Source organism: Halorubellus salinus (genome assembly GCF_020567525.1).
GTDB lineage: Archaea > Halobacteriota > Halobacteria > Halobacteriales > Natrialbaceae > Halorubellus > Halorubellus salinus.
In genome coordinates, this window is sequence record NZ_JAJCVI010000007.1 from 115,344 (window position 1) to 230,686 (window position 115,343).

Consider the following 115,343-nt stretch of genomic DNA (forward strand, 5'->3'; position numbering starts at 1 on the left):
GCGTCCCACGGGTCCGGCCCGCCGTGTTCGAGATCCAACCAGATGAAGTCGACGCCGAGCTCGCCGAAGAACTCCACGAGCGTCGGACTGTACGTGTTGTCGAGTACTCCGAACGCGACGTCTCCGGCGTCCAGCGTCGTGGCGAGGTCGTTCGCGGGTTGTGACGCCGTCATCGCTCTCCAGCCCCCGCACTGCCGACCGCAGCCTGCGTTCGACCGCCGACGATTCGTCCTGTCGACTCCTCTGCGCCGGACTGCTGGAGTCGTTTGTTGCCCGCCTCGGTCCGCTCGGGTCCATTCATGTAACCACAACGGTCCTCCTACACCACGGCCACGCCCATAATTAGGTGGCGCGTACCACGGGTTCTCACCCGCCGAGCCACCACCCGTACAGTTGCGTCTGCTCGTCGTCGCTCGGTCGCTTCTTCGATTGCCCGTACGTCTTCCCTTTGAGGAGCTGTCGTTCGACCGCGTTCGCTGCGAGCCGCAGCGCGTGCGCGGCACCGTATCCCTCTCCGTCGGCGGTGAAGTACCCGCGGTCGGTGGTCAATCGAATCCGTGCTTCCACGAGCGGGACGCCGCGGGTCTGTTCCGTTCGTTCCTCGAGTTCGATGCTGGCCTTGATGAGGGTCATCTCGCCGTACTTCGAGGTCATGCCTTCGATGAGCGCGGCGACGTCGTCGTAGTTCATGCCCTCCAGCAGGTCGAGGCCGAACACTTGGACGGCGTTCCGGTCGTCGCGCTCCCAGGTGAGCGCGTCGATGACGTCCGTCTTCGTGATGATACCGATGGGGTCGTCGGTGTCGTCGTCGGTGACCACGAGCGAGGAGATCTCCCGTTCGAACATCGTCGCCACGACCGTGTCCAGCGGTGCGCTCCGGTTGACCGTCGCGACCTCGTCGGACATCAGGTTCCGGACGGGGATGTCGAGCATCCGGTCGGAATCGCCCTCGCGAGCGCCGGCGCCACTCCGGTTTTGCCCGCCGCCACGGCCGCGGCCACCGAAGTCGCCCGACGACCCGCCCTGGCTCTTGGTGCCGCCGCGCGTCGTGAAGTCGATGACGTCGTACAGGCTCAGCATCCCCGTCAGCTCTGTCTCGTCGACGACCGGGAGGTGAGCGATGCCGGCTTCTCGGAGTAGGTTGAGTGCTTTCCCGATCGTGGTCTCGGGTGTCGCACTGATCAGGTCCGAGGTGTACGCGTCCTCGACGGTCGCCGCGTCGAGGAACGGCCGGACCGCTTCGAGGACGGCGTCGCCGGTCACCACGCCGAACACCTGGTCGCTGTCGAGCACGGGCAGGGTCTTGGCGTCGCTCCCGATCATGAGTCGGGCGACTTCGCGGACGTCCTCCGTGCGGTCGACGGTGGGGACGTGCTGGACCTGCGAGCCGACCTTTGCAGACGGCTGGTTCGACGAAGACGCCAGCTGTCGGCGGCTGACGAGGCCGCGGTACTCGTCGCCGTCCGTGACGACGACGGCATCGAGCTCTTGGTTCTCGAACGCACCAGCGACCTTCGAGAGCGGTGCCCCGATATCGAACTCGGTGAATCTCGTTGAAAGTATCTCTGAAATGTCCATGCGTGATTCAATAGAAAGAGGGGAGCCAGACGGTTATGGTTACGCATCGTTTACATCTGGAAGTGGGGGTAACGTGGATGCAAAAGCGGATACAACGCTCGTGTCAGCACCCGTCTCGTTAAATCCGCCCAATATCCAGTAACGAGCCGCATTCTCCCTACTGCGCCGTCTCGAACTCGAACCGGGTTCCGCCGTCGGTTCCGTCGGACACGGTCACCTCCCATCCGTGGGCTTCCACGATCCGTTTGACGATCGCCAGTCCGAACCCGGTCCCGTCGGGCGCGGACGATTCCCCCGGTTCGAAGACGTCCTCGCGCATCTCGACTGGAATCCCCGGGCCATCGTCCTCGACGTACAGGCCCCGTTCGCCGTTCTGACCGACGCGGACGGTCACGTCCGAGCCACCGTGCTCGATAGCGTTCCGGAACAGGTTCTCGAAGACGTGCCGTAGTCGTTCCGCGTCGCCCTGGAACGTCATCTCGTCGACGATCTCGATGCTCGCGTCCTCGGTGTCCACCGTCGCCCAGCATCTTCCGACGAGGTCGGTCAAACTGACGGACTCCGTCTCACTTATGCTATCGCCCTGGCGAGCGAGCATCAACGTGTCCTCCACGATCGCCTCCATCCGGTCGAGTGACTCCCGGAGCGGGTCGAGGTGACTGCTGTCGGTCTGCTCGGCGAGGAGCGCGGCACGACCCTTTGCGACGGTGAGCGGGTTCCGCAAGTCGTGCGAGATGACGCCAGCGAACTCGTCGAGGCGCTCGTTCTGTTGCCGTAATCGCCGTTCCCGTTCGACGCGCTCGGTCACGTTCCGAGTGATGCCTACGAGGCGCGTGATGTCGCCGTCGGTGACTACCGGCGCGAGCTTCGTCTGCCAGAAGCGAGCTCGTTCGTTGACCGGCAGTTCTTCTTGATACGATATCGGCGTGCCAGCGTTGATACAGCGGTGGTAGTTCGCTTCGAGTGTCGCGCCCTGCTCGTCGCCGAACACCTCTCGTGGTGTCTGGCCGCGTACCTCCTCGGTCGTGATGCCGGTGTTCTCCTCGTAGGACGGGCTGAGTCGTTCGAACTCGAACCGGGCGTCCTCACCGTCCCGTTCGACGTTGATGAGGAAGATGGCGTCCTCGACGTTGTTCAAGATCGCCTCGTACTCGTCGGCGAGGGCCTGCGCTTCGACCTCGTACTGTTTCCGCTCGGTGATATCCCGGCTACTGAGCAGGATTCCGTCGACGACACCGTCGTCGAGGCGATTCCGAAGCGTGGCCTCGATCCACCGCCAGGACCCGTCCGCGTGCCGGAACCGGACTTCGACGGATTCGGAGACCGACGGGTTCGATAGCACCGTGTCCATCGCTTCGACGTTCCGGTCCCGGTCGTCGGGGTGGACGAACTCGCGTCCTTTGCGACCGATCAACTCCTCGGGGTCGTGGCCCAATACGCGTTCGACGGCCGGGCTGACGTAGGTAATCCGCCCGTCGGTGTCGGTGACCGTGACGAGGTCGTTCACCTCCGCGACGAGCGTCCGATACCATTCGGTCCGGTCTGTCTCCCGTTCCTCGGGGACGACGTCGTCTTTCATTGGTCGTAGTACGGACAGACGGTACAAAAGTGGCCCTACCCTGCAAGATTGTCGGTGGCCAGCACGCAGGAGTGTCGAGGGTCGGCTTGCAGGATGGTGGAGGGCCGGCACGCATGAGGGTCGAGGGTCGGCTTGCAGGATGGTCGAGGGCTGGCACGCAGGCGGGTCGGTGGCTGGCGCGGTGGTCGTAGCGACTCCACACGGCAATCCGAAGCTAGTAACCGGACTCCTATGGAAAACAGATACTATTATCTTGAGACTCCCAAATAAGAAAAAGTTATTATATTTGGCAGCAGATTTGTTAATCACGCATGGCGCACATCCACCTCGGAGAAGGGTCGTTCCCACTGTGGGCACTGGTACTCTGGACGCTACTCGGCGCCGGACTCGTCGGCGTCGCAGTGTACCGCATCCGCAAGGGCGGCATCAAGACACACCAGGTCGCGCTCGCGGGCATCGCCGCCGCAGCGAGCTTCGCGATCTTCCAGCTGAACATCCCCGTCTGGGGCGGTATCCACATGAACCTCACCGGCCTCGTCGGCATCCTCGCCGGCCCGCTGCTCGGCGCACTCATCGCACTCGTCGTGAACATCTTCTCGGCCGCACTCGGCCACGGCGCCGTCGGCCTCCTCGGCGCGAACACGCTCGTCAACGCGAGCGAAGCCATCGTCGCCTACTACGCGTTCAGGACCCTGCTGCGGTTGGACTGGGACGTCTTCCCCGCGGGCGCCAGCGCCGCCACCGTCGGCCTCTCCGCAGGCGCCGTCCTGATGGGCGCGATCATCGTCGTCAGCGGCGTCAACGGCAGCGCGCTGCCACGCGGTGACCTGACGATCGCCGTCGCCGGCCTCGTCGGCCTCAACCTCGGCGTCGCCGTCATCGAGGGGGTCCTCACCGGGTTCATCGTCCAGTTCCTCGCGTCCGTCCGCCCCGACCTCGTCGGGCTCGCCGACCGCGACACGCAGGAGGAGCCGACCGGGGTGACCGCCTGATGCAGCGCTGGAAGCAGTACGGCGGCCTCGCCGGCCTCTTCGCGGCGTTCCTCGCGGCCGGCTACTGGGGCTTCACCGCGACCGGCGGCGCGCTCCCGTGGGCCAAGCGCTCCGCGAAAGCCCTCCAGCGCGGCGTCGAGGACGGCGGCGGCGCACTCGTCGACCTCGGCCGCGGCATCGTCGTCGCCGGCCCCATCCGCAACGGCGGGCTGTTGCTCGAGTTCGGCGCACTCGTCCTCCTCATGGCCGCGCTCGGTATCGGACTGTACGTCTACGTCGACCGCTACGGCGGCTTCGAGGACGGCGAACGCCCCGCTCGATAACCGTGACGACACTCTCGAACCACGTCCCCGACCCGCGACTCGTCACGGCGTTCGCCGAGCGACGAGACGGGCCACTGCACCGCGTCAACCCCTGGACGAAGGTCGGTATCGTGGGCGCGCTCGCCCTCGCCGTCACGGTGTTCGACCGGCTCGCGCTCCTCGCCGGCCTCTACGGTGCCGTCCTCGTCGTCTACGGACTCGCGGGACTCCCGTACCGTCGGCTCGCTGGCTGGTACTCGCTCCCGTTGCTGTTCCTCGTCTCCGTCGCCGTCCCGCTGGCGTTCCTCGAACCGGGGACGTCGATCGGTGGCGCACTCCCAACGCCGCTCGGCGACCTCTCGGTCACATGGGCAGGACTCGTGCTCTTCGCCGAGCTCAGCTGTCGGTCGCTCACGGTCGTCACGTTCGCCCTGACGGCGTCGATGACCACGAAGTACACCGACGTCGCGTACGTGCTCGGGCGACTGCTCCCCCGCCCCATCGACCAGATCGCGCTGCTCACCTACCGGTTCACGTTCGTCATGCTCGAGACGCTCGAGGACCTCGTGAAGGCCGCGCGCTCCCGCGGCGCGAACCTCTCGGAGTTCTGGTCGAACAAACGCCTGTACGCCAGGATCCTCGGCATGACGATGCTGTCGGCGATCGAGCAGTCAGAACGCCTCGTCAAGTCGATGGAAGCGCGTGGCTACGACGGCGACATCACGCTGTACGGCGACGTCTCACGACCGCCGTTCCACGAACTGTTCGTCGTGGCCGGGTCGTACGTCGCGGTCGTCGGCTACGCAGCGGTCGCGGTCTACGGGGTGGGACTGTGAGCCGAGACGAGCCTCCCCTCGTCGACCTTCGGTGTGAGGCCCACACCTACCCGGACGGGACCGTCGGGATGCACGACGTCGAGTTCTCGGTGTACCCCGACGAGGTCGTCGCGCTCGTCGGCGGCAACGGCGCGGGGAAGTCGACGCTCCTCGAACACCTGAACGGGACGCTCGTGCCCGACGACGGCGACCTCGTCGTCGACGGCACCCCGATCACCGAGGACGTCAGGGCACGCGCGCGGAAGGCGGTCGGGTTCGTCTTCCAGGACGCCGACACGCAACTCGTCGCACCCACGGTCCTCGACGACGTGATGTTCGGCCTCCAGAACGACGGCGTCCCCGCCGACGAAGCGAGGGAGCGTGCTCGTGAGGCGCTCGCGACCGTCGACGCCGGCCACCTCGAAGACCGCATCCCGCACTACCTGAGCGGCGGCGAGAAACGCCTCGTCGGCCTCGCCGGCGTGCTCGTCCTCGAACCGAGCGTCGTCGTCCTCGACGAACCGCTCGCCGGGCTCGACCCCGAGCGCTCCCAGCTGGTCGCCGAACGGGTCGCCAAGATCCGCGAGGACGGTATCAGCGTCGTCCTGTCGACGCACGACCTCGAGTTCGCCGCCGAGGTCGCCGACCGCGTCTGCGTGATGGCCGACGGCAACGTCGCCGGGGGCGGGACGCCCCGGGAGGTGTTCTACGACGACGCGCTCCTGGCCGCCGCGAACCTGCATCCACCGAGCGCAGTGCGCGTCGCTCGCGAAGCAGGCCTGGGGACGACGACAAAGCCGGTGACCGGAACAGAACTCGTCGAACTCCTCACGGCAGCCACCGACACCAAACCCGTGCAGACACCGGTCGCTGACGCCGACGGACCCACCTGAAGCGCTTCTTCGTCAAGCCTCTGGACGGACCGAACAGTGGTCTGCCCGCGGTATACCGCGCTCGTCTGCTATGGGTAAGGGATGGTGCTCACCCGCCGTACCCCTCGTTCTCGATCGGGCCGCTGAACACGCCGTAGAGGAACTTGAAGTACCACAGCACCAGCAGCAGGACCGGGAACCCGAGGACGGTCACGAGGTTCAACGCCAGCGGCGACACGACCGCGTCCCGCACCAGCAGCCCGGTCGGCGGATAGACCGTCGGGTACAGCAACACGGCGACCAGGAGCGTCAGGAGCGTGGGGAGCGCCAGCGCGCTCGCGAGCCACGCCCGGTACTGGCCGCGTCGGGCCAGCACACTCCCGCCCAGCCCGAAAGCGACCGAGAGTGCGACGACTGCAGCGACGGGCAGCGAGAGCACCGCGTCGGCAGCACCGCCCGCATCGGTCAGGACGACAGTCGCGAGCAGCACGACCACGCCCCCGAGGTACGCCAGCGTCGCGCCGACGCCGTACGCCCGCAGCTCCGATGCCAGCTCGGGCTCGGTCTTCGCCGCGAGGAACGCCGCCCCCGTGACTATCGAGACGGCGACCAGGCCGACGCCCGTCAACACCACTGGGAGCGTCGCCGGGCCGAACAGCCAGCGGCCGGCGAGCATCCCCAACAACAGCGGCGCGAAGGCGCTCCCGCCCACGAAGGCGTAGTCGGCGTAGCGCTTCCAGCGGACGTCGTCGCGCTGCTCGCGGAGTTCCGGGCCGAGCCCGCGGAACACCAGGGCGACGACGAACCCGAGCGCGAGCAGGTAGTTGTCCGCCAGGAGCCGCGAGTACACCCGCGGGAACGCCGCGAGCAGCATCGTCCCGAAGGCGACGACCCACACCTCGTTCGCGTCCCAGACCGGGCCGAACGCCGACAGGAACGTCTCCCGCTCGTGTTCGTCCGACCGGGTCGCGTACAGCATTCCGATGCCGAAGTCGAACCCGTCGAGGACGACGTACATCCCCAGCGCGAACAGCACCGCGCCGAACCAGATCTCGGGCAGGGACTCGACGAGGTACGCGTCGACGGGGATCAGTGGGTCAGTCATCGCTGGTCACCCACGGGAGCGGCCCGCGCCAGCGACCCGCGCTCGACTCGCGGACGCCGAGCGACCGGAGTTCCTCCCTGACCAGCCACTTCAGGATGTACAACGCCGTCAGGATCAACCCGACGTAGAGGACGACGAACCCGACCAGGGTCAGCGTCGCCTCCGTCCCGGTGAGCGTCGAGGACACCGCCTCGCTCGTCCTGAGTTCGCCCTGGATGACCCACGGTTGCCGGCCGATCTCGGTGACGTACCAGCCGGTGAGCAACGCAGCGTACCCGAACGGCGACGCCGCGATCATCGCCTTCAGGTAGCGCGTGCTATCGGCCAACCGTCCACGGTACGTGAGGTAGCCGCCCCAGAGCGCCAGTCCGATGAACAGGAACCCGAGCCCGACCATGAAGCGGAACGACCAGAACACGAGCGCGACCGGTGGGTTCTCCTCGTACTCGTTCAGGCCGACGACCTCGGCGTCGAAGTCCCCGCCGCTGGCGAGGAACGACCCGATTCCGGGGAGACTCACCGTGACGAGGTTCTCGGCTCGTGGGTCAGTGAGCGCGTCGAGGGACTTCGGGAACGCGAGCAAGTGGAGGTCGGCCGCGCCGGTCTCGTAGTGGGCCTCCATCGCGGCGAACTTCTGGGGCTGGGTGTCCTCGACGTGCCGGCCGTACGCGTCGCCGTGGATCGCCTGGAACGGAGCCGAGACGAGCAGCAGCACCACAGCGAGCTTGAGTGCGGAGTTCCAGGCGTCCGCGTCCGGCTTCTTCCAGACGATGTACGCCGAGACGCCCGCGACCAGCAATGCGACCGATATCACCGACGCGTTCATCATGTGGACGTACATCCACGGCATTCGCGGCGTGAGGAACGCAGCGACCGGGTCAGTGAGCTTCGCGACCTCCATCCCGCTGCGCGTGACCATCTCGTACCCGCGCGGGGTCTGCATCCACGCGTTCACGACCAGGATCCAGAACCCCGACAGCCACGCGCCGACGCCCACGAGTACCGAGGAGAGGACGTACGTTCGGTCGGTGACGCGCTCGCGGCCGTACAGCAACACGCCGAGGAAGACGGCCTCCAGGAAGAACGCCATCTTCGCCTCGAACGCCAGCGGGCCGCCGATCAGCTCTCCAGCGACCTCGGCGAACTGTGGGAAGTTCGTCCCGAACTGGAAGCTCATCGGAATCCCGGTGACGGTCCCCATCACGAACCCGGCGGCGAACACCTTCACCCAGAACGAACGCAATCGCGCGTACCGCTGGTCGTTCGTGCGCACGTCCTTCCAGGTGAAGTAGACGATGAACGGTGCGAGGCCGATGGAGAGCGACGCGAAGATGATGTGAACGGAGATCGTCCACCCGAACTGCATGCGGCTCGCGATCTCCGGGGAAAGGAATGCCACCGCCCATCCCGGGTCGACGGCACTCAGCAGTGTGGCTGGATGCATGTGCCTCACGGTATGTCGTAGGAGTTAGTGAGGGGCCACCCGATTCCCGAGGTCGGGCATTTGCCCGACAGTATTATACCCGTGAGAACCTAGCTCTCGAACCGCTCGGATTGCGGTGGAACAGTCGTCACACGCCGCTGAGATTTCAGCTGAACGTGGAAGCGCGTCAGTTTGTTGCGCTTCGCGTATCCTCCATGTCCAGATGGGTTGTGAACCAGCTTTGGATGAGTTCAGATAGCACGGCGGCGAACGCAGTTTCGTCGCTCCAGATCGCAGTCTCCACGGGGAGGCCAGGGATTCGTTCGTTCCCGAGGACGCTCAAGAGGAGACGGTGGTTGTCGACAGTGAGTGCACGGCCAGATTGCTTGCGCGCCGGCCGGAGGCGCTCTGGAAACCGAACGGTCCGAACCTGCGGCTGGAACGCATCAAAGTCTGCGTCGCGGCTGACAAACGTGACTTCGATACCTTCGCTCGCACAGTCATTCAACACCTCACTGGTCTCGGCCGTAAGTTCGTTCGCGCCACAGGCGTAGAGCAAATTCGATTCGGCGTTAGACGCAAGGCCGCGAACTCGTGACTCTATCTGCTCGGTGCCTTTGACCGTCCAGATCTCTTCTTGTTGATCGGCAGCGTCGTCGCGTTCGCGCTTGACACGTTCGAGGTACCGGAACGCATCCGATTGGTGCGCTTCGAACCGCGATTGCAGGTACGTCTGTGCCGTGTCGAGATCGGTGGGTCGGTACCGTATCGGACTCGACTGGTGGACTTCGACGAGACCACGTTCTTCGAGGTTCTCCGCGGCGCCGTAGACCTGTGAGCGCGGGACATCCGCGATGCGGCTGATGTCTCTCGCAGACCCAGTATCGAGCTTCTGGAGCGCGATGAATACCTTCGCCTCGTAGGACGTGAGTCCGAGGTATTCGAGCGCCTCAACCGCATCACGTTCGTCCATATCAGTCCTCCGCGGGCACCTCACCCGCACTTGGGGTCGCTGCCATCGCCGTGGCGTCGTCGGGGGCGACGTACCGCGTCCAGACGACGAGGAGGCTCGGAAGGACGAGCACGCTCGCGAGGAACGCGTAGATGATGGTGATTCCAGTGATGATGCCGAACTGCTGGAGTGGTGGGAGGATGGCGAACGCGAGGACGCCAAAGCCACCGACGGTCGTCGCTGCACTGCCGAGCAGTGCGCCGCCGGTTCCGGTGACGGCGGTCCGCATCGCCTCCCACTTCGAGTCGGCGCGTTCCAGTTCCTGATTGTAGCGCTCGCTGAGGTGGATGCTGTATGCGACCCCGAGCCCGACGGTCAGGCTCGTGATCATCCCGGTCAGGATGTTGAAGGGGATGCCGAGCAAGTACATCGTCCCCAGGATCCAGCTGACGCTGAAGATGACGGGGAGGATGGTAACGAGCCCGAGTGTCGCGCTGCCTTCTGCGATCCGGTAGGTGATCATGAGGAACGCGACGACGGCGACGAGCGTGATGAGCAGGCTCTCGATGACCGTCTGCAGCAGGTTGTCTTGGACGATCTTGAACAGGATCGTCTGGCCGGTCGCAGTCGCTTGGAGGCCTGCACCGTCGATGGTGCCGGCGACCGACCGCATCTGTTCGGTGACGGCCGTGCTTGACGCGCCACCGTTCATGGAGATGACGAGGCGCGCAGCGGCGTAGTCGCCGTCTTCGGTCCGGTGGATGACGCCTGCGGCTTCGTCAGGTGCGATCTCGAACAGTTCGGCGTACACGGCGTCGACGTTCTGGTCGGGAACGTCGTCACCGTCGGTGTCCGCCTCTTGGAACGTCGCGTTGAACGTTTCGTTCTCCGCAGCGACTGTTTCCATGACCGAGAGCGGTCCCTCGATGCTCGGTTCGCCGTTCGAGAGCTTCTGGACCGCGTTCTTCTCCGCGGCGGCGTCGCGAGCCTCTGAGAGCTTGCGTAACGAGTCGGGTGTCGCAACGTCACCTTGGACGAGCAGTTGGGCTTGCGAGTCCTCGCGGAGGAAGTTCTGATTGACGTATTCCAGGTTGTCTTTGGCCGTGTAGTCGCTGGGTGCGAACGGCTCCGGGAGGTCCTTCGTGAACTCCGGTGGGTCCTGTGCGAGGAAGTCCTCCTGGTTGAAGCTCGTGTCGACCTGCGTGGCGCCGTACGCACCGCCGGCGCTCACGAGGAGCGCGACGACGATGACGGCGTACGGGGCTCTGCGTGCGAGGGTCGAGCCGACGGCGAGGACGCTACTGAAGCGTCCGCCGCCGGTACCGAACGCGGTCTTCTTGCGGTCCACGTCGAAGCGTCCCTCGAGGAACTCGTCGATCTCGACCTTGAGCGCTGGGACGAGCCCGCCGAAGACGAGCATCGCCGCGGAGATGCCGACGGCGCTCACGATCCCGAAGTCCTTGATCGGTGGGATGGGACTGGTGAGGTTCGCGAGGAATCCGATGACGGTCGTCGCGGTGACGAACAGGAGGGCGACGCCGACGCCGACGAGTCCGACGCGCATCGCGCCCCGGACGTCACTCTCTGTGTGGCGGTTGTTGCGCTCCTCGCGGTGGCGCATGAAGATGTGTATCGCGTAGTCGATACTCAACCCGATGAGGAGTACCGGGACTGCGATCATCATCTGGTTGAACGCGATGCCGGCCCAGCCCATGAACCCGAACGTCCAGACGAGGACGGCGCCGATGCCGAACACGCCCAGGAGGATGTCGATGAGGTCGCGGTACGCGATGGCGAGTGCGACGACGACGAACAGGAGTGCGAGCGGGCCGACGATAGCGAGGCTGTCGGCCATCGACCGGTTGATCTCGTCGGAGATGATGCCGGCGCCGAAGACGAGGACGTCGGTGCCGCCGCCGAGGTCGTTCGTGATGGACTGCATCGCCAGCTGAGCGTCGGTGATTGCTTCCGGCGCAGTGCCGGTAGCACCGCCGCCACCCGAGGCGTGCGTGACGATGAGCATCGTCGCGTTCGCGTTCGAGCTGCCGGGGTCGTAGCTGGTGGGCATGAACGCGAATGCGGCGCCGCTGCCGCCGCTGTCGGCGCCGAGAACGAGCGAAAGGGTATCGTCGATCTCGCTCTGGTTCATCGAGCGAAGTTGCTCGAGTTGCGTGTCGAGACTCGGGTTCGATTCCGCTTCGAGCTCGGCCTGGAGGTCGGCGAGTTCTTGGCCGAGTTCCTTGAGTTCAGTCCCTTTGGCTTCGAGTTCCTCGCCGCGGTCCTCGAGTTCAGTGGCGCGTTGCTGGAGTGTGGCGAAGTCTTCGGCGAGGACGCCCTGTGTGCCTTGCCGGTAGGCGGCCTCGGCGTCGTCGCGCGAAGTGGCGTTGCGGAGCTGTTGGGCAGCAGCTTCGAACGTGGTGTAGTCGTCGGTAATGTTGACGGTCGTGTTCGCCTCCACCTGCTCGAACTGCGTGCGGATGTCCGCGTTCGGGTTCGCGCGCACTGTGTCGAGAGCGCCCCGGAGTAGGCCGGTGGTCTCGTTCAGTGTGGCACTCCGTTCTTGGAGTGTCGCCTGTTGTTGCTTGAGAGCGGCCGATTCCTCGGTGACGGTCGCGTTCAGGCGTTCGAATTTGACCGCCTTCTGTTGGAGCTCGGCGCCGATCTCGCTCTGGATGGCGGCCGTCGCGACGATGTTGGAGATGCCGACGACGGAGTTGTTCTCGGTGAGTGTGCTCCCGACTGTATCATTGGCTTGGAGCCGTTGTTCCAGTTCGATGATGTCGACGAGCGTAGCCTTGTCGAGGACGTTGTCGTCCTTGATGATGAGTTGTGTGCTCGTCGTGTTGTCTGAGCCGGTCGAGAAGTTCGATTCGATGTAGGAGAGCTTCTTCGATTCCTCGGATTCGCTCTGGAATTGGTCGAGCGAACTGGATTGGTCTATACCGGTGGCACCGGCGCCGACTGCGACGGTCAGGACCAGCATCAGCGCGATAACGATTCGCGAGTGCTCGGTTACCGTCTCGAAGAGGGGGTCAAGCCGACCCATGTTGGTGCCTCCGTGTTCTCTCTGGTGGTGTCATGGTGGTACTCACAGTTCGTCGGTGCTGACTAAACGTTCAGTCTATATAACCGTGGCGTTTGGCACCGTCACTGTCTTCGAGAAAGCTCGAAGAAAGCATCGAACAGGGGGGATTCGATGTTTGGTGCCCCTGAAACGCCGTCTAAGACACCGACCCGTCTCCAGATTCGACCAGTCTTCGGCGGTCGACGGGGAGACACGTACCCCATCCACCCCGGCACCCTACTGAACGTACAGTCAGCACTTGAGCGTTTTGGCTCGCCAGCGGACACGCCGAGACGACACTCACTCCACTATGCCCGCCGCGTCACCGTCCATCGACGTCACTGCACGCTCGAGCGCGTCCGGCCCTGCGCCACCGACCAACCCCCCGATACGTGCAGCCACTGCACACGAACACCCACTCCCACGAACGAACACGGACACAGCCTCCGCCTCATCGACCACACCCGACGGCACCGCGAGCACCGGCTCAGAGGCACTATCGTCGGCCTCCCGACACGCGTTTCGAGACGCTACCTCCCGCCCCATCGTCCGCACTGCGGACAACACACCCTCACAACTCGCTGAACCCCCCAACAACAACTGATAGCCGCGAGCGTGCAACCAATCACACCAGAGGACCAACTCCGTCACAGCACCCTCATCATCCGCTCCCTCGGAACGGCTAAGAACGGTGGCTAACGCCTGCCCCTGTCGGTCCAACGCTTCGACGGCGACCCCAGTCTTGACCGCCACCACCGGCGGTTCACTTCCTGCCTCCTGACCTCCCGCGCCGTCCTGCATCGCCTCGAAGATCAGCGACGCAACCAGAGATGGCACCCCCACATCACTCGTACCAAACCCCGGCTCGAGGTCAGACGGTCGCTCCATCCCACCGGGCCCATTCAGGCGCGACGCCGTCGCCCGAGCAAGCGTCGCCGCGCGTGCCGCCACCAGGGTCGCTGGCGACTCGAACTCAGTCATCGCCTGCCACCTGCCCAGTCGATGGTTCTGAGACCACGTTGCTCGTCCATGTCCCACGCGAGAACCACGCAACTGCAGCCAGCATCGACAGGACGTTCGACGCCGCAATCGCCCACCACACCCCGCTCGCACCCATCCCGAGGACTTCCTGGAAGACGTACGCCAGCGGAAGCCGGAACACCCACAACGAAAGGATGGCGAACGTCATCGCCAACCGCGTGCTCCCGCTCCCACGGAACGCACCCTGAACGACCTGAAAGACGCCGATGAACAGGAACGTCGGCCCGATGATGCGGAGGTAGTCCGCGCCGAGGGCGACGACGTCCGGCGCGTCCGCAATGAAGACGCTCGTGATCGGTCCCGCGAACGCGTACGCGACCACGCCGACGAGCGCGAGCACTCCCGCAACGATAGCCGAACTGTACAGCACCGCTTTCCGGGCGCGGCCAGCCTGCTGTGTCCCGAGGTTCTGCCCGACGACTGTCTCCGTGCCACGCGCCAACCCAAGGGCCGGGAGGAACACGAGCGAATTGATGCGGTTCCCGATGCCGAGCGCTGCGACCGCGTCGTCGCCCGCGAACGCCACGAGCGCCGTCAATACCGTGATACCGAGCGCGCGCGTCGACTGCTCGACGCTCGCCGGCGCGCCGAGCGAGACGATGCGCTTGACCATCGACCAGTCGAGGACGACGTCGGACACCGACAGGTGAATCCCGACCTTCCCGGAGAACAGCCACACGAACCCGAGGATGGCACCCAGCCCACGGGAAACGACCGTCGCGATGGCGGCCCCCTGAACGCCGAATCCATCGAACCCAGTGAGAGCGTACAGCGACGACTGCAAGCTATCGAGGCCGAGCCACGAGAGCAGGACGTTCTCCTGGAAGCCGAGAATGAGGAACGGGTCCAGTACGACGTTCAAGGCGACACCGACGGCCATCAGGTACAGCGGGGTTCGGGTATCGCCCCAGCCCTGAAGCAGCGCCTGGAAGATGAAGAACCCGAACATGAACAGCACGCCGATGAATATCGTCCGGGTGTACTCGACGGAGAGCTGGTACTCGACGCTACCCGGTGTCGCACCGACGAGGTCGACCAGCCACGGCGAGAGGACGTATCCGAGCGCCGAGAACGCGAGTGCGACGACCGTAACGAAGGCGATGGTCTGGCCGGCGACGTAGTTCACTCGGTCGTCGTTCCCTGCGCCCTTGTTCTGGGCGACGAGGACCGTGCCAGCGACCGTGAACCCGCCAGCGACGGAGATCATGAGGAAGACGAGCGGCCACGAGTACGAGAGTGCGGACACTGCTTCCTGGCCGAGTCGCCCGACCCAGAACGTGTCCGCGAGGTTGTACCCGACCTGGAGGAGTTGGCTCAGGACGATGGGGAGCGACAGCACCAGAAGCGGTTTCAGGAGGTCACCGTCGGTGAGGTTGACGTCTCGCGTACTCATCCCCGGGCCTCGTGGGTGGCGAGGTCGTCGAGGGTTGCATGAATCATCTCGCGGACGGGGTCGACGACGTCGTGGTCGGCGGTGTAGCGTTCTAGCATCGCGCCGTTTAGTGACGACAACAGCCAAGTTGCCGCACGCTCGGGGTCGATGTCGTCCTGGATGCGGCTGGTCTCGATGCCGTCCGTGATTTCGGTCGCGATGCGGTCGCGGAGGGCGGCGTCGATGCGCGTGAACTCCGCGCGGTACTCGGGGGTACCGATGGCTTGCGCCCGGAGTTGGATGATAGTGCGTTGGGCGTCCTGCATGTCGTCATCGACGTCGACGGCGAGGTACACGTCGACGATGCGACGGATGGTTGCGAGCGGGTCGGCTTCGTCGATGTCGTCGAGGGAGGCGAGGAAGCGGTCGCCGGCGAACTCGAGGAAGGCAGCGATGAGTTCGTCCTTGGAGCTGTAGTGATAGTAGAGTAAGGACTTGCTCTTGTCGAACTCTTCGGCGATGTGCGCGATGGTGAGGTCGGTGTAGCCGTATTCGCGGAGGGCGCGGTAGGTCGCCTCCATAATCTGGGTCTGGGGGCTCGCGTCCTCTGCATCGTTTGTTTCCTCAGACATCGTCGTGTCCTCGGGCGGTCTGGTGGGTGTCGAAGTCTGCTAGGTCAGTTGTACACCAGTGACAGAACTCGAGGTCGGGGTCGAGGGGTTTTCCACAGTGCGGGCAGTCGACGGCGTCGTCGGGCTCGTCAACGGGCTTCGGGTCCGTGGTGTAGTCGTCCTGTGGTGTCTTGTTCGCTGGTTGGGATTCGTCGGCGCCGAGCGAACTGTGGAGGCGGTTGGTCAGTTTGGCGATGAGGTAGGCGTCGGCGACGCTCAGGGCGATGACGGTCAGCGAGGGGAGGAATGGTTCGATTGGGACGCTGTTGCCCGTGGTGGCGGTTCTGAGTGCTGTTTCGGGAACGTAGATGACAGTAACGGCGGTGGTGAGGGCGAGCCAGCCGAGGGCGCGGAGCCAGCGGCGCAGGTAGAGGTGGCCGGCGCCGGTGGCGACGACGCCGAGGAGCGCTGCGAGCCAGGGGCGTCTGGTTGATGAACGTTCGACCATGTTGCTGAATAAACGTTCAGTCAGTATAAGTCCTGTGACCCGACGCCCATCACTATCCAGCAGCCAAAGCCAGCTGTCGACCCAAGCTAAACACACTCCTAAACTCCTAAAACCGTTCCAGAGCCGCGATACTGCCACCTCCGTCAACACCGACCAGAAGTTCTGAAAGCCAACCGGCTCCACAGGCAAACCTACCCGCCAATCTTACCCACCAGCACCGTTCCACTCACCGGCCACCGTGGGGATCGAGATAAATGTGAAAGTCCGAAACCGGTTACCCATCCCGGTCTCGATGACGCCGCCCCGCGAAATCAGTCACGAGTACTTGAAGAGGGTCGCCTCCAGATAGGATTCGATATAGCCGCGGTTCTCGTGGAGCACTGACGGGTCGTCGACAGTCACACCACGCTCTATCGCTCCATACGCTGTCGAGTACACGAACTCCGCCACCTCACGCGAGTTCACCGCTCGGAACACGTCCTCCTCGATACCCCACTCGATCGCTTCCACGAGCAACGACACGACCAGCTCGTCCGACCGCTCGAACTGCTCGCGGTACGAATCGTGATACGGCGCCTGTGCGCGCAACTCCAACAACGCTCGAAGGAACGTGAACCGCTCGTCCTCGAGATCACTCGGCAGCAACAGATCTACGATCTCGAGGAGGTGTGACTTCGGGTCCTCGCCGTCTGAGGCCGCCAGCTCCGACTCAAGCTGGTCGAGGAGGTACTCGAGGAAGTCGCCGAGCAGCTCCTCCTTGTCCTCGTAGTGATAGTAGATCAGGGACTTGCTCTTGTCGAACTCGTCGGCGATCTTCGAGATCGTCGTCGCGGAGTACCCGTGCTGGAACAGGGCCCGATACGTCGCCAGCATGATTTCGTCCGTCGTCTCCGCATCGTCACTCGACTCGCTCATTGGTTGGTGATAAACGGACACCGTAGTAAACCGTTGTCCCTCCCCGATGCTCCCCTCTCACCGACAAACGCGAGAGGGGCACGGGGCGAGTAAGCGTGTCGTGGGCGATTCCCGGGGTCAGAGTGTGCGCTGGAGTCCTGAAGCTTCTCGATGCGGGCTTCGGTGCTCGGGTGGGTGCTGAACAGGCGGCCGATCGTCTCGCGCTTGAGTGGCTGGATGAAGAACGCATTCATCTCGACGCGTTCGCGCGCATCTCGTGTCGGCACCGCGTCCATACGGGTCTCGATGCGTTGTGAACACCGCGAGCAGATTCCACAGCGTGTCACACGGCCCCGCTGTGATGACCGTCGAGCGCGCGCCGCAATCGCGACTGAGTCGCCCCCGGCTGGAGGATGACGACGTTCTGCGTGCCGAGCGCGACGACGAGTCGAACCCAGTGCGCGTCCGTGGGGGTCACGGCCCCTCTCGGGAGCGGACCGTCAGGCGCTTTCCGATTTCCCCGAAGTTTCATACCTCGCCCGCCGGAACGTAACAAGATAATGACTGGTGTGTACGCGGCGAAACTCGGTGACGAGGTCGACCATCTCCACCCACGCGTGCGCGACCGATACGCGCTCGCGTCGACAGACGATTCCGTCTGCGTCGGTCGCGGCGAGATGGACATTACTCGTGGCACGCTCGTCCTCCCCGGACTGTACGCGATGCCCCACTGGAATCTGCTGTTTCCCGAACGCGGCGAGGCGGTCCCGTTCACGGTGACGACGGCCGGCGTCGAGGTGGCGGGCCGCGAGGCGCTCATCACCCAGCGCGCGTTCACCTTCGAGTCGACGACCCGACGGTTCGACTCGCTGACCGTCTACGACGACGACCGCGACCGACTGTTCGATTTCCTCGGACGCGGCGGCCACATCGTGAGCGAACTGCACCCGCACGTCGAGTCCGGAGAACTCGTCATCGAGGGCGGCAAGCAGTGGGCGCGGGTCGCCGGCCGGTATCTCCCACTCGCCGGGCCGATGGCCGCCACCGTCGAGGTGCGGGACAACTTCCTCGACACCGACGATCGCTTTCGCGTCCGGGCGACGGTGACGAACCCGCTCGTCGGCGAGATCCTCGGCTACCGCGGGAAGTTCACCCAGGAGACCGACCATCGGGATACGGAGTCGCTTCGGCCGGGCGCGACGCCGACGACGCTCCCCGGATGAACACAGGCGCGAGTGCAGCCGCCGGCGCGATCGTCTGGGTTGTCGCGTTCGTGGCCGGCCTGCTCGGCCCGATCGAGCGTGCGGTCGCGCTCGCGGCGCTCGTCGTCGTCCCGCTCGGACTCTCCGCAGTAGGGGAGTTCGACGGGCACCCCGACCGGTTTCGTCGGCTGGCTATCACCCTCCAGCCTCTCGGCGCACTCGCGGTGCTCGCATCGGTGACCGTCCTCGACGGGCCGCCTGCGGCGCTCGCGGCGGCCTGTTGGCTTCCGGTGACGCTCTCACTCGGGGTTGCGGGCGCGACCCGGACGCTCGATGCACGCACTCGCGGCTTCGCGCCGCTCGCCGAACGGGTTGTCGACGTCGGGCTCGCGTATCTGAGCGTCGCAGCCGTCGCACTCGTCATGTTCCACCTCGACCTCACGCTCTGGTTCGCGCCGGTCATCATCCTGCTCACGTTCGTTCACTTCAGCTTCGCGGGATTCGCGCTGGCTGTCGTGACGGGGCTGTCCGGCCGGGTCGCGCCCGGCAGCTGGTATCGCCCGCTCGCGCTGGTCGTGCTCGGAGGACCCGCACTCATCGGCATCGGCATCTCGTTTTCGCCGCTCGTGGAGGTACTCGCGGTCGGGGTGTTCACCCTCGGCGTGACGCTACTCGCTGGCTATCTGCTCGTCCGGGTGGTGCCGACGCGGCCACGCCGGCAGGCGGTGCTGCTCGCGGTGTCGGCGCTCGCACTCCCGGGGTCGATGGTGTTGGCCCTCGGCTACGGGCTGGCCGCCTACACCGGGTCCAGCCCGCTCGGACTGCCCATCGGGCAGATGGTCGCGATTCACGGCTCGCTCAACGCCTTCGGCTTCGCCGTCTGCGGGCTCGTCGGCTGGCGACTCGCTCGTCCCGCGGCGAGCCAAACACGTTAGCTCGCGTGCGGGAACTACCGCTACAATCTCTGGGCGGTGGGCGTCACTGATCGGCACAGCTTCGACCACAGCCACGTCGACCCGACGTTCGGCGATCGAACCGAGCCGTTCGTGGCACGCCCGATGCAGATGCCTTCAGCCCACACGATCTCGAACGCCTTCTCACCGCACGGAACGTCACCGCCGTATCCGTCGTCCTACCGCACCGATTCCGATTCGGAGCCCTGACGGTACCGCTGTACCGAGTGTTCAACCTGATTCCAGCGTCCCGAAGCGCCGCGTCAAGGGCAACATATTAGGGCTCGCTTGTATAAGCTATTGCTGATATGGTAGAGGATGCGATTACCGATGGGGCCACGGGAGGGGCCGAGACCTGCTGCACACCGCCAGGAGACGTCGACTCGGACGCGATGGCGACGGACCTCCAGGTACTGACTGCGATGGGCAACGACACGCGATACGAACTGCTTCGCCGCATCTCGAACGCCGACGACGGCGTCTGCGTCTGCGATCTCGAAGCCGCAGTCGGCGTCAGTCAGAGCGCCGTCAGCCAAGCGCTCTCGCGCTTATACGCCGCAGGACTCGTCACGCGCCGCAAAGAGGGATCCTGGCGGTACTACGAACCGACCGAAACGACCGCGGCCCTCCTCGAAACCCTCGACGATCTGCGAGGCGCGCATGAGTAACGACACTGACACGGTGGCCGGTGACCGTGACCCCGAGGAGACCCGCAAGCTGGTGCGCGAACGCTACGGGACCATCGCTTCGGACGGTCAGAACTGCTGTGGCGACGTCGGCATCGATACCGCCGACGACGAGGGGTGCTGTGACGGCACCGCGGACGCGACCGGGAGCGAACGGCTCGGGTACGACGCCGACGACGTCGCGTCGGTCGCCGAGGGCGCAGACCTCGGACTCGGATGTGGAAATCCGAAGGCGTTCGCCGAGATGACGCCCGGCGAGACGGTGCTCGACCTCGGCTCGGGTGCGGGCTTCGACTGCTTCCTCGCTGCAGCGGAGGTCGGCCCGGACGGGAACGTCATCGGCGTCGACATGACACCGGAGATGGTCTCGAAAGCAAGGGAGAACGTTGCGAAGAACGACGCCGACAACGTCGAGTTTCGCCTCGGCGAGATCAGCCATCTCCCCGTTGCAGACGCGACCATCGACGTCGTCATCTCGAACTGCGTCGTCAACCTCGCACCCGAAAAACGACGGGTGTTCGACGACGCCTACCGTGTTCTCAAGCCCGGTGGTCGCGTCGCCATCTCGGACGTCGTCCAGACCGCCCCGTTCCCCGACGACGTCAAGATGGACCCGGACTCGCTGACTGGCTGTGTCGCCGGTGCGTCAACTGTCGACGCGCTCGAAGCAGCGCTCGACAGTGCTGGCTTCGAAGCGATCGAGATAGCCCCCAAGGACGAGAGCACCGAGTCCATCAGCGACTGGGACGCTGACCGAGACCTCGATGACTACCTCGTTTCTGCCACCATCGAGGCCCGGAAACCAGCGCACGCCAACTGACGAATCGACAGGTTTGGACCGTTCTACCCACTCGACCGCCTCGAACGAGTACGTGACCAGGGGTCTCCGGCTATTCGACCCAAAACTAGCCTCTCCCCCGAAACTCTGTGAGAATCAGACGCACGCATTCTGTATAGCGCTATGTGATTTATGCCTCACTCTGGGGAACCTCGACAGAATTTCGTGTGTGCAACTGACTGGCCTCGTCAGTAACACACACGAAATGGTAGACGTGTGTGAAAGAACGCTGAATCGGCAAAAAACACCATTCTCAAAATCGCTCACCGGGAGCAAAACCCGCTCTACTTCAGTTCCAGCCTCAAGATTCCGCACAGGCGCGAGGATCACCCGCTTCGGACGCGATGACCTAGGCCGAAACCGGCCACAGAGCAATCCAACGAGAAGCGTGGACCGCCGATCACACCCGTGAATCGGGGTGAGCGGCCTGCGATACTTCGGCCCAACCGTCTCGTTCTCCAGGACGGTTGACAGACGCAACCCACACACTGATTATGCAGGGGATAATATTATCGCGGACATAATGATTGACAGGGACGCCGAGACGGACTGGCTCCGCTCGCACCTCGCCACCGACACCGAGTGCCTCCTCGTCCTCTACGGTCGCCGACGCGTCGGGAAGACCACCCTCGTCACAAGCATCCTCGACGAACTCGACACGCCATCGTTCTATTACCTCTGCGACGAGCGTGGCACCACCCAGAACGCCCGCCGCTTCGCAGAACAGTGCGCCGACACGCTCGACGACATCCCACCCGACGTCGACAGCTTCCTCGACGCCTTCGAGTACCTCAAACGACGCCTCGACGGCCGTGCTGTCGTCGCACTCGACGAGTTCTCCTACCTCGTCGACGACGACGACAGTATCCCCTCCGTCTTCCAGACCATCGCCGACGACACCATCGAGGACACCGGCATCTCGCTCGTCCTCCTCGGCTCCTCCATCTCCATGATGGAAGAAGGCGTCCTCAGCTACGAGAGCCCCCTCTACGGTCGCCGGACAGGCCAATGGCGGATGGAACCCATGACGCTCGGGGACGCCACCGGCTTCTTCCCCGACTACACCGCCACCGAACTCGTCGAGGCCTACAGCATCCTCGGCGGAATCCCAGCGTACCTCGAACAGTTCGACCGCACCCAATCGCTTCTCGAGAACATCGAGCGATTCGTGCTCTCGAAAGGCGCCTTCCTGTACGAGGAACCCGAGTTCCTCCTCCGGCAGGAACTCCGCGAGCCCCCGACCTATATGGCCATCCTGGAAGCCATCGCCGGGGGAGCGACGCGGGTGAGCGAGATCGGAAACGAGATCGGCCGGGACGCCAGTTCTCTCTCACGGTACCTCCAGAACCTCACGCGGCTCGCACTCGTCGAACGCGAGACGCCCGTCACCGACCCCGACGGCCGCGGCGTCTACCGCATCACCGACCAGTTCCTCCGCTTCTGGTTCCGGTACGTCCTCCCGAACCGCGCAACACTCGAACAGGGTCACACCGACCCCGTGCTGGATGCGATCGAGGAGACGCTCCCGGAACACACCAGCTGGACGTTCGAAACCGTCTGCCGGCAAGCCACCCGAACACCAGCGTTCCCAGTCTCCTGCTCGCGCGTGGGGCGCTGGTGGTACGGCGGCGACGAGATCGACGTCGCAGGCATCGACGAGCAGAGCGAGACGCTCCTGCTCGGCGAATGTAAATGGACAACGGACGTCGTGGGACGAGGCCTCCTCGAGGACGTCGAAGCACTGGAAGGGGAGGTCCGCTGGCACGGCAACGACCGGTCAGTCGAGTATGCATTGTTCGCCCGCGCGGGCTTCACCGACCCGCTCGAGGAACTCGCGGCCGACCGGGAGGACCTCTGGTTGTTCACGCCGACGGACGTCCTCGAAGTCTTCGAGTCGAACCCCGACCAGTGACGTCACTCGACACCGAACCACCGGATACCCGTCCGTAACAACCACAAAATACTATAGTACCCGATAAGATAGCGTAGCCATCCAGGTTCCTGGCCGTGACCGCCATCGAAGGCATCCAAGCGTCGACTGCTGATGCAACCTGACGTGACTGGCGATCTCGACCACGCTACCGCCCATACCTGATTCATCCATGCCTCGAGAGAACGCGGCTACGACACGCTCGGATGCACCGCCAACCCGCCGCTGGACCGACCAGGACCGAAGCGACATGCAGCAGTACTTCTGGCGGCACATCGCCACCGACGCCGGCGCCGACGGTATCGACGTCGAGAGCGAGAAGCCCACCTACAGTTGGCTCTCGGAACATGGCTATCGGCCGTTCGTCGCCGCCCTCCGTCGCCATCACGACGTGACATTCGGCGAGTTCTGGAGCGAGCACATCGCGCCAGGGGCCGACGCGGACGCGTACGACTGGAGTACGAGCGATAAGCGAACGGTCGATGCTCTCGAGCACTTCCTCGACCGGCGAGCCAGTCGCTACAACCTCTCCGAGAGCAGCGTCGACACACTCCGATACCGGCTCAATACGTACCTCCGTGCCTTCCAGCACGCGAACGACCACGCCCGTCTCCTCGACGCCGTCGCGCGAGACGCCGAGACGCCCGCCTACGAGGCCGCCGACGAGGTCTTCGCCGCCATCGACCACCTCAACGAAGCCACCGACAAGAGGGACACCACCATCAAGCGGGTTGCGGACATCGTCGAGGCGTTCTACTCGCATCTCGTCTCCCGGCAGGTCGCCGCCACCAACCCCGCCGCCGGCCTCGACGACGAGTTCAAGTGGGACACCACCACCGACGGCGACACCCCCGCACTCACCACCGAGCACGTCCAAGCGCTCACGGACGCCGCCAACTCGCCGGACGAGCAGTTGCTCGTCGTCGCACTCGCCGCCTGGGGGCTCCGCGCGAACGAGGTCGCCAGCCTGCACGCGAGCCAGCTCGACCGCGAAACCGACGACGTGCCGCGTATCGAGTTCGACGACCGCAAGAACGGCCCCGGTTCGGTCAGCATCCTCTACGGGCTAGACGTCCTCGACGACCGCCTCGCCGCATTGAGCGACAGATCAGCGTGGAACGGCTACCTCTTCCCATCGAAACAGGAGAGCGCGGAGCACGTCTCGCGCCAGACGGTGTGGCGGCGCTTCCACGACCTCACTGACCGCGCGGGGCTTCCCGAGCGCATCGACGGCGAACGCCCGTCGCCCCAGCTGTGTCGACGGTTCTGGTACGACCGCTACTCGGAAACGTTACAGGACATCATCACCGGCCTCGAAGACATCGCCGCCGAACAAGGCAGCAGCGACCCCCAGGTAGTGCTCAAGAACTACCTCTCCGACGACCGCGCCCGCAAGCTTCGTCGAGAATCGATGCGCGAGAAGCTCGCCGACGCGTTCGGGACGTCGCGAGCAAAATCCGATTCCAGATGCACTTGACAGCTCGATGAAAACCCCGTCTCACAGATGGAACTGCCACACACGGGAACTGCAATCATCAACGCAACCCCACCTTCGACCAAACTCATACGCGAACAACTAGACGCTTGCCTTCGAATCCATAACGAGTTTTGATATCTTATCAGCCTCGAAGGCCCGTGTGAGCGTAGCCGATTACTAGCTTCCCATGGGTCGTTTCAGGTGTTACTGAACATCTCGCTGTCGAAGCTCTGGAGGATTGCCTGCAGTTCGTCTTCCTCGGTCTCGATGTCCTGGTCTTCGGCGACGGACTTGACATAATTCGCCAGTGCGTCCGTCGGGTCGCCGGCGACGTCACCGAACTCTTCTTCGAACACTTGGAGTCCACCGGCGGCGTATTGAGCGAGAACCTCGGCGTGGACGCTGGGATCTGCCATCGCGGAAGGGTCGTTCCTGGCCTGGAACGCCAGCGCTGCTACGATTGCGTGATATCGACTGTCGTTGTGGAAGCGGTCGATGCCGATCGAGCCTCTCGTCCCGTCGTCCTCGCTGCCGAGGTAGTCTTCGGTCTCTCGGCGGCCCTCTCTGTACCCGAGGACTGCCATGAAGACCAGGACGTCGTAGTAGTATTCGAAGATCTCGTAGCGGTCCGTCAGTTCGTCGTAGACGTAGAGATATCCGAGTCCTTCGGTGTGCATGTAGGCGACGAGACAGGGGCCGACGAACGACAGCGGTTCGTGCTGTCTGAACAGGGCTGTTGCGGTCGCGAGCGCGTCTGTGCCAAGGAAGTCGACGTGGACGCGTGCGTGTTCCTCGATGCGACCGAGTAGATCGACGTCGGCGTCCTGGTCGAAGAATATGCATCCTCCCACTCACCGTCGACGGCGACCGCGTCACCTCAAAATACAAAGGCCCAGTCAACCCAGAGTAACAGTCCGCCCTCGACGTCACTCGAGAGAGAGTCTGCGAGCAGGCCCATCCTCCGAATAGACTGGTCGGTGCGGTCGTGTCCACACTGTATCGCCAGGAGAGTGTGGTGTGGTGTCGTGTGATGGGTGGGGTCCTCCGAGGGTGCCGCCGCGTTGTGGCGGGGTGTTAGTGGGTGGTGGGCATGAGTTCCTCGCAGGTGCCGACGATGACTGCGGGCGAACGCAGTAGTGACCTGGTCATGACCCGTCATCGACCACGTCACGGCGAGGGTCGCCCCGGTCCCTGGCACTGGCACCGCCACAGTGCCCACGCCACCGCACGGGCTCGATAGCAGGTGCCTCGAGGCGTGTCGTCATCATGTTCGGATTGGGAATCGATGTACGAACTGCGGTCACGTTGCCGACCGGCTACAACTCGCGTAGGATTCAGCGTTCGCCTCGATTCGGGGGTGGCTTACAGCGGACCAGGGTTCCTGCCGTGAGCGCGGCGCGTTCGTCGCCCCCGAAGCCTGGGTCGTGGGTTCAGTTCGGCCAGTCGGGCGTGCGGCCCTCGTAGTCGAGCACGAACAGGACCTCGTCGATTCGGTCCTCGGTGAACTGACCGCAGTTGCGCACACCTGGCCCCACAGAAGGCGTACTGCTCGGGGGGAACCACGGCGTCAGTCGTGGAGGTCGACCCTGGGGTCGTAGAGGAGGTACGCGATGTCTTGAACGAAGTTGGCGAGGACGCCGGTCAGGACCGTCAGGACGACGAGTGCGAGGACGAGGGGAAGGTCCTGTGCGAGGATGGCTTCGATCGTCAGTTCGCCGATGCCGGGGACGCCGAAGATGTACTCGACGACGAACACGGATAGCACCAGCATCCCGAGCATGTCCGTGAAGAAGACTGTCAGGAGGGGGATGGCCGTGTGTCGGAAGATGTGTCGGCCCACCTGCCAGCTTCCGGCGCCCTTGGCGCGGGCGACGCGGACGAAGTCGGCCGAGGCGTACTGTTCGAGGATGTCGCCGGCGTAACGGAGCTGGATGGCGGCGAGGAACAGCGCCATCACGGGCGTCGGCCAGAGCGCGGCCTTGAGGTTCCGCGCCGAGAACGCGCCTTCGGCGCGGTCGTAGATGCGGATCGTGTCGAACACCTCGAAGAACGGGACGAGGAGGGTTTCGCGCATCGCGAGCGCCAGGAGGAACACCGGGATGCTCACGGCGACGATTGCTACGGCCGTGACGTACGAGTCGAGGGTCGTTCCTTCACGACCGATGGTGTAGACTCTGGTGGCGACACCGACGACGACGGCGAACACCAGTGCTGGAACGAGGTACGCGACAGTGTACGAGAGGTGGCCGAGGACCGTTCCGAGGATCGGGTCGTCCCAGATGGTCACCAGCCACGCGAGCCAGTCGACGTACTGGGCGAGCAAGGGGTCCGACGGTGACGCAGGTACCTGCTCGCTGGCGAGCAGTCCCTCGGTGAACGGCGTGAGGACGATGTAGGCGAACACGAGGGTGAACGCCGCCCACACCGTCAGTGCAAGCCCTGCGCTCCGGCGGAGCAGGTACGCCACTCGGCTCATGTCGCGGTCACGCAGCGCTTGCCCGACTGGGCCGGTCCGGGCCGGCCCAGTCCAGTTCCGTGGATGCTGACCGAGGCAGGCGGCCGAATGGCTCGCTCGGATGCTGACTGGAGGAGGGGCCCGTCAGCCGGGGCAACGTTTACTTGAGGTGGGGACGCTTTGTGACACATCACTACGGTCACATCCCAAACGCTAGCCACTTAATCCTTCCAGAACACCCCCCGCCTCCGCCACACTCAATTCAGCCCTCATGAGTCCGCCAGCATCAGAGCAGTCGGAATCAGTCAGTCAGACACAGCGGTTCCAGGACGTCGATTGGCAGCAAGCCTCCCGGCGCCAGCGGTGGCCATCGACTCGAACGATCGCGTTCCTCCTCGGACTCGGTGTGCTCGCCGGTGGCTTCTACTACGAGCACGTCACCGGACACTCGCTGCCGCTGGTCGCGAACGTGGAACCCCTGGACTGGCTGTTCGCCGCGTCGCTACTCGCCATCGCCACGTTCGTCGTGGCCCCTCTGATATCGTCTCCCAAGACGGCGCGGCGGTACTGGCAGCGGCTCCGCCGAAGCCCCACGGGCCTGTTGAGTCTGACGTTCGTCCTCGCGTTCGGTGCCGTGGGCATCCTCGCCCCGGTCATCGTGTCCGAACCCCAGGGCATCGCCTTCGACCAGGCGAGCCAGCCACCACTCGGAGCGGCCATCGACACCATCCACCTGTTCACTCCAGACTCCTGCCTCGGGCCGGTCACCAACGGGCGCTGTCACGGGACGCTCCAGTATCCGTTCGGAACCACCGGCACCGGGAAGGACCTGCTCCCGTTCCTCGTACTCGGCGCGCACACGGCTCTCCTGGTTGCCGTCGTCTCGGCCAGCCTCATGGTCCCGATCGGTATCGGCGTCGGCCTGCTCGCGGCCTACAGCGACGGCCGGACCGACGAGGTCCTGATGCGTATCGCGGGAGTGTCACAGACACTGCCGGCCGTCATCGTGTACCTCCTGTTCTGGTGGTGGAACGGCGAATACCGGCTTCTCGCGTTGATACTCGTGTTCGGCGTGACGAACTGGGGTGGACTCGCCCGGCTCGTTCGCAACGAAGCGCTCCAGCTCCAGGAGCGGCCGTTCGTGAAAGCCGCGCGAGCGACCGGCGCCACCAGACTGGACGTGATGCGCCAGCACCTCCTCCCGAACATCGCCCAACCAGTCATCACGAGCGTGACACTCCAGCTCCCGATGCTCATCGTGACCGAAGCGGCGCTCTCGTTCATCGTCCTCCAGTCGCCGTTCGACGGCGAGACGGTGACGCTCGGCGACCCCTCCGTGGTCTCCTGGGGCCAGACCATCAACCTCGGCACCGCGAGAGGCGGCGTGGCACCGGAATGGTGGGTCGCAGCCATCCCCGGCGTCTTGCTCGTCCTGACGATGCTCGCCTTCGCCATCCTCGGCCGTACGCTCGGCGACACCATCGACCCCAAAGCCGAGAACTGAGAGCGCCTTCGACGGCGACGAACACACGGAAGCCACCTCAGGTCTCTGGATGTAGCGGTGCGTGCACGTGGCGACGGAGTCCAGTCGCGACAGTGTGCCTGTGATGGTCGATCGCTTTCGAACGGTCGGGGCGGTGTCCACGACGAGACGTGACCGTAACTGCTCGCGAACAGTCTGGCATTCTGGTCACGCCGGGACGTCCCTGCCTGTGACCGGTCTCCGTTCGAAGAATGTGGTGGCGTATTCGCGACTGCCACAGCCCGTCCCGGGTCGTCACGTCCCGGATTCGACTTCGTCCTCGGTACGTCTCTCTTGCCGACAGTGGTTGGGCAGCGCATCGATGACAGCTGGCAGGGCCCGTTCGAGACGGCTGCCAGATACTCTCTGGCGGAACAGCAACCAGTCACTGGACTCTTCGGACAGGTGGCGGTTGATACCAGATGAGCTACGAAGTCTCCTGGCGCGGAACGGCGAGCAAACGCGCGCACGGCGACGCCGTGTGTGCGCGAAGCCGGTGGCTCCTGATAGCGGGTCGTTCCTGGAGGGACGGCGCGGCACTGTCTCAGGTCGCGAGACGACGGACGGGGATACAACCGGATCGACGTCGCACGTCCTGACATCGATGCTCTCGGATTCGAGCGACGGCGTGCAAGCCAGTGGCCTCGAGCGGTTCCTGGGGCCGCTGGTCAGCTCGCGGTCGTACCGTAACCTGGTCTTCCTGCTGGTCCGACTCCCACTCGGTATCGCGTACTTCACGACGTTCTTCACCGGGCTCGTCCTCGGCGTGGTGCTGACGCCGCTCGGCGTCGGCGTCCCGTTCCTCGGTGTCGTGATCGGGTTCACTGACTACGCCGCCCGGTTCGAAGCGACCGTCAGCAACTGGCTGCTCGACACGGACCTCACGTACGTCCCGATCCACGACCCTCACGAGGAGCCGCTGGTACCGTACGTGAAGTCGACGCTCACCGAGCCACGGTCCTACCTGCTCGTCGCGTACTTCCTCGTCTCACTACCCGTCGCCATCGGCACGTTCACGTTCGTCCTGACCGCGTTCACGATAGGAGTCGTGCTGCTGCTGGCACCGGTCGCGGCGGTGACGCCTGACGTCGAGTACACGGTCCCCGACCCTGCACTGACTGGCAGCACCATCGCGGTCGATACCCTCCCCGAGGGACTGGCGCTGTCAGTCGTCGGGCTCGCGTCGCTGGTCGTCGGCGTCCACGTCGCGAACGCCATCGCCGCCGCACACGCCGGGGGCACCGCCGCCGTCCTGCGGGCGGTCTGAGCGACCGCCCGCGAACCGGCCCGCGACGCGGTCGACGCACGCAGGAACTCACCGTTTCGCGAGCCCGTCCCTGCGGCACTGTTTCAGGGTGTGAGACCGTCGAACCCTGTTTAGGGCCCTCTCGAGCGTACGTGTTCGCGTATCAATGGCAGCGATCGAGATACGAGACTTGACGAAGCGATTCGGCGACGTGACGGCGGTCGACGGACTGGACCTGACCGTCGAGTCTGGCGAAGTGTTCGGGTTCTTGGGGCCTAACGGCGCCGGGAAGTCGACGACGATCAACGTCCTGTTGGACTTCGTCGCACCGACGACGGGCAGCGCGTCGATGCTGGGATTGGACGTCGCGGACGACCGCACGGAACTCCATCGACGGATCGGTGTCGTCCCCGAGAACTACGGGCTCTACGACCGACTGAGTGGACGACGGCACGTCGAACTCGCCGTCGACCTGAAGGACGCGTCCGACGACCCGGACGCGCTGCTCGACCGCGTCGGCCTGTCGCCGGCGGACCGGGACCGTCCCGCGGGCGAGTACTCGACTGGGATGAGTCAACGACTCGCGCTCGCGGTGGCGCTGGTCGGGTCGCCGGAGCTGCTCATCCTCGACGAACCGACCGGTGGCCTCGACCCGAACGGCGCCCGCGAACTGCGGGAACTCATCGTGGCCGAGAACGACCGCGGGGCGACCGTGTTCTTCTCGAGCCACATCCTCGAGCAGGTCGAAGCCGTCGCCGACCGCGTCGGTATCCTGCAAGACGGACGGCTGGCCGCCGTGGACAGTATCGAGCACCTCCGGCAGAACCTCGACGGTGGGGCGAGAGTCTCACTCCGCGTGGACCGCGAACCGGAGCGCGTTCCGAGCGACCTCCCGAACGTTCGCGACGTCGACGTCGGCGACGGCGTCGTCGAGGGAACGTGCCTGGAACCGGACGCGAAGCTCGCGTTCATCGACCGCGTCCGCGAGGCGGCGACCGTCACCGACGTGCGAATCGAGGAATCCTCGCTCGAGGACATGTTCGCCAGCTACACCGCCGAGGACGTCGACGCAGAGCGTGCCGAACCAGCAGCGTCAGCGGAGGGCCAGCCGTGAGCGTCCGCACCGTCGCCCGGAAGGACCTCGCCGACGCCGGCCGCTCGAAGTCGCTGTGGGCGGTCACCCTGCTGGTGCTGTTCGTGACCGCTGGCATCACGGCGCTCGTCGGCACGACGAGCGACGAGTCCACCGTTCAGGTGTTCCAGCTCGCGTTCCAGCTCGCGGTCCTGACGCTCCCGATCGTCGCGCTCGTCCTCGCGAAGGGCGCGATCACGGGCGAGCGCGAGTCGGGGTCGCTCCGCGTGCTCCTGAGCCTGCCGCCGTCCCGATACGACGTCCTCCTGGGGAAGTTCCTCGGTCGGACCGCGCTGATGCTCGTCGCCACGCTCGTCGGTGGGGTCGCGACCGCCATGGTCGTCGTCACGACCCTCGGGGGTGGCGTCGAACTGCTGGTGCCGTTCGTCGGGTCGCTCGGACTGATGACCGTGGCGTTCGTCGCGGTCGGCGTCGGCATCTCGGCCGCGAGCGCGACCGACGGCCGCGCCAACGCCTTCGCCGTGGGCGCGTACATGCTCCTCGTCGCGCTCTGGAACCTCGTCCAGGCCGGCATCCGGGCTGGGGCCACGGAACTCGGTCTGGTCGAAGCCGGGAGTCAGCCGGCGTGGCTGGAGTTCCTCGGCGTGTTCCCGCCGAACCGTGCCGCGGTCGCCGCCTACGAGTCCGCGGTCGCCGGCGGCCGGGTCTTCGCCGCCGACCCGTTCGCGTCCGTGTGGTTCCCGGTCGCCATCCTGTTCGCCTGGATCGTCGTCCCGGTCGCGTTCGGGTACCTCCGCTTCCGCGACGCCGACATCGCGTGAACCGGCCCGGTAGCCAACGCGCTGGTCGGTCCGGTCGGAGCTCGCCGTCGTCCCGCTGTCGGCGTCGTTCCCCTCACTCAGACCGGGGTCGGGAGACACGAGACGTCGTCCTAGATGGTACGAGCCGTCGAACGAACGCCGGCTGTGACTGTCGCGCACCGGGTACGCGACGTTCGCTGGTCGTCTCACGGGCAGTAGCGGGCGACTCGGAGCGATGAAGGATGGCGTGGGTTGGCGTGGAATCTCCGGGGTGAGTGTCGTCGATGGGTTGTGGAGGGGTTGTCGGATTCACTCCCGTCGTAAACGGCGGGCTTCTCTCCTCGTCGAAAGATAGTCAGTCGCCTGCGGCGGCGGCCGTGTCGGCCATGTGGTTGTTGACGGCTTGACGGACGGCGTCGAGGTCGTCGGCGGCGCTCGCGACGAGGACGAGCGACTCGTGCACGGGCCCGTAGACGCTCATCTCGACGCCCTTCTGGGAGTACAGTTCGTCGACGACCGCAACGAGGTCCGCCTCGGTCAGACGCTTGAGGTGATAGTTCGCGTTCTGGAGGGACGTGTCGACGCGCTCGGCGAGCTCGGACTGGGTCGCCGGGCGACGGTGGAGTTCGGCGAGGAGCGACCGCGCGGTCTCCGACGTGAGCGCCGAGAAGACGTCGCCCGAGGTCTCGTCCTCGAGCCCGACGACGGTCGCCTCGTCGGTGTCGCCGTCGCCGCGCAGCTCCCGCGACTGTAGGTCACGGATGTCTCGTCTCACGGCCCTACTCCCTCCTCCGGGACTGGGCGCCGTCGCTGTCTCGCCGCGACGGACGGACTCGCGTGCGCTGCTGGCGGTGGCTCACGCGCTCACCTCCACGGTCAGACCGTCGCCGTCGAACCCGATCTCCGCGCTGTCGACGGCCAGATGGAAGCGCTTGCGGTGGTGGCCGCCCTCCCGGATCCGCATCGAGCTCTCGACGAGGCCCGCGGATTCGAGCCTGTCGAGCCGACGGTAGACGGTCGGCCGAGAGATACTCAGTTCCTCGACGAGATCCGCGGCGGGACGCGGTCCGTCGGCGAGCACGCGCAGCACGTTCCGCGCGTGGTCGTCGCCGAGGAGCGAGAGCAGTTCCGTCGGCTCGACCGTCGGCTCCTGGCTCCGCGCCCGAGGGGTCCGCCGCGTCCTCGTGCCCTGGGTCTCGCGGCTGCCGGTCGGCGTGTCTGGACTGCGCGACGAGTCTGCTGATGACATACAACGTCCTCGTGTCGGGTGAGCCCTGTAGGGCGACGCTATCAATCGGGACCCGACTCCAGGGAACCCTCTAGCTATCGGCATTCGGGGGGTCAGGTCGACGCAAGCAGGCGCCGTCCGTCGACTGGCTCCGGGAGCGCCGCTGGCGGTGGTGCCGTGAACTGGCGGTCGACGCTCTGGACGCGTCAGGTCGAGTATCGAGGCGAATGCGACGAGCGCCCGGTCGCGAGAGCCGATCGCGTCGGGGCACGCACCGTCAGCCGTCGTCCGCCGGGGACCGCCCGTGGTCGCGCTCGAAGTAGGCGTCGACCAGTTTCCGCTGGGCTCGACGCAGGTGGTAGAGCATCGTCGATCCCGCGATGTCGAGGCTCTCCGCCACCTCCGCCGACGAGCTCTCGCGCGGCGACGTGAAGTACTCCGACAGGTGCGCGGTCCGCAGAACCGTTCGCTGTCTGTCGGTCAGGCGCTCGTCGAGGTCGTCGCGGAACGCCTCCACCGATTCCGCGTCACGCGTTCGCTCGGCCTTCGACAGTAACGTCGTGTCGGCAACGGTGTCGTCGACGGCTTCCACCAGTCGCCGGACGTCGGCGTCCGGCGGGGCTTCGGCGACGATGCGTGCCGAACCCGGAGTGTAGTCCGCCGTCTCGACCGTCGCCCCCCACGCGACGAGCGTCGCGACCGGTGTCCCTCCCTCGACGGTCGCCTGCAGTAGCGGGTCGTCTCCGGAGCGGATCCATCGGACGTCGGAGACGCCCTCGCAGGCCGCAAGCGTCGCCTTCACCTCGTCGGTCGCGCCGTCGGTGCCGAGATAGCAGACCACGGCGGCTTCGTCGCGCGGAACCGCGCCCTCGAGGGTGAGGTGACAGTCGACCTCTCGCGTGACGCGAACGAACGGGACCGTCTCGTCGTCGACTTCGAGCGTCACCTCGGTGACGGTGTCGGCGACCAACAGGTCCTCCTGCCGGATCGCTCGGATCGCGAACCCGGCGACGCTCCCGAGAGTCTCGAGGGCGGCCCGTTCGTGCTCGTCGAACCCGTCCTCGCGCCCGGAGTAGACGGACACGACGCCGTAGACGGTTCCCTGGTGGGCGAGCGGGACCGCGAGACACGACTGGAGGCCTTCGCCGAATGCCGCCCGGCGAACCGGCCGCGGGATCGTCGCGTCCTCGGCGATGGCCCGGATGTGCCGCGTCGTGCCGGCCGCGACAGCCGCTTGCCCCGGGAGCGTCGTTCCGGCGTCGGCCGCTGCGGAACCAGCGCCGCCCGGCTCCGTCCCGGTTACTGCGTCACCCCCAAGGGCACCCTCGATGTCTCCTCGAAGGTCCGACGGGCCGCCCGCGGACGCGAGCACTCGCAGGCGGTCGGCGGGGAAGTCCCGCTCGCCGACCCAGGCGAACCGGTAGAGGTCCGTCCCGCCGAGGTGCTCGCAGACCGTCCGGCCGACGTCCACGCGACTCGACGCGCCGATGACCTGCTCGACGACCGCCGACACCAGCGACCCGATCCCCTGGACGCGCTCGAGTCGCTGCTCGAGGCGGTCGACCCGTCGTTCCGTCTCCTGCGCTGGCGTGCGGTCGCGGACGTACACGAGGACGCGGTCGTCCTCGCCGACGGTGACGTCGACCGCGAGCCAGCGGTCGATCCGCGGATAGTACTCCTCGAACGACCGCGCGGTCGGCGTTCCATCTTCGAACGCCGCCGGGAGTTTCGGACTGGCCGCCCGGGGGAAGCGCTCCCGGATGTCGGTCCCCCGCATCGCCTCCCTAGTCGTTTCGAGCGTCTCCGCGACCGTCTCGTTGAGGGCTTCGACGCGCCCGTCCGCCGTCGTCTCGATGACCCCGATCGGGGCCTGACGCAGTGTGTCGTCCATGACTCTCAGCTGCTCGAGGAGTGCCTCGCCGATCCGGTGGGACGCGGGTCAGTCACCGTCGGCCCCCGACTCGAACTCGAATCGGGCGCCGTCACCGGCGCTGGTTGCGACGCTGACGCCCCAGTCGTGCGCCGCGGCGATCCGTTCCACGATGGTCAACCCGAGGCCGGTCCCGTCCCCGTTCCGGTCCGACGAATAGCCCGGGTCGAACACGCGCTCGCGCTCGCTGTCGGGGATGCCGACGCCGTCGTCGGCCACGAAGAAGCCACCGTCGGTCCCTCCGACCCGAACTCGAAGTGACTGGTCGCTCTCGCCCGTCACGTCGCCTTCGCTCACACCCGTTCGCTCGTCGGTGGGGCGAGCGTGCTCGACGCTGTTCCTGAAGACGTTCTCGAACAGGCGCTGCAGGCGGTCCGGGTCGGCGTCGATCGTCGGCAGGTCCGACGCGACCGAGAGGTCGGCGTCGCCCGTCTCAACGGTTGCCCACGCCTTCATAGCGACGCGCTCGGTGTCCACGTCGGTATCGACGGCGAGTGCGTTCTCGCCGCGGGCGAGCGTCAGGACGTCCCGGATGATCCGCTCCATCCTGTCGTGTGACCGCCTGACGGCGTCGAAGTGCTCCTCGCTCCCGGTCTCGCGGGCCGCCCGGAGGTGCGCGTTCGCGACGTCGAGGGGGTTCCGGAGGTCGTGACTGACGACGCTCGCGATGCGGTCGGCCGCGACGCCGTCGGTTGATTCGACTCCCGACTCGGTGAGGAGCACGTACGCGTCGACCGTCTCGTCGGACGACCCTTCGTCCCACGTTCGGAGGCGGTACGCGTCCGAGCCGGCGCTGTCCGCGAACTTGGAGTCCAACTCGACGATGGCGTCTACCGCCTCCCCGTCAGCGAGCGCCGCAGTCAGTTCGTCGCCATCGACGCCTTCGCTCCCTTCCGCGGGCCGAAGCCACTGCGCGAGGCTCCGTCCCGTCGGGTCGGCGTCGAACGCCGCGTCGAACGCGTCGTTCGTCGCCGCGACCAACGGGTCGCCGTCCCGAACGGCGTACCCGACGGCCGGGATCGGGAGCGTGTCGACCGGAGTCGTCGTCGGACCGCCCGCGCAGGAATCGTCTCCAGCCATGGCTATCACGCGCGGCCCTCTCGTACCAGATTCCCCCTCGAGTGAACCGGTCGCCGCCCGTCCGGGACTGGACGACACGCCGACCAGCGCGTTGTCGCTTCGTTCACGTTTCCACCGTAGTCCTCCCGGACGCATAGGGGCACCCTCTAGTTATCCCGAATCGCATCGTCGTGAATACCGGACCCCGGTGATATACTCGTTTCGGCGAGTCGAGCGACCTCACCCGTCCGTCGTGACGCCGGAACCGAAGCACGGACCGACGGTCGGCGTCGGCTGCCGAGCAAGGCGTGCCACGACGAGAGCCGACTGGTTCGAGGAACCGAGCGTCGGCCGACGTCCTCGACGCAGCCAGCACGGGAGTGTTTCAGAGCGCGAGACCGCGGTCGATACTATACCCGCGGCCCGGTACTATCGACGACCGTCCATGGAAGCTACTCGGGAGAACGACGCCTGCGGCGTCGGCATTCGTGGCGTCGCGATGGCGATCGACTCGTTCGTCTGGTTCGGGCTATTATTCGTCGGCGTGTACGCTGTGGCCGCGGTGACGGGCCAGATCGAGGTCACGAACGGAAACGTCGATGCGAGCCTCCAGGGCGGGGCGGGAATGGCCGCGCTCGGGCTGTCGCTCGGACTCGGCGTCGCCTATCACGCGCTGCTCGAGTGGTGGGCGGGGCGGACCATCGGGAAAGCGCTCGTGGCGATTCGCGTCGTGACCGAGGACGGCACGACACCGTCGGCCGGTGCGTCGCTCGCACGGAACGTCGTCCGACTCGTCGACTGGCTGCCGCTGTTCTACGTCGTCGGAATCGCGACGATGGCGTTCTCGTCGGACTCGCAGCGCCTCGGCGACCGACTGGCCGGGACGACCGTCGTCCGGACGTGACGACCGTATCAACACGTTCAGTACGATTCCCGCAGACCCCGTCGGTAGGTGTCGACTGATGTCACTCGCAGCCCCGATCGTCGCCGTCGCGCTCGACGCGACAGCGGTCGCGCTCCTGGGCTGGACGACCTGGATCGCGTTCCGGGCGCGCGAACGACCGAGCGGACGGTCCTTCACCGCACTCAGTGGGATGCTGATGACGTGGGGACTCTGCGAGGTCGCCTCGGAACTGCCCGAGCTATCGGCACTGGAGTCGATATCGAGCCTCGCCAGCATCGGCGCGTTCATCGTCGCGTTGTTCATTCCAGCCGCCCTGGCCGTCTACGCGCTCAGTTACACCGGACGCGGAACCGGCTTCACGTGGCTTCGAGTGCTCGTCGCCGTCGGCATCGTGCTCCCGCTCGGACTCGCGGCCGCCGTCTTCATCGGTGACCCGACGACGACCACAGCGGAACGGACGCTCGCCTCACTGCTCGGCACCGAACTCGTGCTCATGTTCGGACTGTTCGTGTACGCAACGTACCTCCTGGTCGGGCACGGGCGGAGCAACGACAGGCTCTCCGGAACGCAGATGCCGGTCGTCCTGTCGGGCGTCGCCGCACCGTACCTCGGCGGACTCGTCGGGAACGGCGCGGGAGCCGTCGACGGCGTGACGATCGGACTCCTCGCCTCCGGCGGCCTGCTCGCGGTCGCGTTACGACGGTATCCGGTGTCGACGGGCTTCCCGAAAGCCGAGCACGTCGCCCGAACGCGCGTCGTCGAGGCGCTCCAGGAGGCCGTCGTCGTGATCGACTGGGACGCCCACGTCCTCGACGCGAACGAGCGCACCGGAGACCTGTTCGGCAGCGCACCGACCGACCTGGTCGGCGAACCAATCGGATCGGTCGTCGACGGCCTCGAGAGCGTCGACCTCGACCCTGGAGCGACCGGCACGGTCACGCTCCGGACGACGGTGGGCCGCCGCGAGTTCGAGTACAGCGTCTCGGCGGTCGACGGAGCGTCCGACGACGACGGAGCGACCCCGACCGCGAGAGCGGTGCTCCTGCGGGACGTGACCGACAGACAGACGCGAGAACAGCGACTCACCGTCCTGAACCGCGTCCTGCGGCACAACGTCCGGAACGAGCTCGACGTCGTGCTCGCTCACGCCGACCGAATCGAGGACGACGGCCCCCGGACGGCGATCACGGACCGCGCGACGGCCCTCGTGGATATCGGCGAGAAAGCGAGGTCGGCCGAGGCGATCATGACCGCCAGTACGGAGTCACCCGAACGCGTCGACGTCACCGAGATCGCCGCGACGGTCGTGGAAGAGCATCGGCGCGAGCACCCCGAGGCCGACGTGTCGCTGTCCTGTCCGAGCGAACTGACGATGTCGTCGCATCCGGTCATCCTCCGCCAGCTGTTGGTCGAACTCGTCGAGAACGCGATCGTTCACAACCACGCCGCGTCCCCGAGCGTCGAGGTCGGCGCCGCGACGACCCCGGACGGGACGGCGGAACTCGTCGTCGCCGACGACGGGCCGGGTATCCCCGACCGCGAGGCGGACGTCATCTCGAACGGCCCGGAGACGCAGCTAGAGCACGGCCGCGGGATGGGCCTCTGGCTGGTGAACTGGGCGACGGCGCAACTCGGCGGCGAACTGACGTTCGACCGAGACGAGCCCGAGGGAACCGTCGTGACCGTCCGACTCCACGACGTCGAGTACGAACCCTGACGACGCCACTGCCGCCCACGCGAGAGGCTGCTGCATCCCGACTCGAACGTTCCAGCGGGCGCCGTCGCGACAGCCGTCCGCGCCCCGGACCTGGACCTGGCGTCGTTCGCGAACGACACCATCGAGCACCTGTTTCAGCGCGTGAGACGCTGTACCGGGTACTACGTCGCCGTCCCCCCACGGGTCGAGTATGCAGTCCAGAACGAAACTGCTCGCCGGACTCGCCACCGTCACGACCCTCGCCATCGCGTTCGCTCGCCGTCGGCGCTCGTCGTCCGCCGCCGAAACGGACCGGGACGAACCCACCGTCGCCGAGGAGGAACTCGAATCCGCGCGCCCGTGAACCTCATCAGGTGCCCGCACCGTCCGCGCCAGTTCGATTCGATCCGGCGGGCTCGCGCACACGACGAACGAGGCCAGCGCTCTCGACGTCCTCCGACCCCCGAGCAGGTGGACGTTCGCCTCGCTACAACTTGACACCCTCCCCGCGCTGAAGGGGCGGGGCTTTCTCCTTGCACTTCCGTAACCAGCCTGCGCCCACTCGACGCACTCCCAGTCGCGACTCGCGACACGGGCATCACTCGGCGTCGAAGGACGTGACCGACATCGGCGACCAGACCACTGACCGCTACCGGGAGTGACCTCGACTGTGCACGCCCGAATACACAGTCAGAGCCACCCGACGCAGCCACCGTTCGAACTGACTCCCCTCTTCACCAGACTCGGGGCGTCGGCAGACGGCTCGCATACACTCCATCGAGGACCAGATGAATCGGTCGATACAGAGAACGAATTCGACGATCAAACTGACCTAGATTCACTGGATGGTATGGCACAACCGAGGAACGATGAGAAGTCAGTCGAACAGCTGTGAGTACGGGGTTCTCTGTCAGTTCCCCTGGATCGCATCGACAACGACTGTCCCCGCCACGATCGGGTCGATCGGCACCGAACTGCTATCGCTAATCGTGATCTCATACTCGTCAAATACGGCGAAACCGCTTTCGATGGTTCCAACAGCAGCGCCATCGGCATCAGTTATCTCGAACTTGTGTCCGATCCACTGACCCACTGGGGGAACCTTTCGAGCCAGAGAGAAGAGTGCGCCACGCGAGGTGATCTCGGCGAGAAGCGACTCGTCCTCAGCGTCCCGGACCCGCCAGGTGTCTTGGAAGAGCGAAAAGTCATTGTCCAGAATGACGAGCTCTTCTCCAGTCTGGCTATCCGTGAGCAGATAGTCCCCGGCGATGTCCCAATTACTGCTTGCCTCGACAGTAAACAATTCAGTTCCATCGGTGTCGAGGAATGGGAAGGTATCGTTCCCCTCGTACATCTGGTGGGTGCAGCGGAAGATAATGTCACCAGTGGTGTCCCTGGCCTCGTATTCGGGTTGGAAGTTCTCATCCGTCCCGGTCTGTTCGACGGTATACTGGCTGCCAGAAAGACCGAGAGCAGTAATCTCGTATTGCTGTGGTGGTCCCATCGTTCGAGGTTGTTTGATGGTGGCATACTTAAACGCGGGACCGCAGTTTCAATCTGAGAAACGGACGAGAATATAACTATCGTGAGTCTGACTGGTACGTATGGACTGGGCTTTGAGAATCCGGAAAGACGTCCCATCGTGGGTGATGAAACTCGTCCTGATTGTCGCGATCCTGTCGATTGCTAGCCTCCAATACTTCAATATTATCTAAGAGATTCTCGTTCTGGAAGTGATCGATGTGCACGCGCACCGACCGGCCGGTTCACTGCCAAACGCCGTGGAATCAGTCGGTCGTGAATCGTTCTACGACACCGTCCCGGCCTGTTATCCGTGAGTCGACTCGACCAGCGGTTCGTCTCGACCCCGCGATTGGACGGCACTCACCGTGGCGTGGTCACGTGCCTTTCGCGACGCTGTACCACTCGCCGTCCCACGTGAGGAGGTACTCGACGACGGCCTTGATGCCGGCCAGGCTGTACAGCGGGAGGACTGCGGGCATCAGCAGGTAGCCGACGCCGAGTCCGTCGAGGCGTCCGGCGCGGGCGTCATACGCGCGGAGCGCGAGCGCGGACCCGATCAGGGTCAGGGCGGGGAGCAGCACCCAGTTCGTGGCGCCGTTGACTACGAGGACGGCCGCCTTCGAGACGAGCGACAGCATCAGGACGTTCCCGAACACCGACCCGGCACACAGCAGGGGCGAGAGCACCGAGCGGTAGTTCGACGGTTCGGTCGCGTCGGCGACGAGCGAGTGCAGCACTTGCGTGTAGCCGGTCATCCAGCGCTTGCGCTGACCCCACCAGTCCCGGACGGTGTGCGCGCCCTCGATCGTCGACGCGTACGAGAACTGTTCGACGACGTCGAGGTCGGCCTCGTAGCACGCGAACGCAAAGTCGTAGTCCTCGGTGAGCATCTCGGGGTCGTACCCACCGACAGTCTCGAACGCGTCGCGGCGCATGACGACCGTGCGGCTCGCAGCCATCGTGAAGTCGGTGAGGACGGTGAGGAGGCGCTGGCTGAGGTCGCCGAGGACGACGGACTCGTAGTACGCGAGCGTCTCGACGACGCCGTCTGGTTCGGGGATGGTCCGGCCCTGGACGACGTCACAGTTCTGGAGTTTCGCGACCGCCGTGGAGACGAACTTGGGGTCGACGCGCTCGTCGGCGTCGAACACGGCGAGGTGCTCGCTGTCGGTCACCTCGGCGGCGTAGTTGACGGCCCCGGCCTTGCTGCCGGGATACCGGGTGTTGACGAGGACGTCGACGCGGTCGTGCCTCTCGAGTTCGCGTGCACGCTCGAGCGAGGCGTCGTCGTCCGCTTCGGCGACGACGAGGACCTCGAGGTCCTCGTACCGACTCGCGAGCAGGCTCTCGACGCTCCGATGGAGCACGGACGCGTCCCGGTGGACGGGAACGACCGCGGTGACGGTGGGTCCGCGGCGCGGGAACTCGTCGGCGGCGGCGCGGAGCTGCTGGACGAGTACGAGGTCCGAGAGCCCGAACATCCCGGAGAGCGTCACGCACCCCATCACCGCCTGGAGGAGGACGACGCTGCTCCCGCCGAGCATCGCGGGCAGCGTGACGACCATCGAGATGGCGCCCTGGAGGTAGCCGGTCGCGATCACGGTCGCCACGACTATGCCGAACAGGAGGGAGTCGAACGCGCGACTGGCCGATCGACCGACGAGACCGCGAGCGTGCGCGAAGCTGTCGTGTAGTGTACGCCACGTCTCGTGCGTCCGGGAGGCGGAGGACTGTGACATCGGTGATGGTACCGTGACCGCGTCGGTCCCAGTAGGGGGGCGCTCACAATCGCGACCCGGCGACCACTGGGCCTCTAGTAATCCGTAGACCCAGTCGTCCCGATAGATTCCCCCGAGGACGGGGAGAAGCCCGATATAAGACCGTTTCGGGGCAGTGCAGTGCCTGTAACGCTGGACGTCTTCATACCCGTATGGCGGACGCAGTCGGGCGTGTGACCCCTCCATTCGAACACGATGCGCCCGAACGGCACGAGTCGGGTGCGCTGACCGACCCGAACTGCCTCGAACGTACGGAGCCGACCACTGCCGAACGGTGGTGTGAGCGATGAGCGGGCTCGTCTCCCGCTTCGTCGACGGCGTGCTCGCGCACAACGTCCTCGTCGTCGTCATCATGCTCCTGGCTTCGGCTGGCGTCGCCTACGGCGTCACCGACCTCCAGATGCAGAGCGATTCGAACGCCAGCCAGGCGATCGGAGACACCGAGGAGTACCAGAAGTACGAGTACGTCCAGGAGCACTACGCGAACCGGAGCGACGGCGCGGACGAACGCGACCCGGCGGTCGTGTACGTGCGCGACGCGGACGGGAACGTCCTCTCGAAGGCCGCACTCTTGGACTCGCTCCGCTATCAGCGGGCGGTGCTCGAGAACGCCTCCGTCGCCGGCGCGCTCGCCGCCGACCCCGGTAACGGCGGGGTTCTCGGGGTCTCGAACGTCGTCGCGACCCGACTCGCTGGCGACCGGGACGCCACGCTGACCGCCCAGATCGCCGCCCTCGAGGACGCCGACGACAGCGAGGTCGAACGAGCGACGACGGCTGCACTCGCGGCCGGCTCGCCCGCCCTCGAACTCCTGCCGGCGACCTACGAGCCCGGCACCGCGACCGCGGACAGCCGACGCATCGTCTTCCAGTTCGCGACGGCTCCGGGCGACGAGACGACCGCCGACGCCGATGGGGCGGCCGCTGGCGCCGACCGGTCGAGCGCGACGCGACACCTCTACGAGACGGCAGGCGAGCGGTCGACGCTCGACTACTTCACGCTCGGCGACCACGCGTGGGCGGACCGCAACCAGCAACTCAACCAGCAGACGTTCGAACTCGTCCTCCCTGCCGCGCTCCTCGCCATCGTCGCGGTGCTCGCGTTCGCGTACCGCGACCTCGTCGACGTGCTCGTGGGGTTCTTCGGCGTCCTCCTCTCGGTCCTCTGGATGTTCGGCATCCTCGGGTGGCTCGGCGTCCCCGCCGGGATGACGCTCATCATCGGGCCCGTCCTCATCGTCGGGCTGAGCGTCGACTACGGCCTCCACGTCTTCATGCGACATCGGGAGGGCCGCGACGACGAGACCGGCATCCGCGAGGCGATGAGCGGGAGCCTCAGGAGCGTCGGTGTCGCGCTCGCGGTCGTGACCGCGACCACCGCGGTCGGGTTCCTCGCGAACCTCACCACCGACTTCAACGTCATCAGACAGCTGGCGGTCGGTATCACGCTCGGCGTCGTGTCCGCGTTCATCATCTTCCTGACCCTCATCCCGGCGCTCAAGGTCACGGTCGACGGCCTCCTCGAACGCGTCGGTCTCGACCGCCGGAAACGGCCACTCGGCAAGTCCCGGTTCCTCGAACCGATCCTCGGAAGCGGCGCCGCGGTGGCGCGACGGGCCGCGCCCGCCGTCGTCGCACTCGCGCTCGTCCTCGGTGCCGCTGGCGGCGTCGCGTGGGCGGAGCTCGACCGGGAGACCGTGCAGTCGAACGCGGACGGTGTCGCGGAGTGGAAGCAGAACCTCCCGGAGCCGTTCGCCTGGGACGTCCACCCGCTCGACGGGAACGAGGACTACGTCGACCAGCACTATCGTGCCGCCGACGCGGACGCGCGGCGCACCTCGCAGTTGCTCGTCGAGGGCGACGTGACCGCTGACGGGACGTTGGACGCGCTCTCGACGGCGCGGGCGTCGGTGTCCGCGGCCGACGTGGCGTTCGAGCGCGACGGCGAGGTCGGGTACGTGTCGCCGTCGAGCGTCATGCGGTCCGTCGCCGCGACCGACGACGCGTTCGCACGGACGTTCGAGGCGGCGGACACCGACGACGACGGCGTCCCCGACCGGAACCTCGAGCGCGTCTACGACGGGCTCTACGAGGTGGCGCCCGAGCGCGCAGCGCTCGTCGTCGAGCGCGCCGACGGCGAGTACCGGTCGGTGCGGATGCTCGTTCCGGTCACGGCCGCGGCGGACCGTGACGCGCAGGTGACCGCGATGCGCGAGGCAGCGAAGGCGGTCGAGACCGACGAGGGAGCGGTTCGCGCGATCGCGGTGGGCTCGGCGAGCGTCAGCGCAGCCGAGACCCGACAGATGGCAGGCGGCATCCTTCAGACGCTCCTCGTCGCACTCGGCGCCGTGGGCCTCATCCTCTCGCTCATCTACCGCGGCGTCCAGGGGAGCGCGTCCCTCGGCGCGGTGACTGCCGTCCCCATCACGCTCGTCCTCTCGCTCGTCGTCGCCGGCATGTACGTTCTCGACATCCCGCTGACGTTACTGACCGCGCTGCTGATGAGTCTCGTGATCGGGCTCGGTATCGATTACAACATCCACGTGAGCGACCGTTTCGCCCAGGAGCTCGACGCCGGCCGCACCGTCGACGACGCACTCCACGAGGCGGTCACTGGAACGGGCGGCGCGCTCCTCGGGAGCACGCTCACCTCCACGGGCGCGTTCGCGGCGTTGCTCCTCCACCCGCACCCCCAGATCACGAGCTTCGGTGCGCTGGTCGTGCTCGCCCTCGCCACCTCGTTCGTGGTGAGCGTCTACGTCCTCCCGAGCATGCTCTCGCTGTGGGCACGGGCCGTCCGGACCGACACCACCGACGGCGTCCTCGGAACGACCCTGGATCCGTCGACGGGGGACTGACTGCTCGCGCTTCGAGTCGCGTTCGCGGGGGGACCCGACAGTCCGAACTCGGGTCCCACCTTCCATGCGCGGGAGTCCTTCAGTCGTATCGAAGCAGGCGTTCGTCGGCACCGACGAACAGCCCGCCGTCCCCGACTGTGAGGCCGGTCATCGAGCGGAGCGCGACCCTGGTCGACCAGTCGACCGAGCCGTCGGCCCGCGACCGCGCCGCGAGCCTGCCCGTCGAGTCCTGCACGTACAGGCCGTCCGTTGTGCAGACTGGCGACCGCGGATCACCGGACAGCGATGCGCGCCACCGCTCCTCGCCCGTGTCGGTCGCGAGCGCGACGAGGGACGCTCCATCCGGCCCGGCCGCGTACACGGTCGCGCCGTCGAGCACCGGGCCGTCGTGTGGCGAGTCGAACGCGGTGGTGTCGGGCGCTCGCCACCGCTCGGTGCCGTCGGCGTCGTAGCAGACCACGCCCGTCCTCGTCCCGGCGAACACGCCGTCGGCCGTCGCCGCCGGCGGCCCGACCGCCGGGTCCAGGGACTCTTGCCACGCGACGGCCTCCTCGTTTGTCGCTATCGCGTAGAGCCCGCCCCCGGTCATCACGCAGTACGCGCGGCCGTCCGCCACGACCGGTGGGCCGGCGTCCTCTCCGCCCAGGGCCACCCGCCACCGCACGCTCCCGTCGTCGGTCGCGAGCGCCCAGAGCGTCTGCGGTCGCTCGGGATGCTGGCCAACGACGTACACGGTGTCGTCGGCCACGCCCGGCGCAGTGAGCCGATTCGTCTCCACCGGTGGCTCGGCCACCCACCGCGCCTCGCCGGTCCTGGCGTCGAGCGCGAACACGGCGCTCGAACGCGTCGCGTACAACCGATCGCGGACCACCGTCACCGGTGCGGGATTCAACTCGGACTCGCGCGGGTCGTACGCCCAACGGCGCTCGCCGTCGGCGGTGAACCCCGAGAGTCCGTTGACGGCGTTCGTGAACACCGTCTCGCCGAGCACCGTCGGGCGGGCCGGCGACCCGAGCGTCCGCTCGGTCGCCCACTGCTCCGTCGGCGACGCCGAGGGCCCACTCGAAACCGCCGCAGTGCCGGTGTTCGCCGCGTCGTACCGAACCATTCGCGCCGTCGCGTCGCTCCCGAACTCGGAGTTCGAGAAGCCATCGCCGGTCACGGTACCGCCCCGCGACTGGTTGTCGTCGCGCAGGAACGAGGTGCATCCCGCGAGAGTCGTCAAGCCGGCGGCAGCCAGCACCGACCGGCGCGTCCGTCTGGAGGGCATCGAGACAGGCTACCGGACGCGGCCGGAAAGGACTAGCGTCGACGGACCTCCGGACCCGGACCAGCCCGGGAGGGTCGACGGACCTCAGGACCAGCCCGGGTGTCGCCGCCTGCACGGTCGCGCTGCGGTGCGGGAACGGCGACGCTACTCCGTCCGATGGTCGAACGTGACGCGCACCGTCTCGTCGGGCCTGACCGTCGACCCGACGTCCTGGCCGACCGCTCCGTGGTCGTGCGTGACGCGGCAGCGTCGAGCTATCGTCGCCAGCGCGAGTTGTAACTCCATCCGCGCGAACCGCATCCCGATGCAGTGCCGCGGACCGCCACCGAACGGGAAGTACGCGTACTCCGGGCGGTCCCCCGGCGGGTCCGCGACGTCGTCCCACCGCGACGGGTCGAACTCGAGTGGCGCGTCCCACCACCGGTCGTCGGTGTGGACGTGGAACTGCGGGAGGACCACGAACGTGTCCGCTGGCACGCGATACCCGCCAAGTTCGACCTGCTCGTCGGTCTCCCTGAAGATGGCGGCCGCCGGCGGATACCGGCGCAACGTCTCCCGGAGTATTTGCCGAGTGTACTCGAGCGCCGGGAGGTCCGCGAGCGTCGCGTACGGGCCGTCGACGACCGCGTCGACCTCGGCCACGAGCCGAGCCCGGACCTCGGGCTTCCGCCCGAGTTCGTACAGCGCCCACGTCAGCGCACTGGCGCTGGTCTCGTGGCCCGCGAACAGGAACGTCACGAGCTGACTCCGTACCTCGCGTTCGGTCGGCCCCGCTCCCTCGGCATCCCCGCCGCCGGCGTTCAGCAGGAGCGACAGGAGGTCGTCACCGTCCGCGTCCGCCGACCGGTCCGCGAGCACGTCGTCGACCACGCCCTCGAGTCGCTCGATACCGCGACGATACCGGCGGTTCTTCGGCGTCGGCAGCCAGTCCGGGACGCTGACCACGACCGGATTCTCGCTGCTTCGTTCCCGGATCGCTTCGGCGGCGGCCCGCACCGCCCGTCGGTGCTCGTCGGTATCGATGCCGAACAGCGTCTTCCCGAGCACCCGGAGCGTGTACGTCGACGTCGCCTCCAGCAGGTCGACGCTCCCGGGTTCGGCCACCCACTCGTCCGCCGTTGCGGCCGCGTACTCGCCCATCGTCTCGGCGTACGTCTCGATCCGCTCCCGGTAGAACATCGGCTGCAAGCGCTCTCGCTGCCGCTGCCACTGCTCGCCGTCGCTCAACAGCAACCCCTCAGAGAGCACGTCCACGCCCCCGTTCTGGTCGGGTTTCCGGAACCGGTCGAACTGCTCGACGAGGACCGACTCGATGACGTCCGGGTGGAGGACGCCAACCATGTCGATCGGTCCGAGCGAGAACCGCACGACGTCGCCGTGTCCCGCCACGTCGTCGTAGAACGCGTAGGGTTCGCGAGCGAACGCCACCGCGCTCCCGAGCACCGGCAGCCCGCGTCGCTCGGGCGGGAGGGGCCGGCGCTGCGCGTTCCCACTCATCGCCCCGCAAGTGCCGCCGCTTGGTCCAACTCGCCGTGCCTCTCACGCCGCTTCGGTCGGGGCGCTGCGCGCCACCTGCTGGTCGACTGGTCGAGCGCGGGCACGAGAACCCGCTCGCCGTGAACGGACGGTCGCTGTTGCATCGAGCGGACAGACCGACCGAACGATATTGGTACCCGAGTGCGCGTTTCACGCACAGAAACAGCGCACAGGCCGTGGAGCGACCGTGAACCGTCGGGCGTGCCCGTGGGGCCCGTCAGTACTCGTTCCGGTCGATCCCGTCGAACGACGACAACAACGCCTCGGCGTCGGGCAGCAACGCCCGGATGCGGTCCTCGACGACCTCGAGTCGCGATTCCAGGTCCGCGAGTTCCCCGTCGTCCTCGACGGGTCTCGCCGGCAGTTGCGCGTCGACGACCGCCCGCGTCGACTCGAGACTGAAGTACTCGCCGAGCAGCTCGTACGCGAGAACCTGGCACTGCTGGTCGACGACCGCGAGCAGGTCCTCGCGGTCGACCGGTTTCGAGAGGTAGTCGTCGAACGGCATGTCGAGCACGCCCAGTCCCGGGTCGATCGCCGTCACCATGATGACCCGCGTCTCGAGGTCTCGGTCCCGGATCCGTTCGAGCACCTCGTCGCCGGACATCTCGGGCATGTGTCGGTCGAGCAGGACGACGTCCGGCACGCGGCCCTCGTCCAGAGCGTCGAGTGCTTCCGTGCCGCTGTGCGCGACCGACACGTCCGCGACGTCCTCGAGGCGGAGCGCGTACGCGTCAGCGACCGTCTTCTCGTCGTCGACCATCAGCACCCGCGGGTCCGGCACACGCATCCCCTCACTCATGTCGGTCGCTGGTTGACGCTCCGTGCACAAATAGTCCGTTGTACTCGCTCCACCGAGCGCCTGGAACTCTCGGAGCGCCCGCCCGTGCCCGCGGCCGCCACGCGGTGCCCACCACCCGAACTTATTGTCGAGCGAACAGAATCGCCGACACGATGGTCTCCTCCGTCGACGTCCTCCTCGCCCTCGGACTCCTCGCCGGGGGCGTCCTCTACTGGTTCGGGTATCGCGCGTCCCGCCTCTCGAACCGCCTCGGGCGGCGCTCGTTCGTCGCGTTCACCGCGCTGCTCGGCACCGGTTGCGTCGTCCCCGCCCTGGCCGGGTTCGCGCCGTCCGTGCTCCCGCTCGGCGGAGACGGTGGGTCCTGGACGCAACTCCCGCTCCTGTTCTGGCTCCTCTCGACGTTCCCCTGGTTCGTGTTCGCGGTCAGGTACACCGGCACGCGGACGAGCATCCCCGTCCACGTCCTCGCACTCGCAGGCCTACCGCATCTTCTCATCTTCGTGGAACTCGCCGTCTCCATCGCCGGCGTCGGTAGCGAGGCCTTCAGCGCCATCGGGTCGGTCGTCTTCGTCTACATCATCTCGCTCGCCGTCGCTGGCACCTACCTGCTCTTCCAGAACAGTTACTCCTACGAGCACGTCGCGCTGGGACAGGCCAGTAGCCTGAGCGTGGCCGCGATCGGGACGCTCATGATCTGGAACCTCATCGGCCAACAGACCGGCTCGGGCGCGGGAAAGGCCGGAGCGTACGCTGCAGGCGCACTCGGCGCCGCGGCCGGCGTCGCACTCGCGTGGCATCGCTACGACCTCTTCGACTCCACGCCGTCCATCGGAACGCTCGGCGAACGGGCACTCACCCGGGAGACCGACGACCTGATGTTCGTCGTCGACAGCGACGACCGCATCGTCGAGCTCAACGAGACCGCCGTTCGAGCGCTCTCCCGGACGCGCACCTCCGCCATCGGGTCGTCGGTCGCGGCCCTCCTCGGGCAGGATAGCGAGCAACTACGAGACGTCGAGACGGTGACCGTCCAGACGACCGAGGGAAGGCGACAGTACGACCCGCAGGTGTCGACCGTGTCGGACCACTACGACAACGACATCGGCGCGACCATCAGCCTCCGCGACGTCACCGAACGCGAACTCCGCGAGCAGCGACTCGCCGTCCTGAACCGCGTTCTCAGGCACAACCTGCGGAACGAGGTCGACGTCGTGAAGAGTCACGCCGAGGCACTCGCGGGGCGAGGCGAAGCCGTCTCTTCGATCATCGACGCGGCGGACACCATCGCGGCTCTCGGGCAGCGAGCCCACCGGATCGACCAGTACGTGTCGGAGTCGACTGGGGACGTCACCGTCGACCTGGACGCGCTAACTCGGTCGGTCCTGGATTCGATCGACGTCGACGAGACCGCGGTGTCCGTCTCGGTCGACTGTCCGGCGGACGCGACGGTCACGACGGACCGCCGGGCGGTCATCGGTGCGCTCGAGAGCGCACTCGACAACGCCGTCAGCTACGCCGAGTCGACTGTCACGGTGACTCTCGACCCACAACCGGATGGATGCGTGGTCCGCGTCGTCGACGATGGTCCGGGGATTCCCGACTGGGAGCTCGCGTCACTGGACGCCGGCACGGAATCGTCGCTCCAGCACTCCACTGGACTCGGCCTCTGGCAGCTCAAGTGGGCCGTCACGATCCTGAACGGCGACCTGTCGTTCGATACGACCGACGGCACGACCGTCCAACTGTTCGTTCCCGACCGTGGCGTCGAGCGAGCGGATACCTGACCGCGCCGACTCGCGTTCACGCGTCTCAGTCCGTCGCCGGATCGAGGGGTGAACGGGAGGTAAGTGAGGAGTACGCACCCCCTGCCTCGTAGAGACGTGGAACGGGAATCCACGCGAAAGCCTCGAGGCTTACCCCCGACGCGGTCTACTCCGCATCGTCGTCCGAACCCAGGCTCCGGGCATTCTCATCGATACGTTCGGCCCGCTGCTGGTGTTTCCGCTCTCGCTGTTCGACCTCCCGTAGTGCCTCCCGTGGCTTCTCCAGCCGGGAGCGATCCGTATCGAGTTCGGACACCGCGTCCAAGGCGGCCTCGAGTGTCTCCTGTGCCGCTGTCCGCTCGGCTACCACGTCCCTCGCTCGGGCGACCCAGATGAGGGCCTCGGCCGTCAGTTCGGACTGCTGCTCGGCGACGGTCTCGACGGCTGCGGTCAGCTCGTCCGGTTCCTTCCCTGGGAGTTCACCGGGGCAGACAGAGACACCCTCAAACTCACTCGAACCATCACTCGACCCGACGGGCACCGACTAACCAACTCCCCTTCGCTCCCACAGAGAGAGAGACCAAGCGTCCTCGAAGATAGCCCCAATCATACCGCCTTGCGTCCGAGAATACCACCAACCGATGCCCGAATCTCAGTTTTTCCACTACAGCAGCGTGCAAGCGAACCTATCGTGGCTCATTCCGCTCTTGGATAGCCGTGATTGAAGCCCAGCGCAAAGGGCAAAATGCTATCTCACTATCCACAAAAGGAACGGCATCGCTGCTGCACAGGGCGTCGAAAGTCCGCGGTTCGGGAACTCCGATGTATCCTCGGGGAGCAGGCCATCGATCAGTGAGCGGAGGGTGGAGAAGACCGTTGTCGCGTCTCTGATAGCGGTGGTGGCCCGGTTGAGACGTCGTCTAGGGGAGTCGCAGTAGACGAGACCGCGATGAACATCACTGCCACATAGTCTTGTGCATATAATGAAGTATTGACTGGCATGAAGTTGGGTCTCGACGTGCAGTTGTACGGACGGATTGGAACTGAGATAGTGGCTTCGTTCCTGCATGGGCTCCGCGGGGAACATAATCCATCCGGGACAAGCAACTTCATCCATAGGTCTGGCTATCGGTCCGTTGTTGCCCGGTTAGTATCGAGAGGAGGGTCAACCAGACCGACCGGAACTTCGTCGAATGATGGTTTCATAGCCTCAGGATGCGTATCGGCCGTTTCCGTCACTCGTGGGTGGATAAGCCGGGAGTCGTCTGCGAGTAATATTGGGCATTTGGTGAACTACTACAACCGCTAAAGGACGCCTCTACCTCTCGACGGACGAACGCGAGCTGACGAAGTGCTGGACCGGACAGTGCCGACAGCAAGAGTATAACCGACGAACAGTCAACAATTTCATATAAACCGCGAAATGTCACTCGCTCGGCAACTCACTTTGGCTGTCGAGAACGTCGGTGGTATCGACCAGACGACCGTCGACATCCAGGACGGGCGGTATTGGAGGGCGAGAACGCCACCAACCGCACGTCGTTCCTCCAGGCGATCGTGGCGGCGATAGGGACCGACCAGTACACGCTCAAGAGCAATGTCGACGCCGGTCGCGTCGGACCCACGATTTGTGATACCGCCGTCGCGCGCCGGTCCGAGCGCCGGAGCGGGACCGTCACCGCGCTCGAGGACGGCGACCTCGACGACCCCGAGCTCGCCGACCTCTTCGCTTTCCTCCTCGGCTACTTCGCGGACCACGCGGACTACCTCGTCGCCGCTCTACTCTCGGAGGGTGGCGTTGCCATCGAGGTCGAACGCGACACCATCCGAGAGAGATAGGGCGTCGGGCGGTCGGTCGTTCGGTCGTCTGGCGGTGTTTCGCCAGTACTCTCTCATCGGTGACTGACGTGGGGGTCCGTCAGCAGGCAGCCCGGTAGAAGTGAAGTCTTCATATCATATTATCTTTTTCGTTAATTTTGGGTATTCAGGCGGGGCAGTGCCGGAGGCGTCATCTCACAGAATCTATTGTGAGTGACCAGATGTCGGGTGGGTGTAGGGCTTCAGGTCGGGCGACGACTGAAGTGTCGTGGATTCGGTGAGAGCGACGGAATATATGAGAGTCGGTGGATTGCTTGCCGGGACTCACTCGTCGAGGAGCGAGAATATCTCGGGGTCGGCGCGGAACTTGAGGACGTTCGTCACGACCGAGTTCCGGAGGTTGTTGATGACGTTCCCGTGCTTCTTGTAGAAGTTGTGAATCCACTTCGACTCCTGTTCGCGGTCGCGGAACATCATGACGCTCTTCCACTGATACTCGCCGTCGGAGAGGAAGAACAGGAACGTGTGTCTGTCGTTCCGGATGTCCTCCATCGCGTCCCGCCATCCCTCCTCGAAGCCCTCCGGGTTGAACTGGTACTCGAAGAGCCCGAAGAAGAGATACTCCTCGTTGGGGATGATCGCCTCTGTGAAGACGTTCTCCTCGCGCATCTTCCGAATCGTCTCGCTGACGGTGACGTTCGACACGTCGATGGCGTGTTCCTCCTCGAGTCGTTCGGTGAGACGGCGAGACGACATCTGCGGGTCGTCGGCGAGCAGTTGCAAGATCGGGAGGTCCCGATCTTTGAAATCCCAGTCAGGGTTCGACCCTTTCTCTGGCATGGTATAGTCTACACTCGCCTCGCAGTGAGTTCAATGTTCCCCAAGACCCCCGCGTGACTCCCGGTTTCCGGACGATTCAATAGATCGTGCGTCGTGACCACTAGCATGCGTGCCGCAGTTTACCATGGGCGTGGTGACGTCCGAATCGAAGACCGGGCCGAACAGGCACTCGAACCGGATGCGGTCCGAATCGACGTGGCCACGTGCGGGCTCTGCGGGTCCGACGTCCACGAGTACGCCGCCGGGCCGCTCGCGATACCGGAGGAGCACGAGCACGCCCTCACGGGCGAGACCCGGCCTGTGACGCTCGGCCACGAGTTCAGCGGCACCGTCAGCGAGATCGGTGCGGACGTCGACACCGTCGCGGAGGGTGACCGAGTCACGGTCAACCCAGCCATCTGGTGCGGGGACTGCCGGTACTGCCAGGAGGGTACCTATCATCGCTGTCGATACGGTGGGTCTATCGGGCTCTCCGGAGGCGGCGGTGGGCTCGCCGAGAACGTCGTCGTGCCCGCGACGCAGGTCGTCCCGTTGCACGACGACGTGTCGCTCGAACAGGGGGCGCTGGTCGAGCCGTACAGCGTTGCGCTCCACGCTATCCGTCGGTCGAACGTCCGCGCGGGTAGCACCGTCGCCGTCTTCGGCGCCGGCCCCATCGGGCTCTGCGTCACCGAGCTCGCCGCGGTCGCCGGTGCGACGGACGTCTTCGTGAGCGAGCCCCGGGCGGCGCGACGCGAGGTCGCCCGCGAGATGGGGGCGACCGAGGTCGTCGACCCGGCGGAAACGAACCCCATCAAGCACATCTCGGCCGCCGCCGACGGTGGCGTGGAGGTCGCGTTCGAGGTCGCTGGCGTGGAACAGACCGTCATGCAATCGATCAGGAGCACGCTCAAGGGCGGGCAGGTGGTCCTGATCAGCGTCTTCGAGGACGAGATCGCCGTGCAGCCGAACTACGTCATGATGGCCGAGCGAACCATCACCGGCTCCATCGCGTACGAGACCGGGCCACGCGCCGCAAGCGGCGAGTTCGGACGCGTCGTCGAACTGCTCGCCGACGGCACCCTCGACCCATCGCCGCTCGTCTCGAACACCATCCCGCTCGCGGACGTCGTCGAGCACGGCTTCGAGCGACTGGTCGACCCTGAGAGCGAGGACACCAAGATCCTCGTGTCGCTGAGCGACGGCGCCTGAGCCAGTGGCGGTGACGGGGGTCGCGCTTCAGAGCACGAACGGCGCGTCGTCGGAGACACGATGGAACCCGGCCTTCGGGAACGAGTGATGTGGGCCGTCGAACGCGAACTCCAGTTCCGCTTAGGCGCGTTCGAGGACGTCGAGGAGGTCGAACTCGACGTCGAGCCAGCCGGCGCCGACGCCGAGTTCGAGTCGGTCGCCCGAGAGCGTCTGCAGGGTCAACACGAGCTTCGCGAGTTCGACCGGATGCCGATAGGCGGGAACGAGGACGTTCGGGGAGATGGTTAGGGTCTCGGTGCGGCCCGCGATGAGCGAGAGGAGTGTGAACAGTTCGTAACAGGAGTGCGAGCTGGTGAACGGTGACTCGTGGGAGCCGGTGTAGGGATATATCTCCTCGATGCTGCCGGGGGAACGCGATGTGTTCGCCGACCATGACGGCGTCGAAGCCGACAGCCTCGGCGGTCTGTGCGAACGTCGTGAACGCGTCTCCGGGGGCCGTCGGGCCGTCGCCTGGTGGCGCTGCTGCGCCGTGACTCCAGGTGACAGCGCTGAACTCGATATCGGGTGGACTCATACGCACCACTATGAGATACGCTAGCAAGCATCTTATACATGTACTGAGCGACGTGATAGGTCCGAACCGCGGAGGCCGATTACCCCCCGAGGTAGACTTCCCGGATGTAGTCGTCGCCACGCATCGTCGCCGGGGTGCCCTCCCGTCTGATCTCGCCGTTCTCGAGGAGGTAGATGCGGTCGGCGTGGTTCATCGCGAACGTCACGTTCTGCTCGCACAGCAGGATGGAGACGCCGCGGTCCCGTATCTCGTCGAGCGCGTCGCTGATGTCGTCGAGGATGACGGGCGCGAGGCCGAGCGTCGGTTCGTCGAGCAAGAGGAGGTCGGGGTCGCTCATGAGCGCCCGACCGATGGCGAGCATCTGTTGTTCGCCACCGCTCATCGTCTCCGCGTCCTGCTGTCGGCGTTCACGCAACCGCGGGAACAGGTCGTAGACGTACTCGAGGCGCTCTTGGGCCCCGGAGCGAACGCGGTACGCACCCAGTTCGAGGTTGTCCGCCACGGACATGTACGGGAACAGGTCGCGCGTCTCCGTGCAGAGCACGAGCCCCTCCGCGACCAGTTCCTCGCTGGCGTGGGTCGCGACCTCCGCCCCGCGATACGTGACGTTCCCGTCGTACGGGACGAAGCCGGCGACGGCCTCGGCGAGACTCGACTTCCCGGCGCCGTTCGGGCCGATGACGGAGACGATCTCGCCCTCGTCGACGTGGAGGTCGATGCCGTCGAGCGCCTTCACGCGCCCGTAGCTCACGCGCATCTCGCTGATGGCCAGGACGGGCTCGACGCGGCCCTCGGCATCGGCGCGCTCGGTGGACGTCGTGTCGGCGCTCATGAGCTGTCCCTCCCCAGGTACGCCTCCTGGACCTCCGGGTTCTGCTTGACGGCCGCTGGCGTGCCCTCGGCGACGAGCGCTCCGAAGTTGATCACGACGGCTCGGTCTATCAGCGAGAACAGACCGCGCATGTTGTGGTCGACGACGACGAGCGTCATGCCTTCCGCGCGGAGTTCGGTGAGGAGTTCCGAGACCGTCTCAACCTCTCGATTCGAGAGGCCTGCGAACGGCTCGTCGATGAGCAGCAGTCGCGGGTTCGACGCGAGCGCCCGCCCCAGTTCGAGCCGGAGCAACCCTGCGTGGGGAAGTTCGTCTGGGAGCCGGTGAAGGTCCTCGCCGAGACCGACGCGCTCGCATATCCGGGCGGCCTCGGCGGTCGTTCGCCCACGAAGGCCCTCGAGCGTGAGCACGGAGTCGTCCATGAGCGCGAGTTCGACGTTCTCGATGACCGGGCGGTCACCGAGCGGCCGGAAGTTCTGGAACGTCCTGGCGAGCCCGCGTTTGACGACCTGGTACGGCCGTTTGCCGGTGATGTCCTCGCCGTCGAACGTGATGGTGCCGCTCGTCGGCTTGTGGACGCCCGTGACGCAGTTGAACACCGTGGACTTCCCCGCGCCGTTCGGCCCGATGAACCCCAGTATCTCGTTGTCCCGGACCGAGAACGAGAGGTCGTCCACGGCAGTGAGCCCCCCGAATCGCTTCGTGAGTCCCTGAATATCGAGGATGGTCGCTGCGTCGTCGTCGGTCGCCGACGCGGCCCCCGATGCGGCAGTCATCGCGGCTCACCGTCCTCAGGTCGTCGCTCCCGGACGCGCTCCGGGTCGTCGTTGGCGGATCGGGGCTCGGAGTTGGTATCGTCACCATCTTCGTTCGCGAAGCTTCGCCGATAGCGGTCGACGATGCGCTCGAGCGGCCGGCCGCCGCCGTCGGCCATGACGCGGTCGGGTTCCTCGCCACGGGCCGTCGACACGAGGCGTTCGATGCCCCCGAGGATGCCACCGGGAAGGAAGTAGATGATGGCGAGGATGACGAGCGAGAAGATGACGAGGTCCACGTCCCCGAACTCGATGCCGAGAAGGGGTATCTCGGTCGTGATATCGCTGAGCCAGTCTCGAACCATGTAGAAGAGGACGCCGCCCAGCGCGGCCCCCGATATCGTGCCGATGCCGCCGAAGATGGTGGCAAGCAACACGTTGATGCTGACGGTGACCGCGAGGAGTTGCGTCGGGTTCGGGCTGCCGGCTGGCGTGTGCACGAACATCGCAGCGGCGAACCCGCCGACGCCGGCGCTCAGGACGAACGCGAATATTTTGAACTTCGCGGGGTTGATGCCGACCGACCCGACCGCGTCCTCGCTCTCGCGGATGGCGGTGAATATCTTCCCGGTGTTCGACCGCGTGACGAGGTACAGGAGCACGAACAGGACCGCGAGCACGGCGAGTGCGAGGTAGTAGTTCGCGGCGATGGTCGTGAGCTGGGTCTCCGCGCTGACGAGGTAGTCCGGACTGGACAGGCCGAGTTCGCCGCCGAAGACGTCCTTGTAGACGATGAAGAAGTCGAGGAGTGCGGTCGGCAGGAGGAACGTGATGATGGCGAAGTACGGGCCTTTCAGTCGGAGTGCCGGCGCACCGATGACGAGCCCGCCGACCATGGCGGCGAGCGTGCCGACGGCGATGCTCACGGCCGGAGAGGTGCCGACCTCGAGCGTCATGAGGGCGGCGCCGTACCCGCCGATGCCGAACAGGAAGCTGTGCCCGAAGCTCAGTTCGCCCGTGTAGCCGGAGACGACGTCCCAGCTCATCGCGAACATCGCGAAGTAGAACGCGGCGGTGAGCTTCAGCATGAGGATGGGTTCGGCCTCGAACGGGAGGAGTGCGAGCGCGACGAACGCCACGACGGCGATGACGTGCCGGAGGGAGATGGACTCTCTCGCGAACTGGAGTCGCTCTCGTATGCCAGTCATCGGCTGCTCGGGCGTGTCAGGCGCCTGTTCGGGCGCCTCGGTGGGCGTGTCGGACGCATCGGTTGGTTGGTCGGGCATGTCAGGCTGCCACCTCCCGACCGAGCAGCCCCTCCGGGCGGACGAGCAGGATGAGGATGAGTGCGATGATGGGGACGGTCCTGGCGAGCGTCGGCTCCCAGTAGGAGAGGATGAACACGTTCAGGAACCCGAAGATGTTCGCGGCGATGAGCGTACCGCGTATCGACCCCATGCCGCCGAGGACGACGATGGGGAACGCGATGACGAGCGAGTTCAGCCCCATGTCCCAGCTCGCGGTCCGGATGGACCCGAAGAACAGCCCGGCGATGCCCGCGAGTGCGCCCGCTGCGAACCACGTGTAGAGTTGGACGCGGCTCTTGTCGATGCCGACGAGCGCGGAGCCGCGTTCGCTCATGCTCGTCGCGATGACCGCCTTCCCCTGTTTCGTCCGGTCGAACACGACGAAGAGCACGGCGACGAGCGCCCACGCGGTGAAGAACGCGATGATTCGGTTCACGGTCAGCGTCGCACCGCCGAATCGGACGACGCCGGGGAACAGCGCCGGCACCGAACGCGACTGGAGGCCGATGAGTTCCCGGATGAGGTACTCGCTGATGAGTTCGATGAGCAACGTGACCGTCATCACCGTCATCGGCCGGTTCTCTATCGCCTGGACCATGCCCTTGTAGAGGACGACGCTGAACACGGCGGGGACGAGGATCGAGAGGATGGCGGCGATCCAGATGCTCAGTCCGAGGACCGTCGCGACGTACCACGCGGTGAACGCTCCGAGGGTGACGTTCACGCCGTGTGCGAGGTTGAACACGCCGGCGACGCTGAAGATGAGTGTGAGTCCCAGTGCGACGAGCGCGAAGATGGCGCTCAAGACGAGTGCGTTGATCACGACCGATAGTAGGCTTACCATGGTGCGTTGAGTTGAGGGGAGTGATTGCTAGAGTGCCTGGTGCTGCGAACGGCCTACAGCCACGACGGGGGCTGGTACTCGCCCGTCGAGAACTCGTCGGGCCACAGCGCCCGTTGTGCCCCGTTGCCGTTCTCCTCCTGCCACTGGAAGAACTGCCAGAAGATGTGGTCCTTGTCCTGGATCGCATCGTGGACGGACTCGTGGCCTTGCTCGTAGAACTCGAGGGTGCCGAGGAGCGATTTGCCGCTGTAGTCTTCGAGCTGGGTGACGAGTTCGTCGGAGTCGACCGTTCCGGCAGCCTCCGCGGCTTCGGCGTACGCCATCGCCGCCATGTACCCGTAGTAGCCGGTGAGGAGCGGGTAGTGGTCGTACTGCTCGCGGAACGATTCCTGGAACGGGACGGTGAGGTCGGTGACCTCGACGCCGGGGACGGTGGCGGTGGGTGGGACGAAGTACTGGCAGTTCCCGTTCACGTCGTTCCAGTAGGACGACCGCTGCGCGGCGCTGACGACGCCACAGAGCTGGAACGGCCGCTCCTGGTTGTGCCATTGCGTGACCGCGGGCGTTCCGCCGACGGCCATGACGCCGTAGAGCATGTCGACGTCGTTGGATTCGGCCTGGTCGAAGAGCGTGCTGAAGTCCTCGGTGTCGGCGGGGTACCGCGTGCTCATGACCTGTTCGGCGCCGATGTTCGGGAACTGTTCGTCGAAGTACTCCTGTTGTTGTTCGTTGTACGCGAAGTCCTCGTAGATGACGCCGATGCGTTCCCAGCCGTGCTGCTCCCAGTTGTCCCTGATGAACGTGAACCGGTTGCGGGCGGACGTGTAGGAGTTCTCCGCGACGCGGAACCAGTACTTGTACGTGTCGTAGTCATCGGCGATGAGTCCGTTGGGTTGGACGCTCGCGCCGCCACTGCAGATGTGGAGGGTCTGGGAGTCCCGCATGCCCTCCATGATGACGTTGATGACGCCGCCGAGCCAGCCACCCATCGTCACGTCGACCTCTTCCTGGAGCGTCAGTTCGGTGTACGCCTGCTGGGCGACGCCGGGGTCGTTCTGGCTGTCGCGGACGTCGAGTTGGACTTCGCGTCCGAGGATGCCGCCGTTCTCGTTCAGTTCGTCGACGGCCATCTGCGTGCCGAACTCGAGGTCTTCGCCGATGGTCGAGCCGAGCGGTGCGAGCGCGCCAATCTTGATCGGGTCGCTGCTGCCGCCATCGCCATCGCCGCCGTCGCCATCGCCGCCGTCGCCGCCGTCACCACCGTCGCCACCGTCGCCACCGTCGCCGTCGCCGTTCTCGCCGACGATATCGGAGAGACAGCCGGCGAGGCCGAGCGTCCCGACGGCGCCGGCCGCTGCCAGATACTTCCGTCGGGAGGAGTTGTCGCTCGCCCCGCCGGCCGCGGTGTTCGTCGCTCTCGACCGGCCCTCTGGTCGGTCCACAGACTCGCTGGACGAGGATGGCTCCTCTACCGTCATGATTATACGTTCGGTAGTGATTCTCACGCACAGATAAAGGTATCTTCTACGCGCTGTCATAACCGGGACTCAGGAGCGTACTAGCGGTTTCTTGGTCCAAGCCATCGTGGTCACCGCATGGCTCCCGACGCCACCGATCACCCGACCGGTTCCCCGAGCATGCCCGAGTACGCGCCACTCTACCCGGAACTCCCCATCCGGTACGAGGGCTTCCGTCGCCTCAGCGTCTTCTGTGAGGCGACCGAGGCCGGCGTTCGAGCGCTCCTCCCGGAGTACCTGGACTACCACTCGAACGAGCTCGAGGTGTTCCTCCTGCACGCCCCGAACGTCGACGGCATCGAGGAATACTGGGAGGGCGGAATCATCACGCGCGCTGCCTACGACGGCCGCGTCGGCGGGTTCATGGCCGCCGAGTTCGTCACGGCCGACGCCGCACTCGGCGTCGGCCGCGAGATACACGGTCACCCGAAGAAGCTAGCGGACGTCACCTACGAGGAGGACGAGGCGGGCATCCGCGGCGGCGTCTCGCGCGGCGGTGAGACGCTGTTCTCGCTGTCCTTCGAGCGCGCGGCGACGACGTTCGACGTCCCGGACTTCACGCCCAGGTTCCACGATCGAGCGATCCCGAGTGCAACCGGCGAGGGCTACGACCTCCGGCAGTGCCTGGTGATGGAACTCTCGGGGCCGCCGTACGTCTCCGACCTCGACGCGGCGGAGACCGACGACCAGGTGCACGTCCTCGACACCGGAACCGCGACCGTCGAGTTCGGCGAGTCCGCGGTCGAGCCGTTCGCGGCGCTCGCGCCGGCGTCGGTCATCGGTGCGACGTTCGTCGTCCGGGACTTCGAGCTCGGGTTCGCGGACGAGGCGCACGACGTGGACGTCCAGTGAGTCCCGTGACGGGTGATTCGGAGTGCGCTGGGAAGCGTTAATACGCTGGTGTGTGGTAGTACGTGACGTGACACGCGATGAACGTCTACGAGTACGTCCTGCAACGCGCCCGTGCCGCTCCGGATTCGACCGCCGTTCACGTCCAGGACGGACCACACGTCTCCTACGACGGTCTCGATGAAACCGTTCGACGCGTCGCCGCATGGCTCACCGAGCGCGGCGTCGAGCCCGGCGACCGCGTCGGCGTCTCACTTCGAGACATCCCGGCGTACGTCCCGGCCGTCCTTGGCAGCCTGCACGTCGGCGCGGTCCCGACACCGCTGAACACGCGCCTCGGCGACCAGGAACTCGCCGCCCTCCTGAACGACGTCCGTCCACGGGCGCTGGTCGCCACCGCCGACGACCCGACGACCGAGACGCTCGTCGACGTGACCGAGACGCTAGAGCGCGACGCGCTCCTCCCCGTCCGGGGGAGCGGCTGGCTGGACGTCTCCGCACTCCCGACTGCGCTCGACGCCCAGCCAGCGACCCGACTCGACGACGACCCCGCGTTCGTGATGTTCACGTCCGGGTCCACGGGCCGACCGAAGGGCGTCGTCCAGTCCCACCGGAACGTTACCTCGCAGGTCCACGGCGGTATCAGCATGTTCGGCCTCGACGACGGCGACGTGGGGCTCGCCACCGTTCCGCTGTTCCACGTCGGCGGCTTCCACGAGATTGTCCTCATGACGCTGTTCGCCGGCGGCACCGTCGCCGTCCAGGACACCTGGGACGCACTCGAGTGGGCGGCGCTCGTCGAGGACGCAGGCGCCACCTGGTCCGGCCTCATCCCCACGATGATCGTCGACGTCCTCGACTCGCCGGACGCCCTCGCGCAGGACACCAGTTCCCTCCGGTTCTGCATCTACGGCGGGAGCGCCACCCCCGAACCCGTCCTCCAGGAGTTCGTCGCCGAGACCGGCGTGAACCGGATGGTCGACAACTACGGCCTCACGGAGAGCGCGGGCGTCTGCGTGACCTACCGCGCCGAAGACGACCGTCGCCCCGGCGTCATGGGAACGTTCGCGCCCGAGGTCGAGGGAACGGTCGTCGACCTCGACAGCGGCGACCGCGTCCCGAAGGGTGCGGAAGGCGAACTCCTGTTGCGTGGCGACAGTATCACGGCCGGGTACTGGGAGCGCCCAGCGGCGAATGCGGACCTGTTCTCGGACGGCTGGTTGCACACCGAGGACGTCGTCCGCGAGACCGAGGACGGCTACCTCGTCTACGTCGACCGCGCTGACGACGTCCTACTCAGTGGCGGCGAGAAGATCGCGCCCAGCGAGGTTGAGGACGTCATCCAGGAGCACCCGGACGTCGTCGCCGTCTCCGTGCTCGGGACGCCACACGAACGCTACGGCGAAGCGGTCACCGCGGTCGTGGTTCCCGCGGACGACTCGTTGACCGCCGACGAGGTCGTCGCGTTCACTGCGGAGCACCCGGCGCTCGCCGACTACAAGAAACCGCGGCGCGTGTACTTCGTCGACGCGTTCCCCAAGACGGGGAGCCACAAGGTCGACAAGACCGCCCTCGAAGAACGGCTCCGGGACCGCTACGGCGACGAGTGGCCCTGACCGCGACCAGACATCAACGCGACGTCACGGGGTGAACGCGCCGACGTCGTTCCGTGACCCGCCCGAGTGCGGTGGCGCGTCACTCGGCTTCGATCCGGAACTCCTCCAGTACGGGGTCGCCTTTGCGCGCCGTCTCCGTGAACAGGAGCGCCCCGCAGCCCGGACAGAAGAACTCGCGGAACACCATCTCCTCGGAGACGAACCGGTCCTCGTCGACCATCGTCGGCCCGGCGTTCGTGATCGGGCCCTCGCGGACCGGGAGCTGTGTCTTGAGCGACTCGTCGGTACCGGCGAGGTGCTCGTCGCAGTGCGAGCAGGACACGTCGCTCTCGCCGACGTCGAGTGAAGGACCGACGTGCATCGTCAGTCACCTCCTCCAGCCTCGACGGCCTCATCGCCGGCGACGATGTCGTCGACGGTGGTCGCCTCGTCGAGCCGTTGCTCGAACAGCGCCTCTCGTCGAGACTCGGTCGCCTCACCGTCGACGTCCCCGTCGTCGGTCAGCACGACGCCGTACACCGACTCCGCGGTCTCGACGGTGACGCCGCCCTGGCGGACGTCCGTGGCGACGAGTTCGGGGTCGCGGTGCGCGGGGTCGCCGTACCCCGAACAGCCCGCCCACCACCACTCCGTGATGCCGTCGTCGTCTAGTTCGATAGCGGGGCCCTTCCCGACGGTCTCGACGTTCTCGCCGTCGATCTCGGTGATGTCCGTCGGGAGTTCCCCGGCCGCGAACCGGTCCTTGACGTCGCTGTCCTGGAGGACGACGGTCTCCCCGCGCGACCCGGGGTACCCGCCGAAGAGGCCGGGTGTCTTCGGGATGGCGTCGGTCGTGTACACGCCGAGTTCCATCTCGCCGCCGTGCATGGTGTAACAGATCTTCCCGCCGTTCCCGCCACGACGCTCCCCGGCACCGCCGGTGTCGCCGTGCTCCTTGACGTATAGGTAGAGGATAGGCCAGCTCTGTTCGTACTCCTCCGTGTTCGGGCCGCGGGCTTCCGGGATCCACATGTGGCCGTTCGCGAACCGCCCGTCGCGCTTCGGGGTCGCACCGGTCGACCCCATCATGCAGTTCGTCATGGGCGCGAGGAAGTACTCGCCGTCGTCGGTGAACCCATCGCCGATGTGGCACTGCCACTGTGCGGACGTCGGCGTCATCGCGCCGTTCCGGATCTCCTCGTCCTGCGAGGAGAGCATCATCTTGCTGATGACGCTGTTCGCCATCGACAGCGACACCTGATTCGAGTAGATCCCGGACGGACTCACCGCGGCCGTGTGGTCGGGGGCCGTGATCGTCCGGGGCTCCGGCCGGAAGTTCAGCTGGCGGACGAGCCCACCCGTTGCGCCCATCTGCTCGGGCTGGAGGAGGACGTTCGCTGCGGAGAGAATCGTCCCGCGCCAGGCCGCGAACGGCTGGTTGATCGCGCCGGCCTGCTCGCTGGTGCCCTCGTTCGAGAACGTGAGTTCGTCGCCTTCCTTCGTGAGCGTCAACTCGAGCGGGTAGACGCCGTCGTCGCCGGTCATCGAGCGCTCCTGGTAGGCGCGTTCGCGCCAGGTGCCGTCCGGAATCTTCGAGAGCGTCTCCTTGATCGACTCCTGGCCGCTGTCGTTGAGGCGACGCATGACCCCCTTGACGGTCGTGGCGCCGTACTTCTCGATGAGTTCCTCGATGCGGCCCTTCGCGCGTTCGTTCGCCGCGATGCCCGCGCGCAGGTCCATCGAGAGGTTCTGTGGCGTCCGTGACTGGCGGCGGTACAGGTCCTCCTTCTCGGTGCTTATTTCGCCGCCTTCGACGATCTTGATCGGGGGGATGCTCGGCGGGTCCCAGTACGTGTCGACGGCGTTCGGGCAGAAGCTCCCCGGGACGGTCCCGCCGACGTCGTTCTGGTGGATGAGGTTGCTCACCCACGCGAACACCTTCTCTTCGTGGAAGACGGGCGCGACGAGCGCCACGTCAGGCTGATGGGGCGTCCCCACGGTCGGGTCGTTGTGGAGGAACATGTCGCCGGGCTCGATACCGGGGTCTTCGGCGCGGTTCTCCATGATCCACTTCGTGAAGATGTCCATCGTCCCCGAGAAGTACTGGAGGTACTGCCCGAAGAAGACGAACTCCGCGCTCTCGGTCAGGATTCCGGTCTGGAAGTCCCGCGTGATGAGCGCGATGGGTGAGACGGCGAGGTTCTGGATGGTCTCGCCGGCTTCGCGGTTGATGTTCCACAGCGAGTGCCGAACGACCTCGTACGTGACCGGGTCGATGTCCGCGTCGTAGTCGTCGTGCAGTGCCACTCCGTCGGGGTCCGAGAACTCGCCAGGGATGTAGGGCAGGTCGCGCCCGTCCCATCTGCTCGGATCGAATTCCTCTGTGGACATGTTATAGCTTCAACTCGAAGTCGTGGTACTCGTTGACCGATACACGCTGGGCGTCCTGCACGACGATGCCCGTGTCGGGCATGTCGATGACGGACGGACCGGCGAGCTCGTTCCCGGGCTGTAGCGCGGTGCCGTCGTAGACGTCGACCTCGATGGTACCGCGGTCGCCGCCGACGAACACGTCCCGGGACGGCTTGCGTGCCGATTCGGGCGGGTCTGCGTCACCGAGTGGCGTCTTCGCGCGTTCGAACTTCTCGACGACGCCCTGGGGTTCCGAGCGGATGGTGACGATCTCGAGTTCGGCGGCCGGGAGGCGCGCCGTTGCCGAGTACCGCTGCTCGTACTGCTCCTCGAACCGTGCGACGACGTCCTCCATGACGTCGTCGGTGAGTTCCCCGCCGGGCACGCTGATCTCGAGGTCGTGGAGTTGGCCCTGGAACTGCATGGTCGCGACGCGATTGAACCGCATCTTGTCCTCCGGGACGTCCGCGGCCTCGAGGAGTTCGCGGCCCTCGGCTTCGAGTTCGTCGTACAGCGACTGGAGTTCGCCGACGTCGAACGGTTCGGGCATCGCGACCTGGCGTTCGAGCTGGTGGCGGAGGTCGGACTGCGAGATACCGTACGCGGACCAGACCGGCGACACCGCACCGGGCACGATGACCGTGTCGATGCCGAGCTTGTCCGCGTACGAGGCGGCGTGGAGCGGGCCAGCGCCGCCGTAGGAGACCACGGTGAAGTCCCGCGGGTCGAACCCGCGCCCGATGACCTCGTTCTCCATGAGGTTCGCCATCTTCGCGTTGATGATGTCGAAGATGCCCTTCGCGGTCTCCTCGACGGTCAGGTCGAGTTGCTCGCCGAGCGACCCGACGGCGTCGCGTGCGAGGTCCATGCGCGGGGTCATGTTCTCGCCGAACTGGACCTCGGGGTCGATGTACCCGAGGATGAGATTCGCGTCAGTGACCGTCGGTTCGGTGCCGCCGCGGTCGTAGCAGGCCGGGCCTGGGTCGGCGCCCGCGCTCTCCGGACCGACGCGGAGCCCGTGGCTGTCCTCGTCGAGCCACGCGATGCTCCCGCCGCCAGCCCCGATGGACTTGATGTCGAGCTTCGGCATGCTGTACTGGTACTTCTGGATGACGGGTTCGTCCTCGACGAGGGGTTCGCCGTCCTGGATGAGTCCGAACTCGAAGCTCGTCCCGCCCATGTCGGTCGCGATGATGTTCGGTTCGTTGCGTTCCTCGATGAGTCGTCGACAGCCACTCAGCCCGCCGACGGGCCCGGACCCGATGAGTGTCAGTGGCGTCTCGGCGGCGAGGCTAGCTGGCGTGTTCCCGCCGTTGGCCTGCATCATGAGGAACGGTTCGTGGAAGTCGTACTCCTCCTGGAGCGAGCGCTCGGTCGACCCGATGTACGAGGCCGTCACGGGCCCGACCTTCGCGTTGATCGCGGTTGCGACCGTGCGTTCGTACTCGCCGAGCGAGGGCGATATCTCGTGGGAGACGGAGACGTACACGTCGGGTGCCTCCTCTTCGACGATCGCCTTCACGCGCTCCTCGTGTGTGGGGTTGTAGAAGCTCCACAGGAGCGTGATGGCGATGGCCTCGACGCCGGCGTCGGCCAGTTCGCGGACGGCCGCCCGGGTGGTCTCCTCGTCGAGGGGAACGACGACGTTCCCGTGTTTGTCGATTCGTTCCGGGATGCCGATCGTCAGTTCGCGTGGGACGATCGGTTGGGGTTTGTCTATCTCGGCGATCTTGAAGACGTTCTCGGGTGGTTCACCGGTTGCGCGGCCGACACCGCGCATGATCGTCGCGGTGTCCTCGAACCCTCGGGTCGTGAGGAGGCCGGTCGTCGCGCCGCCCTCTTCGACGACCGTGTTCGTGGCGACGGTCGTGCCGTGTGCGATGCGGACGAGGTCGTCGTACACGTCGCCGTCTTGGTATCCGAACTTCGCGGCGGCGGCGTCGATGCTGTTGAAGAAGCCTTTCGCTGCTCCCTCACCGTGCGTGGAGAGGGATTTCGCGGTGGCGACTTCGCCGTCTTCGTCGATGAGGACGCAGTCGGTGAAGGTACCACCGATGTCTACGGCGCAGACGATGTTTGTCAAACTCTTTCACACCTCTAGGTGAACTCCACCGCCACAAATATTATACCTTTGGGTGTTTCTCCGGCCGGTCTGTGGTCGCGACGTCCAAACGAGTTAAGCCCGGGCGCGTGAATCAGTGACACACCAATGCTAGACCACGAGTACGAACCGAACCGCTTCGTCTGGGGAACCGACTGCGCCGACGGGCTCGACCAGCTCGTCGCCACACAGGATGCAACCCGTGCGATGGTGGTCTGTGGGGAACACGTCGGTGGCAACGAAGCCCTCATGACCGCGGTCGAGTCCGGCCTCGGGAGCGCGCACGTCCACACGTACACCGGCGTCCGAAGCCACACGCCTCTCGACACCGTTGAGCGCGGCGTCGACGCACTCCGAGCGCACGACGCCGACGCGCTCGTCAGCGTCGGCGGGGGCGCGGCGAGCGACACCGCGAAGGCCATCGCCGTCCTCCACGCCGAGGACGGCCGGTCGATCCACGACCTGAAAGCGCAGACCGACGACGACGGCGAACTCTACCTCCCCGAGCTTCCCGCACCGAAGGTCCCGGTGTTCTCGGTCGCAACCACGCTCTCGGCCGCCGAGGTGTCGAACGCGTTCGGCGTGAAGGACGAGGCCGTCGGCGAGAAGGCCGGCATCATCGACGAACACGTCAGGCCGAAAGCGTGCCTCTACGACCCGGCGCTCATCGACACCACGCCGAAAGACATCCTCGCGAGCACGGGCATGAACGCGCTCGACCACGCCGTCGAGGTCCTGTACTCGGACTCGCGCGGCGAGAATCCGTTCTATCAGGCGACCGCCGAGAAAGCGATTACCCTCTTGCTCGACAACCTCCCCGCGGCCGTGAAGCCGGACCCCGACCTCGATGCAGTCCAGGACGTCGCGATGGGCGCCGCACTCTCCGCGCTGGGGCTCGTCGGCGGGATCTGCATCAATCACGGTATCAATCACGCACTCTGTGCGAAGTTCCCCGTCGCACACGGGGACGGGAACAGCATCCTCCTCCCGCACGGCATCGCGTACAACCACGATGTCGTCCCCGAGCGCGTGGCACGAATCGCGGACGCGATGGACGTTCCCGTCGACGAACCCGAGGACGAGGCCGTCGTCGACGCGATCCATGCCAAGATCAGCGACCTCCAGGACGACATCGGCGTTCCAAAGCGGTTACGCGACGTCGACGTGCCGAACGACGAGTCGGCGTTCGAGGCGATGGCCGCGGTCGCCGAGAAGGACTTCGCGATGGCCAGCAATCCACGTCCCGTGTCGGCAGCGGACGTCGAGCGCATCCTCAACGACGCCTGGTGACCGCCACGTAACAGCGTGGTGGGATGGACTGTCCTGCCGGCATAGCGGGGTCGGATGGCATGTCGGGGGTGCGCGGTGTGGGTGCGACGGGCTGGGTCAGTGTTCCTCAGGGAGGGTCTTCACGAGCGCTTGATTGACACAGCGGAGGACGACCTCGTCGTCCTGGTTCCGTACCTCGTCGGTGAACGAGACGACGCCTCGGTCCTCGTCCTTCGGTTCGGTGCCCGTGACCTCCTGTTGGACGTGGATGGTTTCGCCGATGGGGACTGGGGCGAGGAATCGGACGTCCTCGATACCGTAGTACGCGATGAGCGAGTCGTCGAGGTGGCCCTCCCTGATGACGAGGCCGGTCATGAGGGAGAAGACGAGCGCGCCGTGAGCGATGCGTTCGCCGAACGGACCGTCGCCCGCTCGTTCGGCGTCCATGTGGAACCAGTGCTGGTCGCCGGTGATACCCGCGAAGTTCACGATGTCGGTCTCGGTGACGGTGCGCGCGTCGGTCTCCCAGGATTGCCCCTCCTGGAACTCTTCGAAGTACTTGGTCATCGTCTCACACCGAGAAGGCGTCCCGGAACGAGTTAGTCGTATGGGTGCGCTGGCCCGAGCGGATCCGTCCGGAGGTCCGCGTCTCGGTGCCGGGTCTCCGTGGTTCGTGTACCGCTGTCCCCGTCTCCGTGGTTGGGGGTATCGCCGGTGTAGGTCGTAGGCGGTCGGCGGGCCCGTGCGAGCGCTACAGCTGTTACAGCCATATGCCCGTAACGCGTGGCGCAGTCTACAGACCGATACAGCAGCTACCATAATAAGTATAACCATTGTTCAGGAATAGTAGCCTATTCCTTAGAGATGATAACAGAAAAGGGCCTTCAGTAAAGCAATTTTAATACCTGGGTGGTTCTTGGCGATAAATAGCACACGCCGTGCCTGCCCACCGTTCCCTCTCACGCAGTGTTCAACATCCCCCCGTCGACGACCAACGACGTCGCCGTGACGTACCGGGACATGTCGCTCGCGAGGAACACCGCCGCGTCCGCGACGTCAGACGGCTGGCCGAACCGCGCCAGCGGGATGGACGCGAGGTACTGGTCGTCCCGAGCCGTCCCGACCTGCGGGACGTCCTCGGTGGTCATCGCCGTCTCGATGATACCCGGATGGATCGCGTTCACGCGGATGCCGTCACCCCCGAGCGCGTCCGCGAGAGCATACGACATAACCCGGACCGCCCCCTTGGACGCCGAGTACGGGACGAACCCGCCGACACCCACGATCCCCGCCTCGCTGGAGAGATTGACTATCGACCCCCCACCGTCGGCGACCATCTCCCGCGCCGCGACCTGCGACCCGAAGAACACCCCCTTGGCGTTCACGGCCATCGTCCGCTCGAAGTCGGCCTCCGTCACCTCGAGAACGGGCGTCGACTCACCGATGCCAGCATTGTTCACCATGACGTCGATACCGCCGAGCGTCGTCGCCGCCTCGACCGCAACCGCCAGGTCCGCGACGTCGGTGACGTCACACTCGACGTACTCGGCGGTCCCGCCGCGGTCCCGGATAAGCTCGTGGGTCGGGCCTCCCTCGCCTCGAGGTTCCTCCCGGAGGTCCGCGACGACGACGGACGCCCCGTGGTTCGCGAATCCCAACGCTATCGCACGCCCGATACCGCTCGACGCTCCGGTCACGACCGCGACCTTCTCCGCAAGGAGCTCTGCCATACCCGGCTCTTTCCGGCGAACAAAGATAAGTCTACGTCACACCTTCTCACGAAAGGCAGTACCATGGGAACACATATGCTGCCCGGTGAGAGACACTCCACCAAGGCGAAACCCCATGAGCAAGCCACCGCGGTTGGACGCGTACCACTTCTACGAGGAGACGTTCGACGACTATGAGCAGCTACGAGAAGCCTTCGAGTGGGAGGTTCCGGAGCGCTTCAACGTCGCGGACTACGTCTGCGACCGCTGGGCGGCCCCCGGCGAGGAGCGTATCGCACTCTACGCGGAGGACGCCACCGGCGCCACCCGAACCATCACGTTCGATGCCCTGCGGTCGACGACCGACAGACTCGCCGGCTACCTCGACGAGCAGGGCGTCGAGCGAGGCGACCGCGTCGGCATCGTCTCGCCGCAGCGACCCGAGACCGTGATAGCGCACATCGCCATCTGGAAGGTCGGCGCCGTCTCGGTCCCACTCAGCACCAAGTTCGGGCCCGACGCCATCAGGTACCGCCTCCGGGACTGCGAGGCCGTCGCCTGCCTCGTCGACGAAGCCGGCATCGACGCCTTCCGCGACGTCCGCGACGACCTCGAGCGCATGACGGCCGTCGTCACCATCGGCGACGTCGACCCCGCAGCCGACGAGCTTTCGCTCGAGACCGCGATCGACGGTCGGGTCGACGACCACGACACGGTACCCACGCGAGCGGAGGACGACGCGGTCATCATCTACACGAGCGGCACCACTGGCGACCCGAAAGGAGTCAGGCACGCTCACCGGTTCTTCCTCGGCCACCTCCCGCTGTTCGTCACCGACATGCTCAACCTCTCTCTGCGTGACGACGACGTCTTCTGGATGCCCTCGGAGTGGGCGTGGATCGCGACGTTCGACATCATCTTCCCGCCGTTGTTCTATGGGAAGCCCGCGGTGGCGTACAACGGTGGGCGGTTCGACCCCGCGAAGGCGTTCGAGCTCGTCGACCGATACGACATCACGGTCTCGTTCGTGCCCCCGACCGCGTTACGGATGATGAAGGAGGTCGACGCCCCAGCCGACCGCTTCGACCTCTCGAGCATGCGTACCATCGCGAGCGGCGGCGAGGCTCTCGACGTCTCCACGTACGAGTGGGCGCGGGAGACCTTCGGTGACGTCGCCGTCCACGAGGGCTACGGGCAGACGGAGGCCAACATGCTCGTCGCGAACTGCACGGCGCTCTTCGAAGCCAGGGCGGGGAAGATGGGTCGGGTCGGGCCGGGTCACGAGGTGGTCATCGTCGACGCGGAGACGGCCGAACCGACGGTCCCCGTCGGCGAGGTCGGCGAGATAGCGGTCCGGTACGAGGGCGACCCGGTATGCTTCAAGGAGTACTGGAACAAGCCCGAGAAGACCGCCGAGAAGGTCCAGAACGGGTACGTGCTGACGGAGGATCTCGGGTTCGTCGACGAGGACGGGTACTTCGAGTTCGTGAGTCGGAAGGACTACGTCATCATCAGTGCGGGGTACCGCATCGGGCCGGACGAGATAGAGGAGTCGCTCGTCGAGCACGCCGCGGTCGCGGACGCCGGCGTCATCGGCATCCCCGACGTGGAGCGCGGAGAGGTCCCGAAGGCGTTCGTGAAGCTGTCGGCGGGCCACGAGCCGAGCGACGACCTCGCGACGTCGCTCAAGGCGTTCGTCAAGGAGCGACTCGCGAAGTACGAGTACCCGCGCGAGATCGAGTTCGTGGACGCCCTCCCGACGACGTCCACCGGGAAGGTCGCGCGTCGCGAGCTCGAGGAGCGCGAAGCGCCAGCGCCAGAATCGACGGGCGAGGAACCGGGAGTGGACGACAGTGCGGGCGACGAGGAGGGTGCGCGATGACCGACGTCGAGCGCGATGCGGTGTCGTACTCGCTGGACGGCGAGGTCGCGGTCGTCACGGGCGGGACGCGGGGTATCGGGCTGGCGATATCGGAGGCGTTCGCGGTGGCCGGTGCGACGGTCGTGCCGACGTCGCGAACCGCGGCCGACGTCGACGCCGCGGTCGAGCGCGTCGAAGCGACCGGCGCCGACGGCCTCGCGGTACCGACTGACGTCACCGACCCGGACGCGGTCGCGCACCTGTTCGCGGAGACGGTCGACGCGTTCGGTGGCGTGGACGTCCTCGTCAACAACGCCGGGGTGAACCCCGACGGCGCCCTCGGGAAGCCCCAGGACGTGACCGACGACGAGTTCGGGTTCACCGTGGACGTGAACCTCCGTGGAGCGGCGCGCTGTCTCGCAGCGGCCGCGAGACGGTTCGAGGACAGTCCCGACGGTGGCGTCATCGTGAACGTCGCGAGCGTCGGCGGGGTCGTCGGCTTACCCCGGCAGCATCCCTACGTCGCGTCCAAGCACGGCATCGTCGGACTCACGAAGAGCGCGGCGCTCGACCTCGCACCGTCCGTGCGCGTGAACGCCGTCGCTCCGGGCTACGTGAAGACGGACCTGATAGACGGCATCCGCGAGAACGACGACCTGCGAGCGTCCGTCCTCGACCGCACGCCGCTCGACCGGTTCGCCGAACCCGCGGAGATCGCGGCAGCCGTCTTGTTCCTCGCGAGCGACGCGTCGAGTTACGTCACGGGAACGACGCTCGCCGTCGACGGCGGGTGGACCGCCCAGTAGCACGTGCCCAGCAACGACGCCGACGGGGAATCAGAGGTCCGTCCAGTCGTCGAACTCCGGCTCGCGCTTGTCGAGGAACGCGCCGAAGCCCTCGTGGAGGTCGTCCGTCTCGAAGAGGAGCGCACCGAGCGCGGCCTCGAGCGCGAGCCCGGTGTCGAACGACGGTCGGGACTCGTTGATGACCTCCTTCGCGAACCAGAGCGCGACTGGCGCTCGCTCGGCCAGGGTGGCGGCCACGTCGGCGACCTCGTCGTCGAACGCGTCGTCTGGGAAGACGTCGGTCGCGAGCCCCATCTCGACGGCCTCCGCTGCGGGGACTGGTCGACCCGTCATCACGAGCTCCTTCGCTCGCAGGTCGCCGACGAGTCGGATGACGCGCTGGGTACCGCCGGCGCCCGGCATCCCGCCGAGCGTTATCTCCGGGAACCCGAACCGTGCGCGCTCGGCGGCGTAGATGAGGTCGCACGTGACGGCGAGTTCGAGGCCGCCACCGAACGCGTCGCCGTTGACCGCGGCGACGACGGGCTTCGGGCCGCCCTCGATGGCTCGCTCGACGCGACCGAACGCCCGCCGGAACTCGCGCTTGAACCAGACGCCTGACCGTCCGTGGAACATGTCGAGTTCGGCCCCGGAGACGAACGCGTCCTCGCCCGCGCCGGTGACGACGACCACGCTCACCTGGTCCTCGTGCATCAGTGCTTCGACCGCGTCGGCGAGCTCGTCGAGGAGTGCCACGGAGAGCGAGTTCAGCGATTCTGGCCGGTCGATAGTGACGGTCGCGACGCCGTCCGTCCGCTCGACGACGACGTGGTCGGGTGTCATGAACCCACATACCCGCGGAGGTCGCTTAGCTCTTTGCGCGAGGAACGGCTCGATCGGACGACAGTGTCCGAGAGAGCGAGAGCAGTAGTTGAGGTATTCGAGAGCGCAAGAACGCACGTGGAGGCGTCGGCACGCCCCTCGGTCGATCAGTACGACCGCGGGAGGTCGAGTTCGTGCTCGGCGATGTACGCCTTAACGAGTTCGTCGCTGACGGGGGCGACCCGCGCGAGTCGGACGTCGCGATACAATCGCTCGACGTGGTACTCGTCCGCGAACCCCATGCCGCCGAGGGTCTGCACGGCGCGGTCGACGGCGTCGAATCCCGCGCGGGCACCGACGAGCTTCGCGGCGTTCGCCTCCATCGCGCAGTCCGCGCCCTCGTCGTACAGCCACGCGGCCTTGTAGAGCATGAGCGTCGCCGTCTCGAGTTCCGCCTTCGACGTCGCGAGCGGGAACTGGACGCCCTGGTTCTGTCCGATCTTTCGCTCGAACGCCTCGCGTTCGGCCGCGTAGTCGACGGCGATGTCGAGCGCGAGCTCGCCCGCCCCGATCGGGATGGCACCCCAGTTGATGCGTTCGGTGTTGAGCGTCCCGAGGACGTGGAAGAAGCCCTTCCCCTCGTCGCCGATGAGGTTCTCCTCCGGGACGCGAACGTCGTCGTAAACGACCTCGAACGAGCTGAGACAGCGCATGCTGAGTTTGTCGATCTTGTTCACCTCGAGGCCGTCCTGGTCCGTGGGGACGATGAAGAGCGAGATGCCCTGGTGGCGCTTCTCGGCGTCGCCGGTGCCGGTCCGTGCGAGCGTGACGATGTAGTCGGCGACGTGGGCACCGGTCGTCCAGATCTTCGTGCCGTTGAGGACGTACTCGTCGCCGTCTCGGTCCGCGGTCATCTTGATGCCGGCGGTGTCGAGGCCGGCGTCGGGTTCGGTCAACCCGATCGCGAAGAAGGTCCCGGCGGCGATCATCGGGAGGAACCGTTCCTTCTGTGCGTCGGTCCCGTACTCGATGATGGCCGTGGACCCGATGACGGGCGACGTGAGGAGGTTCGCGCCGCTGACGCCACCGCCGTGGCGCGCGATCTCGAGCGATGCCGCGACGAGTTCGATCATCCCGTACCCGCTTCCGCCGTACTCGGTCGGGATCTTCATACCGACGAACCCGGCGTCGGTGAGGTCGTCCCAGACCTCGTGGGGGAACTCGCTCTCGTCGTCCTTCTCCCGCCAGTAGTCGAGGTCGTAACCCGCGCTGATGTCGCGGGCGGTCCGCTGCAGGAGTCGTTGCTCTTCAGTGAACTCGAAGTCCATCACCTCTACCCTTGGAGCGAATCAGCTTAGTCGTTCCGTCGCCGGGGGAGCGAAGCCGTTTCCGAGGGATGCGGGGCGTCGTACTCGGCGAGGATCACCATCGCCCCGCCGAAGTACCGGGGGTGGAGAAACACCTCGGCGAAGTCGTTCGCGCGGTACTCGCCGACCGTCTCGACGCCCTTCTGGGAGAGCTCCTCGACGGCGGCGTCGAGGTCGGCTACGCGGAGCGAGACCGCGTACAGACCGGGGCCGTGCTCGTCGAGGAAGCGGTCGAGCTCGCCGTCGGACCCCCTAGGCGCGACGAGTTCGATGCCGGCGGTGCTGATGACGTTCTGGACGTCCTGGCCTCCGGAGTCGGTGCTGGTGGTCGGTTCGAGGAGATCGCCGAAGGAGAGTCCGAGGAGGTCCTCGAAGGGCTCGCTGGTCGCCGTGAGGTCGTTGGTCGCGATGATCACTCTGTCGAGGCCGAGGACGTGCATACGTCATCCACTCCAAGCAGCTGTATAATCGTTACCGTTCACCATGGTCGTGAACTGGTGTCGAATCCGCTCGGGTCTCGAAACCCGTCGAGTGTCGAGCGTAGGGACGAGGTAGGTTTATACGTCCGACGGTGGACGTTCAGGTATAGGATGGTGAGTGATACCAACCCACACTTCGAGGACGTCGACGCCGAGACCGTCGACGAGCTACTGGAGCAGATGGTCCGCATCCGCCGGTTCGAGGAAGGTGTCCTCGACGAGTTCAGCGAAGGGAGCGTCCCCGGATTCGTCCACCTCTGTCACGGCCACGAGGCCTCCCACGCGGGAATGGGGGTCGCGATGCAGCCCGACGACTGGTTGGCCGTCGGCGGTTCACGCCTCCACGGCCAGTACATCGTCAAAGGCGTGCCCTTCGACGAGATCATGGCTGAACTGTTCGGGAAGGCAACCGGCCCGAACGGCGGGAAGGGCGGGTCGATGCACCTCGCGGACGTCGACCGCCACCTGTACGGGCACGCCGCCACCATCGGCTCCGGCCAGAACCCCGCGGCGGGGCTCGCGCTCGCCCAACAGATGCGCGAGACGGGGAACGTCGTCCTCTCGACCATCGGCGACGGCGGCACGAGCCGGGGGTCGTTCCACACCGCGCTCGTGTTCGCCGCCGCGTGGAACCTCCCCGTCGTGTACATCATCGAGAACAACGGGTTCGCCATCTCCTACAGCACCCAACAGCAGGTCGGCATCGACTCGCTCGCCGACTACGGCAAACCGCTGAACATCCCGTCGTACAGCATCGACGGGAGCGACCCGGTCGCAGTGTACGAGACGATATCCGAAGCGATCACTCGAGCGCGCGAAGGCGGCGGGCCGACGCTCGTCGAGAGTCGCGTCACGCGGCTTCGCGGCCACTTCGAGGGCGACAAACAGGCGTATCGGACCGAAGAGGAGGCGCGAGAGTCAAACGCGGAGCGGGACCCGGTGACGAACTTCCAGGAGCGCGTCATCGAAGCGGGTCACATCACGGCGGAAGCGTACGACGCGCTCGTCGACGAGATCGACGACGAGGTCGGGGCCGCGATCCAGTTCGCGAAGGACAGCCCAGATCCGGCGCCGAGTACCGCCTACGAGGACGTGCTTCGATTGCCGCTGTACGGCCAAGGTGAGGGCGATGCGTGAACTTAACCAGGTGCAGGCGATACGCGAGGCACTGGACGAGGAGCTCGAGCGCGACGAGACCGTCTACCTGAGCGGCGAAGACGTCGGGACGTTCGGCGGGAACTTCGGCGAGACGCAGGGGCTCGTCGACAAATACGGGACCGAGCGCGTTCGAGACACGCCACTTTCGGAGATCGGGATCGTCGGGCACGCGCTCGGGGCATCCATCGGCGGGCTTCGGCCTGTCGCGGAACTCCAGTTCGCGGACTTCGCGGCGACGGCTGGCGAGGAGTTCATCAATCAGATCGCGAAGATGCCGTACATCAGTGGCGGTCGGCTGAAGGCGCCGATGACAGTGCTCGCGCCTTCAGGGGCGGGCATCCGAGCGGGCGCCCAGCACTCCCAGAGCGTACACGCCTGGACGGGCCACCAGCCCGGGCTGGTCGTCGTCGCGGCGACGACCCCGTACGACGCGAAAGGCCTGCTGAAGAGCGCCATCCGGGACGACAATCCGGTGTTCGTGCTGGCGCATAAGAAGCTCATGGGGTTCAAGGGCGAGGTCCCAGAGGAGCCGTACACGCTCCCACTGGGCGAGGCCGTCGTCGAACGCGAGGGCGAGGACGTCACGGTCGTCGCCACGCAACGCCTCTACCACCGGTCGGTCGAGGCTGCGGAGGAGCTCGCCGAGGACGTCAGCGTGGAGATCGTGAACCCGCGGACGTTCTCGCCACTTGACGTCGAGACGATAGCCGAGAGCGTCCGGAAGACCGGACGGCTCGTGGTGGTGGACGAGACGCCGCTCCGCTACGGGACGCAGGGATACATCGCCTCTCGGATCGCCGACGAGGAGTTCTTCAGCCTCGATGCGCCACCGCGGACCGTTGGCGTCGAGGACACACCGATCCCGTTCAGTCCGACGCTCGAGGACGAGGTGATACCGTCCACGAGCAAGATCGTCGACGCCATCGAATCGGTGTTCTGACCGGGTGAGGAGTTGGGCGGCCGCAAGCAGGGTTTTTGCGGTCGTGCTCGCTCAGAGTTCGTCGGTGAGCATGAGACCGGGGTACTCGATGTAGTCCGCGAGTCGGGCGAGGAACCGGCCGGTGTCGGCGCCGTCGAGGACGCGGTGGTCGATGGTGAGACTGAACGTGATCGCCGTCTCGAACGCGACGTCGCCGCCGCGTTGGACGGGCGTTGGCTTGCGGCGGCCGATGGCGAGGATGGCGACCTGTGGCGGGTTGATGATGGAGTACGAGACGTCGAGGTCGAAGACGCCGACGTTCGTGACAGTGAACGTGCCCCCGCGGAGGTCATCGAGCGTGTGGTCGCCGTCGAGGACGCGCGAAACGAGTTCCTGGCGGTGTTCGGCGAGTTCGCTTAGCGAACGCTCGTCGACGGTTTCGACGACGGGGACGATGAGCCCGCGGTCGGTGTCGACTGCGTAGCCGATGTTGCGTTCAGCGACGAGCGAGTGGACGCCGTCCTCGAACACGCCGTTGAACGCTGGGAGGTCGCGGAGCGTGAGCGCGACGGCGCGGAGGATGAGGTCGTTCAGGGAGACGTCGACGCCGCGGTCGGCGAGGCGTTCGCGAGCGCGCTGGAGCGTCTCGATACTGATCTCGCGCGTCCCCATCACGTGCGGCTTCTCGCGGGCACTCCGACTGAGGCGTTCGGCGATGGTCCGCCGGGTGCCAGCGAGGGGCCTTTCCTCCGTGACGGTGAGTCCCGCGGTCGCAGCGCCAGCCGATTCAGAGCGCTCGGTCGCACCCGAGGGGGCGCTGGCACCAGTACTCTCTGGAGCGGCGGTGGCAGCGTCGGGACCCTCGACGGCGCGACGGAGGTCGCTCTCGGTCACGGCGCCATCGATGCCCGTGCCCTCGATGGTCGCCGGGTCGACGTCGTGCTCGCGAGCGTACCGGCGCGCTCGCGGCGTGAGCCTGACTGCGGGCCCGGAGTCGTCTGGCTCAGCTTGGCTCGCGCGGCCTGCACTGTCGGTCGTCGCAACGACGCTTTCCTCGCCGGCCGCGGGACTGTCAGTCTCGTCACCCTGTGGTCCCCCGCGGGCGGCCTCGGTCTCACGGACGTCCGATTCGACGACCGCTCCCTCGGGGCCAGTGCCCTCGATGCCTGCGAGTGCGACGTCGTGCTCGCGAGCGTACCGGCGTGCTCGCGGCGACATCTTCTCCGGTTCGGTTCCGGACGCGCTCGTGTCACCGGCCGAGTCCGCGCCAGCCTGAGCGGCTGCCGTTTGCTGCGCCCCTTCCCCGGTGGGGCTCGAATCGTCGACGGTGGCGGTCGGGGTCATCCCCTCGACGGTGTCCGATGACGGTGCCTCCTCGTCGGCGTCGCCGATGGCGGCGATGGGTCGACCGGGCTCGATCTCGAGCTCCTCACCTTCCTCGACGTAGATGGCGAGCAGCGTGCCGGAGGCCTCGGCTGTCACCTCCGCGCTTGCCTTGTCGGATTCGAGGACGGCAAGGAGTTCGCCAGCTTCGACGCTGTCACCGACGGCCTTCTCCCAGGCGACGAGGTCGCCGGTGTCGCTGATCCCGAGTTTGGGCAGCGTCACTATCTCGACCATAGGAGATGATGCGGCCGCGTCACCAAAACCATACTGGGTGAGAACGCCGTAGCGGTCCGTTCGCCGGAGGCGAACACTTATGGTCTCTATTTCCGAATTAGCTGTGAGGCGTTACCACATGACACAGCCGCTGACGGCCGACTGGTTCCGCGAGTTCGCGTCCGAACTCGAGGACGACGAATCGTTCACTACGGAGATGCGACACTTCGACGGGTCCGTCCGGTTGGACGTCGGCGACGACACCGTCTGGATGAAGATATACCGCGGCCAGATACTCGAAGTGCTCGCGGAGGAGGCCGAGTTCGGCTCGACGTTCGCCATCTCCGGGCCCGCCGAGGAGTGGGAGCGACTCCTCACACAGGAGCGGAACCCGTTCGGCGAACAGCAGACCCTCGGTCTGCTCCAGTTCTCGGGGAACGTCCTCGAGTCGACGCGGATGGTTGACGGCATCAACGCGATGGTCCGCGTCCTCAGAGCGCAGACCGACGACGAGGTTGCGCTGACCGCTGGAGGTGACGCGTGATGACGGAGGAAGGCATCACTGCCGGCTACGTGACCGTCGACGGCGTCCGAACGTTCTACGAGGAGTGCGGGCCCCGGGACGGCCACGACGTGGTCCTCGTCCACACCGCAGGCGCAGAAGGCCTCGAATGGCGTCACGTCCTCCCCCGGCTCGGCGAGGACGGCTACCACGCGCTCACGCTCGACCTCCCCGGGCACGGGAAGTCCCTCGCGCATCCGGACGGCCACATCGATTCCATGCACGAGTTCGCGGAGTTCGTCTGGGCGTTCGCGGCCGAGATGGATCTGGAATCACCCACGGTCGCCGGGTGCTCCATCGGTGGTGACGTCGTCCTCGACCTCGCCGTCCACCACGCGGACGAACTCACCTCCATCGTCTGCCTCGAAGGCGCACTTCGCACGCCCACGTACCCGCCAGGGTTCCTCATGATGATGGAGACCGCGGGCGGTATGCCGTCCTTCGAGCGGTTCTACTACAACGCGTCCGTCCAATGTCACGGCGGCGACGCCGACCCGGCGCGCGTCGAGGAACACGCGTTCCTCCACCAGCACGCCATCAGGAACGTCACCCACGCCGACCTCACCGCGTGGAACACCCACGACGTCCTCGAACGGGCCGACGACATCACCTGCCCGGTCCTCTACGTCTTCGGCGAGGACGACTACTTCCTCCCCGAGGAGTACGTCGAGGAGACGGTCGACGCACTCGCCGACTGCGAGTATCGCCCGATGGAGGGCATCGGGCACTATCCCATGCTCGAGACCGACGAGTTCTACGGCGACCTCACCGCATTCCTGGGCTGACCCGGACAGCCATTTTTCGCGACCTCTCGACCGACCGAATTCGCCAATACAGAGCGAAACCCTGGCGCTGGCACCGAGCGTTCAGGTATCGCTGGGGTCGCCGTAGCGAGTGACGTTCGCGAGGTGCGCGTCGGTCACGTCCGAGTACGCGTCGCGCGCGATGACGCGACGGTGGACCTCGTCCGCGCCATCGATGATGCGGAACTGGCGGACGTCCTCGTAGAAGTCCGCCAGCGGGAGGTCCTTCCCGATGCCGTTCCCGCCGCAGTACTGCATCGCCAGGTCGATCGTCTCCTGTACGGTGTTCGCGGCGTACACCTTCGACATCGAGACCGCGACACGGGCTTCCTCTCCCGCAGCGATCTGGTCTGCGGCGTGGCGGACCATCGTCCTGACCGCGTGCACCTTCGTCTCGGCGTCAGCGACGGCGTGCCGGACAGCTTGCTTCTCTGCGAGCGGCGTATCGAACGCCTGCCGTTCGCTCGTGTACGCTTTCGCGATCTCGAGCGCTCGCGTCGCCATCCCCGAGTACCGCATGCAGTGGGTGAGTCGCGCCGGGCCGAGCCGCTCCTGAACGTGCCGGAACCCCGCGTTCAGGTCGCCGAGGAGGTTCGCCTCGGGCACGCGAACGTCGTCGTACGCGATCTCGGCGTGCCCCATCCCGGTGACCCCACCGCCGACGTGCGGGATGTCCCGAACCACGTTCACGCCGTCGGTCTCGGCGGGAACCAGGAACGTCGAGCAGCCCTCGTAGGGGTGCGCGTCCTGGTCCGTTCGCGCGAACACGATGAGGACGTCCGCCTCGCTCCCCTGGGTCGTCCACCACTTGTGGCCGTTGATCACCCACTCGTCGCCGTCGCGTTCGGCGGTCGTCTGGATCATCTTCGGGTCCGAGCCCGCGCCCTGCAAGGGCTCGGTCATCGAGAACCCCGACTTGACGTCACCGGCGACCAGCGGCGCCAGCCAGCGCTCCTGCTGGTCCTCGGTGCCGACGAGTTCGAGGAGATGCATGTTCCCCTCGTCGGGCGCCTGGACGTTCATCGCGGTCGGCCCGAGGAGGCTGCGGCCTGACTCCTCGAACGCGGGGAGCATCTCCCGGAAGTTCATGCCCTCGCCGCCGTACTCGGTCGGCATCTGGGGTGCGTAGATGCCGCGATCGCGTGCCTCCGCGCGCAGCGCGTCGACCTGGGACTCCGACACCGGACCACCGCCCAGGACGTCGTTCTCGACGGGGATGACGACGTCGTCGACGAACTCGCGGGTCCGCAGGGCTACCTCTCTCGCTCGCTCGGAGTCGTTGTACTCCATACCTCACCTTCGCGCAATCGAGGCTAAAGGGTTTCCCACCCCGGTATCCTGTCGTCTCAGCCACCAATACGTATATGCGCCCCTGTGGTGAGTTATAACGTGCCATGCCTAGTACAGTCAGTCGGCCGCCTCACCTTCGGCGTCGGACGGGCGATCGAAGTCCCACCCTCCGGCCCGCACCACCGTAACCATGGACGGGAACGACGACGCCCAGGCGTACTTCGAGCGACTCGTCGACGTAGATTCGTTACGATCGTTCCTCGAAGCCGAGATCGGGCCGGCAGAACAGTTCGACGTAACCCGCCACAAGGCCGGTCACTCGAACGAGACGCTGTTCGTCACGTGGGGCGACGACGAGTACGTCATCCGCCGACCACCACCAGGAGAGATCGCCGACACCGCGCACGACGTCCTCCGCGAACATCACGTCGTCGAGAGCCTCCAAGACACGGACGTTCCGCTCCCTGAGACGGTCATCGCGACGGACGACCACGACGTCATCGGCTGCGACTTCTACATGGTCGAGCGCCTCGACGGCCACGTTCTCCGCGACGAGGAACCGTCGGTGTTCGCGGCGCCCGAACATCGCAAGCGCATCGGCGAGGAGCTCGTGGACACACTCGCAGCCATCCACGGTATCGACTACGAAGCGGTCGGCCTCGGCGACTTCGGGCGCCCAAAGGGGTTCACCGAACGCCAGGTCGATCGTTGGCAGAAGCAACTCGACTGGGCGTTCGAGGTCACCGCCGCCGAACGCACCGTCCCACCGCTCGAAACGGTCGGCGAGTGGCTCGAAGCGAACGTCCCCGACTCGTACCCGCACACGCTCGTCCACGGCGACTACAAGCTCGACAACGTCATGTACGGGCCGACACCGCCGCCGGAACTCGTCGGCGTGTTCGACTGGGAGCTCTCGACGCTCGGCGACCCGCTTACGGACCTCGGCTGGATGCTCGCCTACTGGCGGGAAGCCGACGACGACCCACCGGCCATCCCTGAGCTCACGCCGACGCTCACGGAGGCCGAGGGCTATCCATCGCGCCAAGCACTCGTCGACCGGTACGAAGCCCAGACCGGCATCTCGTTCGACAACCCTCGCTTCTACCTGGCACTGGCCGTGTACAAGCTCTGCGGGCTCGGCGAGATGTTCTTCCGCCGGTACCTCGAAGGGAACAGCGACGACGACCTCTACCCGATCATGGAGGACCGCGTCCCCGCACTCGCCGCACGCGCCCAACGCATCATCGACGGGGACGAGACCCTATAGATAAACACCAGGACCGTCTACGACGGACAGCTGTTGCCGGACCGACGGGCGATCCATCGGTCGCGAACAACTGGGCCGTCACTCCCAGTCGCGTCTGCCGTGTTCCGGCCGCCCGCGCCGGACCACAATCCCTCACAGCGTGTCCGCCAGGAGGTTCGTCCCTCCGTCCGTCTCGGCATCGACACCGACGCGAGGACGTTGCGGGCACTGCCTCCATTCCTCGACCCAGGAGTGGTGACGTGGGTTCTCGACCTCGAACGGCTACGAAGGATTAACCCGGAGCGCGAGAGTGTCTGTGTATGGAACTCGACGAACGGACGGTCCTCGTTACCGGTGGCAGCTCCGGAATCGGTCGCGCGATAGCGCTCGCGGTCGCCGCCGACGGCGCGGACGTCGTCGTCGCGGACGTACAGCGGGAGGCTCGAGTCGACGAACCCGCGACGGTCGACCTCGTCGAGGAGATGGGTCGTCGCGCACGATACGTGGAGACCGACGTGACTGACTTTGAAGGGGTGCGGAAGGCCGTGGACGCGGCAGGCGCCCTGGGCGGCCTCGACGGCGTCGTGAACAACGCCGGTCTCGCGGCGTCCGACGCGATAACCGAGACCACCGCGGAGAACTGGCGTCGACTCCTCGAGACGAACCTGACGGGCGTCTACCACGGCACGAAGGCGGGCGTCGAGGCGATGCTCGCCGACGACGGGGGCGCCATCGTGAACGTGGCGAGCGGCGCGGGCGTCGTCGGCCTCGTCAACTCTGCGGCGTACAGCGCCTCGAAGGGCGGGGTGATCGCGCTCACCCGACAGGTCGCCGTCGACTACGCGACGGACGGGATCCGCGTCAACAGCGTGTCTCCCGGGTTCACTGACACGCCCATGCTCAGGACCGACACCCACCGCGGTACCGCTTCGTTCGCCGAGAACCGGACCCCGATGGGTCGGCTCGGGGAGCCAGACGAGATAGCGAGCGTGGTCGCCTTCCTGCTCTCGGACGCGGCGAGCTACGTCACCGGACACAACCTCGTCGTCGACGGCGGCTACACGATCGAATAACCGGTAGGGGCCACGGACGGTCTGGGATGCCGCGTCGGCGTACCGCACCACCGACGGCACACGCTTATATTGGTACGGGGTGTCACACTAGGCAGCCATCATGCTCGACGTAGACAGCTACGACCAGCTGCAAGCGGCGTTCAGCTGGGACCACTACCGAGACGCCTGCGACTGGGACGCCCGCGACGAACTGAACCTCGGGCACGAGACCATCGGGCGGCACGCCGGCGAGGACGCCCTCGCACTCATCTGGGTCGCCGAGGACGGCCACGAGGAACGTTACACGTTCGCAGACCTCGACCACGAGTCCGACCGGTTCGCGAACCTGCTCACGGGACTCGGCGTCGACCGTGGGACGCGCGTCGTCACGCACCTCCCCAGAACCCCAGAGCACTACGTCGCAATCCTCGGCACGCTGAAGACCGGCGCGATCTTCGGCGCGATAAACGAACGCTACGGCGTCGACGGCGTCCGCCACCGGCTCGCCGACAGTCGAGCCAGCATCGTCCTGACCACGCCGACGAACCGCCAGAAGATAGAGCGCGCGGTCGCAGACCTCGAAACGCCCAACGAGATTGTCGTCGTCGACCGCGACAGCGAGGGCGTTCCCGCCGACTGCATCGACTACCACGACCGGATGGACGACACCGACGCGTCGTTCGACACGGTCCGAACCGCGCCCGACGACCCCGCACTCCTCTACTACACGTCCGGGACAACTGGCCCCGCGAAAGGCGTCCTCCACGGCCACCGGTTCGCTGTCGCGAACGCTGCCTTCGTCGACAACCCCCTCGGCGTCCGCGACGGCGACCTCTACTGGTTGACCGCCGACCCCGGCTGGCTCACGGGCTTGAACGCGTTCGGCGCGTGGTTCTGGGGCGTCCCGAACCTCATCTACGCTGGCGAGTTCGACGTCCACCGATGGGCCGACGTCCTCGACGAGTATCCGATCACACACCTCTGGAGCGTCCCCACCGCGTTCCGGCTGCTCAAGGACCACGACGACGTCCTCGACGACGTGGACGTCGACCTCGAGACCGTCCTCTCCATCGGCGAGCCGCTGAACGCCCCCGTGATCGAGTGGGCACGCGAGCGCTTCGGCGTCGACATCCTCGACGCGTACGGGACGAGCGAGACGTACGGGACCATCGTGAGCAACTTCTCGTTCATGACGGTCAAGCCGGGGAGCATGGGGCGACCGTACCCCGGTATCGACATCCATCTCGTCGAGCCGGGGACGACCGAACCCGTGTCGCCCGGCGAGCCGGGCGAGATACTCGTCAGGGAGTTCCCGAGCGCGTTCCTCCGGTACTGGGAACGCGAAGCCGAGACTGCGGCCGTCCGTTCCGGCGACTGGATTCATACTGACGATCTCGCCACGCGAGACGACGATGGCTATTTCTGGTTCCAGGGCCGCACGGACGACGTCATCCTCTCCGCCGGCTACCGTATCGGGCCCTTCGACATCGAATCCACGCTCGTCGACCACGACGCGATCGCCGAGGCCGCCGTCGTCCCGAAACCGGACGACGAACGGGGGAACGTCGTCGTGGCATTCGTCGTCCTCTCCGACGGTGTAACGCCAAGCGACGAACTCACTTCGGACATCAAATCCTTCGTCAAGGACCACCTCGCAGCGCACGAGTACCCACGAGAGATCGAGTACGTCGACGAACTCCCCCACACCGTCACGGGCAAGATCCGTCGAACCGAACTCCGCGACCGAGTCTGACGACGAAGCCCCGTGGGCCGCCACCGCAAAGACGGCTCGGCATCAATCCCAAGCCGTACGGACCAATATATACTAATTCTGGTTATAAAGCGTTTTTATAATTTAGAGTATATATGCACTGATGGATCGTCGTAGGTCCTGTTTTTGTCCTCAAGAGTTTTCTGGTGATATCGGACACTGCCGATCCAGAGCCTGTCGTGTCGACTCGAGTCGAGGACGTGGGCCACTGGACGGACCGATGTTACGTCGGTCGGCCTCGAGCGGTTGCTCCAACGAGCAACCTTCCCTACTCGTGGTTGCGAAACAATCCCGACTCTATACCCATAACTACCAAAATAGGAGATATATTTAAGATTCTATTCTACTGGGCGTCCAATGGGGATGCTTCGGAAAGAGTGATCTGTTCGAACCGGAGGCAGTGGAGCTCAATCCCCTACGCCGACCGGTGCGGCACAGCTTTCAGCGGCTACGGCAAGGAAAGCTATCAGCGGGAAGAGGGGGGTCTTCTGGGCGGTTTTGCGAGGGTTCTCCACGTCGACGTTCGCGTCTAAGACGGGGATCCAGGGGTCGCGCGTTTGGCATGTCGCTGGCGGTACTGACCTCGAGTGAGTGCGCGTAGCCCAGGCTCGAAAGACGAGTGATCATCCACGCGTCGGACTTCAAGCGTGGCCTCGTACAGCAGCGTCTCGTTTTTGCGGCGAGGTTTATACGCGGTGGAAGCTAACTGATGTGGAGGATGCTTTGCAGGATTACGGCGGAAGTACTGGGGTGGGGTGGTTCGACTGGTTTTATATCCCGGAGTAACAGAGGAAACAACGGAACCCGCGGTCGGTGCGTTTATTTAACACCCAGTTGTTTGGCATCACATGACGGACTTCAGTTTCGAACAGGATACGCGTGTCTTCCGGAACCGGGACGCGCTGACCGAGCAATACACCCCCGACGAGCTCGTCGGTCGCGACGAGGAGCTCACCGAGTTCCACGCCGCTCTCCAGCCCGTCATCAACGGCGAGAACCCCTCCAACATCTTCATCTACGGGAAGAGCGGCGTTGGCAAGACCGCAGCCACGCGCTTCCTCCTCGAACGCCTCGAACGCGACGTCCAAGCCGTCCCCGAGATCGACCTCACCACCATCGACGTCAACTGCGACGGCCTCAACACCAGCTACCAGACCGCCGTCGAACTCGTCAACCGCATGCGCGACCCCGGCAACGAGATGGCCACCACTGGCTACCCACAGGCCGCCGTCTACAACGCCCTCTGGGAGGAACTCGAGAACCAGGGTGGCACCGTCCTCGTCGTCCTCGACGAGGTCGACCACATCAACGACGACTCCATCCTCTACCAGCTGTCGCGCGCTCGCGACAACGGTGTCATCGACGACGTCGACCTCGGCGTCATCGGCATCTCCAACGACCTCTCGTTCCGCGAGAACCTCTCCTCGAAGGTCCGGTCCTCGCTGTGCGAACGCGAGGTCAACTTCTCCGCGTACAACGCCCACGAGCTCCAGGAAGTCCTCCGGCAGCGCGAGTCCGTCGCGTTCCACGACGACACCCTCGAGGACGAAGTCGTCCCGCTCTGTGCTGCCTACGGCGCTCGCGACTCCGGCGACGCAAGACAGGCGCTCGACCTGCTCCTGATGGCCGGCGACCTCGCACGCCAGGACGACGCCAGTCACGTCACCGAAGGCCACGTCCGTCGCGCGAAGAACAAGCTCAAGAAGAACCAGGTCGAGGAAGGCATCTCGACGCTCTCCCCTCACGGCCAGTACGCGTTGTACGCACTCGTCGTTCTCGAGGAACGCGGCGACACCCCAGCACGAACGCGGGACGTGGTTCCAGTGTACCAGGAGGTTTGCCGCCAGCAGGGCGACGAACCGGTGTCGTTGCGGTCCGTCCGCGACCACCTCGCGTCGCTCGCCCAGCTCGGTATCATCGACCGCACCGAGACCAACCGCGGCCGGGACGGCGGGAAGTTCACCGAACAGCAACTCAACCACGACGCCGACATCGTTCGCGCCGGCGTCAGCGAACTCCTCGACCTCGCCGTCGACGGCGTCTGACAACCGGGCTCGACGCCGCGAACGGACGTTGGAGTCGGTTCTCGAACTCGCCTTCATAGACTCACTCCACTGGTTCCGTTGTTCTGAGTGACGTGGGACAGGGGTGTTCGCTTCCATGAGGTGGGGGGGTGGACCTCACCGTCTCTGCGTTCTCCTGTCTCTACGTGGTCGTGTTCTGTTGGTGCCCTCCCACCCCACTACTTCCGCTGTTCTGAGCGAGAGGGGAATCGTGTGGAGTGGAGTATTGCTTTGGGTTCCGTTGGAGCGGTCAGGTCCCTCGGGTACCCTCCCACCCCACTGGTTCCGCTGTTCTCCGACCTGCCACCGGTGGGGTCGTCCCGGCATCCATGTCGGTAGTGTTCAACTCGGAACACGGCTCGTTCCCATCACGATAGCATGCTCAGCCCATTCGTCGAATCGACGATCGCATCGTGATATCGACGGTCCTTGATTCACACCGTCCACCCCGATGTCTGCGGCTCACTCCGTGGACCACTGGGTGGTCGTTCCGGCCACCAGGGATGAACTCCTCCGCCGTCCAGCGACCAACCCACCCCACGACTGCCGCTGAAATCTCTTCAACTGAGGCGCTCAACTCGACCAACGCCTCGAATCTGTAGTCGTCCATCCTCCAGTTCCCGTAGTGCTTGCTCTAACAACCGCCTCTTTCTCTAACAACCACGTCTTTCCAGCCCATGTCTATTCAAATAGCTTTAATACAACCTACTCTAAACAATTCCGTAGTCCATCTTTGGTTGAGTGAAGATGGGGTAGAACCCACCCCATCGAATCCCCAGAACAACGGAACACGTGGGGTGGGAGGGTCACTCTCGACATCGAGGACCACAGAGCCGCCAAACGCCCTGTTTGTCCCGTCATTCCGATAATCACGACGAGGTCCTCTTACCACACCCCCACCCCTACACCACCACTTCCGCTGTTCTGCCGCCCGTACTGCGTCACCTCCGTACCATTCGAAGCTCCACTCGACAGCGGGTATCCCCGCACGTCCCACAATGGTTCGTTCATCGGGTGCCACCCGAGGTCGCGAGGGATGTCCTCGATGTAGCACCGTAGAACAGCGGAACCCATGGTGTCCGTCACCCACCGAGAGGACCTGGCATGCCAGGCCACCATCCTTTTTAACGGCCAGTTCGACCCCACCACGCGGGGGATGTGTACATGACACACGCAGTTGTGGAACCAACTGGAGGAGCACCTGCTCTATCCGGAGGATTGGGTCGGCAACCAATACCAACGATGCGGAGTAGACAACGCGGGGGAATGGGGGTGTCGCGGTGCTCTTCACCCTGAAGATCCTTCGATTCATCGTCGGACTGATCGTCAAGGTCGTCCTGTTCCCGTTCAAACTCGTCTTCCGACTCGTCGGGAGCGGTGGCGACGGAGACGGATCACTGACTCCCGGTGGCGAAGTCGACACGGGAACTGGGACCGGTTCAGGAGCCAGTACGGACGCGAACACTTCGACGACCGCTGCAGCGGCAGGCGCCACCGCCGCTGCGGGCAGCAGCGCGTTGGACACCTCCGCTGCGCAGGCCCGCAAGAACATCGGTCGGTTCCGAAAGGGCCTGTTCGCGTTCGGTGCCTTCAACGTCCTGATCGGCCTCGTCGCGTTAGTCGCCGGTCCGGTACCGGGCAGTAGCCTGGCGCCGATCTACGGTGGCATCTTCGTCCTCACAATCGTCCTGGGGATGGTCCCCATACTCTGTGGTATGGCACTCACCAGGTATCCGACCCTGGGATGGTACGGCGGCATGGGCTACCTCGCACTGACGTTCGCGTTCTCCATCTTGGCGCTCCCGTCCGGGCTCTTGACACTGGGGATCTCGCTGCTGCTGGGATACTTCGGGTACACGGGGCGGGACGCGCTTCTGGAGCTCGCCGGTTCCTCGCTCGATAGCATGGAGACGGCGGAGCAGCGGGACTCGACAATCTCACCAGACGAGAGCATATCGTTGGCCGACGATACGGCAAGCACCGGGTCGACCTCGGGGCGAGACGATCCACCCACGTCGTCGACCGCTGGCGAACCGGACACGACTCCGGACCCTGGTACCAGCCGAGCGCAGTCCCGAGACGCGGGGCGAGCCACAGACGATACCACCACGGCCAGTCCTTCCGGAAGCGGGAACGCAACGCGCTCAAATAAAAGCGAACCCGCCGGACGGACGTCCGCTAGCGGCTCGGAGACGACCACCGACCTCGACGAAACCGCTGCCGCTAGCGACGCGGCCGAATCCTCGACGAATCCGGACGACGTGACCGCATCTTCGACGGGGGCCGACGACGCGGTTGCGTCTTCGGGGAGCGAATCGGACGCGATCGCCGACGTCCGTGAAGACCTCACCGCCGAGACGCCTGCGACGCGTCAGGAGGCAGTCCAGGAACTCGCGCACCGTGCGCAAGCCGCTGACGTTCCCGAGCAGTCCGTCGTGGATGCGCTTTCGGCACGCCTCGACGACGGAGACCCCAGCGTTCGCGCGGAAGCGTGCGACGCCCTGGGGTCGCTCGGTGCGAGTGCTGCGAAACCCGCACTGAAGGAGCGTCGTATCGATTCCGACCCAGAAGTGAGTCGAGCAGCAAGTCGGGCAATCCGTAATCTGGAATGAACTGGAGACAACTGCGGGAGAATGGGGTACAGCGAAGTGATCGAATGAGGGTCGGGAATGGAGGTGGAAGTCGTGCGGGTCAGTGACGTCGTCTACGAGACCGACGACCCGGTCGACGAGACGTCCGCGACCGCTCTGGCGATGAACGAGGTGCTCCGCGAGCCGCTCTCGGCGTTCCTCGACGAGCAACAACGCCGACTCCGCAACGCCGGCATCGCCGCGGGCGTGCTCCTCGTCGTTGGAATCGGGGCGTTCGCGACGGGCGCAGGCACCCTCGGCCTTGGACTGGTCGCCCTGGGCGTCGTCACCGCGGGCGGCGGATACGGTTACGTGCAGACGCGGTCACCGGACATCACGGTCGAGCGCGTCGAGCGGGGTGTCTGGTCCGGGCACAGTCTCCCCGTCCAGAACGGGACGATGGTGTACGACGCGACGGCCACGTCGGAGGAGACGTCGTTCGAACTGGAGCGACTCTCCGAGAAGAACGCCATCGAGGACGCGACGGCGAAACTGAGTGAACTCGAGGAGTTCCCGGTCGTGATGGACCGGGACGAACCCGTCGAACAGCAGGTCTCGAACACGCTCGAATCCGTTCGCCGAGCGATCCAGAGCGCCGAGCAGCACACTGTCGAAGTGCCCGTGGTGGGCGCGTCGGACCCGGCCGCGGACGCCGTCGAAACGTTCGCCACCCTCGCGGACGACGACCCCGTCGACGCCACTGTCGCGGTGTCGGCGGAGGAGGCCAGAGCGGACGTGAGCGAACTCAACGACCTGGAGGAGATGGCGACGTCGGACGACGCGGAAGCGGACCTCCAGCAGGTATCGGACACGGGCCGCGACCTGGTCCAGGATCTGTCGAAGACCCAGGGCACCGCTATCGACCTGCTGAACGACCACATCGGGACGGCTGCGGACGCGTTCGGACTCGTGAGCTACAACTTCTACTGTCCGGACTGCCAGACCGACGACATCGAATCTGCGCTGGCGTTGACCGGCCCGCAGGCCGGTCGATGGCACTGCGAGACGTGCCGGACGACCCACGAGACGGACGCTGTCGTCCCCCGGCATCGCATCAAGGATGACATCGTGAATCCGGTGTGGGACCAGTTGTGGATCGAGAAAGACGATCAGCGACGGGAACTGTACGAGAACATAGAGGACCAGAAGGCCGAGCTCCAGGAGCGCGAGTTCGAGCAGCGCCGCGAGGAGATCCGGTCGGCGACCGACCGCATTCGCGACCTCCGTTCGCGCATCCGCGACCTGAAGACCGAGGCGAAGGCGGCCGAGGGGAAAGTCTCGGAGATCGGCGACCTGATGGTGAAGTACGAGCGCCTGCACGAGGCGCGCAAGGCCGAATTCGAGCAGGAGGTCCAGTCCTCGTTCGCGGAGATCGACGCTGAGACCGACCGCATCCTCGAGGAGACCCGCAACGAGGAGCAAGAGCGCATCGAGGAAGCCGAGCAGGCAGCCAAGGAGAAGGCGGAACTCATGCGCGAGGAGGAGCGACGGCGCGAGGTCGAGAAGTTCGTCGCCGCACAGCAGCGCGAGGACGCCCGCGTCGAGGCCCAGATGGAGCAGGCGCACGCACTCCACAGCGAGGAGATGGAGATGGAGAAACGACACCACCGCGAGCAGTGGATGTTGGAGACCCGCGGTCGAACGTCGTTCTCCGGGCTCATCGACAAGGGCCGCATGAAGAAGGATCGAGTGCTCCGCGCGTCCGCCTACGAGGGAGGTGAGAGCTGATGGCGAACGACGACCTCCACAAGCCGCTGAAGGCGATCAATCAGACGGTCGCGCGGCTCCGCGAGGACGTCCAGTCGCTCACCGGCGAGGTGAAGAAGATCCGCGACGCCATCGTGGAGTCGGCCGAGCGCATACAGGACGCCATCCAGGAGAACATCCAGGCGCAGGCGGAGCTGAAGCTGATGGAGCAAGTGATGGAGGTGAAGTCGGTCAAACCACAGATCGAAGCCGAACACGAGCAGATTCGCTCCGAGCGCGATGAGCTCGACGGGCGGCTAGAGTCGCTCAACGACCGGTACGCGGACAAGCACGGCGAGCTCGACGAGACCGCGAGCGAGCGGATCCGCAACCTCGGGTCGCACATCTTCGCGATCGACGAGGAGGAGTTCGAGGACGGTATCGAGCGGCCGTTCACCGATCAGGTGACCGGCGCCTGGGGGTTCCTGCAGGAGCACAACGAGACCGTTGGCGACGACCGACAGACCGCTGTCCGGGAGACGGCCGGGGAGACCGTGCAGGCGATCAACGACTACATCGACCGGCAGGATCACTTGCTCGAGCGCATCGACGACCATCGACTCGACCTGGACGCGGACGCACTTCCGTCGGACGAGCCGACGACGCTGCAGGCGCCGTACTTCGTGGTCGAGTACGAGCACGACGGCGTCCGGTCTCGGGAGACCGTCGTGCCCTCGCGGCTCGATACCACCGCCAGCGAGTGGTGTTCCGCAGCCCTCGCCCCGATGGACGGTGCCGAGTCCCTGCTGCGTGGCGTGTCCGGCGTGGAGTCGCCCGCCGAGACGTCACGGGTGCAGGCCGGGGACGTGACCTCGAAGCTCGATGACTACGCGGACAAGAGCGTGCTCGGACTCTCCTACACCGATGCCGTCAGCGACGCCGTGCCGGACGACGGCGTGCGGGTCGCCAAGGAGGTGTCGGACTGATGGCGCACATCGAGCAGACGCGCGCGGTCGTCGAGGCCGATGAGACCTACGACGGGCGAATCATTCCCACGGAGCAGGCCGAGCTGGACCGTCCGGTTCGGCTTCGAGCGGACGCTACGGTCCGCGGGAGCGTATACGGCGGCAGCGTCGAGACCGACGAAGGAGCCACCGTCGAGGGGTCAGTGATGGCCAGCGACGGCATCGAACTCGATGGCGGGCACGTCGCCGGAGAGCTCGGAACGCCTGGGAAGGTGACTGCGGACGGCGCTCGTATCGACGGCACTGTCACTGGAACGCGCGTCCGACTGCAGAACACCGTCGTCCGCGGGAACGTCGTCGGGAGCGACGTCATCCTCGAGAACTGCGTCGTGCTCGGGCTCGCGACCGCCGACCGGTCGCTCACCGTAGAGGACTCGCTGTGCTATACGGTGCGTGCCGAAGGCGAGGCCACGCTGGACGCGGCGACGCTCGTGTTGCCCCAGGCCATCTTGAACGGCCCTATCGACCTACAGTCACCGGTGGCCGTCGCGGGCCTCGGCTCCATCGAGGTGGAGAGCGACGACGAGGCGCGACTCCCGGAGATGGACGAGGCGGACCTCTACGACCAGGGGGATTCGACGTACCTGACGCTCGCACAACGGGTGTTGAACCTCGAGAAGGTCACCGACCGGCTCTCGGAGCTGGAGGACGCGGTGATGACGGCGGTCGACGACACGAGTGACGACGAGGGCGCGGAGATGTCCGTCGACGACGTCCTCGCGCTCCTCGATGTCGACTCGGACCGGGTGTCCGCGGCGGACTAACCACCCGGAACGGAGGCGCTTCCCGGTATCGGCTCTCCTCGGGAGAGCAGCCAACGACCCGACGAATCGCCTCGATGACCGACCAACACGGTGAACCACCGTGCTACCTGGTGCCGGTTCGACATCGGTCACGAGACATGGTCACCGGGTCGGTCGAAGCCCCCGTCAGCCACGATGCATTTCAGGCGCCTGCACGTGAGTCGACGTATGCAACGTGACGCTGCCCGCGGCGTGTTGCTCGGACTGGCGTGTGGGGATGCGCTCGGCCGCCCGGTCGAGTTCTCCTCGCCGATGAGAATCAGCGCCGAGTACGGGCACTTGGAGGAGATGGTCGGCCACGGCACGTGGAATCAGCCGGCGGGCACGATCACGGACGACACCGAACAGGCGCTGTGTATCGCGCGCAGTCTCGTCGACGAGGGCGGGTTCGACCCGGCGGACGTCGCCGCGCGGTTCGTGGCGTGGTACGAGTCCGACCCGTTCGACATCGGCCGCATGACGGCGCGCTCGCTTCGCGCGATACAGCAGGGCGAGCCGTGGGACGAGGCCGGCCAGCGGGTCTGGGAGGAGAGTCCCGAGGGCCAGAACGCGGGGAACGGCAGCGTGATGCGGTGTCCGCCACTCGCCGTCGCGTACGCCCACGACCGAGACCGACTCACGGCGGTCAGCCGCCAGTCCTCACAGATAACGCACGCCGACCCGCGATGCACGGCCGGCTGTGCCATCCTGAATCACGCGGTCGCCGGCCTCCTCGAGGACGAGGCCACGCCACTCCAGGACGCACTCGACGCCATCGACGACGCACCCACCGAACTCGTCGACGCACTCCAACCGATCGCCGACCGCGAAACCCCCGAGACGCTGGAGACCTCGGGATACGTCGTGCACTCGCTCCAGACTGCACTCCACGACGCGCTCACGGCCGACAGCGCGAGGGACGCCATCGTCGTCGCCGTCAACCGCGGGGGCGACGCCGACACCATCGGCGCCATCGCCGGCGCCGTCGCAGGCGCTCGCTTCGGCGCTAGCGACATCCCCGAACGGTGGCTCGAGAGCATCGACGAACGCGGCGAACTCCAAGCACTCGCTGACGACCTCCGCGACCTCGCCTGACGGTGAACTCGCCCTCGCATACCCACGAGTCTCCGACACGTCTCGGACGACACGGCTTCGACCGCAGAGCTCAGCGCTCGCGGGACAGGATTCGCTGTATCTCGAAGCGCACCGTCTGGTTGTCCTCGCAAGATAGCCGTGACGCAAGCGTTGTCCGCGTCTCGGCGTCGACGGCCGCACCGAGCCCTCGGGCGGCACGTGCGCGAACGCGCCAGTGCTCGTCGTGCAACTGCTCGACGACCGCGGAACGTACGGCAGACAGCCGGTCGGCTCGGTCGTCGGCGGCAAACCCGTCGTCCCTGGTTGTCCCACCGTCGGTGTTCGTCCCGGCGTTCAGCGCCTCGACCCACGCGGTGAGGGTCTCCACCGCCGCCGCACGCACCTCTTGCTCGTGGTCGGTCGTACGCTCCAGGACGGCATCGCGGATCGTCGGGGCCCACCCGCCGAACCTGTGAGGTGGCGTCGCGAACAGGCTGAGCACGCGCTTCCGTAGCACGGTGTCGCGTCCCTCGAGGTGGTCGAGGAGCGCGGGCACGGCCTTGTTGGGTGCTGCTTCGACGAGTTCGGTAGCGACCGCGGTATCGAGCAGGCGCTTGCAGTAGTCGACGTCTTCGAGGTGGAGGAGCCGGGAGAGCCGGTCGGTGTCGTCGGTCGCGATGGCGACGCGTCCGCGGACGGTGACGAGGTCGCTCCATCGGTCGTCGCCGGGCCGGATGGCGTCGGCCCACGCCCAGAGGGTCTCTTGGACCGGCGCGAGCGCGTGCGGTGCGGACTCCGTGACGGATTCGAGCACCACGAGGGCGTCTTTGGGGGGTGCCGTCACCCCTTCGATACCCTCGGCCGCGCTGGCGGCGACCGCGTCCGGTGCTCGCTCGTGTCGCGGAAGCACCCGACGTGGAACGTGCGAGCGGCGCTATCGTCGTCGCCGAGCTGTCCGAGACGCTCGTCGCGGGCGACGACGGGACGGCCACGGAACCCCTCGTGGAACGCATCCATACAGCCGAGGGCGTGGAGCGCACGCTCGCCGCCAGGACGCTCGGCGAACACGCCGCCAAGACCAGCGCAGTCGACGACGCCACGAACAAACCAGTCGAGGGCGACACGAACGCCGAAGAACCCGATTGATCGAGTAGCGGTGACCCGCTGTCGCGTGCGCTGGCCGACGGCATTCGCGAAGGAGGCGTCGCGCGAGCGACCATCGCCGCGGAGGCGCTCGGACTGGCTATCGCGGCGACGTACGACGACCGCCCGGGCCCGCTGGAGTCGCAGCTCCGAACCGCAGTCGCCAACGCGAAGCCGGGCGACCGCGGGTTGGCGGCACGCGCGCTCGGGCTCGCAACAGCGGCCACCGTCGCCAGGGAAGTGACGGCCGACGATCCCGCGGCGTCGCCAGCGGTCGCCGACCTCCGGGACCGTGTGCAGTCCGCGGAGAGCGCTGACCGTGCGGCGGCGGCCTGGGGGCTCGGGACTGTCATCGCAAACAGTAACGCGCGGCCTCTCGCCGACGTGCTCGTCGCGCGCATCGACGCACCGCCAGTCGGCCTCGACCGCCGCAAGCGCGACGCCATCGAATCGCTCGTCGCGTTCGCCGGGCAACTCCGCGAGGCGTACGTCGCCGGCGAACTGACGACGCCGATCACCACCCGCGAACTCGTCCGTATCGCGACGTTCATGGAGGACGACTTCATGGACCTCGAGACCGCAACCGAGAGCGAGCTGCTCGCTCGCGTCGACGACCACGACACCTCGCTGGTCGCGACGCTCCTCGAGAAGTCACTCTAGCCGTGGACATCGACCGCACCACCTCGCGTCGGGAACTCGCCCGGTTGTCCACCGCGGACCGCCGCTCGGAGCGACGCCGCACCGAACTCCAGCGCCTCGCGAACGTCCTCACCGGTCCCGACCTCGACGTCCGCGTGACCTTCCAGGAGACGGGCGCGTTCGCGCGGCCCGGCCCGGACTCGGCCCCCCACGACTTCGAGATTCATATTCCCGTCACGCGCTTCGAGCAGGTCGAAACCGACCAGCCGACGCTGATCTGGGACCGCCGAGTGCAGTTCGCGCTGCTCTTCCACGAACTCGGGCACGTCACGTACTCTGACTTCGAGCGGTTCGAACGGCGCCAGGCCGACGTCAAGTCCCGGCACCGCGAGCTCTTCCGGAGCCTCTACAACGCCGCCGAGGACGTCGTCATCGAAGCCCAGTTGGCCGAAGAGTACTCGCTAGCGCGGGACTTCCGGACGCTCAACGACACCTTCCGAACGCTCCAGCACCAGGACCACGAGCGGTACGTCGACGCGTTCGCGCCCGACGACGCGTTCACGTTCACCGTCTACGAGGCGGTCTGCATCGGCATCCTCGCCCACGGGTTCGGCGCGGAGTCCCGGTTTCAGGCCGTCCTGGACCCCGTCGAGGACCGCTACCGCGTCCACGACGGCCGCCGCGACGTCCTCGTCGCCCTGGCCCCCGACATCGACGCGTTCGTTGAGGACGTCCTCGCCACGCCGGACGGCGCCGAGCGCGTGGACCGCAGCGTCGCGTTCTTCGAGACCGTCCGCGACGCGCTCGCGGACCTCCCCTCCGTGCAGGCGATTCGACTGCAGACCGAGGGCTTCAGGCCGGTCGAGGCAGGCGAGTTCGTGCTCGGGACCGCCGGCCGCGCGACCGACCTCCCCACCGACGGCGACGCGACGGCCGGTGGCCCCGGAACGGCTGGACCCGGCGGCGGTCGCGCCGACACCGCACCCACGGGGACTGGGACCGGTAGCCCTGCCGACGGTGGTGGTGGCCGGCGGTCTGGAACCTGCTCCGGTCGAGACGGGACCGGCGGCCAGTCGCCCGGCGATGACCCGCTCTCAGAGCTCCTCGACGACGACGACCGGACGCAGTCCCCACTGGAGCGCGAGGCGGCGACGCTCCTCGACCTCGTCGACGCGGACGACGTCGGTCTCGAGAGCGCGAGCGTCGTCGAGATCGACGACGCCGAGGGCGACAGACGGCGCTGGGAGGCCGCCAAGGACCGTGCGAAGCCATTGGCGAACGATCTCCGGAGCGCGCTCCGACGGCGTCGTCGCGCGGACGAACGCGTCGGCCAACGCACGGGCCGGATCGACCCGCAGCGACTCGCCCGCGCGGCCCAGGGCCGCGACCGCGTGTTCAAGCGCCGCGTCCGCGGCGACGACCGCGACTACCGCTGCCTCATCGTCCTCGACCGCTCCGGGTCGATGGACGGCGGCCGGATCAGGGACGCCGAATCAGCGACCGCACAGCTCGTCTACGCGCTCCACGACGTCGGAATAGACGTCTCCGTGCTCTCACTCCTGGAGGACCGCCCGCACCTGGAACTCCCGTTCGGCGCTACGCTCGACCGCTACGCCGACGCCCTAACCAGACAGCGCGCCCGCGGCTGGACGCCGCTGTCGGACACCCTCGAGATCGCGCGCCACCGCCTGGACGACGGCTCCGGGAGTCGCCCGTTCATCGTCGTCGTCACCGACGGCCACCCCGACGACGAGGAGGCGTTCCTCGACCAACTCGAACGCTGTACCGTCCCCGTCTACGGCGTCTACATCGACGGCGACCCCGGCGACCACGCCCAGTTCTTCGACCGCATCGTCTACACCGGGAGCGACTCGCTCGACGCGACGCTCCGCGCGCTCGCCCGGCGACTCATCTCCTGACGCACCCTCGCCCGAACAGTGCACGTGGCGAGGTCAGGCCACGACCCCGGCGAGGACGGAGGGTTCCGTTCCGGCTCGCGTGACGCTCAGAACGGGCCTTCGCCGACTCCGAACGAGTCCGGGGCATCGTACTCGCCCCGGTCGAACTGTTCGGCGGTCTCCTGTGACGGGATCTCCAGTTCGTCCCCGGGATGGATGAGGTCGGGGTCGTCGATGCTCGCCGTCTCCACGTCCGCTTCGGCGCTTGCATCCGACGCGGCCTGCTGGAGGTCCTCCGCGCCATCGTCACCACTGTCGACGTCGTCACCCTCTGCTTCCGCGTCGCCTTCCGACGCAGCGTCAGCGCGTTCCTCGTCGGTCTCGAACTCGCTATCGACCGATTCTGCATCGAGTTCGGCCTCGCCGAGCCCCTCCGCGGCTGCCTCCTCACCGTCGACCTCGCTCTTGTTCGCTTCGTAGATCACGCCCCACATCTCCGGGTCGCCGTACTCGTCCTCCGCGATGCTTGAGAGGGTGTCCCCAGCCTCCACCGTCCGCGTGTGGCCTCCCTCGCCAGCCCCTTCTGTCTCGGGTTCCGCCCCGCCTTCTGCCTGGCCGTCGACTGACTCCTCGGACCCGGTGTCGCCGATATCCTCGGGGTCGTCCGACGCGGGTCCCATGTGGATACCGGTCGCGTCCTTCTCCGGGTTCAAGTCGGTGTCGTCGCCGATACCAGCCGCCTCCTCACCGATTGCCTCGCCGGGAGGTGTTCCCTCCCTCGCCTCCGTGTCAGCACCGTCGTCAGTGTCCTCCGATGCGGGACCCATGTGGATGCCATTCGCGTCCTTCTCCGGGTTCAGGTCGGCCTCGCCATCGTCCTCGGGTTCCGCTGCACCTTCCAGCGGTTCGCTCGAAGCCTCGACGCCGAACGCACCGTCACCCTTGCCATCGTCACCGGCAGCGTCGCCTGCGTCCTCGACCGATGCGTTCGAGAGGTTCGAAGCGGCTCGGCCCTCTACAGGATCGGCATCCCCGTCGTCCGCTGCGTCGGCAGCACCGTCGACCGCGCCGTCGGAGACTTCCGACGCAGCCGTACCGATGGCATCGCTTGCCCCATCGACGGACTCACTTCCAGACGCGGGCTGGTCGACGTCGTCGCTCGCAGCTTCGATGTCCCCGAGTGCCTCGTTCGTCACCTGTTCGCTGTGATCCTCGACCGCCTGCCCGAACGTCTCGGCGTCGATGTCACCCCGGGCTACGGCATCGGCCGCGTCCCCTATCGAATCGAACCCTCCAGCGAGGTCGTCACCGTCGCCGGCAGCCGACTCGCCGTCCGTGCGTTCACTGGCGTCCACAGCCACCGATTCGTCGCCGAAACTCGTGGGGGTCTCGCCGCCTTGACTCGGTCTTTGGTCGACGCTCGCGTCACCACGGTCACCGTCACCGACCGCTTGCTCGGCGTTCGACACCATCTCATCAATCACCTGCTCGTTGTAGTCCTCGACGGCCGCCCCGTAGGTCTCGGCGTCGATGTCGCCGTTCGCCACCGCCTCCGTAGCTGCGTCCAACGAGTCGAACTGCCCCGCGAGCGCAGCATCTCCCTCGCCACTCGCATCGCCCGCGTTCGACCCATCGCCGTCTTCAGCGTCCGACCCATCGCCATCTTCAGCGTTCGAACCAACGCTATCGCCCGCGTTCGACCCATCGCCATCTTCAGCGTCCGACCCATCGCCATCTTTAGCGTCGTCGCTACGCTCGGCCGTGTCGGTTGGAGGATTGGTGCCATCGCGTCCGTCACCGCTTCGCTCGCCGTCCTCCTCGGTCGACGTTTCCTCGTCGGCCTTCTCGTAGACGAGGTCGACGTACATGTCGGTGTGCGCTTCGACCCGTTGCTGGAAGCTCTCGCGGTCGAGCTCCCCGCTCACCATCGCTGCCGCCGCCTCCCCCAGGTTCTCGTACTCGTCGCCCAACGCGGGGTCCGCTTGCTCGCCGCCGGTCGTCTCCGCTGGTGTGCCGTCCCCACCGTCACCCTCTGCGGCGTCCGCGTCGCCCTCACTGCTGGCGGCCGTCGCATCGACCGACTCGGCCGCGTCGTCTGGCCTCTCGACGTCGAGTTCCCCGGCCTCGGCCGCCTCGCGAACGTCGTTGACCACCTCGATGTTGTGGTCCCAGACGGCCTGGCGGAAATCGTCGCGACTGATGTCGCCGTCCAGGGCGGCATCGAGGGCGTCGGGGAGCGAGTCGAACTGGCCCGCGAGTTGGTCGCCTGAGTCCCCGGCTGAGTCGCCGGCCTCGTCGTCGGCGTCGGCTGCAGCGGCCGTGGCCGTCTCCACACCGTCTTCAGCCGCTTCGGCCACGTCATCTACCGCCGAAGCGATGTCACTTCCGGCGTCGACGACCTCGTCCCCGGCCGCAGCAACCGCATCGCCGAACCCGCCGAGCGTGGAACCGTCTTCCTCTTCGCTCTCACCGCCGGCACTCCTCTCTTCGCTCTCACCGTCACCGCTCCCCTCACTCGCGCCCGCCTCCGTGTCACTCTCCTCCCGACCACCGTTCGCGCGGTCGCGGTCCTCGGACGACACCTGTTCGGCGTCGTCGCCGCTATCGCTCGTCTCGTCGCTCTCACGCCCGTCGTCGGGGTCTGGATTACGTTCACTCATTGCTCGTCACCGTTGTCTGGGGCGAGGACGGAGCCGATTCCGTCCACGAGTTTCGCCTGTAGTGCGGCGTCGATGGTATCGACCTCCGCTGCGGCCTGGACCGCGACACAGCGTGCGCCGCGCCACTTCGTCGTCGCCGACGCATCTGCGGGCAGGAATCGATCGGCTGCATCGCTAGCGACGCCGGACACGCGCTTCCAGAGGCCGTCAGTGGATGCTGCGAGTGCATCGGTCAGGTCGTCACCGACGCCGCCCGCGACGAGTCGCTGCGCGTCGACCGAGTACCGACAGCCGCCGTCGACCGCCTCGTACGACATGCACGGACACGCCTGGACGGCGAACACGTCGGCGTACCGCTCGGCGAACCCAGCCGGCGTGACGGGACCCGTACTCGCCGCATCGCTAGCACCCGTACTCGCTGCGTCGCTGGCAGCAGTTTCAGCCGTCGTTCCCGCCAGCTGCGAGGCTTGGATTCGCGCGTCGTCCGCGAGCGCGTCCGCGAGGACGGTCGCGAACGACGCTTTCAGGTCCTGGATCGTCTCGTAGGGCGCGTCCACCGATTCCCCGAGCGACTCGAAGTGCGTCTCGATGGCGACGACGAGCGCTGGCACCGCGAGGTCGTCGAGGCGCGCCCTCGGGACCTCCCCGGCGACCGCGTCGAGGAGCGCGCTCGCGCTCGCGTCGACGGACTCCAGCGATTCGCTCGTCGCGTGTACGGTCCGCGCGAGCGCATCCCGGGCAGCAGGCGTGTCGACCATGGGCCGAACCTCGCGACGGAGCCGACGCACCGTCGTTCCGTCCGCCGCAACCCACGGGTACGCCTCGTACTTCTCCGGATGCGCGTTCCGCGTCCGCTCCGCCTGTGCCCGAATCCGCGCTTCGAGGGACTCGTCGGCTGCCCCACCAGCACCAGCGTCCGCGGACGCGTCCCGTTCCACGTCGACCTTCCGGAACGGGACGTCGACGAGGATGGGGTTGTCGTCCGCGCCGCTGAACACCGCGGCTTCGCCGACGCGAGAGAGGCCGAGCCAGCGCGTCTGCTCGGCGCTCGCTCCCATCGACCCGCCGAGGAGCCGGCGGTCGTCGTCGGCCAGCAGCCGGTGGACGACCTTGAGGTTCGTGTTCTTCACGACCGACGGTGCGAGCTTCGCCGGCGTCTGGTCCACGACCAGCGCCCCCTCGCCGTACGCGCGGATCTCGGCGAGCAGGTTCGTGAACGACTCTACCGCCTGTCCAGCCTTGTTCGAGGACTCCGGCCCGCCCGAACTCGACGCCGACAGGAGTCGATGCGCTTCCTCGACCACCGTCACGTGATTCAGGGACGCCCCTGCGGCGTCCATCGCGCCACTCGACTGGTAGTGCTCGTACAGCGAGAACAACACGAGCCCCATCAGGAACGCCTTCTCGTCGTCGTTCCCGACCGCATCGAGTTCGAGGACCGTCGGCTGCCCGAGCAAGTCCTCGATCGGCACCGACGTGTGCGTGTCCAGGAGCAGGCCCTTGCTCCCGATTCGGAGGTTGTCGAGCCGGGTCTTCAGTGCCGCCGAGACGTCCTGCGTGATCTCCTGGTCGTAGCCGAGCGAGTCGACGACGGGGTCGATCTTCTCGTAGAGGTCGGTGATCGTCGGTTGAGCCTTCGGGTGGTGGCCGCGCCGGTTCGTTCCAGTGACGAGGTCCCAGCCGCGGTCCTCGTACACCTCGTGGATGGCTCGCTCAAGGATGTACGGCATCGGCGCGTACATCACGAACGTCGCGTTGAACAGCGCGGTCAGGTGGTCGATGTGGCTGCTCACGGAGACGCCCGGCCGTATCTCGAAGGGGTTGATGCGGAACGGCGCGGTCGTCTCGTCGCCGAGCGTGAACACCTGGAGGTCGTCGCCAAGTTCGCTGTCGAGCAGCCGCCGGTACTCGGTCTTCGCTGGCTCGACGACGAGGAAGGGGACGTCGCGGTCGGCGAGCTGTCGAAGGACGTGGAAGACGGTGTTCGTCTTCCCGCTCCCGGTGGTGCCGACGACGAGCCCGTGCCGGTTGAGGTCGGCAATCGGGACGTCGTACTCGTGGTCCGTCGGTCGTCCTTCGTCGAGGATGGTCCCCAGACTGACCGCGGCCTTACCGGCCTCGCCGCCGTGTGGTGTCACGTCGAACTGCGGCTGCGGGCGAACGTGGAACCCGGACGTCTCCCGGGTTGGCAGGTGCAGCATGGCCGCGACCTCCACCGAGCAGAGGACCGTCGGATACCGATACGGGTACTCGAACGTCCCCGGAGCGTCCGGGCCGGCTGCGGCCGGGATGGCGAAGTCCGCTGCGAGCGAGGCAACGTCGGGTGCGGGTATCGTCCTGATGGGGTCCGGGTGCGAGTCGACCCCGCCGAACGCACCTGTGGCCACTGCGCACGCACGGTCACGCGTGGTCCGGTCTTCGGTGAGGAGGTACCCGACGGTGTGCCACGCACCGCTCGCCCGCCCGGCGGCGAGCTTCTCGCGAACGCCATCGAGCACCTGCTGGTACGCGGACGCGATCGGCGTCTCCCCCTCCGCCCGCTGGACGCTGGTCTGGACGCTCCGGAGTTCGTTGAGCGTCCGGTCCGACAGGCCCTCCACGCGCTCGGAGGACACCGGTGACGCGGACACGACGTACGCCCAAGAGTCGCTCCCGAGCGACCGGATCAGTCGGTCGAGGCCGACACCGGTGTCCGCATCGAGCTCACGGCCCGGCGCCCGGTCCGTCCCGAACTCGAGGGGCGTGGCCGGACTCCCCGTCACGACCGCCCCCGCCGTCAGCGGGTCAAGGCTCGAGGCGAGCGTGGACGACGCCACCGGGTCGAGTTCGATGCCCGGATACGCACCCGCGAGCAGGTCGTCGAGCGGCACCGCCCGTCCCGCCGCTTCGTGCCCTCCGCCTCCCGTAGTCCCATCGGGTGCGTTTTCAGCGCGTGCGGCGGATTCGGCACCCGTGGTGGTCCCGGCCGCGGTCGCGTCGGTGGTCGCCGGCCACGTCGCGAGGTAGACCGACACCCCCGAGCGGTCGCCGACGACCGCAAGCCCGATACCGTTCCCCGCGCCGGCGAGTCCAGTGAGGACGCTCGAGATACCGTCCAGCGGGTTCGTTCGAGCGTCCCAGTCGTGGTCCGGGATGCTTCGAACCTGCCAGAGTTGGAGCGAACCCGGTTCTGGGCCCAGCGTTTGACTCCCGGCGAGCGAGGCGGACCCGGCGTCGTCGAGGAACGCGCGTTCGACGTACTTGACGTGCTTCGTGGTGACGTTCGGGCCAGGCATGCTACACCCTCACCGCACCGCGCCCCAGACCGCGAGTCCGAGGATGACGAGGAACGTACAGGCCACGCCAACCGCGAGCCCCTGCCCAGCCCCCGCGAGCGTCCCGTTCATCGCCCCGCCCGCAGCGGACCCTGGGACGATTCCGATCAATCCACCGAGCCCACCGAGCATCGCGCCGACGGCCGGCGGACCGAGGAAGACGAGCGTTCCGAGTTCGCCCCCGTCCGGCGAGAACGTCACGCCCGTCGTCTCGTTCTCCACCTCCGACACCTCCAACAGTCCGTCACCGGAGACGCTCCCGTGAACGGTCACCTCGTCCCCTTCCGAGACGACGTTCTTGGCCTCGATCGACTCGGCACGCGCTTGCGTGTACCCCGTGACGTTCCCCGTCTCGTCCGTCTGTTCGACCCGGAACGAGAGACTCGAGGGCGTCTGCATCTCGTGCCAGGTGACGTCCCTGACGACCCCCGTCGCCGTCGCATCCTCCGACCCCAAGAGTGACATGACTCCTTCATGCTGCCCGATGATAATAACTACTCGGGTGAAACGACGCCATCACCCGCTGAACGCAGAAGAAACCTGCATTTCGGGGTATCCCTCCGTGCGTCTGCGCCACGCTCGCCGGCGCGAACGCGGACACTCGAGGAACGCACGCGAGCCGATACGTGCTCGCATCTCGGCGTCGACAGCGGACGACGTCGCCCCACCGAAAGTATCGTCGGCGACCCGGTCGTCGAGCGGTGACGCGTCAACCGAGAGTATCGCCGCCAGCCCAGTCGTCGAGCGGTGACGCGCCTACCGAGAGTCCGTCGTCAGCGATGGCAGCGTGGTCGGTCGACGGTCGACCCCCGGACGCGAGCGCCCGGCTCGGACCCGTGCGAGGTCGTGTCCCGCGGTCCGGACCCAGTAATCTTGTACTTATTGCGAAATCCTACTTTGCTGTTGGCCTCGTCTATGCCGCTAATCAGGGCATGAGTCCGCGTCAAGGTGCTATTCCAGGCCCATGAAGCCCAGTAGTATTGTGGGATAAGGGAACTACTATGCAAGCCTTTTTGTGTGGCCGGCCGGTAGTGGCGGGTACACACCATGGATGTCGACGACTTTCCGGCACCGAACGTGGACGTGGAGACGGCCGACCCGAAAGCACTCAAGCGACGCATCGACGCCGGCGAGGACGTCACCCTCCTGGACACCCGCATGGCGTCCGACTACGAGGAGTGGCGGATCGACGGGGAGTCGGTCACGTCGATCAACGTGCCGTACTACGAGTTCCTCGACGACGACATCGACGAGGACGTCCTCGACCGCATCCCAAGCGACCGAGAGGTGACCGTCCTGTGCGCGAAGGGCGGCGCCAGCGAGTACGTCGCCGGCGCGCTCGCTGAACGCGGGTACGACGTCGAGCACCTCGAGGACGGCATGAACGGCTGGGCGAGCATCTACGAGACCGTCGAAGTCACCGACTACGACGGCGCGGGCACGCTCCTCCAGTACCAGCGTCCGTCGTCGGGGTGCCTCGGCTACCTCCTGTACGACGACGGCGAGGCCGCGGTCATCGACCCCCTGCGCGCGTTCACCGACCGCTACCTGGCGGACGCGGACGACCTCGGCGTCGACCTCAAGTACGCGTTCGACACGCACATCCACGCCGACCACATCTCCGGCGTGCGCGACCTCGACGACGCGGGCGTCGAGGGCGTGATACCCGACGCTGCGGTCGACCGTGGCGTCACGTACGCCGCCGACCTGACGACCGCCGAAGACGGCGACACCTTCGCCGTGGGCGACGGGACCATCGAAGCGGTCTACACGCCGGGACACACGACCGGGATGACCTCCTACCTCGTCGACGACGGCCTGCTCGCGACCGGCGACGGCCTGTTCGTCGAGAGCGTCGCTCGACCCGACCTCGAGGACGGCGACGAGGGCGCGCCCGACGCCGCCCGGATGCTGTACGAGTCGCTCCAGGAGCGCGTGCTGGCCCTCCCCGAAGACACCCTCGTCGGCGGCGCTCACTTCAGCGACGCCGCCGAACCCGCCGCCGACGGCACGTACACGGCGCCGATCGGCGACCTCGTCGCCGAGATGGACGCGCTCACGATGGACGAAGACGCGTTCGTCGACCTGATCCTCGCGGACATGCCGCCGCGGCCGGCGAACTACGAGGCCATCATCGCGACGAACCTCGGCCAGCAGGCCGTCGACGACGACGAAGCGTTCACGCTCGAGCTCGGGCCGAACAACTGCGCCGCCAGCCAGGACTCACTCGCGGGCGACTAGCGAGACCGGTTGCGCCCTGGTCGGCCTTCGAACGGCAGCAGTCCCTCCGCCACCGCCGACCTCCCCGTGGTCGTCGTCGCCGCGTCCGACCACGGACCTCCCCGGAACCGCAGTGACCCCGGAGAGCTCGCCCCGACGAGTCCAGTGTAACGCACGCGACCGGACTCGAAGGACGCTCTCGCACGAACGTCCTCCCCCGACCGCCCCCGCAGAACGCCACTCCCACGACACACACTCCAATGGAACTCGCTCTCGTCGGTCTCTTCGTCGGTGCCGCACTCGCGAGCCTGTTCATGGCGTGGGTGATCGGTGCCGGATCCAGCGGCGCGACGCCGTTCGCACCCGCCGTCGGCGCGAACGCGATCGGGACGATGCGGGCCGCGTTCCTCGTCGGCGTGTTCGGGTTCGTCGGCGCCGTCACGCAGGGCGGGAACGTCTCGGAAGCCATCGGGAGCGGGCTCGTCGGCGGCACGAGCCTCCCAGTGACCGGCGTCATCCTGGTGCTGGTGCTTGGAGCTGGCCTGATGGCGATCGGTATCGCGACCGGGTACCCGATAGCGACCGCGTTCACCGTGACCGGCGCCGTCATCGGGGTCGGGCTCGCACTCGGTGGAACGCCGGTCTGGGCGAAGTACCAGCAGATCGCTGCCGTCTGGATGCTGACGCCGTTCGTCGGCGGCGGCATCGCGTTCGCGATCGCGAGCGTCCTGCCCCGCGCCGACGTCCCCGAGCGGTTCAGTATCCCCGCGCTCGCCGGCGTCGTCGGTGCCGTTCTCCTGAACGTGCAGTTCGGTTTCCTCGGTGAGGCGGGCACCGCCGGGAGCGTCCGCACGGCCGTCCAGCGTGCGTTGACCGTCGACGGCGTACTCTCCGCGGTCGCGATCACTGCCGTCGGCGCGTTCGCTGTCGCCGTCGCGGTCTGGTGGGACGTCCGCCGTGACGAATCCGGTGGGCTCCGGCGCGTGCTGCTCGCGCTCGGGTCGCTCGTCGCGTTCTCCGCGGGCGGCAGCCAGGTCGGGCTCGCCGTCGGCCCGCTGCTCCCGCTGCTCGACGAGGTCGGCGTGGTGTCGTCGTTCGCCGTGCTCGTCGGCGGTGGCCTCGGGATGCTCGCGGGGTCGTGGACGAGCGCACCCAGGATGATCAAGTCCCTCGCACGGGACTACTCGTCGCTCGGCCCGCGGCGCTCGATCGCCGCGCTCGTCCCGTCGTTCCTGATCGCGCAGCTGGCGGTCCTGCTCGGGGTACCCGTCTCGTTCAACGAGATCGTCGTCAGCGCGATCATCGGCAGCGGGGCCGCGGTCGGCGGCTGGGCGGCCGTGGACGCGCGGAAGATTCTCGTGACGCTCGGCGCGTGGACGGGGTCGTTCGCGGGGTCGTTCGCACTCGCGTATGGCCTCGCGTTCGTGCTCCTGTGACGGTGAACGACCTGCCGTGACGGCGGGTCCAAGGAACCTGTCTCCGCGATGAGTCCAAGCACTGGCCTCAGGTGAGGCAGCCGCGAACGCGCTGGACAGTTCTCGCTGCACCTCCTGCTGGTGTTCGCGACCGGGTTGACGATCGGACCCGACCGCACCGTGGGTCCCGTCCTGGGGGAGGAGGTGCTCGGTGTCGAGTCGGTCATCGCGATGGTCTCGTTCGCTCCCCTTCGGTGTCGTGGAGTCCATCCGGCTGGTCGACGGGTCGGTCGCTGCGTCCGCGTTCACAGGCCCCTAATCGTGTGCGAGATTGTGAGAATCGCACACAAGTCTTTTCGTCGCGCGTCACGTACGTCGACGCGATACCGATGTCAGATTCGATGTCCGAGCAACTCCGACAGGACATGGCGTGCGAGGGACTGCTCCGGTGCTTCCACGGCCTCACGAAACTCGACGAGGAGTGCTTCCTCGCGCTCGTCGAGGCCGACGAGCCGCTGACCGTGGACGAGGTCGCCGATGCGGTCGACCGCGAACGCTCGACCGCCTATCGCGCCGTACAGCGGCTCTTGCAGACCGGGTTCGTCGGGAAGGACCAGGTCAACTACGACGAGGGCGGCTACTATCACGTCTACTCGCCGACCGACCCCTCGCAGATCGCCGACGACATGCGGCGGCTGCTCAACGACTGGTACGCGAAGATGGGACAGCTCATCCAGGCGTTCGAGGACAAGTACGAGCAACCCGAGCCCGCGTCTCCCGCCGTCGAGAGCTGACCGAGCGTGTATAGTATTGTAAGTATCATCCACAACCCTTAATTGTGGGCGGTGCCTACGACCTGTCGATGACAACCGAAACTGCAGCCGACACCGGTACCGGCAGCACGGACGAACCCCAGCACGTCGACGGCACCGCCGAACTCGACGCGCTCGTCGCCGACAGCGACGTCGTCCTCACTGACTTCTACGCCGACTGGTGCGGCCCCTGCCAGATGATCGAACCGATCGTGGAACGACTGGCCGCCGAGACCGACGCGACGGTCGCCAAGGTCGACGTCGACGCGAACCAGGAACTCGCCGCCGCATACGGCGTCCGTGGCGTCCCCACCCTCGTGCTGTTCGCCGACGGCGAGCAAGTCGAAGAGATCGTCGGTATGCAGGGCGAAGAACAGCTCCGCTCCCTCATCGACCGATACACCAACTGAGACCACGGCAGCACTGTCCTCCTCCCCACTACGCCGCCCGAACGCGCCGCTCCCCACCCGCTCCGTGAACGAGCGGACGCGACGCCCACCTCCGAGTGGACGTCGAGGGAGCCTCACGCTGACCGTGACCGCTCCTCCGCCCACCGAATGGGACTTGGAGCGGTGAACCCGCTCCCGAGCGGCTCGGAGCGCTTCGAGACGACCCCGCCGTCGTTCCTCGAAAACTGGGGCGCGTCCCTCGTTCGGTATCCGAAGTACCTCCAGTCCTGGGCCGGCACTCGCGGTCGGTCAGTGTAGCATCGCCACGACCGCGTCACCGCCAGGCGAGGCGCGATGCGAGCGCGAGCGGCACGACGACCCACGCGCACAGCGCGACCATGCTGAGGAGCGCAGTCGGCCCGTCGGGGACGACGACACCGGTGGGGGCGACGCTCAACTCGAAGACGAGACTCCGGTACGCGCTGTTCGGACTGAGCGCGAGCAGCGAGGCCGGAGCGCCCGTCGCGACGCCCTCTCCGGTGAGCGCCCCGAGCAGCGCGCCGTCGAGGCCGACGGCGAGTGCCACGACCGCTCCGGTCGCGAGCGCGAGCCCGCCTCGCGTCGAGCGAGCCGCGGCGGAGACGAGGAGTGCGATAGCGAGGACGACCAGCACGAAGAGCGTCGTCGCCAGGACGTACCGCAGGTAGAGCGCCACTGAATCGACGGTGGCGTGCGACGCGATGACGGACAGTTGCGGTTGCCCGGTGAGCGGGACGACCAGTCCGGCTGCGGCCAGCCCGAGGAGGACGAGCGCGACCACGGCCACCGCACGACCGAGGTAGACGCCGAGGACGTACCAGTACCCGTCGACCGGGTAGGTACGGATCGTCGCCAGTTCACCGCTTTCGCGGTCGCCGAGCACGGCCCGGTACCCGAACGCGAACGACAGCACGGGGACGAGCACCTCGACGGGCGTCAGCAGGTCCAGGACGAGTCCGAGGTAGGCTCCGGTCCCGCCGAGCCATCCGATACCGCCGACGAGGAGGACGTAGCCGACGCCTGCCAGCATCAGCGTCGGCGTGCGGACGACGGTACGGAGTTCGCGTTCGGCGACGTCCAAGAGCGGGCGGACCTCGGTCACTGGCGGGCACCCCCGTGGAGTCCGGGTGCGACTCCGGCGGTGCCTCCACCGTACCCCAGCGTCTCGATGGCGGCGTCGAGCGTCGACGCGTCGGCCTCGGCCAGCAACTCCGCTGGCGGGCCGGTGGCGACGAGTTCGCCGTGGTCGACGAGCAGGACCGTGTCGGCGAGGCGGTCGACCGCGTGCAGGTCGTGCGTCGAGAGCAGGACGGTCCCGCCGCCGGCCGCGATATCCCCGATCACGGTCCTGAGGCGTCGCGCCATCGTCGGGTCGAGGCCGTTTGCCGGTTCGTCGAGGACGAACACGGACGGGTCGCCGACCATCGTCTGGGCGATACCGAGCAAGCGACGCATACCACCGGAGAGCGCGTCGACGCGTCGATCGGCGACCGCGGAGAGCCCGACGCGTTCGAGGATGGCGTCGGTGTCGACTGGTCCCGGCACGAGCGCGCCGTAGAACGAGACCGTCTCCGCCACGGTGAACTGGCCGCGGAACGCGGACTGCTGGGCGAGATAGCCGACGCGTCGACCGTCGCCGCTGCCGACGGAGACGTCGCCAGCGTCCGGTTCGAGCAGGTCGGCGACGGCCCGCAGCAGCGTCGTCTTCCCGCTCCCGTTCGGTCCGACGACGCAGGCGACCGTCCCGGGGGAGAGACTGAAGGAGACGTCGCCGAGCACGTCGAGGTCGTCGAAGGCGTGGCTCAGGCCGTCCACCTCCACGGCGGGCTGCCGTCCGCCGCGCTGTCCGTCGTCGGTCTGTTCACCGTCGGTCCGTCCGTCGTCGTCCGTGCTAGTTCGTGCGGTCATGCTGTGGACTCGTTGGTCGTCCTGCTGCTGTTCGTGTCGTTCGCCGGGATGCGGTCGGGGTTGACCGGGTCGCTGAGCGGAGCCGGGTCGACGATGCTCGGACGACGGAGTCCCGGCGCCGCCTGCTGGAACTGGTCGAACAATCGAGCCGCGGGTGAGTGTGCGAGCGCGTTCGCCAGCGGGGAGTGCCGAGCGCTCCGGTCCACGGCGTCGGTCGGATCGTACGTCCGGTCCACGACGCCGTCGCCGTCCCGGTCCACGCCGGGCACGGGCCCCCAGTAGTTCCCGCGACCGTCGACCGCCCAGCTCTCGAGTGCCGCCATGCCGGCCGCGACCGAGCGGTCGTTACCCACGATGTCGTTCTCGAAGACGTCGTTGGTGGGGAGCGTCGTCGCCGAGCGGACACCGACCTCGTTGCCGACGATCGTGTTGGCGCGGTAGGTCGACCGGGTGGTTCCGATCGAGATACCGACCTCGTTGTTCACGACGACGTTCCCGGCGACGTAGGAGGCGCTCCCGGCGACGCTGATCCCGACGCTGCTGTCGGTGACGTCGTTCCCGACCACGACGTTCCCGCTCGGGCGACTCATCACGTTGAGGCCCGTGTTCACGTCCTCGATGGTGTTGTTGGCGACGAGCGTGTCGCTGGTGAACATGTCGTGGAACCCGAAGCGGACGTTCTCGACGTGGTTGTCCCGCACGACCATCCCGTCGGCGTAGTGCGCGTAGACGGCGTCTCGCCCCCCGTCGAAGTGCGAGTCCTCGACGACCATCCGCGAGTACATCGGGAGGACGCTCATGAACCCCTCGAACCCGGCGGTGCCAGTCACCTCGACCTCTCGGACGACCGCGCCGTCGCTGTCGAGCGCGACGATGCCGTTCGACGGCGTGTCGATGCTGACGTGCTCGACGAGCGATCGGTGTGCGTCGCGCAGCCTGATGGCCGCGTCGCCGTACCCGTAGGCGAGCCTGATGCGGCGGTCCCACGCCGAGCCGTCGTCCGCCTCGAGCTCCCCGGCGTTCGCGTCCCCGACCCCGACGATCCGCAGGTCAGTGATCGCGACGTCCGGTGCGCGAACGAGCACCACGGAGTCGTCTCCGCCGCCGTCGAGGACCGTTCCGGTGCCGGTTCCCGTGAGCGTGAGTGGCTGCTCGATCGTGAGGTTCGCGTCGTATCGCCCAGGGAGAAGCCTGACAGTGGTGTTCGGTGGTGCGTCGTCGACGACCGCATCGAGCGTCGGGGCGTCCTCGCCGAGGACGACGGCGGACGGCGACCGGTTCGTCGACGCCGAGAGCCGCTCGGTCGCTGCCACGACCGCCCGTTCGTCGGTGCCGACGACCGTCGAAACCGGTCGGTCGTTGGCTGCTCGCGCCCGGTCGACGGCCCGGTCGGCCCAGCGATGCCGGGCAGCGACCTTCGGCTGGTGGTCGCTAGCGGCGTCGTCGTCCTCGACCCGGTCCTGCAGCGCCGTCCAGCCCAGGACTCGACCGTCGTGGTCCTCGGCGAACGCCCGCGCCGCCGCCCGGTCGCCGAACGGGACCGCCATTGGGCCGGCGGGCGTCCGTGCGGGCGTCCCGACGACGAACCACGCGTCCTCGGCGCGCGTCCACGCCGGCGCGGAGGCGTTCGGGAGCGTCACGTATCCGTCGTCGGTCACTCGCGGCTCCGTCCCGGCGAGGTCGGTGACGAAGACAGCGAGCGGCTGGCCGAACTGAGCGGTCTGCTGTGGGTCGGTGACTCCGGCGACGAGCGCATCGGTCCCGTAGTAGCCGACGACGTACTTGTACTGCGAGTAGAACACCTGCCCTCGCGGGATCACGTAGCCGGACTCCCGTGCTCGTTCGACGTCGACGCCGGTCAGGCCGGTCGTCAGCGTCCGGTCGAACGGGACTGCCGACAGCTGGTCGCCGCTACCGGGGTCGACTGCGAGGCCCGTTCCCGCGAGGAGGAGGACGAGCACGACGAGGACTCCGACGGACGTGACGGCCCTCATCCGCCAGTCACCCCCGCGCTCGTTCGGCTTCCGTGCAAGACTGCCCGGGTGCCTCCCCGGGCCGTCGGTCCCCGAGCGGACCGCGGTCCAAGCGCGTGGCGGTCGCCCCAGCGGTGGTATCGATCTGTCATGGCGGTACTGGAATCGACGGGAGCGCGTTCGGTGCAATCGCGATCACGAGCTGCCCGGAGCCGGCGAGAACGAGGACGACGCCCGAGGCCCGTTCGACGCGATCGCCGAGCGCGGCGAGCCGACCGGTCGCGCCACCGAACCCGAGCCCCAGCATCACGGTGACCACCAGCAACGGGAGAGCCGCAGCCAGCGCGTACGCCGAGACGACGGCGACCGCCCCGGCGAGGGGCAGCGAGACCGCCTGGACCACGACAGCCAGGAAGACCGGGAGGACACAGGCCGCCGACGCACCGGCGTACCCCGCGCCGAACAGAGCGAACCCCGACGTGTTCGCGCGACGCGCGGGCAGCGGGACGGTCGGCGTGAGCTCGCGCCCGGTCAGGACGAGACCGCCGAGGGCGACGAGAGCGACCCCGACCGCGGGTTCGAGGACCGGGAGCGCCCGGGCGACCGGGCGACCGACGAGGACGGCGAGGCCAGCGAGCGCGCCGAGAGCAGCGAGCAAACCGACGCTGGCAGCGAGGCCGCGCGAGACGACGCCAGCCACTCGCTCCTTGCCATCGGCCGCGGTCGCGTAGAACCCGACGTACCCCGGCACCAGCGGGAGCGCACACGGCGACAGGAACGTCGCGACGCCCGCACCCGCTGCGAACGCAACGTGACTCCCGAACGACTCGATCACGACCCCCCACCGTCCCTCGCGGCCCGGATCTCGGAGACGATTCGTTCCGCGCTGGTTCGCCCGGTATGCCGCCAGGTCACGCGACCGTCGGGACCGACGACGACGGCCGTCGGAACGCTGGTGGCGTCGAACCGCCGAGCGAGGGCGACGCCGTCGTCGACGCCGACGGGCCAGCGCCCGTCGTGGTCGACCCACCAGGCCGCGACGTCGTCGGTGGAGACGGTCAGGCCCACGGGCTCGCTGGTCACCGAGAGGAACTGTACGTCGTCGCCGACCTGGCCGTATGCGTCGGCGACGACCGACATCTGGGCCGCGCAGATCGGGCAGGTCGTCGCGAAGAACTCGACGAACGTCACGCGCCCCGACTCGGGCACGGTCGTCGTTCCGGCAGCGCTACCGGGCGCGTCGACCGTCTCGACGGTCACCGCCTCCGCCCCGTCGCCGTCGTCACCGGCCAGGGAGCCAACGAGGCCGCTACAGCCGGCGGTCGCCACCGTCGTCGCGCCAGCGACCGAGCCCAGGAGCTCACGCCGTCGCACGCCGACCACCCCCTGAGGCGCCGCCGCGAACGGGACCGGTCACCACGGCTGGAAGTGCGGGAGCGGGATCGCTGGGAGGCCGATACCGAGTGCCGCCAGCCCGTGCTGGAGCGGCACGTACCCCAGTACGACGAACGTGACACCGAGCACGCGGTGGAGTTGCTGGCGGCCGCCGACGTCCAGGCTCTCGAAGATCGTCCCGGTCAGGAAGACGGCCGGAACGGTCCCGAGTCCGAGCGCCGCAAGCGCTGCCGCCCCACCCACCGGGGAGCCTTGCACGAACGCGTACAGGTACGCCGGGTACAGGAGTGGACACGGCAGGAACCCGTGGACGGCGCCGAGACCGGCGATCCGGTAGTCGCCGACCCACTCGTCCACTCGTTCGAGGAGCGCGTCCCGCACCGGTCTCGCGACGCGTTCCAGTCCCGGAATCGGAACGGCCCGCACACCGCCGCCGGTGACGTAACTCGCGCCGACGGCTGCGACGACCAGACCCACGACGATCCCCGTCACCGCCCGAACCTCCGTCGCGACGAGCGTCACGTCCCGGACGCTCACGAAGACGAGCTGGCCCGCGAGCCCGAAGAGCCCGCCCAGGAGCGTGTAGGTCACCGTCCGTCCGAGGTTGAACACCGCGTGCTGTCGGACCGCCCGCATCGAGAGGAAGCCACCGCGGCCGCTGTCGCCCATCCGGTCGGCGTAGACCGCGACCAGCGGACCGCACATCCCGATGCAGTGCGCGCCACCGAGCAACCCGACGAGGGCAAGGATCGGGAGCCCGAGCGTCTCCGTGCCGAGGAGTGGATTGGCTGGTGTACATGACGTCATCGGTCACGTGGTCGCCTCGACGACCGTCTCGACGTCCGAGAGCACGCGCTCGTGGTCCGGGCGGTCGGTCCGGTAGGCTCGTTCGACGGTCCCGTCCGGGTTCCGGAGGAACGTCAGCGACAGATGCCGGAAGTCGTACCCGGGCAGCCGTTCGGACTCTCCCGCACCGAGACGGTCGAAGGTGATGCCGAGCGTCTCGTCGACGACGGCCTCTGCGCGCGCTGCGGATTCGGGCCGGAGGAACCGCCAGTTCCCCGCGTCCATGTCGACGTTCATCCGCTGCCCGTACTCGCGGAGGGTCTCGGCGTCGTCGCGCTCCGGGTCGAACGTGATCGCCAGGAACGTCACGTCGTCGTCGATGCCACGGTCGACGGTTCCCTGCTGGACGCCCGCCAGCTGTCCGATGAGGCGAACGCACTCGACGGGGCAGGACGCGAAGAACGCCGTCACGAGCACCGTCCCGTCGACGTCATCGCTCGCGACCACC

The 115,343-nt window shown here is 66.7% G+C and carries 98 protein-coding genes and 3 pseudogenes (2 of these 101 cut by a window edge); 47 read left to right on the top strand and 54 right to left on the bottom strand.

Annotation, left to right across the window (positions count from 1 at the left end; all coding sequences use genetic code 11):
* From LI336_RS18575 to LI336_RS18585, 3 genes are all read right to left on the bottom strand, one after another.
* On the bottom strand, positions 1-173 hold the beginning of the coding sequence (locus LI336_RS18575; protein WP_227134663.1) for an HpcH/HpaI aldolase family protein. It extends 616 nt beyond the left edge of the window; only the first 173 of its 789 coding nucleotides appear in the window; the start codon lies at positions 171-173; its stop codon lies beyond the left edge, outside the window.
* Between the two features lie 193 nt (positions 174-366).
* On the bottom strand, positions 367-1,578 hold the full coding sequence (locus LI336_RS18580) for a CBS domain-containing protein (protein WP_227134664.1): 1,212 nt from the start codon (positions 1,576-1,578) through the stop codon (positions 367-369).
* Positions 1,579-1,735: 157 nt separating this feature from the next.
* Positions 1,736-3,157 carry a PAS domain S-box protein gene (locus LI336_RS18585; protein ID WP_227134665.1) on the bottom strand — a complete coding sequence of 474 codons (1,422 nt, stop codon included), beginning with the start codon at positions 3,155-3,157 and terminating at the stop codon, positions 1,736-1,738.
* 311 nt (positions 3,158-3,468) lie between these two features.
* Here LI336_RS18585 and LI336_RS18590 point away from each other — a divergent pair, with 311 nt between their 5' ends.
* The 4 genes from LI336_RS18590 (at position 3,469) to LI336_RS18605 (ending at position 6,159) form a co-directional block, all read left to right on the top strand.
* Positions 3,469-4,149 (top strand): energy-coupling factor ABC transporter permease, encoded by a 681-nt coding sequence (locus tag LI336_RS18590; protein WP_227134666.1) that lies wholly within the window; start codon positions 3,469-3,471, stop codon positions 4,147-4,149.
* Entirely contained in the window at positions 4,149-4,472 is a 324-nt protein-coding gene (locus tag LI336_RS18595) for a cobalamin transport operon protein (RefSeq protein WP_227134667.1), read from the top strand. The genes LI336_RS18590 and LI336_RS18595 overlap by 1 nt, the downstream gene beginning before the upstream one ends.
* A gap of 2 nt (positions 4,473-4,474) precedes the next feature.
* Positions 4,475-5,287, top strand: coding sequence for a cobalt ECF transporter T component CbiQ (gene cbiQ, locus LI336_RS18600; protein WP_227134668.1), 813 nt, complete (start codon positions 4,475-4,477; stop codon positions 5,285-5,287).
* A gap of 68 nt (positions 5,288-5,355) precedes the next feature.
* The gene (locus LI336_RS18605) at positions 5,356-6,159 is read left to right on the top strand and encodes an energy-coupling factor ABC transporter ATP-binding protein (protein ID WP_264475563.1); all 804 of its coding nucleotides are present in this window, start codon (positions 5,356-5,358) and stop codon (positions 6,157-6,159) included.
* Positions 6,160-6,247: 88 nt separating this feature from the next.
* Here the strand turns inward: LI336_RS18605 and LI336_RS18610 are convergent, their stop codons facing one another.
* From LI336_RS18610 to LI336_RS20265, 11 genes and pseudogenes are all read right to left on the bottom strand, one after another.
* Positions 6,248-7,243: a cytochrome d ubiquinol oxidase subunit II gene (locus LI336_RS18610; RefSeq protein WP_227134670.1), complete on the bottom strand. Its 996-nt coding sequence runs from the start codon at positions 7,241-7,243 to the stop codon at positions 6,248-6,250.
* Complete coding sequence (locus tag LI336_RS18615) at positions 7,236-8,687, bottom strand: cytochrome ubiquinol oxidase subunit I (RefSeq protein WP_227134671.1); 1,452 nt, start codon at positions 8,685-8,687, stop codon at positions 7,236-7,238. Before LI336_RS18615 ends, LI336_RS18610 begins: the two co-directional genes overlap by 8 nt.
* Before the next feature lie 166 nt (positions 8,688-8,853).
* Positions 8,854-9,639, bottom strand: coding sequence for a TrmB family transcriptional regulator (locus LI336_RS18620; protein WP_227134672.1), 786 nt, complete (start codon positions 9,637-9,639; stop codon positions 8,854-8,856).
* Position 9,640: 1 nt separating this feature from the next.
* Positions 9,641-12,664 carry an MMPL family transporter gene (locus LI336_RS18625; RefSeq protein WP_227134673.1) on the bottom strand — a complete coding sequence of 1,008 codons (3,024 nt, stop codon included), beginning with the start codon at positions 12,662-12,664 and terminating at the stop codon, positions 9,641-9,643.
* 318 nt (positions 12,665-12,982) lie between these two features.
* A complete protein-coding gene (locus LI336_RS18630) occupies positions 12,983-13,663 on the bottom strand; it encodes a hypothetical protein (RefSeq protein WP_227134674.1) in 681 nt (226 codons plus the stop codon).
* A complete protein-coding gene (locus LI336_RS18635) occupies positions 13,656-15,116 on the bottom strand; it encodes an MATE family efflux transporter (protein ID WP_227134675.1) in 1,461 nt (486 codons plus the stop codon). The genes LI336_RS18630 and LI336_RS18635 overlap by 8 nt, the downstream gene beginning before the upstream one ends.
* Positions 15,113-15,727: a TetR/AcrR family transcriptional regulator gene (locus LI336_RS18640; protein WP_227134676.1), complete on the bottom strand. Its 615-nt coding sequence runs from the start codon at positions 15,725-15,727 to the stop codon at positions 15,113-15,115. Before LI336_RS18640 ends, LI336_RS18635 begins: the two co-directional genes overlap by 4 nt.
* A complete protein-coding gene (locus LI336_RS18645) occupies positions 15,720-16,214 on the bottom strand; it encodes a zinc ribbon domain-containing protein (RefSeq protein WP_227134677.1) in 495 nt (164 codons plus the stop codon). The genes LI336_RS18640 and LI336_RS18645 overlap by 8 nt, the downstream gene beginning before the upstream one ends.
* 315 nt (positions 16,215-16,529) lie before the next feature.
* Positions 16,530-17,129 (bottom strand): TetR/AcrR family transcriptional regulator, encoded by a 600-nt coding sequence (locus tag LI336_RS18650; RefSeq protein WP_227134678.1) that lies wholly within the window; start codon positions 17,127-17,129, stop codon positions 16,530-16,532.
* Between the two features lie 134 nt (positions 17,130-17,263).
* Positions 17,264-17,419: pseudogene (locus LI336_RS20455) on the bottom strand (zinc metalloprotease HtpX); the annotation flags it as partial.
* Positions 17,420-17,451: 32 nt separating this feature from the next.
* Positions 17,452-17,586 carry a hypothetical protein gene (locus LI336_RS20265; protein ID WP_264475550.1) on the bottom strand — a complete coding sequence of 45 codons (135 nt, stop codon included), beginning with the start codon at positions 17,584-17,586 and terminating at the stop codon, positions 17,452-17,454.
* A gap of 82 nt (positions 17,587-17,668) precedes the next feature.
* Between LI336_RS20265 and LI336_RS18655 the strand changes: the two genes are divergently transcribed.
* The 6 genes from LI336_RS18655 to LI336_RS18680 all read left to right on the top strand — a co-directional run bounded on the left by LI336_RS18655 (position 17,669) and on the right by LI336_RS18680 (position 24,194).
* A complete protein-coding gene (locus tag LI336_RS18655) occupies positions 17,669-18,331 on the top strand; it encodes a DUF4166 domain-containing protein (protein WP_227134679.1) in 663 nt (220 codons plus the stop codon).
* On the top strand, positions 18,328-19,245 hold the full coding sequence (locus LI336_RS18660) for a YndJ family protein (RefSeq protein WP_227134680.1): 918 nt from the start codon (positions 18,328-18,330) through the stop codon (positions 19,243-19,245). The genes LI336_RS18655 and LI336_RS18660 overlap by 4 nt, the downstream gene beginning before the upstream one ends.
* Positions 19,246-19,571: 326 nt before the next feature.
* On the top strand, positions 19,572-19,931 hold the full coding sequence (locus tag LI336_RS18665; protein ID WP_227134681.1) for an ArsR/SmtB family transcription factor: 360 nt from the start codon (positions 19,572-19,574) through the stop codon (positions 19,929-19,931).
* Positions 19,924-20,769 (top strand): arsenite methyltransferase, encoded by an 846-nt coding sequence (locus LI336_RS18670; RefSeq protein WP_227134682.1) that lies wholly within the window; start codon positions 19,924-19,926, stop codon positions 20,767-20,769. The genes LI336_RS18665 and LI336_RS18670 overlap by 8 nt, the downstream gene beginning before the upstream one ends.
* Positions 20,770-21,310: 541 nt before the next feature.
* Positions 21,311-22,699, top strand: coding sequence for an ATP-binding protein (locus tag LI336_RS18675; protein WP_227134683.1), 1,389 nt, complete (start codon positions 21,311-21,313; stop codon positions 22,697-22,699).
* Positions 22,700-22,889: 190 nt separating this feature from the next.
* Positions 22,890-24,194 carry a tyrosine-type recombinase/integrase gene (locus LI336_RS18680; protein ID WP_497007376.1) on the top strand — a complete coding sequence of 435 codons (1,305 nt, stop codon included), beginning with the start codon at positions 22,890-22,892 and terminating at the stop codon, positions 24,192-24,194.
* Positions 24,195-24,391: 197 nt separating this feature from the next.
* Here LI336_RS18680 and LI336_RS20575 read toward each other — a convergent pair.
* Together LI336_RS20575 and LI336_RS18690 are read right to left on the bottom strand one after the other, a co-directional pair.
* Positions 24,392-25,018, bottom strand: a pseudogene (locus LI336_RS20575) (DNA phosphorothioation-associated 4-like protein); the annotation flags it as partial.
* A 743-nt stretch (positions 25,019-25,761) separates the two neighbouring features.
* Positions 25,762-26,670 carry an ABC transporter permease gene (locus tag LI336_RS18690; RefSeq protein WP_227134686.1) on the bottom strand — a complete coding sequence of 303 codons (909 nt, stop codon included), beginning with the start codon at positions 26,668-26,670 and terminating at the stop codon, positions 25,762-25,764.
* Positions 26,671-26,920: 250 nt separating this feature from the next.
* On the opposite strand from LI336_RS18690, the gene LI336_RS18695 reads away from it, so the two are divergent.
* From LI336_RS18695 to LI336_RS18710, 4 genes are all read left to right on the top strand, one after another.
* On the top strand, positions 26,921-28,153 hold the full coding sequence (locus LI336_RS18695; protein WP_227134687.1) for an ABC transporter permease: 1,233 nt from the start codon (positions 26,921-26,923) through the stop codon (positions 28,151-28,153).
* 622 nt (positions 28,154-28,775) lie between these two features.
* Positions 28,776-29,438, top strand: a complete 663-nt coding sequence (locus LI336_RS18700) for a sensor domain-containing protein (protein ID WP_227134688.1) — start codon at positions 28,776-28,778, stop codon at positions 29,436-29,438.
* A gap of 145 nt (positions 29,439-29,583) precedes the next feature.
* Positions 29,584-30,531: an ABC transporter ATP-binding protein gene (locus tag LI336_RS18705; protein ID WP_368408400.1), complete on the top strand. Its 948-nt coding sequence runs from the start codon at positions 29,584-29,586 to the stop codon at positions 30,529-30,531.
* Positions 30,528-31,331: an ABC transporter permease subunit gene (locus LI336_RS18710; protein ID WP_227134690.1), complete on the top strand. Its 804-nt coding sequence runs from the start codon at positions 30,528-30,530 to the stop codon at positions 31,329-31,331. Before LI336_RS18705 ends, LI336_RS18710 begins: the two co-directional genes overlap by 4 nt.
* A gap of 334 nt (positions 31,332-31,665) precedes the next feature.
* Here LI336_RS18710 and LI336_RS18715 read toward each other — a convergent pair whose 3' ends face one another.
* The 4 genes from LI336_RS18715 to LI336_RS18730 all read right to left on the bottom strand — a co-directional run bounded on the left by LI336_RS18715 (position 31,666) and on the right by LI336_RS18730 (position 35,548).
* Positions 31,666-32,085 carry an ArsR/SmtB family transcription factor gene (locus tag LI336_RS18715; protein ID WP_227134691.1) on the bottom strand — a complete coding sequence of 140 codons (420 nt, stop codon included), beginning with the start codon at positions 32,083-32,085 and terminating at the stop codon, positions 31,666-31,668.
* An 81-nt stretch (positions 32,086-32,166) separates the two neighbouring features.
* Complete coding sequence (locus LI336_RS18720) at positions 32,167-32,559, bottom strand: ArsR/SmtB family transcription factor (protein WP_227134692.1); 393 nt, start codon at positions 32,557-32,559, stop codon at positions 32,167-32,169.
* A gap of 256 nt (positions 32,560-32,815) precedes the next feature.
* The gene (locus LI336_RS18725) at positions 32,816-34,429 is read right to left on the bottom strand and encodes a bacterio-opsin activator domain-containing protein (protein ID WP_227134693.1); all 1,614 of its coding nucleotides are present in this window, start codon (positions 34,427-34,429) and stop codon (positions 32,816-32,818) included.
* A 48-nt stretch (positions 34,430-34,477) separates the two neighbouring features.
* Positions 34,478-35,548, bottom strand: coding sequence for a sensor histidine kinase (locus tag LI336_RS18730; RefSeq protein ID WP_227134694.1), 1,071 nt, complete (start codon positions 35,546-35,548; stop codon positions 34,478-34,480).
* Positions 35,549-35,972: 424 nt separating this feature from the next.
* Here LI336_RS18730 and LI336_RS18735 point away from each other — a divergent pair, with 424 nt between their 5' ends.
* From LI336_RS18735 to LI336_RS18745, 3 genes are all read left to right on the top strand, one after another.
* Entirely contained in the window at positions 35,973-36,431 is a 459-nt protein-coding gene (locus tag LI336_RS18735) for an RDD family protein (protein WP_227134695.1), read from the top strand.
* 58 nt (positions 36,432-36,489) lie between these two features.
* Positions 36,490-38,148 (top strand): ATP-binding protein, encoded by a 1,659-nt coding sequence (locus LI336_RS18740; protein ID WP_227134696.1) that lies wholly within the window; start codon positions 36,490-36,492, stop codon positions 38,146-38,148.
* Between the two features lie 190 nt (positions 38,149-38,338).
* Positions 38,339-38,491, top strand: a complete 153-nt coding sequence (locus tag LI336_RS18745) for a hypothetical protein (RefSeq protein WP_227134697.1) — start codon at positions 38,339-38,341, stop codon at positions 38,489-38,491.
* Positions 38,492-39,037: 546 nt separating this feature from the next.
* On the opposite strand, the gene LI336_RS18750 is transcribed toward LI336_RS18745, so the two are convergent.
* Entirely contained in the window at positions 39,038-39,631 is a 594-nt protein-coding gene (locus tag LI336_RS18750; RefSeq protein ID WP_227134698.1) for an LURP-one-related family protein, read from the bottom strand.
* A 394-nt stretch (positions 39,632-40,025) separates the two neighbouring features.
* Entirely contained in the window at positions 40,026-41,261 is a 1,236-nt protein-coding gene (locus LI336_RS18755) for a glycosyltransferase family 2 protein (RefSeq protein ID WP_227134699.1), read from the bottom strand.
* Positions 41,262-41,715: 454 nt separating this feature from the next.
* On the opposite strand from LI336_RS18755, the gene LI336_RS18760 reads away from it, so the two are divergent.
* On the top strand, positions 41,716-44,286 hold the full coding sequence (locus LI336_RS18760; RefSeq protein WP_227134700.1) for an efflux RND transporter permease subunit: 2,571 nt from the start codon (positions 41,716-41,718) through the stop codon (positions 44,284-44,286).
* 79 nt (positions 44,287-44,365) lie between these two features.
* On the opposite strand, the gene LI336_RS18765 is transcribed toward LI336_RS18760, so the two are convergent.
* From LI336_RS18765 to LI336_RS18775, 3 genes are all read right to left on the bottom strand, one after another.
* Positions 44,366-45,556 carry a PQQ-binding-like beta-propeller repeat protein gene (locus LI336_RS18765; protein WP_227134701.1) on the bottom strand — a complete coding sequence of 397 codons (1,191 nt, stop codon included), beginning with the start codon at positions 45,554-45,556 and terminating at the stop codon, positions 44,366-44,368.
* 144 nt (positions 45,557-45,700) lie between these two features.
* Positions 45,701-47,053 carry a cytochrome P450 gene (locus tag LI336_RS18770; RefSeq protein ID WP_227134702.1) on the bottom strand — a complete coding sequence of 451 codons (1,353 nt, stop codon included), beginning with the start codon at positions 47,051-47,053 and terminating at the stop codon, positions 45,701-45,703.
* A 256-nt stretch (positions 47,054-47,309) separates the two neighbouring features.
* A complete protein-coding gene (locus LI336_RS18775; protein ID WP_227134703.1) occupies positions 47,310-47,894 on the bottom strand; it encodes a response regulator in 585 nt (194 codons plus the stop codon).
* Between the two features lie 152 nt (positions 47,895-48,046).
* Here LI336_RS18775 and LI336_RS18780 point away from each other — a divergent pair, with 152 nt between their 5' ends.
* A complete protein-coding gene (locus LI336_RS18780) occupies positions 48,047-49,678 on the top strand; it encodes a sensor histidine kinase (RefSeq protein WP_227134704.1) in 1,632 nt (543 codons plus the stop codon).
* A gap of 145 nt (positions 49,679-49,823) precedes the next feature.
* Here LI336_RS18780 and LI336_RS18785 read toward each other — a convergent pair whose 3' ends face one another.
* On the bottom strand, positions 49,824-50,198 hold the full coding sequence (locus LI336_RS18785) for a hypothetical protein (RefSeq protein WP_227134705.1): 375 nt from the start codon (positions 50,196-50,198) through the stop codon (positions 49,824-49,826).
* 968 nt (positions 50,199-51,166) lie between these two features.
* On the opposite strand from LI336_RS18785, the gene LI336_RS18790 reads away from it, so the two are divergent.
* Positions 51,167-51,496, top strand: coding sequence for a hypothetical protein (locus LI336_RS18790; protein WP_227134706.1), 330 nt, complete (start codon positions 51,167-51,169; stop codon positions 51,494-51,496).
* 303 nt (positions 51,497-51,799) lie between these two features.
* Here the strand turns inward: LI336_RS18790 and LI336_RS18795 are convergent, their stop codons facing one another.
* Positions 51,800-52,315 carry a winged helix-turn-helix domain-containing protein gene (locus LI336_RS18795; RefSeq protein WP_227134707.1) on the bottom strand — a complete coding sequence of 172 codons (516 nt, stop codon included), beginning with the start codon at positions 52,313-52,315 and terminating at the stop codon, positions 51,800-51,802.
* A gap of 105 nt (positions 52,316-52,420) precedes the next feature.
* Here LI336_RS18795 and LI336_RS18800 point away from each other — a divergent pair, with 105 nt between their 5' ends.
* Positions 52,421-53,506, top strand: coding sequence for a 2,3-butanediol dehydrogenase (locus LI336_RS18800; RefSeq protein ID WP_227134708.1), 1,086 nt, complete (start codon positions 52,421-52,423; stop codon positions 53,504-53,506).
* Positions 53,507-53,626: 120 nt separating this feature from the next.
* Here LI336_RS18800 and LI336_RS18805 read toward each other — a convergent pair whose 3' ends face one another.
* The 6 genes from LI336_RS18805 to LI336_RS18830 all read right to left on the bottom strand — a co-directional run bounded on the left by LI336_RS18805 (position 53,627) and on the right by LI336_RS18830 (position 59,260).
* Positions 53,627-54,067, bottom strand: coding sequence for an LLM class flavin-dependent oxidoreductase (locus LI336_RS18805; protein WP_368408403.1), 441 nt, complete (start codon positions 54,065-54,067; stop codon positions 53,627-53,629).
* A gap of 92 nt (positions 54,068-54,159) precedes the next feature.
* On the bottom strand, positions 54,160-54,912 hold the full coding sequence (locus tag LI336_RS18810) for an ABC transporter ATP-binding protein (protein WP_227134709.1): 753 nt from the start codon (positions 54,910-54,912) through the stop codon (positions 54,160-54,162).
* The gene (locus LI336_RS18815; RefSeq protein ID WP_227134710.1) at positions 54,909-55,688 is read right to left on the bottom strand and encodes an ABC transporter ATP-binding protein; all 780 of its coding nucleotides are present in this window, start codon (positions 55,686-55,688) and stop codon (positions 54,909-54,911) included. The genes LI336_RS18810 and LI336_RS18815 overlap by 4 nt, the downstream gene beginning before the upstream one ends.
* Complete coding sequence (locus LI336_RS18820; protein ID WP_227134711.1) at positions 55,685-56,953, bottom strand: branched-chain amino acid ABC transporter permease; 1,269 nt, start codon at positions 56,951-56,953, stop codon at positions 55,685-55,687. The genes LI336_RS18815 and LI336_RS18820 overlap by 4 nt, the downstream gene beginning before the upstream one ends.
* A 1-nt stretch (position 56,954) precedes the next feature.
* Positions 56,955-57,818, bottom strand: coding sequence for a branched-chain amino acid ABC transporter permease (locus LI336_RS18825; RefSeq protein ID WP_227134712.1), 864 nt, complete (start codon positions 57,816-57,818; stop codon positions 56,955-56,957).
* A gap of 53 nt (positions 57,819-57,871) precedes the next feature.
* Positions 57,872-59,260, bottom strand: coding sequence for an ABC transporter substrate-binding protein (locus LI336_RS18830; protein ID WP_227134713.1), 1,389 nt, complete (start codon positions 59,258-59,260; stop codon positions 57,872-57,874).
* Between the two features lie 153 nt (positions 59,261-59,413).
* Between LI336_RS18830 and LI336_RS18835 the strand changes: the two genes are divergently transcribed.
* Together LI336_RS18835 and LI336_RS18840 are read left to right on the top strand one after the other, a co-directional pair.
* On the top strand, positions 59,414-60,187 hold the full coding sequence (locus tag LI336_RS18835) for an acetoacetate decarboxylase family protein (RefSeq protein WP_227134714.1): 774 nt from the start codon (positions 59,414-59,416) through the stop codon (positions 60,185-60,187).
* Between the two features lie 77 nt (positions 60,188-60,264).
* Complete coding sequence (locus tag LI336_RS18840) at positions 60,265-61,800, top strand: class I adenylate-forming enzyme family protein (protein ID WP_227134715.1); 1,536 nt, start codon at positions 60,265-60,267, stop codon at positions 61,798-61,800.
* A 79-nt stretch (positions 61,801-61,879) separates the two neighbouring features.
* Here LI336_RS18840 and LI336_RS18845 read toward each other — a convergent pair whose 3' ends face one another.
* From LI336_RS18845 to LI336_RS18855, 3 genes are read right to left on the bottom strand one after another with little or no spacing between them, the layout of a single operon-like run.
* Complete coding sequence (locus tag LI336_RS18845; RefSeq protein ID WP_227134716.1) at positions 61,880-62,161, bottom strand: acetone carboxylase subunit gamma; 282 nt, start codon at positions 62,159-62,161, stop codon at positions 61,880-61,882.
* Between the two features lie 2 nt (positions 62,162-62,163).
* Entirely contained in the window at positions 62,164-64,170 is a 2,007-nt protein-coding gene (locus LI336_RS18850) for a hydantoinase B/oxoprolinase family protein (RefSeq protein ID WP_227134717.1), read from the bottom strand.
* A gap of 1 nt (position 64,171) precedes the next feature.
* The gene (locus tag LI336_RS18855; RefSeq protein ID WP_227134718.1) at positions 64,172-66,274 is read right to left on the bottom strand and encodes a hydantoinase/oxoprolinase family protein; all 2,103 of its coding nucleotides are present in this window, start codon (positions 66,272-66,274) and stop codon (positions 64,172-64,174) included.
* 126 nt (positions 66,275-66,400) lie between these two features.
* Between LI336_RS18855 and LI336_RS18860 the strand changes: the two genes are divergently transcribed.
* Positions 66,401-67,582 (top strand): iron-containing alcohol dehydrogenase family protein, encoded by a 1,182-nt coding sequence (locus LI336_RS18860; protein ID WP_227134719.1) that lies wholly within the window; start codon positions 66,401-66,403, stop codon positions 67,580-67,582.
* Between the two features lie 96 nt (positions 67,583-67,678).
* Here the strand turns inward: LI336_RS18860 and LI336_RS18865 are convergent, their stop codons facing one another.
* Both LI336_RS18865 and LI336_RS18870 read right to left on the bottom strand, forming a co-directional pair.
* Positions 67,679-68,128 (bottom strand): MaoC/PaaZ C-terminal domain-containing protein, encoded by a 450-nt coding sequence (locus LI336_RS18865; RefSeq protein ID WP_227134720.1) that lies wholly within the window; start codon positions 68,126-68,128, stop codon positions 67,679-67,681.
* 392 nt (positions 68,129-68,520) lie between these two features.
* Complete coding sequence (locus LI336_RS18870) at positions 68,521-69,291, bottom strand: SDR family oxidoreductase (RefSeq protein ID WP_227134721.1); 771 nt, start codon at positions 69,289-69,291, stop codon at positions 68,521-68,523.
* 115 nt (positions 69,292-69,406) lie between these two features.
* Between LI336_RS18870 and LI336_RS18875 the strand changes: the two genes are divergently transcribed.
* Both LI336_RS18875 and LI336_RS18880 read left to right on the top strand, forming a co-directional pair.
* Positions 69,407-71,152, top strand: coding sequence for an acetate--CoA ligase (locus LI336_RS18875; protein WP_227134722.1), 1,746 nt, complete (start codon positions 69,407-69,409; stop codon positions 71,150-71,152).
* Positions 71,149-71,937, top strand: coding sequence for an SDR family NAD(P)-dependent oxidoreductase (locus LI336_RS18880; protein ID WP_227134723.1), 789 nt, complete (start codon positions 71,149-71,151; stop codon positions 71,935-71,937). Before LI336_RS18875 ends, LI336_RS18880 begins: the two co-directional genes overlap by 4 nt.
* A gap of 30 nt (positions 71,938-71,967) precedes the next feature.
* Here the strand turns inward: LI336_RS18880 and LI336_RS18885 are convergent, their stop codons facing one another.
* From LI336_RS18885 to LI336_RS18895, 3 genes are all read right to left on the bottom strand, one after another.
* Positions 71,968-72,759, bottom strand: coding sequence for an enoyl-CoA hydratase/isomerase family protein (locus LI336_RS18885; RefSeq protein ID WP_227134724.1), 792 nt, complete (start codon positions 72,757-72,759; stop codon positions 71,968-71,970).
* 146 nt (positions 72,760-72,905) lie between these two features.
* A complete protein-coding gene (locus tag LI336_RS18890) occupies positions 72,906-74,066 on the bottom strand; it encodes an acyl-CoA dehydrogenase family protein (RefSeq protein WP_227134725.1) in 1,161 nt (386 codons plus the stop codon).
* Between the two features lie 26 nt (positions 74,067-74,092).
* Complete coding sequence (locus LI336_RS18895; RefSeq protein ID WP_227134726.1) at positions 74,093-74,545, bottom strand: VOC family protein; 453 nt, start codon at positions 74,543-74,545, stop codon at positions 74,093-74,095.
* 150 nt (positions 74,546-74,695) lie between these two features.
* Between LI336_RS18895 and LI336_RS18900 the strand changes: the two genes are divergently transcribed.
* Complete coding sequence (locus LI336_RS18900) at positions 74,696-75,721, top strand: thiamine pyrophosphate-dependent dehydrogenase E1 component subunit alpha (protein WP_227134727.1); 1,026 nt, start codon at positions 74,696-74,698, stop codon at positions 75,719-75,721.
* Complete coding sequence (locus LI336_RS18905) at positions 75,714-76,682, top strand: alpha-ketoacid dehydrogenase subunit beta (protein WP_227134728.1); 969 nt, start codon at positions 75,714-75,716, stop codon at positions 76,680-76,682. The genes LI336_RS18900 and LI336_RS18905 overlap by 8 nt, the downstream gene beginning before the upstream one ends.
* Before the next feature lie 51 nt (positions 76,683-76,733).
* On the opposite strand, the gene LI336_RS18910 is transcribed toward LI336_RS18905, so the two are convergent.
* Entirely contained in the window at positions 76,734-78,281 is a 1,548-nt protein-coding gene (locus tag LI336_RS18910) for a dihydrolipoamide acetyltransferase family protein (RefSeq protein ID WP_227134729.1), read from the bottom strand.
* 118 nt (positions 78,282-78,399) lie between these two features.
* Here LI336_RS18910 and LI336_RS18915 point away from each other — a divergent pair, with 118 nt between their 5' ends.
* Together LI336_RS18915 and LI336_RS18920 are read left to right on the top strand one after the other, a co-directional pair.
* Positions 78,400-78,804: a hypothetical protein gene (locus LI336_RS18915; protein ID WP_227134730.1), complete on the top strand. Its 405-nt coding sequence runs from the start codon at positions 78,400-78,402 to the stop codon at positions 78,802-78,804.
* The gene (locus tag LI336_RS18920) at positions 78,804-79,607 is read left to right on the top strand and encodes an alpha/beta fold hydrolase (protein WP_227134731.1); all 804 of its coding nucleotides are present in this window, start codon (positions 78,804-78,806) and stop codon (positions 79,605-79,607) included. Before LI336_RS18915 ends, LI336_RS18920 begins: the two co-directional genes overlap by 1 nt.
* 81 nt (positions 79,608-79,688) lie before the next feature.
* On the opposite strand, the gene LI336_RS18925 is transcribed toward LI336_RS18920, so the two are convergent.
* Positions 79,689-80,915: an acyl-CoA dehydrogenase family protein gene (locus tag LI336_RS18925; protein WP_227134732.1), complete on the bottom strand. Its 1,227-nt coding sequence runs from the start codon at positions 80,913-80,915 to the stop codon at positions 79,689-79,691.
* A 190-nt stretch (positions 80,916-81,105) separates the two neighbouring features.
* Here LI336_RS18925 and LI336_RS18930 point away from each other — a divergent pair, with 190 nt between their 5' ends.
* The 9 genes from LI336_RS18930 to LI336_RS18970 all read left to right on the top strand — a co-directional run bounded on the left by LI336_RS18930 (position 81,106) and on the right by LI336_RS18970 (position 94,265).
* The gene (locus LI336_RS18930) at positions 81,106-82,182 is read left to right on the top strand and encodes a phosphotransferase family protein (RefSeq protein WP_227134733.1); all 1,077 of its coding nucleotides are present in this window, start codon (positions 81,106-81,108) and stop codon (positions 82,180-82,182) included.
* A gap of 299 nt (positions 82,183-82,481) precedes the next feature.
* Positions 82,482-83,234: an SDR family NAD(P)-dependent oxidoreductase gene (locus LI336_RS18935; RefSeq protein ID WP_227134734.1), complete on the top strand. Its 753-nt coding sequence runs from the start codon at positions 82,482-82,484 to the stop codon at positions 83,232-83,234.
* Between the two features lie 100 nt (positions 83,235-83,334).
* Entirely contained in the window at positions 83,335-84,966 is a 1,632-nt protein-coding gene (locus tag LI336_RS18940) for an acetate--CoA ligase (RefSeq protein WP_227134735.1), read from the top strand.
* An 866-nt stretch (positions 84,967-85,832) separates the two neighbouring features.
* Complete coding sequence (locus LI336_RS18945; RefSeq protein WP_227134736.1) at positions 85,833-87,029, top strand: orc1/cdc6 family replication initiation protein; 1,197 nt, start codon at positions 85,833-85,835, stop codon at positions 87,027-87,029.
* Between the two features lie 1,298 nt (positions 87,030-88,327).
* Positions 88,328-89,659 (top strand): HEAT repeat domain-containing protein, encoded by a 1,332-nt coding sequence (locus LI336_RS20465; RefSeq protein WP_227134737.1) that lies wholly within the window; start codon positions 88,328-88,330, stop codon positions 89,657-89,659.
* 72 nt (positions 89,660-89,731) lie between these two features.
* Positions 89,732-91,405: a hypothetical protein gene (locus LI336_RS18955; protein WP_227134738.1), complete on the top strand. Its 1,674-nt coding sequence runs from the start codon at positions 89,732-89,734 to the stop codon at positions 91,403-91,405.
* Positions 91,405-92,349: a hypothetical protein gene (locus LI336_RS18960; RefSeq protein ID WP_227134739.1), complete on the top strand. Its 945-nt coding sequence runs from the start codon at positions 91,405-91,407 to the stop codon at positions 92,347-92,349. The genes LI336_RS18955 and LI336_RS18960 overlap by 1 nt, the downstream gene beginning before the upstream one ends.
* Positions 92,349-93,152: a bactofilin family protein gene (locus tag LI336_RS18965; RefSeq protein ID WP_227134740.1), complete on the top strand. Its 804-nt coding sequence runs from the start codon at positions 92,349-92,351 to the stop codon at positions 93,150-93,152. Before LI336_RS18960 ends, LI336_RS18965 begins: the two co-directional genes overlap by 1 nt.
* A 207-nt stretch (positions 93,153-93,359) precedes the next feature.
* On the top strand, positions 93,360-94,265 hold the full coding sequence (locus LI336_RS18970) for an ADP-ribosylglycohydrolase family protein (protein WP_227134741.1): 906 nt from the start codon (positions 93,360-93,362) through the stop codon (positions 94,263-94,265).
* Positions 94,266-94,335: 70 nt separating this feature from the next.
* On the opposite strand, the gene LI336_RS18975 is transcribed toward LI336_RS18970, so the two are convergent.
* Positions 94,336-95,154, bottom strand: coding sequence for a hypothetical protein (locus tag LI336_RS18975; protein WP_227134742.1), 819 nt, complete (start codon positions 95,152-95,154; stop codon positions 94,336-94,338).
* 5 nt (positions 95,155-95,159) lie between these two features.
* Here LI336_RS18975 and LI336_RS18980 point away from each other — a divergent pair, with 5 nt between their 5' ends.
* The 3 genes from LI336_RS18980 to LI336_RS20470 all read left to right on the top strand — a co-directional run bounded on the left by LI336_RS18980 (position 95,160) and on the right by LI336_RS20470 (position 97,945).
* A complete protein-coding gene (locus LI336_RS18980; protein ID WP_227134743.1) occupies positions 95,160-95,390 on the top strand; it encodes a hypothetical protein in 231 nt (76 codons plus the stop codon).
* Between the two features lie 237 nt (positions 95,391-95,627).
* Entirely contained in the window at positions 95,628-96,047 is a 420-nt protein-coding gene (locus LI336_RS18985) for a CbbQ/NirQ/NorQ domain-containing protein (protein WP_227134744.1), read from the top strand.
* A 2-nt stretch (positions 96,048-96,049) separates the two neighbouring features.
* Positions 96,050-97,945, top strand: coding sequence for a VWA domain-containing protein (locus LI336_RS20470; RefSeq protein ID WP_227134745.1), 1,896 nt, complete (start codon positions 96,050-96,052; stop codon positions 97,943-97,945).
* 86 nt (positions 97,946-98,031) lie between these two features.
* On the opposite strand, the gene LI336_RS18995 is transcribed toward LI336_RS20470, so the two are convergent.
* The 3 genes from LI336_RS18995 to LI336_RS19005 are packed head-to-tail and all read right to left on the bottom strand — an operon-like array spanning position 98,032 to position 104,363.
* A complete protein-coding gene (locus LI336_RS18995; protein WP_227134746.1) occupies positions 98,032-100,584 on the bottom strand; it encodes a hypothetical protein in 2,553 nt (850 codons plus the stop codon).
* Positions 100,581-103,859, bottom strand: coding sequence for an ATP-binding protein (locus LI336_RS19000; protein WP_227134747.1), 3,279 nt, complete (start codon positions 103,857-103,859; stop codon positions 100,581-100,583). The genes LI336_RS18995 and LI336_RS19000 overlap by 4 nt, the downstream gene beginning before the upstream one ends.
* Positions 103,860-103,868: 9 nt before the next feature.
* Positions 103,869-104,363 (bottom strand): hypothetical protein, encoded by a 495-nt coding sequence (locus tag LI336_RS19005; protein ID WP_227134748.1) that lies wholly within the window; start codon positions 104,361-104,363, stop codon positions 103,869-103,871.
* 582 nt (positions 104,364-104,945) lie between these two features.
* Between LI336_RS19005 and LI336_RS19010 the strand changes: the two genes are divergently transcribed.
* From LI336_RS19010 to trxA, 5 genes and pseudogenes are all read left to right on the top strand, one after another.
* Positions 104,946-106,139 (top strand): MBL fold metallo-hydrolase, encoded by a 1,194-nt coding sequence (locus LI336_RS19010; protein WP_227134749.1) that lies wholly within the window; start codon positions 104,946-104,948, stop codon positions 106,137-106,139.
* Positions 106,140-106,378: 239 nt separating this feature from the next.
* Complete coding sequence (locus LI336_RS19015) at positions 106,379-107,554, top strand: inorganic phosphate transporter (RefSeq protein ID WP_227134750.1); 1,176 nt, start codon at positions 106,379-106,381, stop codon at positions 107,552-107,554.
* 105 nt (positions 107,555-107,659) lie between these two features.
* Positions 107,660-107,804, top strand: a pseudogene (locus LI336_RS20530) (MFS transporter); the annotation flags it as partial.
* A gap of 118 nt (positions 107,805-107,922) precedes the next feature.
* Positions 107,923-108,327, top strand: coding sequence for a helix-turn-helix domain-containing protein (locus tag LI336_RS19020; protein ID WP_227134751.1), 405 nt, complete (start codon positions 107,923-107,925; stop codon positions 108,325-108,327).
* Between the two features lie 68 nt (positions 108,328-108,395).
* Positions 108,396-108,755 (top strand): thioredoxin, encoded by a 360-nt coding sequence (gene trxA, locus LI336_RS19025; RefSeq protein WP_227134752.1) that lies wholly within the window; start codon positions 108,396-108,398, stop codon positions 108,753-108,755.
* A 313-nt stretch (positions 108,756-109,068) separates the two neighbouring features.
* Here the strand turns inward: trxA and LI336_RS19030 are convergent, their stop codons facing one another.
* The 7 genes from LI336_RS19030 to LI336_RS19060 form a co-directional block, all read right to left on the bottom strand.
* Positions 109,069-109,875 (bottom strand): ABC transporter permease, encoded by an 807-nt coding sequence (locus tag LI336_RS19030; RefSeq protein ID WP_227134753.1) that lies wholly within the window; start codon positions 109,873-109,875, stop codon positions 109,069-109,071.
* Positions 109,872-110,681: an ABC transporter ATP-binding protein gene (locus LI336_RS19035; RefSeq protein WP_227134754.1), complete on the bottom strand. Its 810-nt coding sequence runs from the start codon at positions 110,679-110,681 to the stop codon at positions 109,872-109,874. Before LI336_RS19035 ends, LI336_RS19030 begins: the two co-directional genes overlap by 4 nt.
* Positions 110,678-112,675: a NosD domain-containing protein gene (locus LI336_RS19040; protein WP_227134755.1), complete on the bottom strand. Its 1,998-nt coding sequence runs from the start codon at positions 112,673-112,675 to the stop codon at positions 110,678-110,680. The genes LI336_RS19035 and LI336_RS19040 overlap by 4 nt, the downstream gene beginning before the upstream one ends.
* 127 nt (positions 112,676-112,802) lie before the next feature.
* Positions 112,803-113,489: a cytochrome c biogenesis protein CcdA gene (locus tag LI336_RS19045; RefSeq protein WP_227134756.1), complete on the bottom strand. Its 687-nt coding sequence runs from the start codon at positions 113,487-113,489 to the stop codon at positions 112,803-112,805.
* Positions 113,486-114,028: a TlpA family protein disulfide reductase gene (locus tag LI336_RS19050; RefSeq protein ID WP_227134757.1), complete on the bottom strand. Its 543-nt coding sequence runs from the start codon at positions 114,026-114,028 to the stop codon at positions 113,486-113,488. The genes LI336_RS19045 and LI336_RS19050 overlap by 4 nt, the downstream gene beginning before the upstream one ends.
* Positions 114,029-114,067: 39 nt before the next feature.
* Positions 114,068-114,856 (bottom strand): sulfite exporter TauE/SafE family protein, encoded by a 789-nt coding sequence (locus LI336_RS19055; RefSeq protein WP_227134758.1) that lies wholly within the window; start codon positions 114,854-114,856, stop codon positions 114,068-114,070.
* Positions 114,857-114,859: 3 nt separating this feature from the next.
* Positions 114,860-115,343, bottom strand: partial view of an SCO family protein gene (locus LI336_RS19060; RefSeq protein ID WP_227134759.1) — the 3' portion only. 206 nt of this gene lie beyond the right edge of the window; the window shows 484 of its 690 coding nt (coding positions 207-690); the start codon falls outside the window, past its right edge — the gene reads right to left on this strand; the stop codon is at positions 114,860-114,862.

Excerpts from the sequence above, each read along its gene's own strand:
- LI336_RS18580 (WP_227134664.1), bottom strand. The coding sequence starts at position 1,578 with ATGGACATTTCAGAGATACTTTCAACGAGATTCACCGAGTTCGATATC.
- LI336_RS18585 (WP_227134665.1), bottom strand. The coding sequence starts at position 3,157 with ATGAAAGACGACGTCGTCCCCGAGGAACGGGAGACAGACCGGACCGAA.
- LI336_RS18590 (WP_227134666.1), top strand. The coding sequence starts at position 3,469 with ATGGCGCACATCCACCTCGGAGAAGGGTCGTTCCCACTGTGGGCACTG.
- LI336_RS18595 (WP_227134667.1), top strand. The coding sequence starts at position 4,149 with ATGCAGCGCTGGAAGCAGTACGGCGGCCTCGCCGGCCTCTTCGCGGCG.
- LI336_RS18605 (WP_264475563.1), top strand. The coding sequence starts at position 5,356 with ATGCACGACGTCGAGTTCTCGGTGTACCCCGACGAGGTCGTCGCGCTC.
- LI336_RS18610 (WP_227134670.1), bottom strand. The coding sequence starts at position 7,243 with ATGACTGACCCACTGATCCCCGTCGACGCGTACCTCGTCGAGTCCCTG.
- LI336_RS18615 (WP_227134671.1), bottom strand. The coding sequence starts at position 8,687 with ATGCATCCAGCCACACTGCTGAGTGCCGTCGACCCGGGATGGGCGGTG.
- LI336_RS18620 (WP_227134672.1), bottom strand. The coding sequence starts at position 9,639 with ATGGACGAACGTGATGCGGTTGAGGCGCTCGAATACCTCGGACTCACG.
- LI336_RS18625 (WP_227134673.1), bottom strand. The coding sequence starts at position 12,664 with ATGGGTCGGCTTGACCCCCTCTTCGAGACGGTAACCGAGCACTCGCGA.
- LI336_RS18630 (WP_227134674.1), bottom strand. The coding sequence starts at position 13,663 with ATGACTGAGTTCGAGTCGCCAGCGACCCTGGTGGCGGCACGCGCGGCG.
- LI336_RS18635 (WP_227134675.1), bottom strand. The coding sequence starts at position 15,116 with ATGAGTACGCGAGACGTCAACCTCACCGACGGTGACCTCCTGAAACCG.
- LI336_RS18640 (WP_227134676.1), bottom strand. The coding sequence starts at position 15,727 with ATGTCTGAGGAAACAAACGATGCAGAGGACGCGAGCCCCCAGACCCAG.
- LI336_RS18645 (WP_227134677.1), bottom strand. The coding sequence starts at position 16,214 with ATGGTCGAACGTTCATCAACCAGACGCCCCTGGCTCGCAGCGCTCCTC.
- LI336_RS18650 (WP_227134678.1), bottom strand. The coding sequence starts at position 17,129 with ATGAGCGAGTCGAGTGACGATGCGGAGACGACGGACGAAATCATGCTG.
- LI336_RS18655 (WP_227134679.1), top strand. The coding sequence starts at position 17,669 with ATGACTGGTGTGTACGCGGCGAAACTCGGTGACGAGGTCGACCATCTC.
- LI336_RS18660 (WP_227134680.1), top strand. The coding sequence starts at position 18,328 with ATGAACACAGGCGCGAGTGCAGCCGCCGGCGCGATCGTCTGGGTTGTC.
- LI336_RS18665 (WP_227134681.1), top strand. The coding sequence starts at position 19,572 with ATGGTAGAGGATGCGATTACCGATGGGGCCACGGGAGGGGCCGAGACC.
- LI336_RS18670 (WP_227134682.1), top strand. The coding sequence starts at position 19,924 with ATGAGTAACGACACTGACACGGTGGCCGGTGACCGTGACCCCGAGGAG.
- LI336_RS18675 (WP_227134683.1), top strand. The coding sequence starts at position 21,311 with ATGATTGACAGGGACGCCGAGACGGACTGGCTCCGCTCGCACCTCGCC.
- LI336_RS18680 (WP_497007376.1), top strand. The coding sequence starts at position 22,890 with ATGCCTCGAGAGAACGCGGCTACGACACGCTCGGATGCACCGCCAACC.
- LI336_RS18690 (WP_227134686.1), bottom strand. The coding sequence starts at position 26,670 with ATGAGCCGAGTGGCGTACCTGCTCCGCCGGAGCGCAGGGCTTGCACTG.
- LI336_RS18695 (WP_227134687.1), top strand. The coding sequence starts at position 26,921 with ATGAGTCCGCCAGCATCAGAGCAGTCGGAATCAGTCAGTCAGACACAG.
- LI336_RS18700 (WP_227134688.1), top strand. The coding sequence starts at position 28,776 with ATGCTCTCGGATTCGAGCGACGGCGTGCAAGCCAGTGGCCTCGAGCGG.
- LI336_RS18705 (WP_368408400.1), top strand. The coding sequence starts at position 29,584 with ATGGCAGCGATCGAGATACGAGACTTGACGAAGCGATTCGGCGACGTG.
- LI336_RS18720 (WP_227134692.1), bottom strand. The coding sequence starts at position 32,559 with ATGTCATCAGCAGACTCGTCGCGCAGTCCAGACACGCCGACCGGCAGC.
- LI336_RS18725 (WP_227134693.1), bottom strand. The coding sequence starts at position 34,429 with ATGGACGACACACTGCGTCAGGCCCCGATCGGGGTCATCGAGACGACG.
- LI336_RS18730 (WP_227134694.1), bottom strand. The coding sequence starts at position 35,548 with ATGGCTGGAGACGATTCCTGCGCGGGCGGTCCGACGACGACTCCGGTC.
- LI336_RS18735 (WP_227134695.1), top strand. The coding sequence starts at position 35,973 with ATGGAAGCTACTCGGGAGAACGACGCCTGCGGCGTCGGCATTCGTGGC.
- LI336_RS18740 (WP_227134696.1), top strand. The coding sequence starts at position 36,490 with ATGTCACTCGCAGCCCCGATCGTCGCCGTCGCGCTCGACGCGACAGCG.
- LI336_RS18745 (WP_227134697.1), top strand. The coding sequence starts at position 38,339 with ATGCAGTCCAGAACGAAACTGCTCGCCGGACTCGCCACCGTCACGACC.
- LI336_RS18750 (WP_227134698.1), bottom strand. The coding sequence starts at position 39,631 with ATGGGACCACCACAGCAATACGAGATTACTGCTCTCGGTCTTTCTGGC.
- LI336_RS18760 (WP_227134700.1), top strand. The coding sequence starts at position 41,716 with ATGAGCGGGCTCGTCTCCCGCTTCGTCGACGGCGTGCTCGCGCACAAC.
- LI336_RS18765 (WP_227134701.1), bottom strand. The coding sequence starts at position 45,556 with ATGCCCTCCAGACGGACGCGCCGGTCGGTGCTGGCTGCCGCCGGCTTG.
- LI336_RS18770 (WP_227134702.1), bottom strand. The coding sequence starts at position 47,053 with ATGAGTGGGAACGCGCAGCGCCGGCCCCTCCCGCCCGAGCGACGCGGG.
- LI336_RS18775 (WP_227134703.1), bottom strand. The coding sequence starts at position 47,894 with ATGAGTGAGGGGATGCGTGTGCCGGACCCGCGGGTGCTGATGGTCGAC.
- LI336_RS18780 (WP_227134704.1), top strand. The coding sequence starts at position 48,047 with ATGGTCTCCTCCGTCGACGTCCTCCTCGCCCTCGGACTCCTCGCCGGG.
- LI336_RS18795 (WP_227134707.1), bottom strand. The coding sequence starts at position 52,315 with ATGCCAGAGAAAGGGTCGAACCCTGACTGGGATTTCAAAGATCGGGAC.
- LI336_RS18800 (WP_227134708.1), top strand. The coding sequence starts at position 52,421 with ATGCGTGCCGCAGTTTACCATGGGCGTGGTGACGTCCGAATCGAAGAC.
- LI336_RS18810 (WP_227134709.1), bottom strand. The coding sequence starts at position 54,912 with ATGAGCGCCGACACGACGTCCACCGAGCGCGCCGATGCCGAGGGCCGC.
- LI336_RS18815 (WP_227134710.1), bottom strand. The coding sequence starts at position 55,688 with ATGACTGCCGCATCGGGGGCCGCGTCGGCGACCGACGACGACGCAGCG.
- LI336_RS18820 (WP_227134711.1), bottom strand. The coding sequence starts at position 56,953 with ATGCCCGACCAACCAACCGATGCGTCCGACACGCCCACCGAGGCGCCC.
- LI336_RS18825 (WP_227134712.1), bottom strand. The coding sequence starts at position 57,818 with ATGGTAAGCCTACTATCGGTCGTGATCAACGCACTCGTCTTGAGCGCC.
- LI336_RS18835 (WP_227134714.1), top strand. The coding sequence starts at position 59,414 with ATGGCTCCCGACGCCACCGATCACCCGACCGGTTCCCCGAGCATGCCC.
- LI336_RS18840 (WP_227134715.1), top strand. The coding sequence starts at position 60,265 with ATGAACGTCTACGAGTACGTCCTGCAACGCGCCCGTGCCGCTCCGGAT.
- LI336_RS18845 (WP_227134716.1), bottom strand. The coding sequence starts at position 62,161 with ATGCACGTCGGTCCTTCACTCGACGTCGGCGAGAGCGACGTGTCCTGC.
- LI336_RS18850 (WP_227134717.1), bottom strand. The coding sequence starts at position 64,170 with ATGTCCACAGAGGAATTCGATCCGAGCAGATGGGACGGGCGCGACCTG.
- LI336_RS18860 (WP_227134719.1), top strand. The coding sequence starts at position 66,401 with ATGCTAGACCACGAGTACGAACCGAACCGCTTCGTCTGGGGAACCGAC.
- LI336_RS18865 (WP_227134720.1), bottom strand. The coding sequence starts at position 68,128 with ATGACCAAGTACTTCGAAGAGTTCCAGGAGGGGCAATCCTGGGAGACC.
- LI336_RS18870 (WP_227134721.1), bottom strand. The coding sequence starts at position 69,291 with ATGGCAGAGCTCCTTGCGGAGAAGGTCGCGGTCGTGACCGGAGCGTCG.
- LI336_RS18875 (WP_227134722.1), top strand. The coding sequence starts at position 69,407 with ATGAGCAAGCCACCGCGGTTGGACGCGTACCACTTCTACGAGGAGACG.
- LI336_RS18880 (WP_227134723.1), top strand. The coding sequence starts at position 71,149 with ATGACCGACGTCGAGCGCGATGCGGTGTCGTACTCGCTGGACGGCGAG.
- LI336_RS18885 (WP_227134724.1), bottom strand. The coding sequence starts at position 72,759 with ATGACACCCGACCACGTCGTCGTCGAGCGGACGGACGGCGTCGCGACC.
- LI336_RS18890 (WP_227134725.1), bottom strand. The coding sequence starts at position 74,066 with ATGGACTTCGAGTTCACTGAAGAGCAACGACTCCTGCAGCGGACCGCC.
- LI336_RS18895 (WP_227134726.1), bottom strand. The coding sequence starts at position 74,545 with ATGCACGTCCTCGGCCTCGACAGAGTGATCATCGCGACCAACGACCTC.
- LI336_RS18900 (WP_227134727.1), top strand. The coding sequence starts at position 74,696 with ATGGTGAGTGATACCAACCCACACTTCGAGGACGTCGACGCCGAGACC.
- LI336_RS18905 (WP_227134728.1), top strand. The coding sequence starts at position 75,714 with ATGCGTGAACTTAACCAGGTGCAGGCGATACGCGAGGCACTGGACGAG.
- LI336_RS18910 (WP_227134729.1), bottom strand. The coding sequence starts at position 78,281 with ATGGTCGAGATAGTGACGCTGCCCAAACTCGGGATCAGCGACACCGGC.
- LI336_RS18915 (WP_227134730.1), top strand. The coding sequence starts at position 78,400 with ATGACACAGCCGCTGACGGCCGACTGGTTCCGCGAGTTCGCGTCCGAA.
- LI336_RS18920 (WP_227134731.1), top strand. The coding sequence starts at position 78,804 with ATGACGGAGGAAGGCATCACTGCCGGCTACGTGACCGTCGACGGCGTC.
- LI336_RS18925 (WP_227134732.1), bottom strand. The coding sequence starts at position 80,915 with ATGGAGTACAACGACTCCGAGCGAGCGAGAGAGGTAGCCCTGCGGACC.
- LI336_RS18930 (WP_227134733.1), top strand. The coding sequence starts at position 81,106 with ATGGACGGGAACGACGACGCCCAGGCGTACTTCGAGCGACTCGTCGAC.
- LI336_RS18935 (WP_227134734.1), top strand. The coding sequence starts at position 82,482 with ATGGAACTCGACGAACGGACGGTCCTCGTTACCGGTGGCAGCTCCGGA.
- LI336_RS18940 (WP_227134735.1), top strand. The coding sequence starts at position 83,335 with ATGCTCGACGTAGACAGCTACGACCAGCTGCAAGCGGCGTTCAGCTGG.
- LI336_RS18945 (WP_227134736.1), top strand. The coding sequence starts at position 85,833 with ATGACGGACTTCAGTTTCGAACAGGATACGCGTGTCTTCCGGAACCGG.
- LI336_RS18960 (WP_227134739.1), top strand. The coding sequence starts at position 91,405 with ATGGCGAACGACGACCTCCACAAGCCGCTGAAGGCGATCAATCAGACG.
- LI336_RS18965 (WP_227134740.1), top strand. The coding sequence starts at position 92,349 with ATGGCGCACATCGAGCAGACGCGCGCGGTCGTCGAGGCCGATGAGACC.
- LI336_RS18970 (WP_227134741.1), top strand. The coding sequence starts at position 93,360 with ATGCAACGTGACGCTGCCCGCGGCGTGTTGCTCGGACTGGCGTGTGGG.
- LI336_RS18995 (WP_227134746.1), bottom strand. The coding sequence starts at position 100,584 with ATGAGTGAACGTAATCCAGACCCCGACGACGGGCGTGAGAGCGACGAG.
- LI336_RS19000 (WP_227134747.1), bottom strand. The coding sequence starts at position 103,859 with ATGCCTGGCCCGAACGTCACCACGAAGCACGTCAAGTACGTCGAACGC.
- LI336_RS19005 (WP_227134748.1), bottom strand. The coding sequence starts at position 104,363 with ATGTCACTCTTGGGGTCGGAGGATGCGACGGCGACGGGGGTCGTCAGG.
- LI336_RS19010 (WP_227134749.1), top strand. The coding sequence starts at position 104,946 with ATGGATGTCGACGACTTTCCGGCACCGAACGTGGACGTGGAGACGGCC.
- LI336_RS19015 (WP_227134750.1), top strand. The coding sequence starts at position 106,379 with ATGGAACTCGCTCTCGTCGGTCTCTTCGTCGGTGCCGCACTCGCGAGC.
- LI336_RS19020 (WP_227134751.1), top strand. The coding sequence starts at position 107,923 with ATGTCAGATTCGATGTCCGAGCAACTCCGACAGGACATGGCGTGCGAG.
- trxA (WP_227134752.1), top strand. The coding sequence starts at position 108,396 with ATGACAACCGAAACTGCAGCCGACACCGGTACCGGCAGCACGGACGAA.
- LI336_RS19035 (WP_227134754.1), bottom strand. The coding sequence starts at position 110,681 with ATGACCGCACGAACTAGCACGGACGACGACGGACGGACCGACGGTGAA.
- LI336_RS19040 (WP_227134755.1), bottom strand. The coding sequence starts at position 112,675 with ATGAGGGCCGTCACGTCCGTCGGAGTCCTCGTCGTGCTCGTCCTCCTC.
- LI336_RS19055 (WP_227134758.1), bottom strand. The coding sequence starts at position 114,856 with ATGACGTCATGTACACCAGCCAATCCACTCCTCGGCACGGAGACGCTC.